The organism is Aeromonas sp. SG16, assembly GCF_024436135.1.
In the GTDB taxonomy this organism is placed as follows: domain Bacteria; phylum Pseudomonadota; class Gammaproteobacteria; order Enterobacterales; family Aeromonadaceae; genus Aeromonas; species Aeromonas jandaei.
Map to the genome: position 1 here is coordinate 1,153,355 of NZ_JANFNW010000001.1, position 112,644 is coordinate 1,265,998.

112 protein-coding genes, 5 tRNA genes and 1 riboswitch (2 of these 118 only partly in view) are annotated in these 112,644 nt (G+C 58.2%); of the genes, 53 read left to right on the forward strand and 64 right to left on the reverse strand.

The window, feature by feature from the left end; all coding sequences use genetic code 11:
* From lolA to lrp, 3 genes are all read right to left on the reverse strand, one after another.
* Nucleotides 1–218, reverse strand: partial view of an outer membrane lipoprotein chaperone LolA gene (gene lolA, locus NOM67_RS05140; protein WP_033115213.1) — the 5' portion only. Its footprint begins 391 nt before the window's first position; the window shows 218 of its 609 coding nt (coding positions 1–218); the start codon lies at nt 216–218; the stop codon falls past the left edge of the window.
* A gap of 80 nt (nt 219–298) precedes the next feature.
* Nucleotides 299–2,815 carry a DNA translocase FtsK gene (locus NOM67_RS05145; RefSeq protein ID WP_255934394.1) on the reverse strand — a complete coding sequence of 839 codons (2,517 nt, stop codon included), beginning with the start codon at nt 2,813–2,815 and terminating at the stop codon, nt 299–301.
* A gap of 202 nt (nt 2,816–3,017) precedes the next feature.
* Nucleotides 3,018–3,509 carry a leucine-responsive transcriptional regulator Lrp gene (gene lrp / locus NOM67_RS05150; RefSeq protein ID WP_005300047.1) on the reverse strand — a complete coding sequence of 164 codons (492 nt, stop codon included), beginning with the start codon at nt 3,507–3,509 and terminating at the stop codon, nt 3,018–3,020.
* A gap of 150 nt (nt 3,510–3,659) precedes the next feature.
* Here lrp and ald point away from each other — a divergent pair, with 150 nt between their 5' ends.
* The 3 genes from ald to NOM67_RS05165 all read left to right on the forward strand — a co-directional run bounded on the left by ald (nt 3,660) and on the right by NOM67_RS05165 (nt 7,234).
* A complete protein-coding gene (gene ald, locus NOM67_RS05155; protein ID WP_041207483.1) occupies nt 3,660–4,775 on the forward strand; it encodes an alanine dehydrogenase in 1,116 nt (371 codons plus the stop codon).
* A gap of 198 nt (nt 4,776–4,973) precedes the next feature.
* Nucleotides 4,974–5,924, forward strand: coding sequence for a thioredoxin-disulfide reductase (gene trxB / locus NOM67_RS05160; protein WP_041207482.1), 951 nt, complete (start codon nt 4,974–4,976; stop codon nt 5,922–5,924).
* Between the two features lie 62 nt (nt 5,925–5,986).
* A complete protein-coding gene (locus tag NOM67_RS05165; RefSeq protein WP_041207481.1) occupies nt 5,987–7,234 on the forward strand; it encodes a diguanylate cyclase in 1,248 nt (415 codons plus the stop codon).
* A 99-nt stretch (nt 7,235–7,333) separates the two neighbouring features.
* Here NOM67_RS05165 and NOM67_RS05170 read toward each other — a convergent pair whose 3' ends face one another.
* The gene (locus NOM67_RS05170) at nt 7,334–7,804 is read right to left on the reverse strand and encodes a glycine zipper 2TM domain-containing protein (RefSeq protein ID WP_255934406.1); all 471 of its coding nucleotides are present in this window, start codon (nt 7,802–7,804) and stop codon (nt 7,334–7,336) included.
* 22 nt (nt 7,805–7,826) lie between these two features.
* Here NOM67_RS05170 and aat point away from each other — a divergent pair, with 22 nt between their 5' ends.
* From aat to infA, 3 genes are all read left to right on the forward strand, one after another.
* Nucleotides 7,827–8,534, forward strand: coding sequence for a leucyl/phenylalanyl-tRNA--protein transferase (gene aat / locus NOM67_RS05175; RefSeq protein ID WP_042032319.1), 708 nt, complete (start codon nt 7,827–7,829; stop codon nt 8,532–8,534).
* Nucleotides 8,531–9,247, forward strand: coding sequence for an arginyltransferase (locus NOM67_RS05180; protein WP_042032318.1), 717 nt, complete (start codon nt 8,531–8,533; stop codon nt 9,245–9,247). Before aat ends, NOM67_RS05180 begins: the two co-directional genes overlap by 4 nt.
* A gap of 68 nt (nt 9,248–9,315) precedes the next feature.
* Nucleotides 9,316–9,534, forward strand: coding sequence for a translation initiation factor IF-1 (gene infA, locus NOM67_RS05185; RefSeq protein WP_005300033.1), 219 nt, complete (start codon nt 9,316–9,318; stop codon nt 9,532–9,534).
* A 68-nt stretch (nt 9,535–9,602) separates the two neighbouring features.
* Here the strand turns inward: infA and clpA are convergent, their stop codons facing one another.
* Together clpA and clpS are read right to left on the reverse strand one after the other, a co-directional pair.
* On the reverse strand, nt 9,603–11,855 hold the full coding sequence (gene clpA, locus NOM67_RS05190; RefSeq protein ID WP_033115165.1) for an ATP-dependent Clp protease ATP-binding subunit ClpA: 2,253 nt from the start codon (nt 11,853–11,855) through the stop codon (nt 9,603–9,605).
* Between the two features lie 59 nt (nt 11,856–11,914).
* Complete coding sequence (gene clpS, locus NOM67_RS05195) at nt 11,915–12,232, reverse strand: ATP-dependent Clp protease adapter ClpS (RefSeq protein WP_005337111.1); 318 nt, start codon at nt 12,230–12,232, stop codon at nt 11,915–11,917.
* A gap of 229 nt (nt 12,233–12,461) precedes the next feature.
* On the opposite strand from clpS, the gene cspD reads away from it, so the two are divergent.
* On the forward strand, nt 12,462–12,680 hold the full coding sequence (gene cspD, locus NOM67_RS05200) for a cold shock-like protein CspD (protein WP_033115164.1): 219 nt from the start codon (nt 12,462–12,464) through the stop codon (nt 12,678–12,680).
* 111 nt (nt 12,681–12,791) lie between these two features.
* On the opposite strand, the gene folD is transcribed toward cspD, so the two are convergent.
* On the reverse strand, nt 12,792–13,646 hold the full coding sequence (folD, locus tag NOM67_RS05205; RefSeq protein ID WP_043851082.1) for a bifunctional methylenetetrahydrofolate dehydrogenase/methenyltetrahydrofolate cyclohydrolase FolD: 855 nt from the start codon (nt 13,644–13,646) through the stop codon (nt 12,792–12,794).
* Nucleotides 13,647–13,868: 222 nt separating this feature from the next.
* Here folD and NOM67_RS05210 point away from each other — a divergent pair.
* From NOM67_RS05210 to NOM67_RS05245, 8 genes are all read left to right on the forward strand, one after another.
* Nucleotides 13,869–13,945, forward strand: a tRNA-Pro gene (locus NOM67_RS05210).
* 36 nt (nt 13,946–13,981) lie between these two features.
* Nucleotides 13,982–14,058: transfer RNA gene (locus NOM67_RS05215), tRNA-Arg, on the forward strand.
* 41 nt (nt 14,059–14,099) lie between these two features.
* Nucleotides 14,100–14,175 (forward strand) — tRNA-His (locus NOM67_RS05220).
* Between the two features lie 318 nt (nt 14,176–14,493).
* Nucleotides 14,494–15,207: a two-component system response regulator RstA gene (rstA, locus tag NOM67_RS05225; protein WP_042032315.1), complete on the forward strand. Its 714-nt coding sequence runs from the start codon at nt 14,494–14,496 to the stop codon at nt 15,205–15,207.
* A 21-nt stretch (nt 15,208–15,228) separates the two neighbouring features.
* Complete coding sequence (gene rstB / locus NOM67_RS05230; protein WP_255934407.1) at nt 15,229–16,554, forward strand: two-component system sensor histidine kinase RstB; 1,326 nt, start codon at nt 15,229–15,231, stop codon at nt 16,552–16,554.
* 54 nt (nt 16,555–16,608) lie between these two features.
* Nucleotides 16,609–16,788: a hypothetical protein gene (locus NOM67_RS05235; RefSeq protein ID WP_033115160.1), complete on the forward strand. Its 180-nt coding sequence runs from the start codon at nt 16,609–16,611 to the stop codon at nt 16,786–16,788.
* Between the two features lie 289 nt (nt 16,789–17,077).
* The gene (gene mprF, locus NOM67_RS05240; RefSeq protein WP_255934411.1) at nt 17,078–19,630 is read left to right on the forward strand and encodes a bifunctional lysylphosphatidylglycerol flippase/synthetase MprF; all 2,553 of its coding nucleotides are present in this window, start codon (nt 17,078–17,080) and stop codon (nt 19,628–19,630) included.
* Nucleotides 19,631–19,641: 11 nt separating this feature from the next.
* Nucleotides 19,642–20,346: an AcvB/VirJ family lysyl-phosphatidylglycerol hydrolase gene (locus NOM67_RS05245; RefSeq protein WP_042032312.1), complete on the forward strand. Its 705-nt coding sequence runs from the start codon at nt 19,642–19,644 to the stop codon at nt 20,344–20,346.
* Nucleotides 20,347–20,423: 77 nt separating this feature from the next.
* On the opposite strand, the gene NOM67_RS05250 is transcribed toward NOM67_RS05245, so the two are convergent.
* A complete protein-coding gene (locus NOM67_RS05250; RefSeq protein ID WP_041207472.1) occupies nt 20,424–20,804 on the reverse strand; it encodes a diacylglycerol kinase in 381 nt (126 codons plus the stop codon).
* Nucleotides 20,805–20,940: 136 nt separating this feature from the next.
* Nucleotides 20,941–22,557, reverse strand: coding sequence for an MCR-3-related phosphoethanolamine--lipid A transferase (locus NOM67_RS05255; protein ID WP_255934414.1), 1,617 nt, complete (start codon nt 22,555–22,557; stop codon nt 20,941–20,943).
* A 208-nt stretch (nt 22,558–22,765) separates the two neighbouring features.
* Between NOM67_RS05255 and NOM67_RS05260 the strand changes: the two genes are divergently transcribed.
* Complete coding sequence (locus tag NOM67_RS05260; protein ID WP_255934416.1) at nt 22,766–23,542, forward strand: hypothetical protein; 777 nt, start codon at nt 22,766–22,768, stop codon at nt 23,540–23,542.
* Between the two features lie 83 nt (nt 23,543–23,625).
* On the opposite strand, the gene NOM67_RS05265 is transcribed toward NOM67_RS05260, so the two are convergent.
* Nucleotides 23,626–23,713: transfer RNA gene (locus tag NOM67_RS05265), tRNA-Ser, on the reverse strand.
* A 134-nt stretch (nt 23,714–23,847) separates the two neighbouring features.
* The gene (locus tag NOM67_RS05270) at nt 23,848–24,273 is read right to left on the reverse strand and encodes a YbjN domain-containing protein (protein WP_033114573.1); all 426 of its coding nucleotides are present in this window, start codon (nt 24,271–24,273) and stop codon (nt 23,848–23,850) included.
* Nucleotides 24,274–24,461: 188 nt separating this feature from the next.
* Here NOM67_RS05270 and NOM67_RS05275 point away from each other — a divergent pair, with 188 nt between their 5' ends.
* On the forward strand, nt 24,462–25,799 hold the full coding sequence (locus NOM67_RS05275; protein WP_255934418.1) for a flavohemoglobin expression-modulating QEGLA motif protein: 1,338 nt from the start codon (nt 24,462–24,464) through the stop codon (nt 25,797–25,799).
* Between the two features lie 65 nt (nt 25,800–25,864).
* Here the strand turns inward: NOM67_RS05275 and NOM67_RS05280 are convergent, their stop codons facing one another.
* Both NOM67_RS05280 and NOM67_RS05285 read right to left on the reverse strand, forming a co-directional pair.
* Nucleotides 25,865–26,446, reverse strand: coding sequence for a thymidine kinase (locus NOM67_RS05280; protein ID WP_041207468.1), 582 nt, complete (start codon nt 26,444–26,446; stop codon nt 25,865–25,867).
* 91 nt (nt 26,447–26,537) lie between these two features.
* Nucleotides 26,538–28,118, reverse strand: a complete 1,581-nt coding sequence (locus NOM67_RS05285; protein WP_033114566.1) for a Na+/H+ antiporter NhaC family protein — start codon at nt 28,116–28,118, stop codon at nt 26,538–26,540.
* An 88-nt stretch (nt 28,119–28,206) separates the two neighbouring features.
* A riboswitch (Lysine riboswitch) is annotated at nt 28,207–28,378 on the reverse strand.
* 302 nt (nt 28,379–28,680) lie between these two features.
* On the opposite strand from NOM67_RS05285, the gene NOM67_RS05290 reads away from it, so the two are divergent.
* The gene (locus tag NOM67_RS05290; protein ID WP_033114565.1) at nt 28,681–29,085 is read left to right on the forward strand and encodes an H-NS family nucleoid-associated regulatory protein; all 405 of its coding nucleotides are present in this window, start codon (nt 28,681–28,683) and stop codon (nt 29,083–29,085) included.
* Between the two features lie 68 nt (nt 29,086–29,153).
* On the opposite strand, the gene NOM67_RS05295 is transcribed toward NOM67_RS05290, so the two are convergent.
* From NOM67_RS05295 to NOM67_RS05315, 5 genes are all read right to left on the reverse strand, one after another.
* On the reverse strand, nt 29,154–29,717 hold the full coding sequence (locus NOM67_RS05295; RefSeq protein ID WP_156852604.1) for a cob(I)yrinic acid a,c-diamide adenosyltransferase: 564 nt from the start codon (nt 29,715–29,717) through the stop codon (nt 29,154–29,156).
* On the reverse strand, nt 29,714–29,944 hold the full coding sequence (locus NOM67_RS05300; RefSeq protein ID WP_255934427.1) for a DUF3820 family protein: 231 nt from the start codon (nt 29,942–29,944) through the stop codon (nt 29,714–29,716). The genes NOM67_RS05295 and NOM67_RS05300 overlap by 4 nt, the downstream gene beginning before the upstream one ends.
* A gap of 1 nt (nt 29,945) precedes the next feature.
* Entirely contained in the window at nt 29,946–30,617 is a 672-nt protein-coding gene (gene queE / locus NOM67_RS05305) for a 7-carboxy-7-deazaguanine synthase QueE (protein ID WP_255934429.1), read from the reverse strand.
* 61 nt (nt 30,618–30,678) lie between these two features.
* The gene (gene queC / locus NOM67_RS05310) at nt 30,679–31,386 is read right to left on the reverse strand and encodes a 7-cyano-7-deazaguanine synthase QueC (RefSeq protein ID WP_156852601.1); all 708 of its coding nucleotides are present in this window, start codon (nt 31,384–31,386) and stop codon (nt 30,679–30,681) included.
* Nucleotides 31,387–31,406: 20 nt separating this feature from the next.
* Entirely contained in the window at nt 31,407–32,030 is a 624-nt protein-coding gene (locus tag NOM67_RS05315) for a tRNA-uridine aminocarboxypropyltransferase (RefSeq protein WP_156852600.1), read from the reverse strand.
* Between NOM67_RS05315 and rrtA the strand changes: the two genes are divergently transcribed.
* On the forward strand, nt 32,029–32,622 hold the full coding sequence (rrtA, locus tag NOM67_RS05320; protein ID WP_198037941.1) for a rhombosortase: 594 nt from the start codon (nt 32,029–32,031) through the stop codon (nt 32,620–32,622). The genes NOM67_RS05315 and rrtA overlap by 2 nt on opposite strands.
* Here rrtA and pyrF read toward each other — a convergent pair.
* The 6 genes from pyrF to cmk form a co-directional block, all read right to left on the reverse strand.
* Nucleotides 32,597–33,298 carry an orotidine-5'-phosphate decarboxylase gene (gene pyrF / locus NOM67_RS05325; protein WP_041207463.1) on the reverse strand — a complete coding sequence of 234 codons (702 nt, stop codon included), beginning with the start codon at nt 33,296–33,298 and terminating at the stop codon, nt 32,597–32,599. The genes rrtA and pyrF overlap by 26 nt on opposite strands.
* 18 nt (nt 33,299–33,316) lie before the next feature.
* On the reverse strand, nt 33,317–34,483 hold the full coding sequence (lapB, locus tag NOM67_RS05330; protein ID WP_041207462.1) for a lipopolysaccharide assembly protein LapB: 1,167 nt from the start codon (nt 34,481–34,483) through the stop codon (nt 33,317–33,319).
* 9 nt (nt 34,484–34,492) lie between these two features.
* Complete coding sequence (locus NOM67_RS05335; protein ID WP_156852599.1) at nt 34,493–34,777, reverse strand: LapA family protein; 285 nt, start codon at nt 34,775–34,777, stop codon at nt 34,493–34,495.
* Nucleotides 34,778–34,934: 157 nt separating this feature from the next.
* Nucleotides 34,935–35,219: an integration host factor subunit beta gene (gene ihfB, locus NOM67_RS05340; RefSeq protein ID WP_005299934.1), complete on the reverse strand. Its 285-nt coding sequence runs from the start codon at nt 35,217–35,219 to the stop codon at nt 34,935–34,937.
* A 92-nt stretch (nt 35,220–35,311) separates the two neighbouring features.
* Nucleotides 35,312–36,982, reverse strand: a complete 1,671-nt coding sequence (gene rpsA, locus NOM67_RS05345) for a 30S ribosomal protein S1 (RefSeq protein WP_005299919.1) — start codon at nt 36,980–36,982, stop codon at nt 35,312–35,314.
* Nucleotides 36,983–37,077: 95 nt separating this feature from the next.
* Nucleotides 37,078–37,770 (reverse strand): (d)CMP kinase, encoded by a 693-nt coding sequence (gene cmk, locus NOM67_RS05350; protein ID WP_139396082.1) that lies wholly within the window; start codon nt 37,768–37,770, stop codon nt 37,078–37,080.
* A 258-nt stretch (nt 37,771–38,028) separates the two neighbouring features.
* Between cmk and ribA the strand changes: the two genes are divergently transcribed.
* Nucleotides 38,029–38,622: a GTP cyclohydrolase II gene (gene ribA, locus NOM67_RS05355; RefSeq protein ID WP_156852598.1), complete on the forward strand. Its 594-nt coding sequence runs from the start codon at nt 38,029–38,031 to the stop codon at nt 38,620–38,622.
* A gap of 93 nt (nt 38,623–38,715) precedes the next feature.
* On the opposite strand, the gene NOM67_RS05360 is transcribed toward ribA, so the two are convergent.
* A complete protein-coding gene (locus NOM67_RS05360; RefSeq protein WP_156852597.1) occupies nt 38,716–39,660 on the reverse strand; it encodes a LysR substrate-binding domain-containing protein in 945 nt (314 codons plus the stop codon).
* 76 nt (nt 39,661–39,736) lie between these two features.
* Nucleotides 39,737–40,612 carry a LysR family transcriptional regulator gene (locus NOM67_RS05365; RefSeq protein WP_156852596.1) on the reverse strand — a complete coding sequence of 292 codons (876 nt, stop codon included), beginning with the start codon at nt 40,610–40,612 and terminating at the stop codon, nt 39,737–39,739.
* A gap of 95 nt (nt 40,613–40,707) precedes the next feature.
* Here NOM67_RS05365 and NOM67_RS05370 point away from each other — a divergent pair, with 95 nt between their 5' ends.
* Entirely contained in the window at nt 40,708–41,922 is a 1,215-nt protein-coding gene (locus tag NOM67_RS05370) for an MFS transporter (RefSeq protein ID WP_156852595.1), read from the forward strand.
* Between the two features lie 64 nt (nt 41,923–41,986).
* Here NOM67_RS05370 and NOM67_RS05375 read toward each other — a convergent pair whose 3' ends face one another.
* From NOM67_RS05375 to NOM67_RS05395, 5 genes are all read right to left on the reverse strand, one after another.
* Complete coding sequence (locus tag NOM67_RS05375; RefSeq protein WP_198037940.1) at nt 41,987–42,541, reverse strand: VOC family protein; 555 nt, start codon at nt 42,539–42,541, stop codon at nt 41,987–41,989.
* Nucleotides 42,535–43,299: a hypothetical protein gene (locus tag NOM67_RS05380; RefSeq protein WP_041207454.1), complete on the reverse strand. Its 765-nt coding sequence runs from the start codon at nt 43,297–43,299 to the stop codon at nt 42,535–42,537. Before NOM67_RS05380 ends, NOM67_RS05375 begins: the two co-directional genes overlap by 7 nt.
* A gap of 189 nt (nt 43,300–43,488) precedes the next feature.
* Nucleotides 43,489–44,214 (reverse strand): oxygen-insensitive NADPH nitroreductase, encoded by a 726-nt coding sequence (nfsA, locus tag NOM67_RS05385; protein WP_182925633.1) that lies wholly within the window; start codon nt 44,212–44,214, stop codon nt 43,489–43,491.
* Nucleotides 44,215–44,285: 71 nt separating this feature from the next.
* A complete protein-coding gene (locus NOM67_RS05390; RefSeq protein WP_156852593.1) occupies nt 44,286–45,851 on the reverse strand; it encodes an AbgT family transporter in 1,566 nt (521 codons plus the stop codon).
* Nucleotides 45,852–46,004: 153 nt separating this feature from the next.
* The gene (locus NOM67_RS05395; RefSeq protein ID WP_156852996.1) at nt 46,005–47,945 is read right to left on the reverse strand and encodes a bifunctional diguanylate cyclase/phosphodiesterase; all 1,941 of its coding nucleotides are present in this window, start codon (nt 47,943–47,945) and stop codon (nt 46,005–46,007) included.
* Between the two features lie 855 nt (nt 47,946–48,800).
* Between NOM67_RS05395 and NOM67_RS05400 the strand changes: the two genes are divergently transcribed.
* From NOM67_RS05400 to NOM67_RS05410, 3 genes are read left to right on the forward strand one after another with little or no spacing between them, the layout of a single operon-like run.
* The gene (locus NOM67_RS05400; protein ID WP_041207450.1) at nt 48,801–49,739 is read left to right on the forward strand and encodes a LysR family transcriptional regulator; all 939 of its coding nucleotides are present in this window, start codon (nt 48,801–48,803) and stop codon (nt 49,737–49,739) included.
* Nucleotides 49,740–49,794: 55 nt separating this feature from the next.
* Nucleotides 49,795–50,817: a response regulator gene (locus NOM67_RS05405; protein ID WP_071910602.1), complete on the forward strand. Its 1,023-nt coding sequence runs from the start codon at nt 49,795–49,797 to the stop codon at nt 50,815–50,817.
* An 8-nt stretch (nt 50,818–50,825) separates the two neighbouring features.
* Complete coding sequence (locus NOM67_RS05410; protein WP_033114543.1) at nt 50,826–51,257, forward strand: PAS domain-containing protein; 432 nt, start codon at nt 50,826–50,828, stop codon at nt 51,255–51,257.
* A 95-nt stretch (nt 51,258–51,352) separates the two neighbouring features.
* Here NOM67_RS05410 and ltaE read toward each other — a convergent pair whose 3' ends face one another.
* The 3 genes from ltaE to NOM67_RS05425 form a co-directional block, all read right to left on the reverse strand.
* A complete protein-coding gene (gene ltaE / locus NOM67_RS05415; RefSeq protein ID WP_071910604.1) occupies nt 51,353–52,372 on the reverse strand; it encodes a low-specificity L-threonine aldolase in 1,020 nt (339 codons plus the stop codon).
* Nucleotides 52,373–52,484: 112 nt separating this feature from the next.
* Entirely contained in the window at nt 52,485–53,186 is a 702-nt protein-coding gene (locus NOM67_RS05420) for an SDR family oxidoreductase (protein ID WP_071910696.1), read from the reverse strand.
* A gap of 87 nt (nt 53,187–53,273) precedes the next feature.
* Nucleotides 53,274–53,681 (reverse strand): transcriptional regulator, encoded by a 408-nt coding sequence (locus tag NOM67_RS05425; protein WP_071910606.1) that lies wholly within the window; start codon nt 53,679–53,681, stop codon nt 53,274–53,276.
* A 124-nt stretch (nt 53,682–53,805) separates the two neighbouring features.
* On the opposite strand from NOM67_RS05425, the gene NOM67_RS05430 reads away from it, so the two are divergent.
* Nucleotides 53,806–54,705 (forward strand): aldo/keto reductase family oxidoreductase, encoded by a 900-nt coding sequence (locus NOM67_RS05430; protein ID WP_255934455.1) that lies wholly within the window; start codon nt 53,806–53,808, stop codon nt 54,703–54,705.
* A 71-nt stretch (nt 54,706–54,776) separates the two neighbouring features.
* Here the strand turns inward: NOM67_RS05430 and NOM67_RS05435 are convergent, their stop codons facing one another.
* A complete protein-coding gene (locus NOM67_RS05435) occupies nt 54,777–55,058 on the reverse strand; it encodes an RNA-binding protein (RefSeq protein ID WP_071910610.1) in 282 nt (93 codons plus the stop codon).
* Between the two features lie 216 nt (nt 55,059–55,274).
* Nucleotides 55,275–55,817: a hypothetical protein gene (locus NOM67_RS05440; RefSeq protein ID WP_255934458.1), complete on the reverse strand. Its 543-nt coding sequence runs from the start codon at nt 55,815–55,817 to the stop codon at nt 55,275–55,277.
* A 106-nt stretch (nt 55,818–55,923) separates the two neighbouring features.
* Between NOM67_RS05440 and NOM67_RS05445 the strand changes: the two genes are divergently transcribed.
* The 24 genes from NOM67_RS05445 (at nt 55,924) to nuoN (ending at nt 79,412) form a co-directional block, all read left to right on the forward strand.
* Nucleotides 55,924–56,694, forward strand: a complete 771-nt coding sequence (locus NOM67_RS05445) for an amino acid ABC transporter ATP-binding protein (protein WP_255934460.1) — start codon at nt 55,924–55,926, stop codon at nt 56,692–56,694.
* Nucleotides 56,687–57,490 (forward strand): amino acid ABC transporter permease, encoded by an 804-nt coding sequence (locus tag NOM67_RS05450; protein ID WP_255934462.1) that lies wholly within the window; start codon nt 56,687–56,689, stop codon nt 57,488–57,490. Before NOM67_RS05445 ends, NOM67_RS05450 begins: the two co-directional genes overlap by 8 nt.
* Nucleotides 57,487–58,308 (forward strand): transporter substrate-binding domain-containing protein, encoded by an 822-nt coding sequence (locus NOM67_RS05455; protein ID WP_255934464.1) that lies wholly within the window; start codon nt 57,487–57,489, stop codon nt 58,306–58,308. The genes NOM67_RS05450 and NOM67_RS05455 overlap by 4 nt, the downstream gene beginning before the upstream one ends.
* The gene (locus tag NOM67_RS05460; protein WP_255934466.1) at nt 58,308–59,189 is read left to right on the forward strand and encodes an amino acid ABC transporter permease; all 882 of its coding nucleotides are present in this window, start codon (nt 58,308–58,310) and stop codon (nt 59,187–59,189) included. The genes NOM67_RS05455 and NOM67_RS05460 overlap by 1 nt, the downstream gene beginning before the upstream one ends.
* On the forward strand, nt 59,183–59,920 hold the full coding sequence (gene mepA, locus NOM67_RS05465) for a penicillin-insensitive murein endopeptidase (RefSeq protein WP_255934468.1): 738 nt from the start codon (nt 59,183–59,185) through the stop codon (nt 59,918–59,920). Before NOM67_RS05460 ends, mepA begins: the two co-directional genes overlap by 7 nt.
* A gap of 44 nt (nt 59,921–59,964) precedes the next feature.
* On the forward strand, nt 59,965–60,570 hold the full coding sequence (locus NOM67_RS05470; RefSeq protein ID WP_255935148.1) for a LemA family protein: 606 nt from the start codon (nt 59,965–59,967) through the stop codon (nt 60,568–60,570).
* A complete protein-coding gene (locus tag NOM67_RS05475) occupies nt 60,567–61,292 on the forward strand; it encodes a YgcG family protein (RefSeq protein ID WP_255934470.1) in 726 nt (241 codons plus the stop codon). Before NOM67_RS05470 ends, NOM67_RS05475 begins: the two co-directional genes overlap by 4 nt.
* Before the next feature lie 21 nt (nt 61,293–61,313).
* Nucleotides 61,314–61,931 (forward strand): TPM domain-containing protein, encoded by a 618-nt coding sequence (locus tag NOM67_RS05480; RefSeq protein WP_041207438.1) that lies wholly within the window; start codon nt 61,314–61,316, stop codon nt 61,929–61,931.
* A gap of 145 nt (nt 61,932–62,076) precedes the next feature.
* Nucleotides 62,077–62,164, forward strand: a tRNA-Ser gene (locus NOM67_RS05485).
* Nucleotides 62,165–62,394: 230 nt separating this feature from the next.
* On the forward strand, nt 62,395–63,153 hold the full coding sequence (locus NOM67_RS05490; RefSeq protein WP_033114530.1) for a flagellar motor protein: 759 nt from the start codon (nt 62,395–62,397) through the stop codon (nt 63,151–63,153).
* Nucleotides 63,128–64,006 (forward strand): flagellar motor protein MotB, encoded by an 879-nt coding sequence (locus NOM67_RS05495; RefSeq protein ID WP_033114529.1) that lies wholly within the window; start codon nt 63,128–63,130, stop codon nt 64,004–64,006. The genes NOM67_RS05490 and NOM67_RS05495 overlap by 26 nt, the downstream gene beginning before the upstream one ends.
* Nucleotides 64,007–64,369: 363 nt before the next feature.
* On the forward strand, nt 64,370–64,774 hold the full coding sequence (locus NOM67_RS05500) for an NADH-quinone oxidoreductase subunit A (RefSeq protein WP_033114528.1): 405 nt from the start codon (nt 64,370–64,372) through the stop codon (nt 64,772–64,774).
* Nucleotides 64,775–64,803: 29 nt separating this feature from the next.
* On the forward strand, nt 64,804–65,478 hold the full coding sequence (locus NOM67_RS05505) for an NADH-quinone oxidoreductase subunit B family protein (protein ID WP_033114527.1): 675 nt from the start codon (nt 64,804–64,806) through the stop codon (nt 65,476–65,478).
* 2 nt (nt 65,479–65,480) lie between these two features.
* Entirely contained in the window at nt 65,481–67,286 is a 1,806-nt protein-coding gene (gene nuoC / locus NOM67_RS05510) for an NADH-quinone oxidoreductase subunit C/D (protein WP_043851480.1), read from the forward strand.
* A gap of 90 nt (nt 67,287–67,376) precedes the next feature.
* Nucleotides 67,377–67,919: an NADH-quinone oxidoreductase subunit NuoE gene (gene nuoE / locus NOM67_RS05515; protein ID WP_071910629.1), complete on the forward strand. Its 543-nt coding sequence runs from the start codon at nt 67,377–67,379 to the stop codon at nt 67,917–67,919.
* Nucleotides 67,916–69,301, forward strand: coding sequence for an NADH-quinone oxidoreductase subunit NuoF (gene nuoF, locus NOM67_RS05520; protein WP_042033539.1), 1,386 nt, complete (start codon nt 67,916–67,918; stop codon nt 69,299–69,301). Before nuoE ends, nuoF begins: the two co-directional genes overlap by 4 nt.
* Nucleotides 69,302–69,357: 56 nt before the next feature.
* Nucleotides 69,358–72,081 (forward strand): NADH-quinone oxidoreductase subunit NuoG, encoded by a 2,724-nt coding sequence (gene nuoG, locus NOM67_RS05525; protein WP_255934477.1) that lies wholly within the window; start codon nt 69,358–69,360, stop codon nt 72,079–72,081.
* Nucleotides 72,078–73,046, forward strand: a complete 969-nt coding sequence (gene nuoH, locus NOM67_RS05530; RefSeq protein ID WP_033114522.1) for an NADH-quinone oxidoreductase subunit NuoH — start codon at nt 72,078–72,080, stop codon at nt 73,044–73,046. Before nuoG ends, nuoH begins: the two co-directional genes overlap by 4 nt.
* 8 nt (nt 73,047–73,054) lie before the next feature.
* Entirely contained in the window at nt 73,055–73,597 is a 543-nt protein-coding gene (nuoI, locus tag NOM67_RS05535) for an NADH-quinone oxidoreductase subunit NuoI (RefSeq protein WP_033114521.1), read from the forward strand.
* 10 nt (nt 73,598–73,607) lie between these two features.
* Nucleotides 73,608–74,159, forward strand: coding sequence for an NADH-quinone oxidoreductase subunit J (nuoJ, locus tag NOM67_RS05540; protein WP_033114520.1), 552 nt, complete (start codon nt 73,608–73,610; stop codon nt 74,157–74,159).
* Nucleotides 74,156–74,464 (forward strand): NADH-quinone oxidoreductase subunit NuoK, encoded by a 309-nt coding sequence (gene nuoK / locus NOM67_RS05545; protein WP_033114519.1) that lies wholly within the window; start codon nt 74,156–74,158, stop codon nt 74,462–74,464. The genes nuoJ and nuoK overlap by 4 nt, the downstream gene beginning before the upstream one ends.
* Nucleotides 74,461–76,308, forward strand: a complete 1,848-nt coding sequence (nuoL, locus tag NOM67_RS05550) for an NADH-quinone oxidoreductase subunit L (protein ID WP_124241258.1) — start codon at nt 74,461–74,463, stop codon at nt 76,306–76,308. Before nuoK ends, nuoL begins: the two co-directional genes overlap by 4 nt.
* A gap of 99 nt (nt 76,309–76,407) precedes the next feature.
* The gene (gene nuoM, locus NOM67_RS05555; protein WP_255934482.1) at nt 76,408–77,952 is read left to right on the forward strand and encodes an NADH-quinone oxidoreductase subunit M; all 1,545 of its coding nucleotides are present in this window, start codon (nt 76,408–76,410) and stop codon (nt 77,950–77,952) included.
* Nucleotides 77,949–79,412: an NADH-quinone oxidoreductase subunit NuoN gene (gene nuoN / locus NOM67_RS05560; RefSeq protein ID WP_255934484.1), complete on the forward strand. Its 1,464-nt coding sequence runs from the start codon at nt 77,949–77,951 to the stop codon at nt 79,410–79,412. The genes nuoM and nuoN overlap by 4 nt, the downstream gene beginning before the upstream one ends.
* Before the next feature lie 228 nt (nt 79,413–79,640).
* Here the strand turns inward: nuoN and purL are convergent, their stop codons facing one another.
* Complete coding sequence (gene purL, locus NOM67_RS05565; protein WP_255934486.1) at nt 79,641–83,546, reverse strand: phosphoribosylformylglycinamidine synthase; 3,906 nt, start codon at nt 83,544–83,546, stop codon at nt 79,641–79,643.
* A gap of 148 nt (nt 83,547–83,694) precedes the next feature.
* Here purL and mltF point away from each other — a divergent pair, with 148 nt between their 5' ends.
* The gene (gene mltF / locus NOM67_RS05570) at nt 83,695–85,179 is read left to right on the forward strand and encodes a membrane-bound lytic murein transglycosylase MltF (RefSeq protein ID WP_041207429.1); all 1,485 of its coding nucleotides are present in this window, start codon (nt 83,695–83,697) and stop codon (nt 85,177–85,179) included.
* Nucleotides 85,180–85,539: 360 nt separating this feature from the next.
* On the opposite strand, the gene NOM67_RS05575 is transcribed toward mltF, so the two are convergent.
* The 20 genes from NOM67_RS05575 to trmJ all read right to left on the reverse strand — a co-directional run bounded on the left by NOM67_RS05575 (nt 85,540) and on the right by trmJ (nt 104,393).
* Nucleotides 85,540–85,770 carry a zinc ribbon domain-containing protein gene (locus NOM67_RS05575; RefSeq protein ID WP_255935150.1) on the reverse strand — a complete coding sequence of 77 codons (231 nt, stop codon included), beginning with the start codon at nt 85,768–85,770 and terminating at the stop codon, nt 85,540–85,542.
* Between the two features lie 124 nt (nt 85,771–85,894).
* Complete coding sequence (der, locus tag NOM67_RS05580; RefSeq protein ID WP_033114513.1) at nt 85,895–87,391, reverse strand: ribosome biogenesis GTPase Der; 1,497 nt, start codon at nt 87,389–87,391, stop codon at nt 85,895–85,897.
* A 74-nt stretch (nt 87,392–87,465) separates the two neighbouring features.
* On the reverse strand, nt 87,466–88,650 hold the full coding sequence (gene bamB, locus NOM67_RS05585) for an outer membrane protein assembly factor BamB (protein ID WP_033114512.1): 1,185 nt from the start codon (nt 88,648–88,650) through the stop codon (nt 87,466–87,468).
* The gene (locus NOM67_RS05590) at nt 88,643–89,293 is read right to left on the reverse strand and encodes a tetratricopeptide repeat protein (protein WP_041207428.1); all 651 of its coding nucleotides are present in this window, start codon (nt 89,291–89,293) and stop codon (nt 88,643–88,645) included. Before NOM67_RS05590 ends, bamB begins: the two co-directional genes overlap by 8 nt.
* A 3-nt stretch (nt 89,294–89,296) precedes the next feature.
* Complete coding sequence (gene hisS / locus NOM67_RS05595; protein ID WP_033114510.1) at nt 89,297–90,574, reverse strand: histidine--tRNA ligase; 1,278 nt, start codon at nt 90,572–90,574, stop codon at nt 89,297–89,299.
* Between the two features lie 138 nt (nt 90,575–90,712).
* Nucleotides 90,713–91,828, reverse strand: a complete 1,116-nt coding sequence (ispG, locus tag NOM67_RS05600) for a flavodoxin-dependent (E)-4-hydroxy-3-methylbut-2-enyl-diphosphate synthase (protein WP_033114509.1) — start codon at nt 91,826–91,828, stop codon at nt 90,713–90,715.
* Between the two features lie 10 nt (nt 91,829–91,838).
* The gene (rodZ, locus tag NOM67_RS05605; protein WP_041207426.1) at nt 91,839–92,804 is read right to left on the reverse strand and encodes a cytoskeleton protein RodZ; all 966 of its coding nucleotides are present in this window, start codon (nt 92,802–92,804) and stop codon (nt 91,839–91,841) included.
* Nucleotides 92,794–93,585: a PilW family type IVa pilus biogenesis/stability lipoprotein TapF gene (tapF, locus tag NOM67_RS05610; protein WP_104014527.1), complete on the reverse strand. Its 792-nt coding sequence runs from the start codon at nt 93,583–93,585 to the stop codon at nt 92,794–92,796. The genes rodZ and tapF overlap by 11 nt, the downstream gene beginning before the upstream one ends.
* Before the next feature lie 11 nt (nt 93,586–93,596).
* Nucleotides 93,597–94,700 (reverse strand): bifunctional tRNA (adenosine(37)-C2)-methyltransferase TrmG/ribosomal RNA large subunit methyltransferase RlmN, encoded by a 1,104-nt coding sequence (locus NOM67_RS05615; protein ID WP_156852577.1) that lies wholly within the window; start codon nt 94,698–94,700, stop codon nt 93,597–93,599.
* A 168-nt stretch (nt 94,701–94,868) separates the two neighbouring features.
* Complete coding sequence (gene ndk, locus NOM67_RS05620; RefSeq protein ID WP_041207423.1) at nt 94,869–95,297, reverse strand: nucleoside-diphosphate kinase; 429 nt, start codon at nt 95,295–95,297, stop codon at nt 94,869–94,871.
* Between the two features lie 267 nt (nt 95,298–95,564).
* Nucleotides 95,565–96,848, reverse strand: a complete 1,284-nt coding sequence (gene pepB / locus NOM67_RS05625; RefSeq protein ID WP_156852576.1) for an aminopeptidase PepB — start codon at nt 96,846–96,848, stop codon at nt 95,565–95,567.
* Nucleotides 96,845–98,149, reverse strand: coding sequence for an aminopeptidase PepB (pepB, locus tag NOM67_RS05630; RefSeq protein WP_156852575.1), 1,305 nt, complete (start codon nt 98,147–98,149; stop codon nt 96,845–96,847). The genes pepB (NOM67_RS05625) and pepB (NOM67_RS05630) overlap by 4 nt, the downstream gene beginning before the upstream one ends.
* A 150-nt stretch (nt 98,150–98,299) precedes the next feature.
* Nucleotides 98,300–98,638, reverse strand: coding sequence for an ISC system 2Fe-2S type ferredoxin (gene fdx / locus NOM67_RS05635; RefSeq protein WP_033114502.1), 339 nt, complete (start codon nt 98,636–98,638; stop codon nt 98,300–98,302).
* Nucleotide 98,639: 1 nt separating this feature from the next.
* On the reverse strand, nt 98,640–100,487 hold the full coding sequence (hscA, locus tag NOM67_RS05640; protein ID WP_255934495.1) for a Fe-S protein assembly chaperone HscA: 1,848 nt from the start codon (nt 100,485–100,487) through the stop codon (nt 98,640–98,642).
* Between the two features lie 28 nt (nt 100,488–100,515).
* Nucleotides 100,516–101,034 (reverse strand): co-chaperone HscB, encoded by a 519-nt coding sequence (gene hscB / locus NOM67_RS05645; protein WP_042033553.1) that lies wholly within the window; start codon nt 101,032–101,034, stop codon nt 100,516–100,518.
* A 9-nt stretch (nt 101,035–101,043) separates the two neighbouring features.
* The gene (gene iscA, locus NOM67_RS05650; RefSeq protein WP_041207418.1) at nt 101,044–101,367 is read right to left on the reverse strand and encodes an iron-sulfur cluster assembly protein IscA; all 324 of its coding nucleotides are present in this window, start codon (nt 101,365–101,367) and stop codon (nt 101,044–101,046) included.
* A 15-nt stretch (nt 101,368–101,382) separates the two neighbouring features.
* Entirely contained in the window at nt 101,383–101,766 is a 384-nt protein-coding gene (gene iscU, locus NOM67_RS05655) for a Fe-S cluster assembly scaffold IscU (protein WP_033114498.1), read from the reverse strand.
* Nucleotides 101,767–101,803: 37 nt separating this feature from the next.
* Nucleotides 101,804–103,018 carry an IscS subfamily cysteine desulfurase gene (locus NOM67_RS05660; protein WP_041207416.1) on the reverse strand — a complete coding sequence of 405 codons (1,215 nt, stop codon included), beginning with the start codon at nt 103,016–103,018 and terminating at the stop codon, nt 101,804–101,806.
* A 53-nt stretch (nt 103,019–103,071) separates the two neighbouring features.
* Nucleotides 103,072–103,575 carry a Fe-S cluster assembly transcriptional regulator IscR gene (gene iscR / locus NOM67_RS05665; RefSeq protein ID WP_041207415.1) on the reverse strand — a complete coding sequence of 168 codons (504 nt, stop codon included), beginning with the start codon at nt 103,573–103,575 and terminating at the stop codon, nt 103,072–103,074.
* A gap of 92 nt (nt 103,576–103,667) precedes the next feature.
* On the reverse strand, nt 103,668–104,393 hold the full coding sequence (trmJ, locus tag NOM67_RS05670) for a tRNA (cytosine(32)/uridine(32)-2'-O)-methyltransferase TrmJ (protein WP_071910658.1): 726 nt from the start codon (nt 104,391–104,393) through the stop codon (nt 103,668–103,670).
* A 186-nt stretch (nt 104,394–104,579) separates the two neighbouring features.
* On the opposite strand from trmJ, the gene NOM67_RS05675 reads away from it, so the two are divergent.
* Complete coding sequence (locus NOM67_RS05675; protein WP_156852572.1) at nt 104,580–104,996, forward strand: hypothetical protein; 417 nt, start codon at nt 104,580–104,582, stop codon at nt 104,994–104,996.
* On the opposite strand, the gene NOM67_RS05680 is transcribed toward NOM67_RS05675, so the two are convergent.
* Nucleotides 104,949–105,482 carry an SCP2 domain-containing protein gene (locus NOM67_RS05680; RefSeq protein ID WP_255934503.1) on the reverse strand — a complete coding sequence of 178 codons (534 nt, stop codon included), beginning with the start codon at nt 105,480–105,482 and terminating at the stop codon, nt 104,949–104,951. The two genes, NOM67_RS05675 and NOM67_RS05680, sit on opposite strands and share 48 nt — an antisense overlap.
* Nucleotides 105,483–105,672: 190 nt before the next feature.
* On the opposite strand from NOM67_RS05680, the gene NOM67_RS05685 reads away from it, so the two are divergent.
* Both NOM67_RS05685 and NOM67_RS05690 read left to right on the forward strand, forming a co-directional pair.
* The gene (locus tag NOM67_RS05685) at nt 105,673–106,668 is read left to right on the forward strand and encodes a peptidase U32 family protein (RefSeq protein ID WP_041207411.1); all 996 of its coding nucleotides are present in this window, start codon (nt 105,673–105,675) and stop codon (nt 106,666–106,668) included.
* A gap of 13 nt (nt 106,669–106,681) precedes the next feature.
* On the forward strand, nt 106,682–107,554 hold the full coding sequence (locus tag NOM67_RS05690) for a U32 family peptidase (protein WP_156852569.1): 873 nt from the start codon (nt 106,682–106,684) through the stop codon (nt 107,552–107,554).
* 62 nt (nt 107,555–107,616) lie between these two features.
* Here the strand turns inward: NOM67_RS05690 and nlpI are convergent, their stop codons facing one another.
* The 6 genes from nlpI to tgt form a co-directional block, all read right to left on the reverse strand.
* Complete coding sequence (gene nlpI / locus NOM67_RS05695; RefSeq protein WP_305121620.1) at nt 107,617–108,561, reverse strand: lipoprotein NlpI; 945 nt, start codon at nt 108,559–108,561, stop codon at nt 107,617–107,619.
* Nucleotides 108,562–108,651: 90 nt separating this feature from the next.
* Complete coding sequence (locus NOM67_RS05700; protein ID WP_201912269.1) at nt 108,652–109,020, reverse strand: rhodanese-like domain-containing protein; 369 nt, start codon at nt 109,018–109,020, stop codon at nt 108,652–108,654.
* Nucleotides 109,021–109,106: 86 nt separating this feature from the next.
* Nucleotides 109,107–110,054 carry a protein translocase subunit SecF gene (secF, locus tag NOM67_RS05705; RefSeq protein WP_033114488.1) on the reverse strand — a complete coding sequence of 316 codons (948 nt, stop codon included), beginning with the start codon at nt 110,052–110,054 and terminating at the stop codon, nt 109,107–109,109.
* A gap of 10 nt (nt 110,055–110,064) precedes the next feature.
* Nucleotides 110,065–111,918 carry a protein translocase subunit SecD gene (secD, locus tag NOM67_RS05710; protein ID WP_041207408.1) on the reverse strand — a complete coding sequence of 618 codons (1,854 nt, stop codon included), beginning with the start codon at nt 111,916–111,918 and terminating at the stop codon, nt 110,065–110,067.
* An 18-nt stretch (nt 111,919–111,936) separates the two neighbouring features.
* Nucleotides 111,937–112,272, reverse strand: a complete 336-nt coding sequence (yajC, locus tag NOM67_RS05715) for a preprotein translocase subunit YajC (RefSeq protein WP_041207407.1) — start codon at nt 112,270–112,272, stop codon at nt 111,937–111,939.
* 50 nt (nt 112,273–112,322) lie between these two features.
* Nucleotides 112,323–112,644: the 3' end of a tRNA guanosine(34) transglycosylase Tgt gene (gene tgt / locus NOM67_RS05720; protein ID WP_041207406.1), read on the reverse strand. 815 nt of this gene lie beyond the right edge of the window; the window shows 322 of its 1,137 coding nt (coding positions 816–1,137); its start codon lies beyond the right edge, outside the window — the gene reads right to left on this strand; it ends in the stop codon at nt 112,323–112,325.

Consider the following 112,644-nt stretch of genomic DNA (forward strand, 5'->3'; position numbering starts at 1 on the left):
GCCGTGGTATGCCAGTTGAAATGGTTGGGGCGCTGCACTACCAGATCGCCGCTGGCGCGCTGCAGCTCCTTGCCCTTGCTGTCGTAGACAGTCTGGGAGAACTTGGCGGAGAAGAGGCTGACACTGGCCAGCTTCTGCTTGAGATCGCTGGCCGCGTCAGCCCACACCTGGCTGCTGGCAACCAGCAGCATGGATCCGATCAACAGCTGTTTTTTCATCATGCTTTTCATAACGACCATCTCGATAAAAGGCCACACCCGTGAGGGGCATGGCCAGGATAACAGTAAAAGGGTGGGCCTTAGTCCCGCACCGGCGGCGGAGCCAGCACATCGCGCTGACCGTTGCCACCCGGGGCGCTCACAATGCCCTGATTTTCCATCTGCTCGATGAGACGAGCCGCCCGGTTGTAACCAATCTTGAACTTGCGCTGCACGCTGGAGGTCGAGCCACGGCGCGACTCCACCACGAAGGCGACCGCTTCGTCAAACAGGGGGTCGAGCTCTTCATCGTCACTACCGCCATATTCGCCGCTGCCACCTTCACCGCCAGATTCGCCGGAGAGGATCTCGTCGATGTAGTTCGGCTCACCGCGCAGTTTCCAGTCCGCCACCACCTTGTGCACCTCGTGGTCATCGACAAAGGCGCCGTGTACCCGGGTCGGGTTGGAAGTACCGGCCGGCATGTAGAGCATGTCGCCCATGCCGAGCAGAGATTCGGCGCCGCCCTGATCGATGATGGTACGGGAGTCGATCTTGCTCGACACCTGGAACGAGATACGGGTCGGGATGTTGGCCTTGATAAGACCGGTGATGACATCCACCGACGGACGCTGGGTCGCAAGGATAAGGTGAATACCGGCCGCCCGCGCTTTCTGGGCGATACGGGCAATCAGCTCTTCCACCTTCTTGCCGACGATCATCATCATGTCGGCAAACTCGTCCACCACCACCACGATATGAGGCAGCTTCTCCAGCTCCGGCGGCGTCTGATCCATGGAGTCGCCCGGACGCCACAGCGGATCCAGCAGGGGGTCCCCCTCCTCGATAGCCGCCAGCACTTTGTCGTTGTAGCCTTTGAGGTTGCGCACCCCGACTGCCGACATCAGCTTGTAGCGACGCTCCATCTCGCCCACACACCAGCGCAGGGCGTTGGCGGCATCCTTCATGTCGGTCACTACCTCGGTCAGGAGGTGCGGGATCCCTTCGTAGACCGACAATTCCAGCATCTTGGGGTCGATCATGATGAAGCGCAGATCGTCCGGCGAAGATTTGTAGAGCATGGAGATGATCATGGTGTTCACCCCCACCGACTTACCTGAACCCGTGGTACCGGCCACCAGCAGGTGCGGCATCTTGGCGAGGTTAACGACTACCGGCTCGCCGGCGATGTCCTGACCCAGGCCCATGGTGAGCGGGTTGCGGCTATCGCGGAACGCATCGCAGTCGAGGGTCTCGCGCAGGTAGACGGTCTGGCGCACCCGGTTGGGCAGCTCGATACCGACATAGGTTTTGCCCGGGATCACCTCGACGACCCGCACGCTGCTGGCCGACAGAGAACGGGCCAGATCGCGGGACAGATTGGTGATCTTGCTCGCCTTCATGCCTGGCGCCAGATCCAGTTCAAAACGGGTGATAACCGGGCCCGGATAGACACCGACCACCTTGGCCTGCACGTTGTAATCGGCGAGCTTGGCCTCCACCAGACGGCCCATCCGATCCAGCTCATCCTTGCTCATCATCTGGGTCTTGGCGGGTGGACGGTCCAACAGCTCGAGGCTCGGCAGCGGTGGCAGGTTGGCCTGTACGCGGCGCTTGGGTTTGGTCGGCATGGCGACGACAGGAGCAACCGGTGCATCCTCGCCCTCAGCCCACGGCAGGTCGAGATCTTCATCGTCCTCATCATCGGCGACAGCAAGGGCACTCTGGCGACGAGAGCTGGCAGGGGCTGGCCGTTTGGCCTTGACCACCGGCGCGGGTTCGTCGTCCTCATCATCAAACTGCGGGTCAAACTCGAAGGTGTCGTCGTCCAGTTCAGGCAACCACTCCTCTTTGGAGCCTTTCTGGTTTTTGCCTTTGGCGCGGCGACCCCAGTTACTGTGGGGATCGTCCTCATCCTCTTCATCGAGTTCGATGGCGCCCACGCCCCCTTCAAGCAGGGGATCCGGTCCCTCAACGCGAGGCTGACGCCAGCCACCGGTCAACCAGCGACCCAGAGTGCCCGGGAAGTGGTAGATGGCACTGACGGAGCCGGTGCAGGCGGCACCGATGCGCTCGACGATGGTGAGCCAGGACCAACCGGTAAACAGGGTGATGCCGGTCGCCACGAAGCAGAGCAACATCAGGTTGGCACCCACACCGCCAAACAGCGGTACCACGGCGGAGGCGATGACATCCCCCACCAGACCACCGGCGGAGAAGTTCTGCAGATCGTTGAAGTTCATGCTGGCGATGGCCGACATGCCGAGCACGGTCAGGATAAAGCCGATGATCCGAACCCCGAGGGTGAGGTAATCCACATCGAGCAGACGGCTTGGCCGCCAGAAAAGACTCCAGCCCAACAGCACCACCAGCGGCGGAACCAGATAGGAGAAAGCACCAAAGGTAAACATGGTGATATCGGCAAGCCAGGCGCCTGCGCTGCCGGCGAGGTTCTTGACCTCCCCTTCCCACGAGGTCTGGGACCAACCGGGATCGGCGGGATGATAGGACAACAGGGCAAGCAGAAGATAAGCGGCCATCAGGGTGATGGCGATCAAGACGGCTTCGAAGATCCGTTGTGTACCTGATAAAGGAGTAAACAGCTTTTTATCGGCCAAACTCCGGCTCCTTTCTGAAAACATGTAATGCAGGAAATAAGGGGGCCTAGTATCCCCGAAAAGCCCATCGATTGTCAGCCTGTGCCTGATGGGACGGGGCCATATTTGCAATCATCTTTACAAGAAGAAACGAGCGGACCGGCCGCTCGTTTCTGACTGTCGCAGTGTCTCATATGGAAAAGATACCACGGCATAATCTGCTTTATCGGGTGCTGATCACCAGACGGCTGCTCTGCTTGACCTCCTCCATCACCACGTAGGTGCGGGTGTCATTAACCCCCGGCAAGCGCAGCAGGGTCTCACCCAGCAGGCGGCGATAAGCCGACATGTCGCTTACCCGGGTCTTGAGCAGGTAGTCGAAATCACCCGAGACCAGATGGCACTCCTGGATCTCCTCGAGCACCTGAACAGCCTTGTTGAACTGTTCAAACACATCGGGGGCACCGCGGTTGAGGGTAATTTCCACAAAGACCAGCAGGGACGCATCCAGATAATGAGGGTTCAGAATCGCGGCATACCCTTCGATATAGCCTTGTCGCTCGAGGCGACGAACCCGTTCCAGACACGGTGTAGGACTCAGGCCAACTCGTTTGGACAACTCAACATTCGAGATCCTGCCATCCTTTTGCAGTTCATTGAGAATGTTGCGGTCAATCCTGTCCAAATCCTTTAGCCGACTCTTAGCTTCCATCATTTTATTCCATCCTTTGGCTATTTTTTGGTAAGAATCACCATTCATTTTATAATTATGGTCACAAATCCTGTCAATACCTGAATATACTAGGCGCAAATGTTGGTTAACATTTTGGCAACATGAAACACCAATCGATAGACGAGGGATAGCATGATTATCGGTGTACCTAAAGAGATAAAAAACCATGAATATCGCGTAGGCATGGTTCCGGCCAGTGTACGTGAACTGACAGCACGAAACCATACTGTTTTCGTCCAAAGCGGTGCCGGAAACGGCATTGGCTTTAGCGATGCAGATTATACGGCTGCTGGTGCCGAAATTTTGGCCTCTGCCGCCGAGGTTTTCGCCAAGGCGGAGATGATCGTCAAGGTCAAGGAGCCCCAGCCTGTCGAGTGTGCCATGTTGCGACCGGGTCAGACCCTGTTTACCTACCTCCATCTGGCACCGGATCTGCCACAAACCGAGGCATTGCTGAAAAGTGGTGCCATCTGTATAGCCTATGAGACCGTCACAGACGGCCGTGGCGGTCTGCCCCTGCTGGCGCCCATGTCGGAAGTCGCGGGTCGCATGTCCATTCAGGCGGGCGCCCAGGCGCTGGAGAAATCCCGTGGCGGTAGCGGCATGCTGCTCGGCGGCGTACCCGGTGTCGAACCGGCCAAGGTGGTGATCATCGGTGGTGGCGTGGTTGGCTCCAACGCAGCCCGCATGGCCATCGGCATGCGCGCCGACGTGACCATCCTCGACAACAACGTCGATACCCTGCGCCGTCTCGACAACGAGTTTCAGGGTGCGGCCAAAGTGGTCTACTCCAACAGCGAAAGTCTGGAACGCCATCTGCTGGCGGCCGATCTGGTCATCGGCGGCGTGCTGGTACCGGGCGCCACTGCGCCAAAACTTGTCAGCCGTGACCACATTGCGCGCATGAAGCCGGGCTCGGCTATCGTCGATGTGGCGATCGATCAGGGTGGCTGCGTAGCTACCTCGCACCCCACCACCCACGAAGATCCCACCTTCATCGTCGATGATGTGGTGCACTACTGCGTGGCCAACATGCCGGGGGCTGTGGCTCGAACCTCGACCGTGGCACTCAATAACGCCACCCTCCCCTTCATCATCAAGCTGGCCCAGCAAGGGTATCGTCAGGCGCTGCTGAGCGACCCCAACCTGCTGCACGGTCTCAACGTGATGGAGGGCAAGCTCACCTGCAAGGAGGTCGCCGTGGCTCATGGCCTTGCCTACACGGATCCCCTGACCCTGCTGAACTGATCTGCTCTGGCCTGCGCCAGTTGGAGATGAGTGAAAATCCGCCCGCGATGGGCGGTTTTTTTTATCTCTTTTTTAGTGCTCGGCAAAACCGTGCGCTGATGCGGGAAGGCGATTGAAACAATCGACTCACTGGCCTTTGACCCCGGATCACGAATTACCTACAATCGCGCAAACTCATCACGTCTCGGAAATCACATCATGAGCCAAGTCACTCACAGCAAACTGCTGATCCTGGGCTCCGGCCCGGCCGGTTACACCGCAGCCGTCTACGCCGCCCGCGCCAACCTCAATCCCCTGCTCATTACCGGCATGCAGCAAGGTGGCCAACTGACCACCACCACCGAGGTAGAGAACTGGCCCGGCGATCCGGAAGGCCTGACCGGCCCAGCCCTGATGGAGCGCATGAAAACTCATGCAGAGAAGTTCGATACGCGCATTCTGTTTGATCACATCAACAGCGTCGAACTGACCCAGCGCCCGTTCCGCCTCAAGGGCGACAACGGCGAATACACCTGCGATGCCCTGATCATCGCGACCGGCGCCTCCGCCAAATATCTGGGCCTGCCTTCTGAAGAAGCCTTCAAGGGGCGCGGCGTCTCCGCCTGCGCCACCTGCGACGGTTTCTTCTACCGCAATCAGGAAGTGGCCGTGATCGGCGGCGGCAACACTGCCGTGGAAGAGGCGCTCTATCTGGCCAACATCGCCAAAAAGGTGCACCTCATTCACCGCCGCGACGAGTTCCGCGCCGAGAAAATCCTGATCAAGCGTCTGCACGACAAGGTCGAGAGCGGCAACATCGTGCTGCACACTCACCAGACCCTGGACGAAGTGCTGGGCGATCAGATGGGGGTCACCGGTGTGCGCCTGCGCAACACCCAGGACAACAGCACCAGCGAGCTGCCGCTGATGGGCGTCTTCATTGCCATCGGCCATCAGCCCAACACCCAGATCTTCGATGGCCAACTGGAGATGCAAAACGGCTATCTGAAAGTACGTGGCGGCCTCGACGGTTTTGCTACCCAGACCAGCATTGAAGGTGTCTTCGCTGCCGGCGATGTGGCTGACCACAACTACCGCCAGGCCATCACCTCTGCCGGTACCGGCTGCATGGCGGCCCTCGATGCAGAACGCTATCTCGATGCGCAATAAATAAGCGCATATGTGATATAAGGCATACCAGTCGGTATGCCTTTTTTATTTGAAGGAGTCTAATGAAACAGAAGATATTGATTGTCGAAGATAGCCTGACGATCCGCCGTATGCTGACCCAGGCGATAGCCCAGCAGACCGGCCTCGAGATCGACGCCTTTGATACCCTCGAAGGCGCCCGTCACTGTCGGGGAGATGAGTATGTGGTCGCCTTGGTGGATCTGACCTTGCCGGATGCACCTCGCGGGGAAGCGGTCAGCGTGTTGCTGGAGCGCGGATTGCCAGTGGTGATCCTCACCGCCGATATCAGCGAGGATAAACGTGCGGCCTGGCTGGAAACCGGCGTACTGGACTATGTGATGAAGGATTCGCGCCACTCGCTGCAATATGCGGTCAGCCTGGTGCACCGTCTCTATCTCAACCAGTCCATCGAAGTGCTGGTCGTCGATGATTCGCGCACCTCCCGCCACCGCACCATGGCCCAGTTGCGCAAGCAACTGCTGCAGGTGCACGAGGCGAGTCACGCGCGCGAAGCGATGGCGATGCTGGAGCAATACCCCGGCATCCGGCTGGCTCTGGTCGACTACTATATGCCGGAAATCGATGGCATCAGTCTGGTGCGCATGCTGAGAGAGCGTTACAGCAAGCAGCAGCTGGCAATTATCGGGATCTCGGTCTCGGACAAGCGCGGTCTCTCCGCTCGCTACCTGAAACAGGGGGCCAACGACTTTCTCAACCAGCCGTTCGAGCCGGAAGAGTTGCAGTGCCGGGTCAGCCACAATCTGGAGGCGCTCGAGCAGTTCAACAGCATTCAGGAGTCGGCCAATCGCGACTACCTGACCGGTCTTTACAACCGGCGCTACTGGTTCAACGAAGGGCAGAAATGGTTCGAGGAGCAGCAGCGACTGCAGAGTACGCTTTCACTCTGCGTGCTCGATGTGGATCACTTCAAGCAGGTCAACGATCACTGGGGTCATGCCATCGGCGATCAGCTGCTCTGCCATCTGACCCGCCAGCTGACCCAGTTCTTCCCTGATGCCATGATCGCCCGCTTTGGTGGCGAGGAGTTTGCCCTGATGGTGCCCCACTGCTCCGTCCCCGTGCTGCTCAAACGGCTGGAAGGGTTGCGCCAGCAGCTGCGCCAGCACCCCTTGTCACCGGATGTTCCGCTCTTTGTTCGCGCCAGCTATGGTGTGGTCAGTGTCGGGCGGGTATCCATGGACGAGGCGCTGAGCGAAGCTGATCGGCTCCTGTATCAGGCCAAGAACACCGGCCGTGACAAGATAGTCTCGCAAGAGAGCGCCATCTAGTTTCCTGCGCAGTCCCGTGTATTACCGCCCGCAAGACTTTCTGCCAATCGGAAAGTCTGCGGGTTATCTCCCCTCTCTGTATCTCTTCCATAATCCGGCTTAAAACGTCTTGTCGACTCGCACGCCGTCATCAAAATAGAGAATGCGTACTTTATCTCCGCGACTGAAGACCATGGCGGGATCATAATCCTGGATCACATTGACCAGTCCGTTCTGCTCGTTGCGAATAAGCAGCTCGACCAGTTTGTTCTCCACTACCGTGTCGCCTGACTGATACTGCTGTGCCGCAGCGGCCCCGGCAAGCGCCCCGACGGCGGTGGCAATTTCACGGCCATGGCCGCCACCAAACTGGTTACCAAGCAAGCCGCCCAGTACTGCCCCGCCCAGAGTTTTCCAGCCGGAACGCTCCGACTCCAGGATCTGGCGCTGGGTAATATTGCGCACCGTTTCGACCTGGCCAAACACCACCTGATTGACCGGGCGAGCCGTGTTGCGCTGGTAAACCTCGGCCCCGACGGGCGCAGTGACAAAGCAGAGCAAGCTGGATACTATCAGGATAATGGCCTTCATCTACGAACCTCGTTGTTGCCTTATGTCTCGCTATCTCACTCAACTGGATGATGAGCTCTGCTGGTTTCCCGACCCCTCGCATGCCCTGGAAGAGCCCAACGGTTTGCTGGCGATCGGCGGGGATCTCTCCCCTGCCAGATTGCTGGCAGCTTACCACAAGGGGATCTTCCCGTGGAACGAACCCCACCAGCCGACCCTGTGGTGGTCACCGGATCCGCGTGGTGTGATCCGCCCTGATGAGCTGCATGTGGGACGCACCTTGCAGAAGATTATCCGCCGAACCCCATTCGATATTTCCGTCAATCGCGCCTTTAATGAGGTAATCAATGCCTGCGCCGCGCCTCGTCGCACAGCCGATGGCACCTGGATCAGTCAACCCATGATCGAAGCCTACCAACGGCTGCACCGTCTGGGCCACGCTCATTCGGTCGAGATCTGGCAAGAGGGAAAACTGCAAGCGGGCCTTTACGGTCTGTCGATTGGCCGGTTGTTCTGTGGCGAGTCCATGTTCAGCCATATCGATAACGGTGCCAAGCTGGCCATGGTGGCACTCTGTCGCCACTTTGCCCGGCACGGAGGCGCCCTTGTCGACTGCCAGATGCAGAATCCGTTTCTGGCCACACTGGGCATTGAGGAGTGGCCAAGAGCGCGCTTTCTGGCCGAACTGGCGCAACTGAGCCGCCAATCGCTATTGGATTCATGCTGGCAAGAGGGAGAGATCCGCTTATGACCGAAGAAGTGATCCTCAAGGTTGGGCTAACCCCCAAGCATCCCTGCAGTTATCTGGATCATGAGCAAGAGCAGTTGCTGGTTCTGATGGATCACAACCTGCTCAACGCCCACGGTTACGAACGCCTGCTGACCGCCGGATTTCGCCGCAGTGGCAACGACATCTATCGTCCTCACTGCCCCGCCTGTCATGCCTGCCAATCACTGCGTATTCACAGCGAGCACTTCCGGCCCAGCCGGGGACAAAAGCGCATCCGCCAGCTCAACAGGGATATCGACATCGTCCTGAGCTACGATGACAAACCCGAGTATTACCAGCTTTATGAACGCTACATCAGCGAACGCCATCAGGATGGCAGCATGTATCCCCCCAACCGCAAACAGTACCGCGGTTTTCTCCATTGCGACTGGATGCCACCCCTCTATCTGGAAATGAGAAAGGAGGGTCGCCTTATTGGCGTAGCCACTACAGATTTGCTGCCCCACTCACTCAGCGCCATGTATACCTTCTTCGACCCAGATTATGCCGACCGCTCGCTCGGCACCTTTGCCATTCTGAGTCAGCTTGATCTGGCCAGGCGTACCGGACGAAGCTGGCTCTATCTCGGCTATCTGGTTGAGGCGTGCCGCAAGATGAATTACAAGCGCAATTACCTCCCTCACGAGGTGCTCATTCATGGAGAATGGAAAAAAATCGACGGCAAGCCCGAGTAAACTTTACACATAGCCTTAAATCCGGCATGATCCAGCGGTTTTTTGTTGTGGCTTATCAAGAGGATTCAATGGCTAAAGAAGACAGTATTGAGATGCAGGGCACTATTCTCGAAACCCTGCCCAATACCATGTTCCGTGTGGAACTGGAGAATGGTCACGTGGTTATCGCTCATATTTCCGGCAAGATGCGCAAAAACTACATTCGTATCCTGACTGGAGACAAAGTAACGGTAGCACTGACTCCCTACGATCTCTCCAAGGGACGTATTGTTTTCCGCTCTCGCTAAGCCAGGAATTCAGCAAAAAACCCCAACCTTTCGGTTGGGGTTTTTTGTCGTTTTCTAATTACGGTTACTTAGTGGGAAACAGCTTCAACATTGACCTGAAAATCAAAGCTGAGGCTGTCATTTACCAACTCAACCTTCACAATTCCCCCATCAACCAGTGAGCCGAACAGGATCTCGTTAGCCAACGGTTTCTTGAGGTGCTCCTGAATGACCCGACCCATAGGTCTGGCCCCCATGGCTCTGTCATATCCCTTCTCGGCCAACCAGTGACGGGCACGCTCGGATACTTCCAAAGACACCCCTTTCGCATCCAGCTGCACCTGCAACTCAACGATGAACTTGTCGACCACCTGGTGGATCACTGTCATGTCGAGATGGTTGAACCAGATGGTGTGATCAAGCCGGTTACGGAATTCCGGACTGAAGGTCTTGTTGATCACCGCCATGGCATCGTGGCTCAGATCCTGCTGCTGGAAGCCAATCGACTTGCGCTGGGTCTCCTGCACACCGGCGTTGGTAGTCATCACCAGAATGACATTGCGAAAATCAGCTTTGCGCCCGTTGTTGTCAGTCAAGGTACCGTTGTCCATCACCTGCAACAGCAGGTTGAAGACATCCGGGTGCGCCTTCTCTATTTCGTCAAGCAACACAACGGAATGAGGGTGCTTGATCACCGCATCAGTCAGTAAACCACCCTGCTCAAAACCGACATATCCGGGAGGTGCACCAATCAGACGGGAGACGGTGTGACGCTCCATATACTCGGACATGTCAAAGCGCAGCATCTCCACACCCAGCGCCTTGCCAAGCTGTTGAGTAACCTCGGTCTTGCCCACCCCGGTTGGGCCGGCGAAGAGGAAGCAACCAACCGGGCGACGCTCGTTACCCAAACCTGAGCGCGAGAGGCGAATGGCATCGGTCAGCACCTCGATGGCCTTGTCCTGACCAAAGACCACCATCTTCAGATTACGCTCCAGATTCTTCAGCACCTCTTTGTCAGAAGAGGAGACCGATTTTTCCGGAATGCGAGCGATCTTGGCGACGATTGCTTCAATCTCCTGCACGTTGATCACTTTCTTGCGCTTGCTCGCCGGCAACAACCGCTGGCCAGCCCCCGCCTCATCGATCACATCGATTGCCTTGTCCGGCAAGTGACGATCGTTGATGTACTTGGCGGACAGCTCTGCCGCTGCGCGAATCGCCTTGGCGGTATAACGCACCCCGTGGTGAGCCTCGTAGCGGCTCTTGAGGCCCATCAAGATACGGGTAGTGTCATCCACTGTCGGCTCGGTGATATCGATCTTCTGGAAACGACGGGCCAAAGCGCGGTCTTTTTCGAAGATCTGGGCATATTCCTGATAGGTGGTGGAGCCGACACAACGGAGCAAACCGTTGGAGAGCAGCGGCTTGATAAGATTTGCGGCATCCAGCTGGCCACCTGACGCAGCTCCAGCGCCAATGATAGTGTGGATCTCGTCGATAAAGAGGATGGCACCTTCCTGCCGCTCAATCTGCTTGAGCAGTACCTTGAGGCGCTTCTCGAAATCGCCACGGTATTTGGTTCCTGCCAGCAGAGAGCCCATATCCAGCGAGTAAATGGTGCTACCGGCAATCACCTCGGGTACATCGCCCTTGACGATACGGTAAGCCAGACCTTCTGCAATGGCCGTCTTGCCCACCCCCGCCTCACCCACCAGCAGCGGATTGTTCTTGCGGCGGCGGCAGAGAACCTGGATGGTACGATTGAGCTCCTGATCACGACCGATCAGCGGATCGATACGCCCTTCAAGCACCAGCTGATTCAGGTTGGTGGCAAAGCTCTCGATCTGGGCCGCTGAAACATCATCGTCAGATTCCGGATTGTTATTGCTGACATCCGGTTTGCTGTCCTTGCGCACCCCGTGGGAGAGGAAGTTCACCACATCGAGGCGGCTGATCTCGGCTTTTTTCAGGAAGTAAGCGGCCTGAGACTCCTGCTCGCTGAAGATGGCGACCAGTACGTTGGCACCACTGACTTCGGTATTGCCGGAGGATTGCACATGAAAGACGGCACGTTGCAGTACGCGCTGGAAGCCCAGGGTCGGCTGGGTTTCCCGATCTTCGTCATCGCGCGGAATAAGCGGGGTTGTTTGAGTGATGAATGCGCGGATCTCCTTGCGCATCTGCTCGACATCGGCACCACAGGAGCTCAGCGCCTCATGGGCTGAGCTGTTATCCAGAAGGGCTAACAACAGGTGCTCGACAGTCATGAATTCGTGGCGCTCGTCACGAGCCAGTTTGAAAGCCTCGTTCAGCGTCTTTTCCAGATCTTTATTCAACATAGGCACCTCCCCTAGTACAGCTACAATGTGGTGTCACACTCGCCATCAAGTCATCAGATTCAAGCCTTTTCCATAGTGCATAGCAGTGGATGTTCGTTGTTACGTGCATAGGTGTTGACTTGGACAACCTTGGTTTCGGCGATCTCTGCGGTAAACATGCCGCAGACACCCTTACCACTATAATGCACACTCAGCATGACCTGAGTCGCCTTGTCCAAATCCATACCAAAGAACTTTTGCAGCACCTCCACCACGAACTCCATCGGGGTATAGTCATCGTTGTTCAACACAACTTTATACATGGGTGGCGGCTGCAGCTTTGTTTTCTCTGCTTCTGCAATCTCTTCATTAGCAAAGAGTTCTTTCTGCTTGCTCATAATCGCGCTTTGGTACCTCTAGATTACTACCGTCTCACACAAGCTTGTCAATAGACTTGTTAACCAGATCACATCAGTTGTTAACAACTCCTTGACTCGCTCAAAAGTTAGACTAGATTGGTTACTTGCTAATCTGTGCCCGTCTGCTATGGGCTCATGTCCCTAGTTATAATGGGCTGGCGCAGGTTACTCAACGACTTCTGGGTAATCAATAAAAGGATGTAGAAGTATGGCAACCGGCACAGTTAAGTGGTTTAACAACGCAAAAGGATTTGGGTTTATCTGTCCGGAAGGGGGTGGTGAAGATATCTTTGCTCACTACTCCACCATTCAAATGGAGGGCTACAAGACCCTGAAAGCGGGTCAGGCTGTTCACTTTGAACTGCAACAGGGGCCGAAAGGAAATCACGCCTCCGTCATTGTGCCGAACGAAGCACAAAATATATAAACGAAAACCCGTTGGATAAATAAAAAACCGGTTCCTCTCTGAGCAACCGGTTTTTTATTTTCATTTATGTGACTCGCCTGGCATTAGCCACGCACGCACCATTGTCACGCTTTAGTCATGGTACTCATTACAGGCTATCAGAGTATTTTCCATCAGACTGGCCACCGTCATGGGGCCAACACCACCGGGAACCGGAGTGATGAAAGAGGCATGACTGCGCGCCGTTTCAAACTCCACGTCCCCGACCAGCGAACCATCCGCCAGACGGTTGATGCCTACATCGATAACCAGCGCCCCCGGTTTGATCCACTCTCCGGGAATAAAATTGGGTTTGCCGACCGCCACTACCAGCAAATCTGCACGGCGAACCTGATCCTCCAGATCCCGGGTAAAACGGTGACAGGTCGTGGTCGTACAGCCCGCCAGCAGCAATTCGAGGGTCATGGGGCGCCCGACGATGTTGGAAGCGCCGACCACAACGGCGTGCAAACCATGGGTTTTAACACCGGTGGTTTCAATCAGCGTCATGATCCCTTTCGGGGTGCAGGGACGCAGCGCCGGAATACGCTGTGCAAGACGGCCCACGTTGTACGGATGAAAACCGTCCACGTCCTTGTCAGGGAGGATCCGCTCCAGCACCAGAGTGGTATCGAAGTGATCAGGCAGCGGCAACTGAACGAGGATCCCGTCGACGGTCGGGTCATCATTCAGCTGATCGATCAACGCCAGCAACTCATCCTGACTTGCAGTAGCACTCAGGTCATATGAGCGAGAGTGAAAACCGACCTCTTCACAAGCCCGACGTTTGCTGCCGACATAAACCTGAGAGGCAGGATCCGCCCCCACCAGAATGACTGCCAGCCCTGGAGCCCGTTTCCCTGCTGCCAACCGCTGTTGGACCTGTGCCGCGACCTGGCTGCGAATCGTTTGCGCAACCTGTTTTCCATCTATGATTTTGGCAGACATCGTTCTCCACTCACCATGTGTTCAACTGCCGCGCATTGTCGCATTTTTTTAGCCGAGATGTTAGCGTCCAAGAGAGGTCTGGCCTGCAACGGGCAATAAGTAGGCACTTGAATTTACTGGGGGAAAAATACGTTGACGCTGGCTCTTTTGCTTGGTTATGATGCCGCCCCGTTGCCCAGTACGGCTCATGTCGTTATGCTGGTAGGTTGAAAGCAACAATTTCGGTGATTAGCGCAGTCCGGTAGCGCATCTGGTTTGGGACCAGAGGGTCAAAGGTTCGAATCCTTTATCACCGACCAAGTTTATCGATTTGCCACTTAGGCGAGTCGAGAAAAGCGCCCTTAGCTCAGTCGGATAGAGCAACGGCCTTCTAAGCCGTGGGTCGCAGGTTCGAATCCTGCAGGGCGCGCCATTGATTCTCAATTTGTTGACGGATCAATGCAGTTTTCAGTGGTGGCTGTAGCTCAGTTGGTAGAGTCCCGGATTGTGATTCCGGTTGTCGTGGGTTCGAGCCCCATCAGCCACCCCATTATTCCGTCGTTTGGCACAACGCTGCCAATACGGCAAGATAGAAGCCTTCTGGCTTGTCAAAAAACCGGCCTAGGCCGGTTTTTTTGTTTCTACACCGCCATTTTCTTCGTTTATATCCCCGCATGTCTCATCGCACAACGCACTGAGTGGCTGAAATGCTCATGGCCCTGTGCCTCATGATTGCTCTGCCACCCGGCTATCGCCCTTATCCTCGCGCTCCCCATATAACCCTCCCTCGTTCTTTTTCTGTATTTCCCAAGCGGCATTGATATGCTGACAGCTCCTCTTTTCTCCTGCTTCCGGTTGGAGCTTTTCTATGCAACGCATTCTTTTTGTTGAAGATGATCCCGAGATTGGCCAGCTCATCAGCAGCTGGCTTGGCCGCCACGATATGGAAGTGATCCTCGAACCTAGAGGCGATATGGCACTGGCCCGGGTCGAGGCCGAACAACCGGACCTGGTACTGCTCGATATCATGCTGCCGGGACAGGATGGCATGTCCCTCTGTCGGGATCTGCGGCCACGCTTTGATGGCCCCATCGTGATGCTCACTTCGCTCGACAGCGACATGAATCAGATCCTGAGCCTGGAGCTGGGGGCCAACGACTACATCCTTAAAACCACCCCTCCCCCCGTGCTGCTGGCCAGATTGCGGGTGCAATTCCGCCAGCATCAGCAAACCGCCGCGCAACCGATCGCCGCCGCCGGCAGTGTGCCGCAGCAGTTGCAATTTGGCCGCCTGCTGGTCGATGGGCCGGGGCGGGATGTGCGTCTCGATGGCGAGAGCATTGCCCTCTCGACTGCCGACTTTGATCTGTTGTGGGAGCTTGCCAGCCACGCCGGCCAGATCCTGGGGCGGGAGGCCCTGTTCCGCAGCCTGCGCGGCCGGGAGTATGACGGTCAGGATCGCAGCATGGATGTGGCCATCTCCCGCCTGCGCCGCAAACTGGGCGATAACCCTGACAACCCGACCCGGATCAAAACGGTGCGCCAGAAGGGCTACCTTTTCGTCCCCCACGCCTGGGAATAGCCTTAATCAGGGAGCACAACCATGCGCCGTCTCTTTATCCAGTTCTATCTGTTGCTGATCGGCTGTTTCACTCTGGCGATTCTGCTGGTTGGCGTGGTCTATCAGGTCACCGCCGAGCGAGCCGGCGACCGCTATCTTGAGCGGATGATGCAGGGCTCCCTTGGTCTGCTGACCGACGAGCTGGCCAGAATTCCGCCCGAGCGCTGGCCAGATCGGCTGGCCGAGCAGAGCAGCCAGTTCACCCTCCCCCTCAAGGTTGGCGAGCTGGCCCATCAGCCTCTTGCCAGCGAGGATCAGGCATTTCTTGCTGCCGGCAATATCGTCATCGTCGAGGAGGATGACACCTTCCTGCAACGGATCCCCGATACCGCTCAAGTACTTATCGTTGGCCCGGTGCCCTATCTCTCCTACCTGCATGAACTGCACTGGGTCGATGTGGGACTGCTGCTGGTCATTGGCCTCTCCCTCGGGCTGCCCATCCTGCTCTGGCTGCGCCCCCACTGGCGCGGCTTGCTGCAACTGGAGCAGACGGCGCGCCGGGTAGGCGATGGCGATCTCTCCTGCCGCACCAACCTGCCACCGGGCAGCAGTCTGGCCCGGGTGGGGCGTACCTTCGATCAGATGACCGCCCAGCTGCAAGCCATGCTCACCAGTCGCAAGCAGCTGACCGATGCCATCGCCCATGAGCTGCGTACCCCGCTGGTCAGATTGCGTTATCGGCTTGCCATGCTCGATCCTGCTCCTGCCGCAGAAGAGCAGCAGGCACTGGAGCGGGATCTGGGGGCGCTGGACTCCCTTATCGAAGAGATGCTGACCTACGCCAAGCTGGATCGACCCGAACTGCCGCTGCAGCGGGATCAGCTGGAGCTGGGTAGCTGGGCAGAGCATCACCTCGGCGACTGGCAGGCATTGCGGCCGGAGAAACACCTGACCCTCGCTCTGCCACCCATCAAGATGCCCTGGTGCGGCGATCATCGTCTGCTGACACGCGCCGTCGAGAACCTTATCGGCAACGCCCTGCGCTACGCCGAAAGCGAGGTTACCCTCTCCATCTCGCGGCTGCAGGAGAATTATCTGCTGGAAGTCAGCGACGACGGGCCGGGTATCGACCCCGCACTGGCGCACCAGATCTTCGAGCCGTTCGTGCGTCTTGATCAGAGTCGGGATCGCCGCACCGGCGGCACCGGGCTGGGACTTGCCATTGTGCGCAGCATAGCGCTCCACCATGGCGGTGATGTGGCATTGCTTCCTTCCGGTAAGGGAGCCCGCTTCTGCCTCACGCTCCCTGTACATTTGGATACAAACCGTCACCAAGTGCTCACTGAAGTACCGCGCTCAGCGTCATAGGATGAAGCCATGGAGAAATGCTCCATACCACCAATCCGAATAAGGAAATTGACCATGAAAAAAATCATTCCCCTGACTCTGGCCGCCGTTTTCGCCCTGACTTCCGGTTTCACCATGGCTGCCACCCCGACCAAAACTGCCGCTCCGCAAGCGACCCAGACCAAGGTTGTGAAAAAGCACCATAAAACTGCGCACAAAGCGCCGTCCGTCAAAGTCGCGCCGAAAACCAAGTAATCGCCTCTGACCCTTGAGTGACGACCAGACCGTCAATCTGTACATAACAGAGCAAGAGTAGAGCTGAGAGATAAAAGGGAGGCCGGTTGCCTCCCTTTTCATCTGGTCATGATGAAAACTGCCTCTGCCAAGCAGGTTCCACATGACAAGATCATTGCTGTTCCATCATGCCGACTATCGTAATAACCTCATGACACTGCCGCACATTATTCAGGCTATCGCGCATTATCCAACCCATTACCGTAACCTCATCAACGCTCATCGTTTGAACTGACAATAGGAACATGGAATGTGGCGTCATCTCATTAAATGGCTAGGCCCGCTCTGCAGCTTGCTGCTGCTGAGCGCCGCCCTGACCGTACTCTATCATCTGACCCATTCATGGCACTGGCACGATATTCGCGTCGCCATCTGGTCACAACCGCTGCCCACGCTGGCTGGCGCCCTGCTGCTGACCCTGCTCAGTTATGGCCTGCTCTGCGGCTATGACATGCTGGCGCTGCACGCGCTAGGCAAGCGGCTCCCCTGGCAGCAGGTGGGTGTTACCTCCTTTATCGCCTACACCTTCTCCAACACTCTGGGCTTCGCCCTGCTGACGGGTGCCTCGGTGCGCTACCGGATCTACTCGGCCCTCGGGCTGGCGACCGGCGAGGTGGCACGGGTGGTACTCTTCTGCTCCATCACCTTCTTCCTCGGGCTGCTCGGCTGGGGCGGCAGTGCCCTGCTGCTTGGCAGCACGGCGGCCCAGCTGCTACCCGATTGGCCAAGCTGGATCTACAGCCTGTTCCATCTGGCCGGCGCCGGCGCCCTGCTGCTGGTGCTGGGCTATCTGCTCTGGCCCCGTCCCAGCTTCTCCTGGCGCGAACACAGCCTGATCCTGCCTGGGATAAAGGTACGCCTGCTGCAACTGCTGGTCGCCCTGGCGGACTGGATGGCCGCCGCCGCCGTACTGTTTGTGCTGCTACCCGCAGATAGCGTCCCCTACCCCGTGCTGCTCAGTGCCTTCGTGCTGGCCAGCTTCCTCGGGGTGCTGGCCCACGTGCCGGGCGGGATCGGGGTGTTCGAAGCGAGCATGAGCCTGCTGCTGGCCCACTACCTGCCGGCCGACAAGCTGCTCGCCTCGCTGCTGCTCTACCGCTGCATCTATTACGTACTGCCTTTCCTCTGCGCCCTGCTGCTCTTTACCAGTCAGGAGATGTTGCAGCAGAAGGCTCGCTGGCAGCGGTTGCAGGGGATCATGAGCGCCATTCAGGAGTTTCTGCCCGCCCTGATCAGTGTGGGCACCTTCGCCGCCGGCAGCCTGCTGCTCTGCTCGGGCATGATCCCGACCATGCGCAGCCACATCGAGGTGTGGCTGCAGGTGCTGCCGCTCCACCTGCTCGAGCTCTCCCACGTGCTCGGCAGCGTGAGTGGTATTCTCCTGATCCTGCTGGCGCGCAGCCTCTATCGCCGTCACGACGCCGCGTTTCGCATCACCCAGCTGCTGCTGGCACTGGGGATCGCCTTCTCCCTGCTCAAGGGGGGTGACTGGGAGTCAGCCCTGCTGCTCGGCAGCTTCCTGCTCATCATGACCCCCTGCCGCTCTCTCTTCTATCGCAAGGGGTCGCTGCTCTATCCCCAGTACACCCCGGGCTGGCTCATTTCGGTCGGCGCCGTGCTGCTGGGGGCGCTGTGGCTGCTGCTCTTCTCCTACCGTCAGGTGGAGTATGACCACGCCCTCTGGTTCCACTTCTCGCCCCACGGCGGGGCTGCCCGCGGCCTGCGCGCCATGGGGAGCGTGGTGGCCGTGCTGGCCGTGGCCGGGGTTGCCCAGCTGCTTGCGCCGCTGCGCGTAGTCGGTGAAAAGCCGGACAAGGAGACGCTGGCGCGCGCCCACGAGCTGGTGGTACGCGAAGGGGGGATCCACGGCTATCTGGCCCAGTTGCAGGACAAGTCCCTGCTGTTCCACCCCGCCGGTGACGCCTTCCTGATGTATGGCATCGAGGGCAACAGCTGGATTGTGATGGGGGATCCGGTCGGTCGCCCCGAACAGATCGAAGAGCTGCTCTGGCAATTTCGCGAGCGGTGCGACGAGCACGACGCCAATCCGGTTTTCTATCAGGTCTCGGCCCGCTATCTGCCGATCTATCTGGAGTTGGGGCTGATCCCCTTCAAGCTCGGTGAAGAGGCGATGGTCGATCTGGCTACCTTCGATCTGGCGGGCAGCCGGCTGCGCAACCTGCGCCAGAGCCACGCCAAGGGCAAACGGGAAGGGTTGACCTTCGAGGTGGTCGAGGCGAGCGCCGTGGCTCCCCTGCTGCCCAGATTGCAGACCGTCTCCGATACCTGGCTGCAGAGCAAAATGGGCAAGGAGAAGGGGTTTTCGGTCGGCCGCTTCGAGCCTGACTACCTGACCTTGAGCCCGGCTGCACTGGTCTGGCACGAGGGGCAGATTGTCGGCTTTGCCAACCTCTGGGTGAGCGATAACAAGGAGATGCTCTCCATCGATCTGATGCGCTACAGCCTGGATACCGGTACTGCCCCCATCATGGATTTTCTCTTTGTCGAACTGCTGCTGTGGGGCAAGGCGCAAGGGTACGCCAGCTTCAATCTGGGGATGGCCCCCATGTCCGGCTTCAACGATCACCCGCTCAACAGCTACTGGGCCCGCCTTGGCAATACCCTTTTCGTGCGTGGCAGCCGTTTTTACAACTTTCAGGGGCTCAGACGCTACAAGGAGAAATTTTCGCCCCGCTGGGAACCCCGCTACCTGCTCTGCAGCAGCAAGCTGGTACTGCCCAGAACCCTGACTCACCTGATCACCCTGATTAGCCGCGGCCCGCTGGGGCTGATCAAGAAATAGGAGCATGGCCAATGAGAGCCTTGATATTGCTGTTACTCAGTCTCGTACTGCCCGTTTCGTCTTTTGCGGCGCATGCCGCCCCGGTCAAGGATGACCTGAGCCTGATTGAGCTGCCGGTCAAGCAGCCATCCGACGCCCCCATGGTGATCTTTCTCAGCGGCGATGGTGGCTGGGCGGCCCTCGACAAGGGGCTGAGCGCCCAGTTTCAGCTGCACGGCATGCCGGTCGTGGGCTGGAGCTCCCTGACCTACTACTGGAAGAAGAAAACCCCGGAGCAGGTGACCGCCGATCTGGAGCGGATCCTCGATGATTATCAGGCGCGCTGGCAGCGCCCCCGCTGGCTGCTGGTCGGCTTCTCGTTTGGTGCCGAGATTGTCCCCTTCGTCATCAACCGGTTGCCGGAGCACTATCGTCAGGGGCTGGTCGGGGCCGTGATGCTCTCCCCCTCCACCAGCTCGGACTTCGAGATCCACGTCAGCGACATGCTGACCCACAAGGCGCGCAGCTATCCGACCGAGCCGCAGGTGAAAACCATCCGGGATCTGCCGATGGTCTGCCTGCAAGGTGCCGATGACGATGACGACGACCGCCTCTGCCCCCGTCTCAACCAGCCCAACGTCACCACCGTCACCCTGCCGGGCGGCCACCACTTTGAGGATGATTACCCGGTGCTCTATCAGGCCATCACCAAGCACATGACCCTCACCACCCCCTGAGCGGCGATGAAAACAGAGAGGGCGACCACAGGGTCGCCCTCTCTTTTTATATTCGGGATCTCGCCAACTACGGCTGATCACCACCAGCCCAGCAGATTGCGACCGGTCAGCGCCCCCCACACCAACACGTTGAGCGCCAGCGCAATAAAGACTGCGGCAGAGCCCATGTCCTTGGCCCGACCGGAAAGCTCGTGATGTTCGGAGCCAATTCTGTCCACCACCGCCTCGACGGCGGAGTTGAGGATCTCCACGATCACCACCAGCCAGCTGATGATCATCAGCAGCAGGATCTGGGTCAGCCCATCCCCCACCAGAAAGGCCAGCGGCATCAGCAATATGATCAGCAGCAGCTCCTGACGAAAGGCAGCCTCATGCAGCCAGGCGGACGAAAGCCCCTTCATGCTGTAACGGGTGGCATGGATAATCCGGGTGATCCCTGTAGCGCCAGGTTTGGCCATTTTCGCTTCCTCTTTTGATGGCAACCCGCTCCATTTCGTACATAGCATCTAAACAAATGGAGCAAGTCATATATGAAAACTAAACAATTTTGGGGATAAAAAAGGGGCGCACTGGCGCCCCGAGTCGGCCCTCACCTTACTGCACGGTGCGGCACTGGCTGAAAATATCGAGCTGCTTGTCGTACACCGCCGTGCTGACATCCCAGATCCCGAGCACAGAGGAGAAGAGGTTGTCATGGGAGTAGCGATTGTCTGCCGCTTTTTGCTGCAGGCAGTTCAGATCCATCCCCTTCTCTTTGGCAAAGCCCGGCGACATCCAGACCTGCATCGGTACCCGGGTCTGATCGTCAGGGGCAAACTTGTAGGGCGTGCCATGCAGGTAGAGCCCCATCGCCCCCAGCGACTCGCCGTGATCAGAGAGGTAGATCAACGCCGTGTTGTACTTATCTTCATACTTTTTCAGCTTGGTAATCATCTCTGCAATGACAAAATCGGTGTAGCGGATGGTGTTGTCATAGGTGTTGACCAGCTCTTCATCGCTGCAGTTCTCGATGTCGCTGCGCGGGCAGTCCGGTACGAACTGGCGATGGTTATCCGGATAACGCTTGTAGTAGGTCGGGCCGTGGCTGCCGATCAGATGGAAACCGACCAGCTTGTCGCCCTTCATCTGCGCCACCTCGTCGTCGAGATTTTGCAGTACAACCTCGTCATAGCAGGTGTTCTTGTCGCAGAACTGCGGGTGATCTTTTGGTTTGATCTCGATGTTGGGCACCCTATCGCATACCCCTTTGCAGCCGCCGTCGTTCTCCTTCCAGAAGATGGAGACCCCGCTTCTTTGCAGCACATCGAGCAGGCCTTCGCTGTTGCGGGCCCGGTTGTCATCAAACTCCTTGCGCCCCATGTTGGAGAACATGCAGGGCACCGACACTGCCGTAGCCGTGCCGCAAGAGCGCACGTCCTTGAAGGAGATAACGCCCCCGGCCTGACTGGTAAAGGGGTTGGTCTCTTTCTGGTAGCCGTTCATCGAGAAGTTCTTGCCGCGGGCTGTCTCCCCCACCACCAGGAACATCAGGGTCGGCTTATCCTCTTTCGCGACTAGCTTGGCATCATCACCCAGGGTGGTGAACGGAATGGGTTCGGCGACGTAACGCTTGTAGAGATACTTGGTGGTGCTGTAGACATAGTTGGCCGGCACTATCTCGCGATTGAGAGTCTGGTTGTTGCGCCCGACCGAAACGTAATCCTGATAGTAAAACGCCGCTATGATGCCCACGACAGCCAGGGATGCGACCATGGAGAGGGCGCGCAGGAACAGCCCCAGATACCATTTTTTCGGGTACTCGATTCTAACAAAAAAGAGCAGCACGGCGGGCAATACACCGGCCAACGCCAACCAGACCACGATGGGCAGGCTGACATAGGAGTAGGCCTCGCTCTGGTTGGTCTCGAAGATGTTCTGGATCATCTCCTGATCGAACATGACCCGATACTTCAGCATGGTGTAACTGACGATGGCGCCGGTCACAAAGAGAAACGCAAAGAAGGGTTTCAGCAAGTAGCGCTGGGAGAAGGGCATGAAAACGAAGTTGAGCGCCGCCACCAGCAGCACCGGGATCGAGATGGCAAACCCTATCTTGAAATGCTCCAGATTGCTGAGGATATCGTAGAAGTGGAGCAACACGGGCCAGTTAAGCAGGAAGGCAAATATCAGTGCCAACAGGAAAATAAAGGGTACAACTCTGATTTTTACCACCGAAACACCACCTATTGAACCAAATGCCGGAAAATTGAACGCAGCGTCAAAATAGACCTTGAAACTTAAGGAATACTTAAGAGCGTGCGGATATCCTCACCGTTTGCATCTGGTCAAAATGATATTTTCTTGCCATCCCCCATGGCCTTAAGGCTCTCTTGAGAGCTCCCCGACATCCTCATCCTGACGGCTCTTCGTCAGGTGCATTATGCATAACAGCGTCGCTCACTCAGTCAGCAAGGTGCCGGAGATCACTCTGGTATTCTGGTTCACCAAAATATTGGCAACGCCCCTGGGAGAAACCGGAGAGGATGCGGTATCCATGTCGATGGATCTCGGCTATCTGGTCAGTACCGGCATCTTTGCCGTGATCTTCTTTATTGCCGTCGGCGCCCAGATTTCTGCCAAGCGCTATAACCCGGCGCTCTACTGGACAACCATTATTGCCACCACCACAGTGGGCACCACGTTGGCAGACTTTGCCGATCGTTCGCTGGGGATGGGTTATGCAGGCGGGTCAACCCTGCTGTTCCTGCTGCTGATGGGCTCTTTTCTGGTGTGGTACAAATTTCAGGGCAGCATAGCGACCAGTGACATCAGTTCATCCAGAACCGAGATGTTCTACTGGATCACCATCATGTTCTCCCAGACGCTGGGTACCGCACTGGGTGACTGGGTGGCCGATGATGGCGGCTTTGGCTATACCGGCAGCATGGTGCTCTTTGGCGGTATCTTGCTGGCCATTGTCACCACCTACCTGCTGACCCGGGTCTCACGCACCCTGCTCTTCTGGGCGGCTTTCATCATCACTCGCCCGCTGGGTGCTGTGGTGGGAGATTTCCTCGACAAGCCGCTTGGCAAAGAAGGGCTGGAGCTCAGCAGATACTCCGCCTCGGCAGCCTTATTGGCCGCCATTGCCCTGCTGGTCTATCTCTCCACCTTGAAAAAGCGCGATGTGATCCCGCAGGAGCTGGATCCTGAGTAAGGCGACAGAGTGATCGCCAGATGCCAATCGGTGAAAAAGCAGAAAAGCAAAAAGCCCTGATGTTTCCATCAGGGCTTATCATTTGGCGGTGAGGGAGGGATTCGAACCCTCGATACGTTGCCGTATACACACTTTCCAGGCGTGCTCCTTCAGCCACTCGGACACCTCACCAAATTTTGGTCTGTTGTTTAACGTGTTCAGCCAACACTGTGTTCGCTGCGCCGTTGCGCTGGAACGGGGCGTAATTTAGGGGAAAGCCCCGCCCGCGTCAACGGCTTTTTTGGCAAAACAGATCGTTCGCGGAATTAATGTACAGATTCCGGCGCAACCTGCATTTCAGGCAGGTTGAGGAAGCCCAAACGTTCGCATTCGGAAACCACTTCATGGGTCGCGGCAATGGTGCTCTGCACAAACAGCAGGAACTGCTCGACACTCAGGCCCGCCTTGGTAAACACGGTGTGGCCAATGACCAGACGCGGCAAGTTGTCGTCGATGATATCGAGGAATACCTTGAGCGAGGGGTACTGCATATTGAAGCGACCGAGTTCAGCCACCAGCGGCAACAGGGCCGAAGGACGCACTTCCAGCTCGGATGAGAACAGCAGACCTTCCTCTTCCACGAAGATCCGGCTCTCCTGAATGCCATCGACCGACTGCAAGGAGACAATGTGGATACCATGGCACTGATCGCAAACGTAGTGCTCGATACGAGCCTGTTGCAACCAACGCATGATCATTTCGGAGCTGGGGATATTCATTATTTCCACGACAAGATTGGGATCGAGGGGCGCAGTCTAAACCAATTTTCCGGCAACCAAAAGCACGCCAGCCCAATAACCGCGCAGCTTGCTTCTTTTTGGCAAGCGCTATGCATATACTCAGCCCAATCCACGGCTACGCTTGCCCCACAGGGGGCCCCATGACCATCCAAGAAAAGTATCGCCTCCATCTGAAATCCCTCTCGGATGAGCTGCTCGCCCTGCAAAAACCGATTCGCATTCTGGATGCCATCAAGTGGCCACGACAGACCCAGGAGCGCTTTCTGGCCGATGGGGGGCGCACCCTGCCTGCCATCGACCGCCACTTCTACGAGTCCCTCCCTCTTGGCTTTGAGCCTCGCAACAAATATCTCGAACTCAAGGAGCTGCGAGACAGGATCCGCAGAAAACTGGGACCACAAGATGATCTGGGGCTCATCCTGCAAGAGACGGTCGATCAGTACATGGTGGTGATCGAGATGCTGCGCCAGCGCGGCCAGTCCGATTTTCAGCGCTACAGCCAGCTGCTCTACGGCTCGGCCAGCGATCATCTGCGCGGCGATCGCAAGACCCTCAAGGAGCTGGGTGCTCGCCTGTGCGATATCTTCTCCCTGCCCGGCGCCCGCCATCTGGTACGCCCCTACCCCAAAGAGTTCGAGGGGGAAGCGGCGGTGGCCAAATTGCAGGGCAAGCTGTCGAGCTATTTCAGTGACGGCACAGTGCAGGTCAAGCTGAGCGATGGCATCGTGTCGGACGCAGCGGCCGGCGGCGACTACATCAAGCTCAACTCCCACGCCCGCTTCTCCGAACTCGACTTGCAGGTGCTTGAAGTGCATGAGGGGTGGGTACATGTGGGCACCACCCTAAACGGCCGCCAGCAGCCCTACGCTACCTGGCTGAGCGCAGGTTCGCCGCGTATTACCGCCTGTCAGGAGGGGTTGGCCGTCCTGATAGAGACCCTCACCTTTAGCTCCTTCCCGGATCGGGCCAAGCGCATCTCCGATCGGGTGATGGCCATCGACATGGCCGAGCATGGAGCCGACTTTATCGAGGTGTTTCAGCACTTTGTGGGACAGGGCACCAGCGAGCACGATGCCTACAAGATCACCCAGCGGGTATTTCGCGGCGGCATGGTCGAAGGGGGCGCCTGCTTTACCAAAGATCTCTCCTATGTGCGGGGTTATGTGGAGACAGTCAACTTCATCCGCAGCGCCGTGCTGGAAGGAGTGCCCGAGATCCTGCCGATGCTGTTTGTCGGCAAGGTGACACTGGACGATATTCCGGTGATCTATCAGCACTATCTGGAGGGATTGATCGCCGCGCCCCGCTACCTGCCGCCGATGTTTCGCGATCTCACCGGCCTCTATGTCTGGTTTGGCTTTGCCTCCGGCATGTCGCTGGTCGATATCGGCCGAGTACAGCAGCACTTTCGTCAGCTGTTTCACCGCCTGCCAGTGGCTGATCCCATCATTGCCCCCGTCGATATCGAGATCGACTGAACGGCAAATAGAGAAAAAGGGGCGCCAGATTGGCGCCCCTTTTTATTCATATGTCCAAACGCGGGTTATTTGAACGCCCGCCCCTCCAGATAGTGTTTGCGGCAGAGCGATACATAGCGATCGTTACCACCGATCTCCACCTGCTCGCCATCGCGCATCACCTGCCCAGCTTCATTGACCCGGGAGTTCATATGCGCCTTGTTGCCACACCAGCAGATGCTCTTCAGCTCTTCGAATTTGTCGGCCAGACAGAGCAGATGGTAGGAGCCGGGAAACAGCTCACCACGAAAATCGGTCTTTAGGCCGTAGGCGATCACCGGAATATCCTGCTCGTCAACGATACGGGCCAGCTGATAGACCTGCTCCTTGGTCAGGAACTGAGCCTCATCCACGATAAAGACATCGATGTGCTTGTTGGCATGGCGCTCTTTGACCATCTCGAACAGATCGCAGGTATCGCTGAACACTTCCACTCTCAGCTCGAGACCCACCCGGGCACTGATCACGCCGACACCGAAACGATCGTCGATGGCAGGGGTCATGGCCAGCGGGTGCATCCCCCGCTCCAGATAGTTGAAGTGTGCCTGAATGAGCTGGGTCGATTTGCCTGAATTCATGGTGGCAAACTTGTAGTGCAGTGAAGCCATGATACTGTTCCGAAACTGAATTTATGGGGCGCATGCTAACCAAAGCCCCCGCCAAAACCAAGGGGCCCGTGGGCCCCTTGCTCTATTAATGTTATGCCGTCGCGAGCGCTGGCTGCGCTTTGGCCTTTTTCAGGTGGTAACTGGTAAAGAGCACAAACCAGAGGGCGCTGACACTGAAACCGGCAAAACCGGAGTGCATCAACCCCATCACCAGATAGCCGAGAGCGGCACCGAAGGCGATGGCCAGCGCATAGGGGAGCTGGGTCATCACGTGGTCGATGTGATGGCAACCTGCCCCCGTCGCAGAGAGGATGCTGGTACTGGAGATGGGAGAGCTGTGATCCCCGAACACCGAACCTGCCAAAACCGCAGCCAGCATCGGTAGCATCAGGCTGATATCGCTCGCCGCAGCCATGTCACCGGCCAGCGGCAGCATGATGCCGAAGGTACCCCAGCTGGTACCGGTGGCAAACGCCATGGCACAGGAGAGGATAAAGACCACGGCCGGCAGCACCTCAATCGGCAGATTGCCGTTGGCCAGAGATGCCAAGTACTTGCCGGTCTCCACATCGCGCACTACGGCACCGATTGTCCATGCAAACAGCAGGATATTGATGGCCGGCAACATGGCCATGACACCTTGCGGGGCGGCCTTGATCCAGTTCTTGGCGCCGAGCTTCAGACGCATCGCCAGACCGATGGAGACCACCAGACTGCAGATCGCGCCATAGACCAGCGAAGAGCCCACATTGGTGTTTTCAAACGAACCGAGCACGCTAAATGGCAGCCCTTTTTCGCTCAGTGCTGCGGCGCCCGAGTCAATCATGAAATAGACGGTAGCGGCAGTCAGAGTCAGGATCGGCAACACCATGTCGATCATGCCGCCATTGCTCTCCTCCGGGCTCTCCATATCCAGCCCGATGGGACGACCTTTGGATTCATCCCACAGCTTGCCTTCCAGCGCCCACTGCTCGTGTTGACGCATCGGGCCGATATCGAGCTGAAACGCGATGACGACCAACACCATGATCAGAGTGAAGACGGCGTAGAGGTTCATCGGGATCATCTCGACGAACGCAGAGATGGGGCTCTGATCGGTCAGACCGTGCGCCGCCATGATGCCACCAACCAGCGCGATGATATAAGCGCCCCAGGAAGAGATCGGCATCAATACGCAGACTGGCGCCGCGGTGGAGTCCAGCAGATAAGCCAGCTTGGCACGGGAGATCTGGAAGCGGTCGGTCACCGGACGGCAGATAGCACCCACCGACAAGCTATGGAAGAAGTCATCGATAAAGAAGGCAAACACCATCATGCCGGTGAGGGTCTTGGCCCCTTTGCGGGTCTTGGCACGCTTGGCGGCCCACTCGGCAAAGGCACGGGTTGCACCGGATACGCTCATCAGACTGATGAGACCGCCAAGCAGCAGCATAAAGAGCAGCATGTTGATGTTGTCACGGTTGAGTGCGCCATCAACCCAGAAAATCTTCAGCACGGTCCCCAGCAGATATTGCAGGGAGTCGAGGGGGGAAAACTGATTGAGCAACAGACTGCCGGTTAAAATACCGACGCCAAGCGACAGCAGCACGCGGCGGGTCAGGATCGCCAGGGCAACAGCCAATAACGGAGGAAGTACGGACCAACCGGAGTCGGCAAAATGACTAATGTCCATGATCTCTTTTCACCTAAAGAAAACAGGTGGAGATCTACCGAGAGGATCTAAAGAAACAAAACCTATGGGGAGGTTATACTCCTCAGCCCCTTCAGGTAGCGCTCCATAGTGGATGACTATGGCAGTCCTGCACCTATTAGATGCAGAACCAGCAGCCCGGTATGATGGCCTGGCCACTTCGGCGCTGACTCCTTTCCTTGTGCATCATCGGCATCACCCTCCGCACAAGTAGTCATAGGCAGCGCGCCTCTACTTAAAGGTATTCGAGAGACATTTTATCCAGCTGGCAGCTTATAGCAAGTTTTTTGATTAAATAATCATGATGTATGACGTTGGCACCCCAAAAGGTAGTCAATTGATGCAGCTTCGCTTCTTTTTGCGACACATTTAACCAATTAAAGCCTCATAAGCATCCATTAATATGATTGAATGCCGAATATAATCTCTCGTGATGACGATTTATCTTCTATTTATTATTTTTGCCCTTCTTGACTTATTTAAAGTGACACGTAAAAATCAGGATGAACATAATATTTCCTTCTGACTTGACGTGGACAATCCTATGAATGAATTTTTGAAAGTGCTGCTTAATATCCGCAGTCTGCGTGCCACCTGCCGTGAACTCTCTCTGGAGCAGTTGGAAGAAGCGCTGGAAAAACTCTCAGCAATCGTTGCCGAACGTCAGCAGGATGAAGCCGCTGAGCGTCAGGCTCGTGAAGAGCATCTGCGTAAAATCAATGAATACACCGAAATGCTGAAAGCTGCCGGTATTGATCCTGCAGAGCTGGTCAGCGCTGTTGCAGCTACTCCAGCCAAGGCAGAAAAAGCCAAGCGCGCCCCTCGCCCTGCCAAATATCGTTATGATGATAACGGTGTAGAGAAAACCTGGACCGGTCAGGGTCGTATGCCTTCTGCTATTGCCAAAGCAGTTGAAGCAGGTAAATCACTGGAAGATTTCGCTATCTGATTTCAGTGATAGATACCAATAAAAAACCTCGCTATTGCGAGGTTTTTTATTGGCTACGTTCGGAATGTTTATCTGCGATCAGTGGCTTTGACCCAGAATACTTCTTGTCCCTCTGACCGGCAGACAAGATAGCGGGCAATGGTAAAGAACCAGTCGCTCATCCGGTTGAGATAGGCCAGCGCATCGGGATTGACGCACTCTTCGCGACTCAGGGTCAACAGCAGGCGCTCGCAGTGACGAACTAGCGTCCGCACCACATGGGCCTGCGCCGCCGCACGGGAGCCGCCAGGCAGAATAAACTGGCGCAACGGCGGCAAATGTTCGCTGTAGCTGTCGATCTGTTGTTCCAGTCTGACAATCCAGCTCTCATTGACTTGCCAGATTGACTCATTTTGGGCTGCACTGGAAAATGCCAGCTCGCCCCCAAGATCAAATAACTCTTGCTGCAACAACTGCAGATCCGCCAATAAAGCGGCTTCTTGCTGGGGGATCTCGCAAATCAGCAGACCTATATGAGAGTTGAGCTCGTCAATATAGCCATAGGTTTCTACCCGCAAATGATCCTTGGCCAAACGGGTACCATCTGCCAACCGGGTCATCCCCTTGTCACCCTGCCGGGTATATATTCTCATTCAGACATCCTGTTAATAATGGGAATAATCATCGACTCCAACCCGTTGAGCTTGATCTCGTATGCAAGAGCCAATGTCTGGCCCAGTTTACCCGCCGGAAAACCACTGCGGGCCATCCACACCAGATAAGGCTCCGGAATATCGATGATACGCCGCCCCTGATATTTGCCGTAAGGCATTTTATGGCTCAGGGTAAGCTGTACCTGCTCATCGGATAACCACTCCATATTAATCGATATCCAGATATTTATGGGTCTGAATAGAGAGTCGCCAATTACGGGCAATACAGGTTGCCATCGCGAGCTGGGTGGCTCGTGGTTTCTGACTGATAGGCTGCAATGCGATAACAACATCCGGACGCAGGTTTGCGGTAATCAGCAGAGCATCAAGCTCTTCGATATGATGTTCTGTTGCCACCGGATGCTTGATCTCGTTGGCCCGCTCAAGTGCAGAGACCAGCACCGGCAACCCGCCTTTCATGCCGATCTTGGGTGATACCGTGACCCAGGTCTGCTCATGAGTGTTGATTTCGCTGGTACCACTGGTTTCAATCTGAACCTGATAACCCGCGGCCAACAGCGCTGACGAGAGCTCGGTCAGATCGTAGAGACAGGGCTCGCCACCGGTTATCACCACATGACGCGCCTGATAGCCAAGCTCGACAAAGCTGGCAAGGATCTGCTCGGTAGTGAGCTGGCTCCAGCAATCTGACTCGTTGGAGCGATCCAGCACATGCTCTCTGCCCACTTCACGAGCAGGATCGACCACCCAAGTATGTCGGGTATCGCACCAGGGGCAGCCCACCGGGCACCCTTGCAGGCGAACAAAGATGGCGGGCAGGCCGGTAAAGATCCCCTCCCCCTGGATGGTCTGGAATATCTCGTTGATTGGGTAGTGCATCTTGGTCACAGCTTGTTGCAAAAGCCGCGGATTATACCCCAATCATCAGCCAGAGGCAGGCTCATGCTCCGCTTTTCTCACCCAGCCCGGTTTTCTCACGCATTTTGGCCATGATCCCCGCTTTGTCTGCCAGATAGCCATGCAATCCGCGGCTACGCAGATTACATGCGGGACAGGTGCCACAGCCATCGCCAGCGATGCCGTTGTAGCAGGTCAGCGTCTGCTGGCGCACCGTATCGAGATGGCCATAGTGATCCGCCAGCGCCCAGGTTTCGGCCTTGTCTAGCCACATCAGCGGTGTTTCAAAACGGATGCCGCGATCCAGCCCCAGGGAGACCGCCTGATTGAGCGCCTTCACGAACTCGTCGCGGCAGTCGGGATAACCGGAAAAATCGGTCTCGCATACCCCGGTGATCACCGCTTCGGCACCGACCTGATAGGCATAGATAGAGGCCAGCGTGAGAAACAGGATATTGCGGCCCGGCACGAAGGTATTGGGCAGGCCATTATCCTGCAGATCACAGCTCACCGGGATATCGTCACGCGTCAGTGCCGAGATCGCCAGCTCGTTGAGCAAGGTCACATCCATCACCTTGTGAGCAGTGACACCCAGCAGTTGCACCAGATGGCGGGCAGTATCGATCTCTTCCCGATGACGCTGGCCATAGTCGAATGTGATCGCATGAACTTCGTCATAATTGGCCAGCGCCTGCACCAGACAGGTAGTGCTGTCCTGACCGCCACTAAATACCACAACTGCTTTTTTCATACGGAGAACTCCTTGCAATGTCATGTCCGGCGCCCCTCGGCAAAGGCTTGCCACTGGGTATTGAGCCGCTCGAAAAGGGTAAGCAGGGGGACATAGCGTTCTGGCTCGCCCTCCCATTGAGATAACAGATGGTAGCCCGCCTCTATGGTCGAGAGGGCTTCAGGAAACGGCTTTTTACGAATCGCATATTGCCCTGCGATGGCGCCAAGCCCGATCCGCGGCAAGCGGGCCAGTGCCGGGTTGCTCTGCAACATCCGAAAGGCTTTGCGCCAGGTGCCATCGAGCAGAATAAACGCTATGGCAGTCGCACCTGGTGAGATGCTCGCCATCTGCTCTCTGAGCTCAGCAGGTGAAATGGCCTCTTCATCCGGCCAGAGCAGATAACAGCGCAAAGAGGGGTCGGCAAGCAGTTCGTTGAGCCACGTATCGCGGGAAAAATCCTCCCCGACCCGGATCTCTGCCTGTTGCAGCGAGGCAGCCAGCAGTGCTGCCGTGCCCTTTGGGTGGGCCACTTCATAGGGATGTTGAAGAATGTAGAGAGGCGTACGGTTTTCAAGTGGCACGATATATTCGCACAGGCACGCTTTGAGGGCTCGGGTACAGCGTGTACAGTATCGACTGTTATTGTCGTTGGGCTGTTTCATGTCGTCAGAAAAATCTGGATTGCTCTGGGTTATCACGCTCTCTCTCACCAGCTTGCTGCTCTTTTTTACCGTGCCGGATCTCCAGCTCTCCTTCGACCGGACAGAGATTGCTCACGGTGAAGGGTGGCGGATCATAACAGGCAATCTGGCTCATACCAATCGGTGGCATCTGCTGCTCAATCTGGCAGGTTTAATTATCCTCTACTGCCTGTTTCGCGACTACCTGGGCAATAACCGGCTGCCACTCCTGATGCTGCTGCTCTGGAGTGCCGTGGGGCTCGGGATCTGGTTCTGGTGCCCGCACACCCAGTGGTATATGGGGCTGTCGGGCTCACTGCACGGACTGTTTGTCTGGGGAGCCATGCAGGATATCCGCCATGGTCGCCGTACATCGGGCTGGCTGTTGCTGGCTGGTGTGGGGCTCAAGCTGGCAATGGATTTCTACAATGCGGGCGAAAGTCCGATATCGACCCTGATCGGTGCCAGAGTCCACATAGAATCTCATCTGATTGGTGCAGGTGCAGGCCTGCTACTCGGCCTGCACCCGGTCTCGGTGACGGCAGGGATTACGCCCCCGCCAGCTCGCGATTGATGGCTGCCAGCATGGCTGCAGGATCCGCAGCCTGAGTGATGGGACGGCCAACTACCAGATAGTCGGCCCCCGCATCCACAGCGGCTTTTGGCGTCATCACGCGGCGCTGATCACCTGCTTCTGAGCCGCTTGGACGGATCCCCGGGGTCACCAGCTTGAAATCAGCGCCCAGCAACGCCTTCAGCTCGCGCGCTTCGTTGGCCGAGCAAACCACACCGTCAAGCCCAGACTCTTTGGTCAGCCTGGCTAGCCGGATCACCTGCTCGGCAGGGGTCACATCAAGGCCCAGCGGCGCCATGTCGGATTGTTCCATGCTGGTCAGCACGGTCACCCCAATCAGCAGTGGCGCCTTGTCGCCATAAGGCTGCAGCGCATCGACGGCTGCCCGCATCATTCGCTCGCCACCACTGGCATGCACGTTGACCATCCAGACGCCGAGCTCGGCACTGGCGGCTACCGCCTTGGCGACGGTATTGGGAATATCGTGAAATTTCAGATCCAGAAAGACATCAAATCCCTTGGCAACCAGCTGGCGTACAAACTGCGGGCCAAACAGGGTAAACATCTCCTTGCCAACCTTGAGACGGCACTCGGCCGGAGAAATACGTTCAATGAACGCCAAGGCATCAGCTTCGTTCTGATAATCCAGCGCTACCAGTACTTTTGGATCGAGCATCTCACTTCCTATTGATGGTTATTCACCGTCCAGACCACGGATCGGCTTGATGGAACCCCACTGCCGGCAGGATGGACACTGCCAGAACAACGAGTGAGTGGCAAAGCCGCACTGCCGACACTTGTGGGTTGATTTGATTTTGATCTGTTCGCCAACCAGCTGCTGCAACAGCTCGAGACTCTCCTTGGCGGGCCCCTCCTCTGCACTGGCCAGCTGAAAGCCGACCAGCTGGTAAAACCCTTTCATGGAGGGGTGACGACGCAACTGGCGCAGCACTAGGGCGCGAGCCTGACTCAAGCCATCGCGCTCTTCGACCAGTTGGGCCAGAGCCAGCGTAACCGTCACACCGGCGTGCTCTTCAACCGCTTTCTCGAGCAGCGGTATCAGGGTGTGAGTACGCCCCAATTGCTGATAACACTCAAGCAGCTTGGGCATCGCTTCCGAGGCAAAATCGATGTCCTGCTCAAATACCCGCAGCAGCTCCTTGCTTGCCTGTTCATACTCCCCCTCTTCCATTGCCAGCTCAGCCAGACGCAGACTGGCACGGGCACAGCCTGAATTGACGCTGAGCGCTCGCTTGAACTTGGCAAGCGCAGTGGACTTGTCGCCGTCACGCAGCGCGCTTTCAGCCTGCTCGCAATAAAAGTGGGAGATAGGTTCGGCCAGCTTCTTGCCTTGATACTTTTGCAGGCGAACCGCCACCGAGATGGCATTGTCCCAGTCACGCAGTTGCTGATGGATGATCAACAGCTGGGCCAGCGCCGTCTCTTCGAAGTCACTGTCTTCGCACAGCTCGTTCCAGAGCGCTTCGGCCCGGTCCAGCAAGCCAGCGGCAAGAAAGTCGCGGGCCAACTCCTGCAGCGCAAGCTGGCGCTGCTCGCGAGTCAACTGACGGGTGACCAGGTTCTGGTGGATCTTGATGGCCCTGTCTACCTCCCCACGCTGGCGAAACAGATTGCCGAGAGAGAGATGGGTTTCGATGGTTTCACTGTCCACTTCCAGCAACTGGATAAAGAGATCCACCGCCTTGTCGGATTCATCGGACAGCAAATAGTTGAGGCCCGCCACATATTGGCGGGAAAACTGGTTACTCTGTTTCTGGGTGTCCTGGCGAACACTCCTGCGCCCCATGTACCAGCCATAACCGGCGGCAATGGGCAGCAGCAGGAAAAGCAGTTCAAGCATTGAGGAACATTATTCCTTACCCGCTGAACGGGCCAGCTCCAACTCGCGGGTTTGACGACGCATGGTGCGGTTGAGGGTGCGGTTTTTCAGCTTCAAGCGCAGGAAAAGCAGGCCGAATACCAGCCAGCCCAGCATGAAACCACCTGCAAAAAAGAATCCCAGCAACATGGCGAGGGAGAATTCGCCCTGAGCAATCAGGTAATTGAACTGAACCAGTTGGCCATTTTGTGAGCCTAACGCCAAGGTGAGGACAAACACCAGCACCAGCGGAATGAGGGCCAAAACACGCTTCATAAGAGCTCCCTGTCAGTATCTAATGAGAGGCTGATTATCCTTAAAATCACAGGCAGACTCTAGAGTGAATGGGAAAAGAGTTTGATAAACAAGATGGTTGGCACGATTTGTGTGCCAAAAACAAAAAAGGCATACCCGAGGTATGCCCATTTTCGCATTATTCGATGATGTTGACGCGCTCGCGCAACTCTTTGCCAGGCTTGAAGTGCGGGACATATTTCCCGGTCAGTTCAACCTTGTCCCCTGTTTTGGGGTTACGGCCCACACGAGGGGCACGATAGTGCAGTGAAAAACTGCCGAATCCGCGGATTTCAATCCGGTCGCCGTTTTGCAAGGTCGACGCCATCTGCTCAAGGATCTCCTTGATGGCGGCTTCGACATCCTTGGCCGGCATATGCATGCGGCTGGCTGCCAGTTGTTCGATGAGATCTGATTTGGTCATAACGTTAAATCTCCTTCCCCGATCACATGCAATAATCATTTTGCCAGGATAAAAAAGGGCGGCGCAATGCCGCCCTTTTCTTGCATCAAGGATTACTCACCCTTGGCGGCTTTGAACGCTTCAGCCATAGCATTGCTGAACACAACTTCTTCTTGCTGGTTCAGGTTATCGATAGCAACGCGCTCGTCAGCTTCGTCCTTAGCACGGACAGACAGGCTTACGGTGCGGTTCTTACGATCAACGCCCATGAATTTAGCTTCAACTTCGTCACCAACAGACAGCACCAGAGTGGCGTCTTCTACGCGGTCACGAGCAGCGTCGGAGGCACGCAGGTAGCCTTCTACGCCGTCAGCCAGTTCGATAACGGCACCTTTGGCATCAACCTCGGTAACCTTACCCTTCACAATAGCACCTTTCTTGTTGTCAGACAGGTACTTATTGAACGGGTCTTCTTCGATCTGCTTGACGCCCAAGGAGATGCGCTCACGCTCCGGGTCAACTTGCAGAACAACGGCTTCGATCTCGTCGCCTTTCTTGAATTCACGAACTGCTTCTTCACCCTGGTTGTTCCAGGAGATGTCAGACAGGTGAACCAGACCGTCGATGCCGCCGTCCAGACCGATGAAGATACCGAAGTCAGTGATAGACTTGATCTTACCGGAAACACGGTCGCCTTTGGCGTGAGTTTCGGCAAACAGCTGCCACGGGTTGGATTTGCACTGCTTCAGACCCAGGGAGATACGACGACGCTCTTCGTCGATGTCCAGAACCATCACGTCAACCACGTCGCCAACGTTAACAACTTTGGACGGGTGGATGTTCTTGTTGGTCCAATCCATCTCGGATACGTGTACCAGGCCTTCAACGCCTTCTTCGATTTCAACGAAGCAGCCGTAGTCGGTCAGGTTGGTCACGCGGCCAGACAGACGGGTGGTCTCCGGGTAACGCTTGGCGATAGCAACCCACGGATCTTCGCCCAGTTGCTTCAGACCCAGAGATACACGGGTACGCTCGCGGTCGAACTTCAGAACCTTGACAGCGATCTCGTCGCCAACGTTGACGATTTCGGAAGGATGCTTAACGCGCTTCCACGCCATGTCGGTGATGTGCAGCAGGCCGTCAACACCGCCCAGATCTACGAATGCACCGTAGTCGGTCAGGTTCTTGACGATACCCTTAACTTCTTGACCTTCTTGCAGGTTAGCCAGCAGGCTTTCACGCTCGGAGGTGTTCTCGGTTTCGATCACTGCGCGACGGGAAACAACAACGTTGTTGCGCTTCTGGTCCAGCTTGATGACTTTGAACTCGAGTTCTTTGTTTTCCAGGTGAGCGGTGTCACGGATCGGACGCACGTCAACCAGAGAACCCGGCAGGAAGGCACGGATGCCGTTCAGTTCAACGGTGAAACCACCCTTGACCTTGCCGTTGATGATACCGATAACGGTAGCTTGCTCTTCGTAAGCTTTTTCAAGCTGCAGCCAAGCTTCGTGGCGCTTGGCTTTTTCGCGGGACAGCTTGGTTTCGCCGAAACCATCTTCGATAGAGTCCAGAGCAACGTCAACGGAGTCACCTACGTTGATTTCCAGCTCGCCCATGGCGTTCTTGAATTCTTCAGCCGGGATAGCGGACTCGGATTTCAGACCGGCGTCAACCAGTACGAAACCGTTCTCGATAGCAACGACAGTACCCTTGACGATGGAACCTTGACGGGTTTCAACGGCGTTCAGGGACTCTTCAAAGAGTTGAGCAAAAGATTCGATCATTAGTTTATGTCACAAATGAAACATCCACTTGTCATCCAGCACAAGCGGGGTTGTTTTTAATAATCTGCGCCATCCATGGTGCAGACGACCGGATGTCAGCTTGCGCTGGCATCTCCGAGTTGTTGCTCTGCATAGGCGAGCACTGTTGCCAGTACCTCTTCTATGGTCATGGTGGTTGAATCCACCACGAGAGCATCTTCTGCCGGTTTCAGGGGGGCAACGGCGCGATTTCTATCGCGATCGTCACGCTCACGGATCTCGGTTAAAAGACACTCAAAGTTAACATCAAAGCCCTTATCTTGCAACTGCTTATAGCGGCGCTGGGCCCGTTCTTCAGCACTTGCGTCGAGGAAAATCTTCACTTCGGCTTCAGGAAAAACCACGGTGCCCATATCACGGCCATCGGCAATCAAGCCAGGAGCCTGACGAAATGCCCGCTGACGGCGCAGCAGCGCTTCACGCACGCGCGGGAATGCCGCGATTTTACTGGCGGCGTTGCCGACCTGCTCGGTCCGGATGGTACGGGAGACGTCCTCCCCCTCCAGAATCACCTTGACTAGCTCACCTTCCACCTGAAACTGCACATCCAGATTGGCGGCCAGCGGCACCAGCGCGGCTTCGGAATCGAGCTCGACATCATGATGCAGGGCAGCCAGTGACAACACCCGATAGATGGCGCCGGAGTCGAGCAGGTGCCAACCCAGCTTTTCTGCCAGCAACTGGCACAAGGTACCCTTGCCCGCACCACTTGGGCCATCAATTGTCATTACGGGGGCCATCTGAGGCATAACTTCTCTCCTGCACAATGTTGCTCCCGCTCCTTGGAGCGAGTTAATGGGCGCCGATTATACCCGAATGTGCCGGCGCTGGCAGTTATCTGTCACCAGATTTGCGCAAAAGGGGAAAATAGGGATACCAACGACGCCATCTGTTGATTTGCTTCACTATTTCATTAATCAATGCAGGGACTTGTTCTTATGGTCGTCATCCTGAAGGCGCGCTAAACTGGGCCCCTTTTTCTGAGCAGTTGTAGTAAGGAGCAACCTATGAGCAGCGTTACCCTAGTGGCCAAATCCAAGTTGCCAACCCCTTGGGGCACCTTCACGCTGGTAGGTTTTCAGGAAACCGGCACAGGCAAGGATCACGCAGCCCTGGTGATGGGCGATATCACTAGCGCCGAACCCGTTCTCGGGCGTATTCACTCCGAATGTCTGACCGGTGATGCTCTGTTCAGCTTGCGCTGTGATTGCGGTTTCCAGCTGCAGGCCGCATTGGAGAACATCGCAAAGGCGGGCCGAGGCGTGCTGTTGTATGTCCGTCAGGAGGGCCGCGGTATCGGCCTTTTGAACAAGATCCGCGCCTATCACCTGCAAGATCAGGGCGCCGATACCGTTGAGGCCAACGTAGCGCTCGGCTTTGCCGCCGACATGCGCGACTACACCATTTGTGCCGACATGCTCAAACAGCTGGAGGTACAATCCCTCAAGCTGATGACCAACAACCCGCGCAAGATGAAGGCGATGGAATCCTTTGGCATTCCGGTGGCCGAGCGAGTTCCCCTGCAGGAAGGGCGCAATCCCCACAACGAATTCTACCTCTCGACCAAGGCCAGCAAACTGGATCACATGTTGAAAAAGTGATGTTGGCTGACAGTGATGCTGACCGGCAATAAAAAACGCCTCCCTGCGGAGGCGTTTTTTATTTGTACTCCAGGTATTTGGACTACAGGCTTCTCAGCGCTCGGGCAAGGTGGCCAGCAGCGCCTGCCACTCCCGCTGATTAGGTGCGGCAAGATACTCATCAAGCCGCTCATGGCTGAGCGTCGGTACAAGCCGCGCAATGAAATCATAAAGATAAGCCGGTACAAATGCCCCTCTGCGCAGTCCAATTGCCGCCATACCGGCCGGCAGATCGGACAGTGCCTTCACCACCAAATCATCATCGCGACCCGTTTCCCGGGCCAGCATTGCCATGATGCCAAACCCCATCCCCTGCCTGACATAGGTTTTGAGCACGTCGCTGTCACTGGCCAGACAGACAATGCGATGCTCCTCATGGGCTGACGTGGGTGCCAATGATCTTCCGTCGCTGATCAGCGGCACATTGCCCAAGTCAGCCAATGAACTCGGCAAGCGTGCCGCCACAGGATGGCCAGCCGGCACCACCAGACCCCGCTGCCAGCAAAAGCTCGGCAGGATCAGCAACCCCTCGTCGTGATGATCTTCGATATCATCAAGCAACATCAGGTGAGCGCTACCGCTTTGCAGGGCACTGCAACATGTTGCTGCATCTCCCTGCATCAGGGTGAGCGTCACCTTGGGAAAACGGGCGGTAAATCCCTTGATAAGGTCGGGCAGGATATAGCGGGCTTGCAGATGGGTCGCGGCGACGGTGAGCTGTCCCTGTTCCGGGTGGATATGAGCCCTCGCCATCGTCTTGATGGTTGCCACCTTCTCCAGCACGTCGGTCGCGACCTTGATCACCTCCTGACCGATCGGGGTGATCCGGGTCAGATGCTTGCCGCTTCGCTCGAAGATCTGGATGCCAAGCTCATCTTCCAGCATTCGTACCTGCTTGCTGATCCCGGGCTGGGAGGTATAGAGGCTCTCGGCTGTCGCCGACAGATTAAGGCCGTGATTCGCCACTTCGACGATATAACGCAGTTGCTGCAGCTTCATGGCGTAATCCTCTGGCGGAGACACCACTAATAGTAATCAACTTTTGCCAGCCCACTGTCGACACGGCCCGGCCCCATCAGACTGTGCGATCTTTGAGCAAGAAATCGCGCAGGGCACGGTTGGCCATGGAGAGCGGATCACCCCGTCGCCACGCTACGCAGAGATCGAGAAAAATCGGCGGTTCGAAAGGCACGCCGCACAAATCCGGCTCCTCCTCCAGCACCATCCGCAAAAAGGTGGTCACGGCAAAACCCTGACGCACCACCGCCTTGAGCAGGGGGATCAGGTTGCTCTCGAAGGCGATGTCGGGCTCAACCCCCAGCTTCTGTGCCAGCGCCTCCATGTGCTCCCGGTGGTAAAAGCCACGCCGGAACAGTGCCAACTCCTGAGTAAAAAACTGGGCGAGCGTGACGGATGCTGCACCGCGCAGCGGATGATCCTCCCCCACCACCATCAGCATCTCTTCGCTCAGCAGATGGGCCCCTTCAATGGCCGGGGGCAGATCACTGGTGATCAGGATGGCGAGATCCAGAGTGCCATCCACCATCCGGCTCAGCAGCTCCCGGGTGCCCGCCTCCTCCACCCGGATCTTGAGTCCGGGATAGCGGTGTTTGAAAGCCATCAGGCGCGAAGGAAAGTAGTAAGAGCCCATCATGTAGGGGATCCCGATACGCACCTCCCCCCGCTCCAGCCCCTTGAGCTCAGCCATCTCGGCCTCAGCCTGGTGCATCTGCAACAACAGACGCTCGGCGTGGCGACAGAGTACCTCCCCCTCCGGCGTCAGCCGTACCGCCCTGTCCTGACGGTCGAACAGACGCAGCTCGAGCTGCTGCTCCAGCTTGGCAATGGCCATGCTGATGGCGGGCTGGGCCACATGCAGGCTGTTGGCCGCCCGGGTAAAAGAGCCGGCATCCCTGACCGCCAGCAGATAGGTGAGTTGTTTCAGGTCCATGTATCAATTCATCTTATGAGATGGATAACTTAAATATATTATATTTATATCTAGGCGTACCTTACCCTGATGAAAAATGGTCAGGATGATATGCAATGATCGAAGCCGGTAGTCGTGAATGGATACGCGCCACCCTGGCGCTCAGCCTGGGATCCTTTCTGGTCTTTCTCAATCTCTATCAAACCCATCCCCTGCTCCCGCTGCTGGCTCAGGTCTTCTCGGTCAACTCGCTCGCCGCCAGCTGGACGCTGGCCGGTTGTACTGCTGGGCTGGCTACCTCCCTGCTGCTCTGTGCCCGACTGGCGGATCGCCATGGCCGTCGCCAGATCATGCTGGGAACCCTCACTTTGGCCATCCTGCTCTCCCTGCTGATCCCTCTCGTCGAACAGTTTCGCACCCTGCTCATACTGCGCGTGCTGCAAGGCGCGCTGCTGGCGGGCCTGCCGGCAACAGCTATCGCCTATATGGGCGAGGAGTTCAGCAAGCGGGCACTGCTCTCGGCGGTCGGGGTCTATATCGCAGCCAACTCCCTTGGCGGGATCGCAGGACGCGTGGTGGGCGGGCTGTTGGCCGGCTGGTTTGGCGACTGGCAGCACACCTTCCTCGGGGTCGGGGTGATCAGCCTGTCGCTCTTGCCGCTGGTCTTCTGGCTCCTGCCAAAACAGGCTCGTTTTGTTCCCGTCAATCCGGCTCCGGGCCAGTTTGCCCGCGCCCTGCACGGTCATCTGACCAACCCGCTGCTGGTGGGGGCCTATCTGATTGGCGGACTCAACTTCATGGTCTTTTTGAACCAGTTCAGTTATCTCACCTTTTTGCTGGCCAAGCCCCCCTTCTCCCTGCCGACCCAGTGGCTCGGCATGCTCTTTCTCACCTATCTCTCGGGTACGGTCGCCTCTTCTCTCAGCGGTCGCTGCGCCAATCGCTGGGGAGCACAGCGCATGTTGCTTGGCGGCATTGCCCTCATGGCGCTCGGTAGCCTCTGCTTGCTGCAAGGCACTCTGCCCGCCATTTTGAGCGGCCTGCTCATCTCGAGCTTCGGTTTTTTCATGGCGCACGCTTGTGCCAGCGCCTGGGTCGGCCACCATGTCGAGCACAACCGGGCGCTCGCCTCCTCCCTCTATCTGGTGGCCTACTACCTTGGAGCCAGTCTGGGCGGGCTCTACCTCCACCCCTTCTGGGAAAAGGGCGGACTGGGCGGACTGGTGCTGGGGATCGAGCTGGTGCTGCTCCTGACCGCAGGCCTTGGTATCTGGCTCGGCCGCCTGAAACAACGCGGCGAGCATGGGCTGACGCCTCACCACTTTGCGTAAACAAAGAAAAAGAGAGGGACACCCGGGTGCCCCTCTCTTCTAGCGAGATCAATCTTCCAAGCCCTTAGTGGGTCTCGAAATAGTCATCAGGTACCGCCACCACGGCGCCAGTGGCCACCTCTTCGGCGATCACCTCCGCCAGCGGGCGCAGGTGAAACTTGATCTGTCCGGAGGGTAACATCAGCGCCACATCGGGATTGCGACTATCCAGCATGTTGCCGGTTTTAAAGGGAAGCTCGGGATGGCGCTCCACCAGCGCCTGAAGGGAAGGTACCACCAGCTCGATATGCTCAAGCCCGGCCTGATGAGTGCGGCCCGGTTTGGGCGCCGCCAGCTCGATGCAGGGAACGCGTACCGCTCCGACCTGTACTGGCTGATGCAGCTGATAAGTAGCGATGGGGCGGCCACCAATCATCCCCTCCACCAACAACTCCCCTGCCCCCGTCAGCAGCTCGTTGAGGTGCTGATATTCGGGCAAGGTGGCGGCACGATAGCAGAGGTGGTCGATGTGAGGTTCAGTGAAAGAGAGGCCACATTTGGCCAATTCAGCCAACAACCGGGCAACAAAAGGGGCCATCGGCCCCAGAGTAGAATCGAGTGGGTGAGACATGCTTACCATTTCTTCTTGGGTTGAAACAGGACATCGAGCTCGTCGGCTTCCTTGTCCTTGATGTTTTGCAGATCCTGCGCGCTGTTTTGCTGCTGCAGCTCTTCGAGCTCCTTGAGCCCCTGCCGCATATCCTCTTCTCGAGCCAGCAGATAGGGATCCTTGTCCACTACGCTAGCCATGGCGGAGAGCCCTTTGGTGTAGAGCTGGCGGCAAGTGCCGTATTGGCCCTGAATGCGGGCGTCCATCGCCCGTTTGACCAGATTCGAGATGTTGATCTTGAGCTGCATCAGCTCGAGGCGGCGATCTTCCTGGGCAAACCCTTGCGGATCAATCTTGCCCTTGTTGTGCTCGACCCGCAGCACGGCCCGCATCTTCTTGACCAGCTGCAGCATCTGGATAGCCTGACGATCGGACTCGGGCGTCTTGAAGTGCCCCTCATCCTGCGCGCTGTAGTTCTCCTGCACATTCTTGATCTGGGTCTGCACATCAACGATGCGCTGCTTGATCTGGCTGTTTGGCATCACCTGGGCAATGGCGCGATAGGCATCCAGAATGCGGTGTTGCATCAGCAGCACCATGTTTTTGGAAAAGGGCACCAGATTGACGTTCAGCAGCACCTCTTCGGTCTCGTCAGCCACCGTTTTGTGTCTGGCAACCGCGTGGCGCTTGTCCGACTCAGCTTTCTGCTTATATTGCTGCACCACGTTATAGGCGATAACCAAAAACAGGAGTGCGCCAATAGACAGCAATACCAAAGTTAAAATCATAGGATGTTCAAACCCCTGTCCCAATCCAATTGCGTGATCCTACAACAGCTTACCCACTTAAGGTAGCCTGCAGATCCCCCCTTGCCCACGATTTGTCACCAAGCTGGGCGGCAGCTCCCGGGGAGATGGCAGGATCAAAAGGGAGCGCACAAGATGTACGCTCCCTTTTAGTATCGCCCATCAGGCTCATTACTTGAGGTTAAAGCCTCGGGATTGCAGGAAGCCCAGCATAAAAGGACGGGACTCCTTGGTCAGGATGGCACGGATCTGGCCGCTCCAGGTCTGCTGCTTGTTGTTGCTGCTGCGAGCCTGATAGTAGGCCTCAATCTGCTGATCGTAGTGAGCCAGCAAGTCGCGATCCAGCTCGCGCTGATAGCACTCCTGATGCACAACCAGTGCCCGTGGCAAACGGGGCTTCTGCTCAGGCTGCTGGGCAGGATGACCGAGGCAGAGGCCAAAGAGCGGGATCACCCGATCAGGCAAGCCCAGCAGCTCGCTCACCTCGGCCGGATGGTTGCGCAGACCACCGATATAAACCCCACCCAGCCCCAGCGACTGTGCCGCCAGCAGGGCATTTTGCCCCATGATGGCACCGTCGATGGCACCGATCAGCAACTGCTCTGCATAGCCGGTCTGGGCATCTGGCACTATCTGGCTGTGGCGGTGGTAATCGGCGCAAAACACCAGAAACTCCGCCGCTTGTTCAACATAGGGTTGATTGCCCGCAAGCTGTGCCAACTGCTTGCGCGCTTCAGGCCCGGTCACCCGAATGATGCTGGTCACCTGCAGAAAACTTGAGGTCGATGCCGACTGGGCGGCGGCCAGAATGGCGTCCAGCTGCTGCGAGCTGATGGGCTCTGCAGTGAACTGACGAATGGAACGATGGGAAAGGATAAGATCGATGGTCTGATTCATGGCACCTCCAGAGTGAGGTAACACCATAGCGAAAAAAACGAGGGAGCCCAAGGCTCCCTCGCATACCCCGTTCAGGGGGCCGGATAGACATAGGGTGCTTGCAACCCGAGCGGGAAGCCAAGCGCCCAGTAGAGCAGCAGGAAGATGGTCCAGCTTACCAGGAAGGCCAGCGAGTAAGGCAGCATCATGGAGACCAGAGTGCCGATCCCGGTGCTCTTCACATACTGCTGGCAATAGACCACCACCAGCGGGAAGAAGACCATCAACGGGGTGATGATATTGGAAGCGGAATCACCGACACGGTATGCCGCCTGGGTCAGCTCGGGGGAGATCCCGACAGCCATCAGCATCGGCACCAGAATGGGGCTGATCAGCGCCCACTTGGCGGATGCCGACCCCACCACCAGATTGACGGTCGCGGTCAGCAGGATCATCCCGACAATAGTGATTTCACCGGGCAGCGCCAGTGCATGGAGCACCTCGGCACCGGAAAGGGCCAGCAGGGTGCCCAGATTGGAATCGCCAAACGCCTTGATAAAGAGCGCGCAGAAGAAGGCCATCACCATGTAGGAGCCCATCTTGTTCATGGTGGCCGACATGGCGTCGATCACATCCTTGCCACTCTTGAAGTTGCCCGCCACGAAGCCGTAGACAATCCCGGGCAGGATAAAGAGCAGGAAGATGAGCGGCACGATGGATTTCATCACGGGGGCGGCAAAAGTGGTCAGCGAACCATCGGCAGCACGCAGCGGTGAATCGCTCGGGGAGAGCGCCAGCGCCAGCAGCACGATGGCAGCCAGCATGGCAAAACCGGCCCAGTTGAAAGCTCGGCTCTCCTGAGCGGTGTAGCGGCCCATCTCGTCGGCACTCTCCAGATCGTCGTTGAGCGCGACATGCTTGAGACGGGGCTCTACCACCTTCTCGGTGACAAACCAGCCGACGCAGATGATCAACAGGGAGGATGCACCGGTAAAGATGATGTTGCACAGGGTATTGACCATGTACTCCGGGTCAAGGATCTGGGCAGCAGACTGGGTAAAGCCCTGCAGCAAGGCATCGCCACCGGATGGCAGGAAGTTGGCGGCAAAACCGCCTGAAACACCGGCAAACGCGGCAGCGATACCCGCCAGCGGATGACGACCTGCGGCGTGGAAGATGATGCCACCGATGGGGATCACCAGCACATAACCCGCATCCGCTGCGGTATGACTGACGATGGCCACCAGGATCAACATGGGGGTGAGGAAACGGGCCGGGGTCACTTTCAGCAACTTTTTCAGGCCGGTATTGATGAAACCTGATTGCTCTGCCACCCCTACCCCCAGCATGGCCACCAGCACGATGCCTAACGGGGCAAAGCCGGTAAAGGTCGTGACCATGGTGGAGAGAAACTCGGCCAGACCGGCGCCAGTCAGCAGGTTGTTGACCACTACCGCTTCGCCAGTACGGGGATTGACCAGATCAAACTGGAATTGGGACAACACCCAGGAGCCGACCCAGACGATCAGCAGGGCGTAGAGAAACAGCATGGCGGGGTCGGGTAACTTGTTCCCAGCTTTCTCGACACCATTGAGGAAACGGTTCAGCCAGCCACTGGGTGGGCTGGCCGGATGGGCCTTGGTTGCAGCATGACTCATTATTGCGGTACTCCTTCCCTAAAAAGAGGCCGCATGCTAGCAATCCTTAGCGTTCACACCTATGACGCACTGCAAAGAATTGATTAATTCTGATTAATTAAATCAATATAAAATGCCAAATTGTGGCCTGACGCACATTCGCTATCCTGCCATTCAAATGCTGACCAGTGGATAACGCCCTACCGGACACTCGACCACAAAGCGGCTCTCCTCGACTTGCGCCACCGTCAGCGGCTTGCTGAAGAGATAGCCCTGGAACACATGGCACCCCTGAGTCTGCAGTGCATCAAGCTCATGTGGCTCCTCTACCCCTTCGGCCATGATGCCGAGACCAAGGCTGGTGGCCATGGCGGCTGTCGCCCGGATCACCGGTAGATTGAGCCCGACCACAAAGGAGCGATCCAGCTTGATGGTGTCGATAGGCAGCCGATTAAGGTAGGCCAGTGACGAGTAGCCAGTGCCGAAGTCGTCGATGGCGATATTGATTCCCTGATCGCTCAAGGCATCCAGAATACCGAGACACCCCTTCATATCGAGCATCAATACGGTTTCGGTCAGCTCCAGAGTCAGGAGCGATGCCTCAACGCCATACAGCTCAAGCTGCTGACGCACCTGCACCGGCAACGAGGAAGAGAGCTGGAAACCGGAGAGGTTCACCGAAACAGGCACTCGCTTGCCAAACTGCTTTTCCCACTGCGCCACCTGAGCCAGTGCGGTGCCAAGCACCCAGCTGCCGATCTCGCGGATCAGACCCATCTCCTCGGCCAGCGGAATAAACTCCACAGGCGAGACATGACCCAGTATCGGGTTGTACCAGCGCAGCAGCGCTTCGTAGCCAATCAGCGAGCCTTTTGCTGTATCCACCTGCGGCTGGTAACAGAGACTCAGCTCCTGTCGGCCAATTGCCTTGGCCAGGAACTGCTTGAGGTTCAACTTGCGCTGCAGGGTCTGCTGCATGCTGGGAGTAAAACGCTGCCAGCGCAACCGTCCCATCTGCTTGGCCTGATACATGGCCATATCGGCCCGGGTGATCAGGTTGTCACCGTCATCCGCGTCATCGGGATAGATGGCAATACCGATACTGCCGCCAATGGTCACTTCCGGCAGGCCGCTCAGTTGCAGCGGGCGCGTCATCTGGGAGAGCATCTGATCGGCGATTTCCTGAGCCCTTTCACCGTTGCTGCCAAGCGGTACCAGCGCAGTAAACTCGTCTCCACCAAGGCGCGCCAACTCCACATCTCGCGGGCAAATCTGCTTGAGGCGACCGGCGACCCGCTCCAGCAGGCGATCGCCCGCCTTGTGGCCGTAGTTGTCGTTGACCAGCTTGAAGTTATCCAGATCCATGAAGACCAGCGCGAAACGCTCACCCAGGCCGCAATAAGCCTCGAGGGATTTCATCAAGCCATAGCGGTTGAGCAATCCGGTCAACGAGTCGTGCCAGGCAAGGTGGCGATGCTCCAGCTCTTCGAGTTTGCGATCGGTGATATCCCGCATTGTGAGCAGGATCCGCGCCCCTTGCTGGATATAACGGAACTGATACTGGAACCAGCGCATCCCCTTGAGGGTACGGCACTCTCCCTCGGTCACCACCTCATCAAGACGGGACAGCTTCTGGTAAAAGCCGCCATCCTTGTTGGCAAAAACCTGGGAGAGCTGGGTGATCCGGTGACCAAAGCACATCTCAAAGTGGTAATTGCCACTCTCGAACGCCCCTTTGCTGTCAAACAGACAGGCCAGGGTATCGCCAGTCGCCAGAGAAGATTCCTGATAGAGGGTATCCGAGTCGAGCACCGCCTCGGTCATCATCATCAAACGCCCCGCGATCTGCACCCCGGAAAGACGCAGATAAATCTGCTTTTTTATCCCCTTTGGCGAGAGGGTCCACCACTCGTTGTAGCTGCGCCCCAGCTGAAAATCGCCGAGATAACGCTGCAACAGCAGATCGATGGCGGTTGCCATATCGGCAGAAAAATCCCGCGCACACAACTCGTCGAGAGAGGCCGCCTCCCACACCAAGAGTGCGGCACGGTTTGCCCAGAAAATATGGTGATGCTCGATGTCATACACCCAGATCGGTGTATGCAGCACGTCCATGGTTTTCAGTAACCGTTCATCAAGCGTATTCATCTGGTTAATGTCATTCATGCGGAAGGGTCACTGGCCACCGGAAAACGGATCACGCAAGCTGCTACAGGCAGAATGCAAGATGCAAATATCTCTCGACTCGTATCTCACTAACCTGGTCAAGAGCAGGAAAACCATTTCATATATCGACGACAGAGCTGCATATCTTGAATTACCGGCAATGACGCAATCCGAAGCTCACTCTGTCAAAAAACATTGTCTGCTCGATTTTTATCTTTTTTTCTCAGATAAAACAAGCACTAAGAGTTGCTCACTCGAGACCATATAGGTCAATTTTTCAATTCAATACAATATCTTTACTATCAATAAACTAATCAAAAACAATAACTCTCGCTCTACTCTGCGATAAAACTTTCATTAATTAACCAAGCGGATGGTTAAACAGACAAAAAGACGCCAGCATGTTCAAAAATGAAGCAAGAATGGTAAAATGTCGGTTCATAAATTCAGGTGATGCTTGAAAAGAGACAAAACTGCGAATATATGACCTGGCTCACATTTTCTTGCGACGGAAAATAGCCGACCAGAGGGAGCGATCATCCCCTCTGTCACCCACCGGTTGCAGTTTCTGGCAAGAGATAACGGCTGTTTTGCAGATCAGCACATCCTTGTATCGCCAATCAGCACCCAACGAAACTAACCTCTCCTGCCCGGACCAACAGCCGGCCTTCACACTACCTATAAGTGAGTAACAAGATAGTATCAATAGAAATCGAACCCAGATCAATTAAACGCTGAATTACGCTTGCCAACCCTGAATGCTCTTTTTAAGGTGGCCCCCTTGTTACACCAAGAACAGCGTTTATGAAGCACATCGAAGAGTTCTACCTGTTCGTCAAGGTGGTGCAAGAGGGAGGTTTCTCCCACGCCGCAGCCGCACTGGGCATGCCAACAGGCACCATCAGTCGACGCATATCCCAGCTTGAAGAGCATCTGGGATGTTCCCTGCTACACCGCTCGACCCGCAAACTTCGAATGACCGACGAGGGGCTACGCTACTATGAGCGCCTCTGCACCCCGCTTGGCGAAATCGAACAGGCCACCGGCGAGATCCGGGGCAAAGAGGCCGACATCTCCGGCATTATCCGGATTGCGGCGCCCATCGCCCTCTCCAATACCATCCTGATCGATATGCTGGCCGAGTTCGGGTTGCACTATCCCGCGGTGCAATTCGAGATCTCCCAGACCAACGATCACCAGCACCTGTTCGATAACGACCGGGATCTGGTTTTCTTCAACGGTGAGCTGCCCCAATCACTGCCCAATGCGCGCTGTCTTGGCCACATCGAGTACGGCCTGTTTGCCTCGCCACTCTATCTGGCTAAAAAAGGGACACCAGCTCACCCCAATCAGCTGGAAGAGCACGATCTCATCTACTGCTGGCCTCACCAGCACTGGCAACTGACCGACAAAGAGGGGCAGCTTGTCTGCATCAAACGGGGGGCCAAGCTGGCGGTTAACCAGACCCAGGCTGCCGTACGTGCCGCCAGACGCCACCTCGGGATCGTCAACGCTCCGCTCCACTACGTGCATAGCTTCTTGCAGGATGAGCAGTTGCGCCCCGTGCTGCCCGACTGGCAAACCGGCAATCGCCCCTTCTACATGCTCTGCTGCCAGCACCAGTTCGCCCCGTTGCGTGTTAAGATGTTTGCTGAATTTGTTGAAAAATATTCTGCGCGCTATCGCAACAGACAGTGGGACAATCAATTTTCACAAGGTGATACCCTCACCCATTGCATCTGACCGTTAGCGGGCCACACTTAATAGCACTCCTTGCCAACAGAGCCTGCCTAACACCATGAATGTATTGATCTGTGATGACTCCGGGTTCGCCCGCAAACAGTTGGCGCGGGCCCTCCCCGCCGACTGGAAAGTCGACTTGCACTATGCAGCCAATGGTCTCGAAGGGATCGAGCAGGTGCTGATGGGCCATGGTGACCTCATCTTTCTCGACCTCACCATGCCGGAAATGGATGGTTATGGCGTGCTGGAGACGCTCCAGCGGGAAGGGCTGCGCAACAAGGTGATTGTCGTCTCAGGCGACATCCAGCCAGAGGCCTATCAACGGGTGATGGGACTGGGTGCACTCGATTTCATCAAGAAGCCCGCGGCCCCCGAAACCCTGCTTGCCCTGCTCAAACAGCACGGTTTCTGGAGCGCAGAGCCAAGCAACACGGCCACAACGGCTGCGGCGCCAACCGGTGGCGTGGTCGCCGATGCAGGCGTCAAGATCACTCCGGAGATCCGCGACGTCTATCAGGAGCTGGCCAACGTCTCCATGGGCCAGGCCGCGGACCTGCTGGCCCGGCTGCTCAACGCCTTCGTGGTATTGCCGATCCCCAACGTCAACGTGCTGGAAGTATCAGAGTTGCATATGGCCCTCTCTGCCGCAGCCGACTCGGATACTCTCTCCGCCGTCTGTCAGGGCTTTATCGGAGCGGGGATCGCCGGCGAAGCGCTGATCCTGTTCCATGACTCCAGCTTCAAAGATTTGGCCAAGCTGATGAACCATCAGGGAATGCTGGATCGCACTGCTGAGCTGGAGCTGCTGATGGATACCGCCAACGTGCTGATCGGTGCCTTCCTGCGCGGCTACGCCAACCAGCTCGACACCCCCTTCAGTCAGGGCCATCCGGTGGTTCTCGGCCAGCACAGGCCCATCAACGAGCTCATCAACACCAACAAGAGTCGCTGGCGCCGCACGCTCGCTATCGAGATCAACTACCGGATCCAGGATTACGCAGTACAGTGTGACCTGCTGCTGCTGTTTACCGAAGATTCCATCGCCACCATGAACAACAAAATCATGCACATGCTCTAGGAGTGACTATGGAGATCCGCGAATTTCACTGGTTGATGAACATAGTCCAGAACCTGGACGTCGGACTGGTGGTGCTCGACAAGGAGTACAAGGTTCAGGTGTGGAACGGCTTTATGGAGAGCCACAGCGGACGGCTGGCTGGCGAAGTCCGCGATGGCGTGCTGTTCGACCTATTCCCCGATGTGGATCGGGCCTGGTTCGAGCGCAAGGCCAATATGGTGTTCAAGCTGAACAACCGCGCCTTCAGCACCTGGGAACAGAAACCCTATCTGCTGCGCTTCTCCAACTACCGCCCCATCACCGGCTCGGCCCCCCATATGTTCCAGAATCTGACTCTGGTGCCACTCGCCGATTTCGGTGGTCAGGTGACCCACATCGCGGTGATGATCTACGATGCCACTGATGAAGCCATGCTGATGAGCGGCCAGCGGCAGGCTTGAGCGTGCGACTAACAAAACAGGGCGCCGTGGCGCCCTGTTTTATTTCGATATAAACAAGTCTCGCTATAAACGAGAGTCTGTATCACCAAGCGCTATTAACGTGCCCCGAGATACTCGGTAAAGGCGTCGATAACCTCTTCGATATCGTCGTCATTGATCTGCAGATGGGTCACCAGCCGCAGCTCGCCATAACCGGAGAAGAGAATGCCCCGCTCCTTCATAAAAGCGAGCAGCTGTGCCGGCTCCCCTTTGGCAAGGCGCAGAAATACCATGTTGCTCTGTACCAGCGAGAGATCGAGCTCGATGCCCGGCAGCGCAGCCAACCCTTCGGCCAACCGTTTAGCTCGGCGATGATCATCGGCCAGGCGCGCAACATGTTGCTCGAGGGCAAACAGGCCTGCTTGTGCCAGCATCCCCGCCTGACGCATGCCACCACCTACCATTTTGCGCAGACGACGCGCCCGGGCGATAAAGTCACGATCACCGACCAGCAGAGATCCCACCGGCGCACCCAGCCCCTTGGAAAGACAAATCGAGATGCTGTCAAACGGCGCGGCAATAACCTCCGCCGGGGTATCGCTGGCAACGGCTGCATTGAACAGCCGGGCCCCGTCGAGATGCAGTTTCAGACCATGCTTGGCAACGAAGGCTCCCATCTCTTGCAGGTAGGAGAGTGGCAGCACCTTGCCGTTATGGGTGTTCTCAAGACAGATAAGGCGAGTCTGGACAAAATGTGCATCGTCTGGCGCCAGTGCAGCCTTGATGTCGTCGAAGGCCAGGGTGCCATCACGTTGCATGGGCAGCGGTTGCAGCGCCACAGAGCCGAGCACCGCACTCCCCTGCGCTTCAAACCGGTAGATATGGGCGCCAGCACCAAGAATGGCGCCTTCACCGCGCTGGCAATGGCTCATGACCGCCAGCAGATTGGACATGGTTCCCGATGGCACAAACAGAGCAGCCTGCTTGCCAAGCAACTTGGCCCCATATGCTTCCAGCGCATTGACGCTCGGATCTTCGCCGTAAACATCGTCACCGACTTCGGCATGGAGCATGGCCTGACGCATGGCATCAGTCGGCTGGGTAACCGTATCACTTCGTAAATCGATATAGCGCATGAGATCCCTCCTGAAACAGGAGAGTGACGTTAGCCATGGCCCCCCTGTTTGGCAAGGGGAGAGGCCGGATTATGTGAGGTAAACGGGGGCACAGATAGCCATGCAACTCCCTTTACCAGGGGAGTTGCTGACCATTGAGATCCAGTAGCTGACCCGATTGAGACAAAGACAGGCCATCGATCAGGTTGAGCAGCTTGCTCGCCACCTTGGCAGGATCCTGCAGCTGGTCTGCAGGCAGTTCAGCCAGAAAGGGAGCATTCATCGGAGAGTCCATCAAGCCGGGCGCGACCGCAATCACCCCCGCCTGTGCAAAACGCTCCGCCCACTCAAGTGCAAGGGTCTTCACCCCCATATCGAGCGCCGCCTTGCTCATCCGATAGCTGTAGCGCCCCCCTGACTCGTTGGCACTGATAGAGCCCGCCAGATCCGAGATAGCACAGAGCCAGACCTTGTGATCATCCTTCATCATCCGGCTCAGACGCGCCGCCAAAGCCAGCGTCGGCCAGGCATTGGCCAGCAGGCTGTCACACAACCACTTGGGCACTACCTCCTCCACCCGTCGCTCCGGCATGGAGCGGGCATCATGGAGCAGTCCTATGGTGTTGATGACGACGGAGGGGAGCGGATCCACATCATAGGTTGTAAACAGCGCATCAAACGAGATGACGTCAACCTCCTGCAGCGGGAAAAAGGATCCGACAGGAAGCCCTTTTGGATAGTCGCGCCCAGCCAGCAGAAAAGTCTCATCCCTTGCCATCAGCTCTCTTGCCAGCGCCGAGCCAAGCGCACCGCTTCCGAGGATCAGATAACTCATCGCCATTCCCTGGTTCATGAATTTGTTTAGAGCGTATCAGAATAATCGCGGCCCGTGACCCGGCCTGAACACCGCTCGTTAACCCACCTAAGCTTCTCCGATGTGCCGACCAAACTCGCGGGCCAGCGCCAGATCGAGAAACCCGTCCCCCTTTTTATGGGTGCGCAAAAACTGGTAGTAGGCGAGCAGGATCACCAGCGCCTCCTCATCCGGCAGCACGACCTCGGGTTGCTGCTCCTGGAGCAGTTGCTGCGCCGCCCCGAGCGCCTCTCTATCCACAACCTCAGCCTGTCGATAGAGATAACCGCAGCCGGTTGCCAGCCATTCGAGCGAACAGTTGGCCCCCATCGCAATCTGGTTGGCCCGCGCCAACCCGGGCTCGGCCCCTTTCAGGTATTTGCGGATCAGCGCCTCGCTCAATCCTACCTTGCGGGCAAAGGCGCTGATACTCCCCTCTCCGATGAGACTCTGCAGCCGCTCGGCAAACCCATCCATCTATCACTCTCCAATCAGAACTAAAGTACGAACCGTGCCAACCCACATTATTGCTTTGCCAGCGACATGGGGCCAAGATGCCGGCAGTCGCAATTTATCTTTCTGACCTTTCAAGGAGTCAACCATGTCTGTATCCCGCGTCAGTCTGCATCCGCAAGGCCCCACCTTCTCCCGCATCATCATGGGGTACTGGCGCCTGATGGAGTGGCATCTCACCCCGGCAGCCCTGCTCGATCTGATGAAATACCATCTGGATCTGGGAGTTACCACTGTCGATCACGCCGACATCTACGGTGGCTACCAGTGCGAGGAGGCCTTTGGCAACGCTCTGCGTCTTGAGCCTTCCCTGCGCGACCGGATGGAGATCGTCACCAAGTGCGGTATCGCCCTCACCGCCAAACCGCAGCACGCTCTCAACCACTACAACACCGGCAAGGCCCATATCATCGCCAGTGCCGACGCCTCGCTGCACAAGCTCGGCACCGACTATCTGGATCTGCTGCTGATCCACCGTCCGGATCCCCTGATGAACGCCGATGAGGTAGCCGATGCCTTCATCACCCTGAAACAGGCTGGCAAGATCAAGCATGCCGGGGTCTCCAACTTCACCGCGCGTCAGTTTGAACTGCTGCAATCTCGCCTCCCCTTCCCGCTGGTAACCAACCAGCTAGAGATCTCGCCGCTACATCAGGAGGGGACGCTCGATGGCACTCTGGACCAGTGCCAACAGCTCAATATCAAACCGATGGCATGGTCATGCCTGGGCGGTGGCCGGCTGTTCAACGATCACGCTTGCGAGCAGCTGCGGGCTGAGCTTGAGCGGATCCGCGCAGAAGTAGGAGCCCAGACCATCGAACAGGTGGTCTATGCCTGGGTCATGATGCTGCCAAGCCAGCCGCTGCCGCTCATCGGTTCAGGTAAGCGGGAACGGATTGCTGCCGCCGTTGCATCGGAGTCCATCAAACTTGATCGTCAACAGTGGTTCCGCATCCGCAAGGCTGCGCTCAGTTACGACGTCCCCTGATCCGGGCGAAAACCACCGGAAACAAAAACGGCATGGGGATAACCCATGCCGTTTGGCATTACTGAGGCACCTTAGCGATGGCGCTGCTGAGGGCGGCCACGGGGGGCATCTGTCTTCGGTTTGGCCTGGTTGACCGTTACGGTGCGCCCACCAACTTCAGTGCCATGCAGGCCCGCAATCGCCTTTTCAGCGTCAGCGTTGGCCGGCATTTCAATGAAACCAAACCCCTTTGACTGGCCTGTATCGCGGTCGATGATGATATCAACCTTGTCGACCTGTCCAAACTGGCTGAACAGAGTTTTCAGTTCGTCGGCCGTCATGCGGTACGACAGATTACCTACGTAAATCTTCATGCCATCCACTCTCGATTCAAGGTGCCTTCTCTATGCAATCACCAGCATAACGGTAAGGGCACAACCCCTATGCCAGCCCTGCCATGGCTTCATGCCGTGGCTCTCTCCACACTGTTTTCAAGTGATTGATCTCTTGGGTGAACAGCGCAGACAAGATCAATTCGAGTCACTGGCAGTATCCGAGCTTTACCGGGAATTGTCGAGAAAATAGTCTGTTCAGGCTGGCTGCAACGCCGCCAGCTGCCGCAGCAGAGCGCGGCGGCCATGCCAGGCCCGTTTAAACCCGAAGCGATAGACAGAGGGGCTGACCAGATGCAGCTCACCCGCCTTGAGATCCAGCAGTGCCATGGCAGCGGCAAGTTCAGGCTCGCTCAGCTGCAGATCCAGACTGAAATCGAGCCACTGGCCATCGTGGCCTACCCGCCGATCCTGCTCGAGAGCAACCAGCTGGCTGCGCGGCACCGCCAACGCCTCGTTCTTGTTGCCATTGAGCAGATAGATGTGAACTTCATCCCAACCAAGCTCTGCCAGCCGCCACGGTTGCCAGCTACGCGGCAGGGCCACCATCAGCGCTATGATGCCGCCAAAGAGGGTACCGACCCAGTTGAGCAGCGCCATCCCCTCCCGACCATCCCACAAGGAGACCGCAACCACGCTCCAGCTCACCAGCAACAGCAGAAAAATGACGCAGCGATAGCGGAGTGCCGGCGGCATCAGCAGTTGTACCTGCTTGTTGGCCAGCAAGGATGTAATAGGCATGAAAAGCTCCTGTCATCACGAAATGGCGTCATTGTGAATAGCCCTAGCGCGGCTGACAAGGGGCTTTTCTTTGTCATCCTCCTATAAAATCAATACCATGGCGTAAATGATTCTCAGTGGAACCTGCTCCTTGCTCAGCTCGCAACCCTGTGTACGCTTTTGTGGCGTCAACAAATTCTACGGCGACTTTCAGGCCCTCAATCAGATTGACCTCACCATAGAGCGGGGAGATAAGTGGGTGATCTGCGGCCCCTCGGGCTCCGGCAAATCGACCCTGATCCGCACCATCAACGGACTGGAGGGGATCGATAGCGGCCAGCTATCCCTCTTTGGCGAACCGGTAAGCCCCGCCTATGTGCGCCGCCTCAAGGGGCGGGTCGGCATGGTATTTCAGCAATTCAACCTCTTTCCCCATATGACGGTGCTGGAAAACCTGATGGTGGCGCCGGTGCATACCCTGGGATTGTCGCCACAGGCAGCGCGGGAGAGGGCGCTCGTCTTGCTCGAGCGGGTACGCATTCAGGCACAGGCTGACAAATACCCCCACCAGCTCTCCGGCGGTCAGCAACAACGCGTCGCCATCGCCCGCTCTCTCTGCATGCAGCCTGAGTTAATGCTGTTCGACGAGCCCACCTCCGCCCTCGATCCCGAGATGATCCGCGAAGTGCTGGATGTGATCCGCGAGCTGGCGGACGAAGGCATGACCCTGATCTGCGTCACCCACGAGATGGGCTTTGCCCGCCAGGTGGCCGATCGGGTCATTTTTATGGACGAGGGGCGGATCATCGAATCGGCCCCACCCGCCCAGCTGTTTGGCAACCCGGCCCAGCCGCGAACCAGAGCCTTTCTGGAGCAGGTGCTCAGCTACCATGACTAACGCAAAACCCGTGCGGCTGCTCGGCTGGCTCTGTGGCACTCTTGTGCTCTCTCTGCTGCTCGGCTGGAGCATATATAGCGGTGCGCAAGCGATGGGATATGAGTGGCAGTGGCCACGCGTGCTGCCTTTTTTAGGCGAATGGGATGAGGGAACATTTTATGCCGGCCCCCTGCTAAACGGCTTGCTGGTGACCTTGCTGGTCGCGCTGCTCAGTTTGCTCGGTACGCTGGTGGTCGGGATCTGCGTGGTGAGTCTGCGTCTGCTCCCCTCCCGCCTTGGGCCACTGCTTGCCATCGCCTATTTGGGTTTGGTGCGAACCACACCACAGCTGGTGCAACTCTATATTCTCTACTTCCTGCTCGGCCCCATGCTGGGGCTGGCGCCACTGACCTGCGCAGTGCTGAGCCTCTCTCTCTATCAGGGCGCCTTCACCGCCGAAGTGCTGCGGGCGGGGATCAAGGCGATCCCCCAAGGCCAGTGGGAGGCGGCACGTACCCTCGGCCTGTCGCGGGCCATTACCCTGCGCAAGGTGATCCTGCCACAGCTGGTGCGCATCACGCTGCCGCCCCTCACCAACGAGCTGGTATCGCTGATCAAACATTCGGCACTGGTCAGCGTCATCGCCATCTTCGATCTCACCAACGAAGGGCGTACTCTGGTGGCCGATACATTTCTGACTTTCGAGATATGGTTCACCGTAGCCGCCCTCTATTTGCTGTTAACGCTGACCCTCTCCGGTTGTGCCCGGCTGCTCGCCCGGCATCTGGATCCGGAACAACAAGGACGCCAATCATGACGATTTCCATCAAAACCGCGCTATCGGGTGCCGCCCTGCTGCTGGCGACCCTTTTGACACCGGCACATGCAGACACGGCCCCTTCAGCTACCCAGGCCCGGATCGAGCAGAGCGGCACCCTGCGGGTCGGCATGTCCACCTTCGCCCCCTGGGCGATGCGAGACAAGCAAGGGGCGCTGATCGGCTTTGAGATCGATGTTGCCCGGCGCCTCGCCACCGATCTCGGCTGGCAAGTGGAGTTTGTACCCACCGCCTGGGATGGCATCATCCCCTCCCTGCTGGCGAAAAAGTACGACGTCATCATCGGTGGCCTCACCATTACCCCGGAGCGGGAGAAGAGCGTGCGCTTCACTCACCCCTATTCCCACTCGGGCGTCCAGCTGGCCGCCTCCAACACGCTGGCCAAAGAGAAGAAAACCATTGCCGACTTCAACCAGCGCGGGGTGATCCTGGCGGTACGCCGGGGCGCATCGCCAGTACAGGTGGCCAAGGCCAACTTCCCCAAGGCAACCCTGCGCCAGTTTGACGATGAATCTCAGGTATTTCAGGAAGTGTTGAACGGTCGCGCCCACGGCGCTCTCTCCTCCTCGCCAAAACCGGAGCAGGAGACGCTGCGCCACCCCGATGCCCTGTTCATGCCGTTTGCCAAGCAGCTGGCTCAGGGCGATGAGGGGTTTGCCCTGCGCAAGGGGGATGACGCGCTGGCCGAACAGTTCAACGAGTGGATCGCCGCCCGTCAGGCCGATGGCTGGCTCAAGGCCCGTCACGACTACTGGTTCAAGTCGCTGGCATGGGAATCACAGGTCGCCAACCCCTGATGCAACGTTTGATAAGCCGAACTCTCAAACGATTCTGCTGGCTGGACGGAGTCATAGTGCTGCTGTTGGCTCTGGCGGGACTCTGGCTGGCCAGCCGCATCCACATCGGGGTCGCCTATGAGTGGCACTGGCACGATGCCTTCGCGCTGCTCTTTACGCATGGCCCCCATGGCGAGATGCCCTACTTTTTCAGCGGTCTGCTTACTACCTTGCGTATCGCGCTGCTTGGCATGGTGCTGGCGCTGCTGCTCGGCACTGCGCTGGGCGTGGCGGCGTTCAGTCGCCGCCCGTTTCTGGTGCTGCCAGCCACCCTCTTTATCCAGCTCATCCGCAATCTGCCACCGCTGGTCTTTATCTTCATCTTCTACTTCTTTATCGCCAACCAACTGCTGCCTGCGAGCGGTCTCTCGAGCTGGCTCGGCAACATCTCAATTCCCACCTGGCTGGAAGTGCTGTTTGGCCCGCCCGCTCGCTGGGAGAACCTCATCTCCGGTACCCTCTGCGTCGGCATGATCAGCGCAGCCTTCGTTGCAGAGATCGTCCGAGCCGGTCTTGCCGCCATCCCCAAAGGACAGTGGGAAGCGGCCCACAGCCTCGGGTTATCCCCCTGGGTGCGGTTGCGCCATGTGATTCTGCCGCAGGCGATGTTGCTGATGTTGCCTCCCCTCACCGGCCAACTCATCGCACTGGTGAAGGATACGGCCATTGTTTCGCTGATTTCGGTGCAGGAGCTCACCTTCGTCGGTACCGAGATGGCCAACTCGAGCGGGCTGGTTTACGAGATCTGGCTGCTGGTGGCGGCTGCCTATTTGTTGATATGTTTGAGTCTGTTTATTCTGCTCAGCCGACTCGAAGCAAGACAAGGAGCACGCAAATGCTGACGTCCCTGTTACTGGCTACTGTGTTGCAAGCCGAAGCGATCGGCGGATACACCGCAGGCTGCCTCAAAAACGGAATGGCACTGCCGCTGGAGGGCCCTGGCTATCAGGTGATCCGCACCAAGCGGCTACGTTACTACGGCCATCCCGATCTCATCCACTATCTGCAGACACTGGCCAACCAGACCCGGATGGCCGGATTGCCGGATCTCTACATCGCCGATCTGGCGATGGCCCATGGTGGCCCCTTTACCACCGGCCATCGCAGCCACCAGACCGGCCTTGATGCCGATATCTGGTTTCGCATGGCCAACCGCCCCATCAGCAGATGGGAGCAGGATGCGCCCAAGGAGTGGGCGCTCATCGACGAACCCAGCTACAAGATGCTGCCGGGCCGCTTCGGCCCGGAGCAACTCACCCTGTTGCGGCTGGCGGCCAGCAAACCCGAAGTGGCCCGCATCTTTGTCAATCCGGTCATCAAGTCGGCAGTCTGCCAGCAGGCTGATGATGAACCCTGGGTTGCCAAGCTTCGCCCCTGGGTTGGCCACTTCAGCCATTTTCACGTGAGGCTGCGCTGCCCGGCGGGAAGTCCTGATTGCGAGCAGCAAGCACCTATTCCCCCCGGTAACGGCTGCGGAGCCGAGCTGGCCTCCTGGCTGAAAGACAAACCACAGCTGCCCAAGGTGTCCAGTATCAACAAGATGCCTGTGCTGCCCGCGCGTTGTCGCAACTGACCCCAAGCTGTTATGGTGGTTCCCTGTTTCGCAAGCCATTAATGATGGAGAACGACAAGATGGCCATATCAATCTGGCGTAAAGCCACGCAGAGCCTGCTGACTCTGACCCTGCTGCTGGGCCTGACCGGCTGCGGCATGAACAACATCCCGACGCTGGATGAGCAGGTCAAGGCCACGTGGGGACAGGTTGAAAACCAGTACCAGCGCCGGGCAGATCTCATCCCCAATCTGGTAGCAACCGTAAAAGGTTATGCCAGCCATGAACAGGAGACCCTGAAGGCGGTCACCGATGCCCGCGCCCGGGTTGGCAGCCTGCAGGTGAGCGACCCGGCCCAGCTCAAGGAGTTTGAAGCGGCGCAGAATCAGCTCACCAGCGCCCTCTCCCGTCTGATGGTGGTAGTGGAACGTTATCCTGAGCTCAAGGCGGATCAACAGTTCCTCACCCTGCAGGCCCAGCTGGAAGGGACGGAGAACCGTATCGCCGTAGCCCGCCGTGACTATATCGAGGCGGTGCGCCAGTTCAACACCGAGATCCGCACCTTCCCCGGAGTGATCTGGCACAAGATGCTCTACTCAGATCTGGAGGCAAAACCCAGCTTCAGTGCCAAATCCGGAGCGGATGAAGCGCCCAAGGTGAGCTTCCAATGAACATGATGCTGCGCTGGTTGCTTCCCTGTCTGCTGCTCTGGGCCAGTGCCCTGCAAGCGGCGCCGGACTTCCCGACGCTGAGCGGGCGGGTGGTGGATGAAGCCAGTCTGATGTCCCGCAAACAGGCCCACCAGCTGACCCAGCAGCTGGCCGCTTTTGAAAAGCGCAGCGGCATCCAGTTGGTGGTGGTCTCCGTCGACAGCTTGCAGGGCGAGACCATCGAAGAGTATGGCTATCAGCTGGGCCGGCACTGGGGGATCGGGCAGAAGGGCAAGGACAACGGCGCCCTGCTGCTCATCGCTCAGGACGAGCGCAAAGTTCGCATCGAAGTAGGCTATGGGCTGGAAGGTGATCTGCCCGATGCCATTGCCGCCGACATCATTCAGACCCGGATCCTGCCTGCGTTCAAACGGGGTGACATGGTGGCAGGGGTCGTTGCCGGCAGTCAGGCCATCATGCAGGCGCTGGGTGGCCAGTATCAGCCGACCGACAACGCCAGCAAGGAGGACAAACTCGGTGGCCCCTGGTTATTCATCCTGATGGTAATTGCGATGATCGTGCTCCATAACCTGCGGGGCGGCGGTGGTGGCCCGGGCGGGCGACGTCGTTCGGCCTACATGGCAGGGGGATTTGGAGCTGGCTCCTTTGGCAACCGCTCTGGCGGTGGCTTCAGCGGCGGTGGCGGCAGTTTTGGAGGCGGTGGAGCCTCCGGTGGTTGGTAACAGGGATTAAGAGACGACAACATGATTTCCAAACAGTTTTATCACACGCTTCAGGCCAGGGTCAGACAAGCCGAACAGGCCACGGATGCCGAACTGGTGACCGTGCTGGCCCCGGCCAGCGATGGATATCGCTATATTCCCACCCTCTGGGCCGCTCTGTTGGCCATGCTGACCCCGCTGCTGGTATTCCAGCTCGGCTTCTGGCTCGGCTGGTACGAGATCCTGCTGGTGCAGTGGTCGGTCTGGCTGCTGCTGAGCCTGCTGTTCCATTGGACCCCTATCAAGATGCGGCTGATCCCGAAACAGGTACGCCAGCACAGGGCCGCCCTGATGGCTCGCCTGCAATTTGTCGAGCAGGGGCTGCACCGCACCCGCGATCGTCTGGGGGTACTCATTTTTGTCTCGGCTGCCGAGCACTATGTCGAGATCCTGGTGGATGACGGCATTGCCCAGCATATCGATAACAGCCAGTGGCAGGAGATCATCAACGACTTCGTGATGCGGGTACGCAACAACGAGATCGAGCAAGGTTTTCTGGAGTGTGTTGAGCGCACCAGCGCCATTCTGACCGACGCCTTCCCTGCAACTCGTGACCAGAACGAGCTGCCGGACAGCCTGATCATCCTCGACAAGCCCTGAATCGGATTAAAAAAACGGCTTTCTGTTCAAGGGTTAGGCACTCTAGAAAGATTATGAAAAATAAGGGGAAAAATGGTTGACCCGCCCAGCCATTTCCCCTAAATTACGCCCCGTTCCAGCGCAACAGCGCAGCGAACGAAAATTTGGTGAGGTGTCCGAGTGGCTGAAGGAGCACGCCTGGAAAGTGTGTATACGGCAACGTATCGAGGGTTCGAATCCCTCCCTCACCGCCAAATTTAGAAAAGCCGACCTCAGGGTCGGCTTTTTGCTTTTCTACTGCTTGCCTGCTCCATCTTCCCTATTATTTATCCTGCACTGCCTGCTTTTTAAGCGCCCTCGATATCCATGCCATGCAGACTTGGCCAGAGCTCTAATTTATTGCTCGCAGATTGGATATCATTTTGAAAAACTGATACTTAAATAGCTAAACTAGCCATTATCAACATTCAGGGATGTGTAAAAAATGAGCTTAATCGGCTTGGTGCTGGCGTTGATCGCCATCTTGGGCGGTAACATGATCGAGGGCGGCCATCCCAGTGCGCTACTTGACCTGCCCGCCTTTCTTATCGTAATCGGCGGTACCATCGGCGCCGCACTGACCCAGTTTCCCTTCTCCGTAGTAGGTAACAGCCTGAAACGGTTCAAATGGCTGCTTGCGCCCCTCAAACTCGACATGCTGGAACAGGCCCAGCTGCTCGAAACGCTGGCAGGCAATGCCCGGCGCAGCGGCATGCTGGCGCTTGAGGGGATGATTGAAGAGATTAAGGATCCCTTTTTGAAAAAAGGGGTACAGATGATGGTCGATGGCTACGAGAAGACCAAGATCCATGAGGTGCTGGAAAACGAGATCGAATTTGAACAGGAAGATCTCGAGCAAACCGTCAAATTCTATGAAGCCATGGGGGGCTACTGCCCGACCATGGGGATCGTGGGTGCGGTATTCGGCCTCATCCACGCAATGGGCTTGCTGGATGCTCCGGACAAACTCGGTGGTGCCATCGCGGTAGCCTTTATCGCAACCATCTACGGGGTATCAGCCGCCAACCTCATCTTTTTACCATTTGGTAACCGCTACAAGGCGTTTGCTCACCAGATCCGCCACTACAAGGAGATGACCCTCACCGGTATTCTCTGCATCGTGGATGGCGAGTCTCAAGCAAGACTGCAAGTAACCCTCGAACCCTATCTGGGAGGTCATGGTGGCCAAAAAGAAAAAGGCTGAAGCACCAGAGAACCACGAACGCTGGCTGGTCTCCTATGCCGACTTCATGACTCTGCTATTTGCCCTGTTCGTGGTGCTCTACTCCTTTGCGATGGCCAAACAATCCGAGACCCGGGTGCTGATCCAGGGCTTTATCGAGTCGCTGGGTAAAATTGGTCTGGTCTCCCCTCCTGCAGGTTCACCTGTCATGCAGGGGGGGACAGGCATCCTCGAGCCGGAATCCAAAACCACACCGAGCAGCCCGAAGAAAGAGACGGTGCTGGAGAAGGATGCTCCGATGGCGGCATCTGACCCGTTCAACGAGACCATAGGTGCCTCGGAGAAGCCGAGTGCCACCGAATCTTGGCCACACAAGACCAAAGAGCAGGAGTGGGTTCAGGTCACCAAGAAGAAACTTGAGCAGCAACTCAAGGCACAGATTGAATCCAAGGATCTGGAAGTCGAGCAGCTTGGCAGTCAGCTGGTGATCCGCATCGGTGAGAAGGCGCTCTTCCCGGCCGACTCGGCATTTCTGCAGCCCCAGTTTGTACCGCTGGTCAACAAGATATCGGGCATTCTTGCCGATATTCCGGGGGCCATAGTCGTCACTGGTCACACCGATGATTCACAGGCTCCGGTAGAGCTCTACCGCAACAACTGGGAACTGTCAGTACTGCGCGCCTCCGCGATAGTGCAGACACTGCTTGGCAATCCCAAACTGGATGCCAAGCGGGTTATTGCCCAGGGCGTAGCTGATACCCAGCCACGCTATGCCAATGACACCGCAGATCATCGGCAAGCCAACCGCCGGGTCGAGATCACCCTCTCTCAAGGTAAAGCCGCCGAACAGGCTCTTCCCCTGCTCAAACCCTGAGTGATAACCCCCTCCGCATAAAACCACCGCCCTGACTTAACACAGGGCGGCGGGTAACCCCTTTCAAAAAGCACAGACATATAGCCACTTATTCGAAATGGCTATTCCAGACAGAAATGCAGCCACTTGTCGCTGGATAATAATCAACCTTCTAAAGCTCAAATTTCAGACATGCCATCTGATCTGACCAGCGTCAATTACATACATTTTTCTCAATAAAATTGAGCTCCGTAACAAAATTTAATTTCCACTTAACCGATTAATAATTAATCCATAAAAATGACATGTAAATCAGTACTAAAGTGTCATAATGCGTGACATCATTGTTACACCGCATGATTAATTCGGTTAGGGAAAACCTCTATGTTTGCTGATATTGCTGTTCAACATTGGGCTTTTGCCATTTACGTCATTGCAGCTATTTGCCTCTGCCTGGGGATGATCGGCCTTGCGGCCGTGCTGGGTGGCCGTGCTCATGGCCGCACCAAAAACAAACCCTTCGAATCGGGCGTTGACTCGGTCGGCAGTGCCCGGCTGCGTTTTTCCGCCAAGTTCTATCTGGTCGCCATGTTCTTCGTCATCTTCGATGTCGAGGCACTCTATCTGTTCGCCTGGTCAGTTTCCGTTCGCGAAAGCGGCTGGGTCGGTTTCATTGAAGCCACCATTTTCATCGGTCTGCTGTTGATCGGTCTGGTCTACCTCTGGCGCATCGGTGCGCTGGAGTGGTCGCCGCGCAAACCGCAGCTGAACAACAAAAACAGTGACTGAATCACAGACCCTTTCCTTGAGGTTGCACCATGAAGTACACCCTTACCCGGATAGACCCGGATGCACCGGTTGAACGCTATCCCCAGGAGCAGAGCCAAACCGTCGATGACCCTCTGATGCAGCAAGCCGAGCGCGGCATCCTGATGGGACGGGTCGAGGAGGTGTTGCAAAATGCCGTCAACTGGGGTCGCAAGAACTCCCTGTGGCCCTACAACTTCGGTATCTCCTGCTGCTACGTGGAGATGTGTACCGCCTTCACCTCACCCCACGATGTGGCCCGCTTCGGGGCCGAAGTTATCCGAGCCTCTCCCCGTCAGGCCGATTTCATGGTGATTGCCGGAACTCCGTTCATCAAGATGGCCCCCGTCATCCAGCGTCTCTATGAGCAGTTGCTCGAGCCCAAATGGGTGATCTCGATGGGTGCCTGTGCCAACTCCGGCGGTATGTACGACATCTACTCAGTGGTTCAGGGCGTCGACAAGTTCCTGCCGGTCGATGTTTACATTCCGGGTTGCCCGCCCCGTCCCGAAGCCTTTTTGCAAGCCCTGATGCTGCTGCAAGACTCTATCGGCAAGGAGCGTCGCCCCCTCTCCTGGGTGGTTGGCGATCAGGGGATCTACCGTCCCGAGATGCCGGCCGAGAAGGACCGCAAGCGCGGCGAGAGGATCGATGTGACCAACCTGCGCACGCCGGATGAGATCTGACCATGAAACTGACTCGCGATTTTCCCAGCAATTATGCAATGGCCCAGTGGCAACCCACCGATCATAAGGATGCCAAGGTCATTGGCGAACTATTCGCCCATTTCGGGGCGCAGCATTTCACCGTGCAGACTACCCGTACCGGCGTGCCTGTCGTCTGGCTTGCCCGGGAGCTGCTGCTCGATGTCATGAACTTTCTGCGCAAGGTGCCCTCCCCGTTCGTGATGCTCTTCGATCTGAGTGCGACTGACGAACGGCTGCGCACCCACCGTGAAGGTCTGCCGCAAAGCGACTTCACTGTTTTCTATCACCTCATCTCCATCGACCGTAACGCCGATGTGATGCTGAAGGTGCCGCTTGCCGAAAGCGATCTGCACCTGCCGACCGTCACCGGCCACTTCCCCAATGCCAACTGGTATGAACGGGAAGTGTGGGATCTGCTGGGTATCACCTTTGATGGTCACCCCCACCTGACCCGTATCATGATGCCCAAGAGCTGGCAGGGGCACCCGCTGCGCAAGGATTATCCCGCGCGCGCCACCGAATTTGATCCCTTCATGCTCGATGCGGCCAAGCAGGACATGGAGCAGGAGAACCTGCTGTTCAAACCGGAAGAGTGGGGTCTGGCACGTGGTAACGAGAACGAGGACTACATGTTCCTCAACCTCGGTCCCAACCACCCCTCGGCTCACGGCGCCTTCCGTCTGGTACTGCAACTCGATGGCGAGGAGATCCGTAACTGTGTGCCCGATATCGGTTACCACCATCGCGGTGCCGAGAAGATGGGCGAGCGTCAGTCCTGGCACAGCTACATTCCCTATACTGACCGGGTCGAGTATCTGGGCGGGGTGATGAACAACCTTCCCTACGTGCTGGCGGTCGAGAAGCTGGCCGGTATCAAGGTGCCCCAGCGGGTCGACATGATCCGGGTGATGATGGCGGAGCTGTTCCGTATCCAGAGCCACCTGTTGTTCCTCGGTACCTATATTCAGGACGTGGGGGCCATGACCCCGGTCTTCTTCACCTTTACCGACCGCCAGAAGATCTACACCATCATCGAAGCGATCACCGGCGCCCGAATGCATCCGGCCTGGTTCCGCATCGGCGGTGTTGCCCACGACCTGCCCAACGGATGGCAACGTCTGATCCAGGACAACCTGCTGAGCTGGCTGCCCAAGCGGCTGATGGACTACGAGAAAGCCGCGATGCGCAACAGCATTCTGCGTGGTCGTACTATCGGGGTCTCCGCCTACACCACCGAACAGGCACTAGCCTGGGGCACTACAGGTGCAGGCTTGCGCGCCACCGGCCTCAACTTCGACGTGCGCAAGTGGCGTCCCTACTCCGGTTACGATCAGTTCGACTTCGAAGTACCGGTCGGCAGCAACGGCGATGCGTATGATCGCGCCACCGTTCGCATCGAGGAGATCCGCCAAAGCCTCTCCATCATTGAGCAGTGCATGAAGAACATGCCGGAGGGCCCGTTCAAGGCGGATCACCCGCTGACCACTCCACCGCCCAAAGAGCGCACGCTGCAGCACATCGAGACCCTGATCAACCACTTCCTGCAAGTGTCTTGGGGCCCGGTCATGCCGGCAGCCGAGTCGTTCCAGATGATTGAGGCGACCAAGGGGGTCAACAGTTACTACCTGACCAGCGATGGCTCAACCATGAGCTACCGGACCCGGATCCGCACCCCGAGCTTTGCTCACCTGCAACAGATCCCCTCGGTGATCAAAGGCAGCATGGTGTCGGATCTCATCGTCTATCTGGGCAGTATCGATTTCGTTATGTCGGATGTGGACCGTTAACTCATCACGGGTTGCTCGCCAAGGCGAGTGACCCGCAATGACGAGACAACAGGACTCGCAGTAAAAGGACAAGCCACAAAAGGTCAAGTCATGAGCCAGCAATGTCAGTGTCACAATAATCAGACCCCGCAGGGGCAAGGGGCTTGCAGCAGCAAACGGGACGACTTTGTCCTGAGTCAGGCTGAACGCGACGCCATCGAGCATGAGAAACACCATTACGAAGATCCCCGTGCTGCCAGCATCGAAGCGCTCAAGATAGTGCAGCAGGCCCGTGGCTGGGTGCCTGACGGCGCCATTTCAGCGATTGCCACCGAACTTGGCATTCCCGCCAGCGACGTGGAGGGGGTTGCCACCTTCTATAGCCAGATCTTCCGTCAGCCGGTAGGGCGCCATGTCATCCGCGTTTGCGACAGCATGGTCTGCTACATCAACGGTCACGAAGAGCTGCTGGCTGGCCTCAAGGAGGTGATGAACCTCGCTCCCGGCCAGACCACAGCCGATGGCCGCTTCACCCTGTTGCCGGTCTGCTGCCTTGGCAACTGCGACAAGGGGCCGGCCATCATGATCGATGACGACACCTATGGCGGGCTCGACCCCGTTACCTTGCTGAAAACCCTGGAGGCATACCCATGAGCCTGCAGCAGAGCAAGATCCTCACCTCCTTTGGCACCGCCAACCGCACCCCGCGTGCGGCCGAGACCCATCCGCTCACCTGGCGGCTGCGTGACGACGGCCAGCCGGTATGGCTGGAGGAGTATCAGGCCAAGCAGGGTTATGAAGCGGTGCGCAAAGCGCTCGGCCAGATGAGTCCGGACGAGATCGTCAGCACCGTCAAGGATGCCGGTCTCAAGGGGCGTGGCGGCGCGGGCTTCCCCACAGGCGTGAAATGGGGGCTGATGCCCAAAGACGAGAGCATGAACATCCGTTACCTGCTCTGCAACGCCGACGAGATGGAGCCCAACACCTGGAAAGACCGTCTGCTGATGGAGCAACTGCCCCACCTGCTGATCGAAGGGATGATCATCTCGGCCCGGGCGCTGAAAGCCTATCGCGGTTATATCTTCCTGCGCGGCGAGTATGTCGATGCCGCCATCAACCTGCGTCGTGCGGTAGAGGAGGCAAAAGCCGCCGGTTTGCTTGGCAAAAATATTCTGGGCTCGGGTTTTGATTTCGAGCTGTTTGTTCACACTGGCGCCGGTCGCTACATCTGTGGCGAAGAGACGGCACTGATCAACTCGCTGGAAGGGCGACGTGCCAACCCGCGCGCCAAGCCCCCCTTTCCCGCCGTTTCCGGCGTCTGGGGTAAACCCACCTGCGTCAACAACGTCGAGACTCTCTGCAACGTGCCCGCCATTATCGGCAACGGGGTGGCCTGGTATCACGGGCTGGCCCTGCCGGGCTCTGAAGACCATGGAACCAAGCTGATGGGCTTCTCCGGCAAGGTAAACAACCCCGGGGTGTGGGAGCTGCCGTTTGGCATCACCGCCCGCGAGCTGTTTGAAAACTATGCCGGCGGCATGAAGAGCGGCTATCGCCTGAAAGCCTGGCAACCGGGCGGCGCGGGAACCGGTTTCTTGCTGCCTGAGCACCTCGATGCCCAGATGTACACCGCGGGTATCGGCAAGGTCGGCACCCGGATGGGAACCGGTCTCGCCATGGCGGTGGATGACTCCATCAGCATGGTCTCCCTGCTGCGCAACATGGAGGAGTTCTTCGCCCGCGAGTCATGTGGCTGGTGTACGCCCTGTCGCGATGGCCTGCCCTGGAGCGTCAAGCTGCTGCGCGCGCTGGAACGTGGCGAGGGGCAATCCGGCGATCTGGCTACGCTGGAGCAGCTCTGCAATTTCCTGGGCCCGGGTAAAACCTTCTGCGCCCATGCTCCGGGCGCCGTCGAACCGCTTGCCAGCGCGATCAAGTATTTCCGCTCCGAATTCGAAGCGGGGATCAAGGGCAGCGGCGATAACCGCAAGCCGGTCAAAGGGATCCAGCCCAATCTCTTGGGTGAACGCTGGTAAACGCCAAGCGCATCAGACAATAGCCGAATTCACAAAACAGGTTTCAGGGAAGTTGTATGGCGACCATTCATGTAGACGGTAAAGAGTACGAGGTAGACGGGGCAGATAACCTGCTGCAAGCCTGTCTGTCCCTCGGTCTGGACGTCCCCTATTTTTGCTGGCACCCGGCGCTTGGTAGCGTGGGAGCCTGCCGCCAGTGCGCGGTCAAACAGTATCAAAATGCCGATGACAAGCGTGGCCGTCTGGTGATGTCCTGCATGACACCGGCCACCGATGGCACCTATATCGCCATCGAAGATGAAGAGGCCAAGGAGTTTCGCAAGAGCGTGGTGGAGTGGCTGATGACCAACCACCCCCACGACTGTCCGGTGTGTGAAGAGGGTGGTGCCTGCCACCTGCAGGATATGACGGTGATGACCGGCCACAACAGCCGTCGCTACCGCTTCACCAAGCGCACCCACCAGAATCAGGATCTCGGCCCCTTCATCAGTCACGAGATGAACCGCTGCATCGCCTGCTACCGCTGCGTCCGTTACTACAAGGATTATGCCGGTGGCGAGGATCTTGGCGTCTACGGTGCCCACGACAACGTCTATTTCGGACGGGTTGAGGATGGCACTCTGGAGAGCGAATTCTCCGGCAACCTGGTGGAAGTCTGCCCTACCGGGGTTTTCACCGACAAGACTCACTCCGAGCGCTACAACCGCAAATGGGACATGCAGTTTGCCCCGAGCGTCTGCCAGCAATGTTCCGTGGGCTGCAACATCAGCCCGGGCGAACGTTATGGCGAACTGCGCCGTATCGAAAACCGCTTCCACGGCAGCCTCAACCACTACTTCCTCTGCGATCGCGGCCGCTTTGGCTATGGCTATGTCAACCTGGCCGACCGCCCGCGCCAACCGCTGCTGCGTGAAGGTAACGACAAGCTGGCCATCACGGTCGATGGAGCCCTCAACCGCGCCGCCGATGCCCTGCGCACCGCCAGCGGAGTGATCGGTATCGGTTCGCCCCGCGCGTCGCTGGAGAGCAACTTCGCGCTGCGCGAACTGGTGGGTGAAGAGAACTTCTATTGCGGCATGGAGCAGGCCGAGTGGGAATGCCAGCAGAAGATCCTGCAGATTTTGCAGCATGGCGGCGTATCAACACCAAGCCTGCGCGACATGGAAGAGGCCGATGCCATTCTGGTACTCGGCGAAGATGTCACCATGAGCGCAGCTCGAATTGCGCTGGCCCTGCGTCAAGCCGTCAAGGGCAAGGCTCGCGAGCTAGCTCGCAAAATGAAGGTCGACCTGTGGCAGGTTGCCGCGGTGCAGACTCTGGGCCAGAACGAGCGCTATCCGCTGCTCATCACCAGTCTCGACAACACCCGTCTCGATGATGTAGCTGCCGACAAACTGCAAGCGCCCTACGCCGATCAGGCGCGCCTTGGCTTTGCCATCGCCAACCTGCTCGACAATGCGGCACCAGCTATCACCGACCTCTCTGCCGAGCAGCAGGCTCAGGCTGCACGCTGGGCCGAACTGCTGGGCAATGCCAAAAAACCGCTCATCATCGCCGGCTCCAGCGCACGCAGCGTGGCGCTGGTTGAAGCAGCCAGCAACATTGCTCGAGCCCTGAAAGGGCGTGGTCTGGAAGCCAGCATCGCGCTGGTTGCCCAGGAGGCCAACTCGCTCGGTCTGGCCATGCTGGGTGGCAAGCCGCTGGAAGCTGCTTTCGAGCGCATCGAAGCGCAAGAAAAGCTGGCTCTGGTGACGTTGGAGAACGATCTTTATCGCCGTGCTCCGCGCAACCGAGTGGATGCAGTGCTGGCACGCCTGCAGCACCTGCTGGTCATCGATCATCAGGATACACAGACTGCACAAAAGGCAGATCTGATCCTGCCGGCCGCCAGCTTTGCCGAAGCCGATGGCACCCTGGTGAACATGGAAGGTCGCGCCCAGCGCTTCTTCCAGGTCTATGCCCCAGCCTTCTACAACGCCGATATTCAGGTGCGTGAAGGGTGGCGCTGGCTGGCGGCGCTGCAAGGAGCTCTTGAGCACACATCTCTGCGCTGGCAGAACTTCGACCAGATCAACCATGACTGCGCCACCAGCAATCCACTGCTGGCCACGATGCTTGAAGCAGCCCCCAACGCAGGCTTGCGCATCCGCGGCATGCGTCTGGCTCGTGAACCGCACCGCTACAGTGGCCGCACCTCCATGCTGGCCAACCAGAACGTCAGCGAACCACGGGTAGCTCAGGATCCGGACTCCCCCTTCAACTTCTCCATGGAAGGGTATGCCGGGGCCCGTCAACCGCTGCCGCAAGTACCGTTCGCCTGGGCACCGGGCTGGAACTCTCCTTCAGCCTGGAACAAGTTCCAGGATGAGGTGGGTGGCAAACTGCGCGCCGGTGATCCGGGTCGCCGTCTGCTGGAAGCAAGCGAAGATACCCTTGGCTGGTTTACTACCATCCCCTCCCCCTTCAAGGCAGAGGATGCGCTGCAAGTGGTCAACTATGTCCAGTTGTTTGGTGGCGAGGAGCTCTCCGCCCGCAGCCCGATCATCCAGACCCGGATGAACGGGCCCGAGCTGGTGCTGAATCCGGCCGATGCGCAGCGTCTGGCCCTGCATGCAGGCAATCAGGTCTCCTTCTCCTGGGGTGGCAGCCACTGGCAACTGCGTCTGCGTCTGAGCGAGCAGCTGGCGGCCGGTCTGGTCGGTCTGCCCCTTGGCGTCAACGGCCTGCCAACTGCGCTGCAACAGGCATATATCAATAACCTGCAGGAGGTCATTGCATGAGCGACTCGCTGATTGATCTGTTGCTGGAGGTCGGCAAGGCACTGCTCGTGCTGGTGGGGATCGTGGGGGCTGGCGCCTTCATGAGCTTCATCGAACGCCGCCTGCTGGCGCTGTGGCAGGATCGCTACGGCCCCAACCGGGTTGGCCCGTTCGGCCTGCTGCAGCTGGCGGCCGACATGGTCAAGATGTTCTTCAAGGAGGACTGGATCCCGCCGTTCGCCGATCGGCGGATCTTCATCCTAGCTCCCATCATCGCCTTCACCGCCTTTATTCTGGCGTTTGCGGTGGTGCCGATCAGCCCGACCTGGGGCGTGGCGGATCTCAACGTGGGTCTGCTTTACATCCTGGCCATAGCGGGGCTGGCGGTCTATGCGGTGCTGTTCGCCGGCTGGTCGAGCAACAACAAATACTCCCTGCTGGGTAGTCTGCGCGCCTCGGCCCAGACCCTCTCCTACGAGGTGTTCCTCGGCCTCTCCCTGATGGGAGTGGTGATCCAGACCGGCAGCTTCAACCTGCGCGACATCGTCGAGGCTCAGGCTGGTCTGTGGAACGTGGTCCCGCAGATCCTTGGCTTTGTCACCTTCCTGTTTGCCGGTGTGGCCGTCACCCACCGTCACCCGTTTGACCAGCCGGAAGCCGAGCAGGAACTCGCCGATGGCTATCACATCGAGTATGCGGGGATGAAATGGGGTCTCTTCTTCGTGGGCGAATATATCGGCATCGTGCTGATCTCCTCGCTCATCGTGACCCTCTTCTTTGGTGGCTGGCATGGTCCCTGGTTGCCCCCCTTCATCTGGTTTGCTCTGAAGACCGCCTGCTTCATGGTGTTCTTCATTCTGCTGCGGGCCTCCCTGCCTCGCCCGCGCTTTGACCAGGTGATGGCGTTTGGCTGGAAAGTCTGCTTGCCGCTGACCCTGCTGAATATGCTGGTCACCGCGGCAGTAGTGCTGATGAATGTGCAGTGAGGCACGAGATGAAAATTTTTAGCATTATCCAGGGTGTTGGCACCCAGTTACGCAGTCTGGCCATGGTCTTCTCCCATGCCTGGCGGCCTCGTGAAACCCTGAACTATCCGGAAGAGGCGGTCTATGTGCCGCCCCGCTACCGCGGCCGTATCGTGCTGACTCGCGATCCGGACGGTGACGAGCGCTGCGTGGCCTGCAACCTCTGCGCGGTCGCCTGCCCGGTCGGCTGTATCTCGCTGCAGAAATCCGAGCGGGAAGATGGTCGCTGGTACCCGGAATTCTTTCGCATCAACTTCTCCCGCTGCATCTTCTGCGGCTTGTGCGAAGAGGCTTGCCCCACCACCGCTATCCAGCTGACGCCGGATTTCGAAATGGGCGAGTATCGCCGCCAGGATCTGGTGTACGAGAAGGAAGACCTGCTGATCAGCGGGCCAGGCAAATACCCGGACTACAACTTCTATCGCATGAGCGGGATGGCCATCGACGGCAAACCGAAAGGGGAAGCCGAAAACGAAGCCAAACCCATCGATGTCAAGAGCCTGCTGCCCTGAGGAGTCAATCATGGAACTGGCATTTTATGCCTCGGCCCTGGTGGCCATTTACAGCACGCTGCGGGTGATCAGCACCAGCAATCCCATGCATGCGCTGCTCAATCTCATCATCTCCCTCATCGCCGTGGCCATGATCTTCTTCTGCCTGGGTGCCGCCTTTGCCGGCGCCCTGCAGGTGATCGTCTACGCAGGCGCCATCATGGTGCTGTTCGTGTTCGTGGTGATGATGCTGAACCTGGGTTCAGCACAGGCGCAGGAGAAAAACTGGCTCACCCCCATGACCTGGGTGGGGCCAGCCCTGCTCTCGCTGATCCTGCTGGGCTTCCTGGCCCATGGTATCCTCGGGGTGACCGGCGGCCTGCTCGGGGTGACCGACGTCACCGCCAAACAGGTGGGTGTCGAACTCTTTGGCCCCTATGTGCTGGCAGTGGAGCTTGCCTCCATCCTGCTGCTGGCGGGTCTGGTGACCGCATACCATCTGGGCCGGGAAGACAAGAGCGGCGAAGTGCTCTCCGTCCCCCGCAATCAATCACGTCCGTCACATGAAGGAGGTCAGCAATGAATGGAATCCCCATGGAGCACGGCCTCCTGCTGGCCGCGGTGCTCTTCTGCATCGGGTTATGCGGCCTGCTGATCCGTCGCAACCTGCTCTACATCCTGATGAGCATCGAAATCATGATGAATGCGTCGGCACTGGCATTTGTGGTTGCGGGTAGCCGCTGGGCTCAGGCCGATGGCCAGATCATGTACATACTGGTGATTTCTCTGGCAGCAGCGGAGGCCAGTATCGGCCTTGCCCTGTTACTGCTGCTCTATCGTCGTTACCACACCCTTAACGTGGATACTGTGAGCGAGATGCACGGATGAGCCTCTTATATCTGACTTTTCTATTTCCGCTGCTGGGGTGGCTGGTATTGGCCTTCTCCCTCGGCCGTCTGGGGGAGCGCACCTCGGCGCTGATCGGGGTGGGTTCCATTGGTCTCTCGGCGCTTACCACACTCTGGGTCGGCATGGACTTTCTGGCCAACCCGCCCGAGGGTGGCGTCTATATCCAGCACCTGTGGCAGTGGATGGCGGTAGGCCACTTCACCCCCACCTTCAGCCTGGCGCTCGATGGCCTGTCGCTGACCATGCTGGGCGTAGTGACCGGGGTGGGCTTCTTCATCCACCTGTTCGCCTCCTGGTACATGCGCGGTGAAGAGGGCTACTCCCGCTTCTTCACCTACACCAACCTCTTTATCGCCAGCATGCTGTTTCTGGTACTGGCCGATGACCTGCTGTTTGTCTACCTCGGCTGGGAAGGGGTGGGGCTGTGCAGCTACCTGCTGATCGGCTTCTACTACAAGGATCGCAACAATGGCGCGGCGGCCCTCAAGGCCTTCATCGTGACCCGTGTGGGTGACGTGTTCCTCGCCATCGGCCTGTTTATCCTTTATCGCGAACTGGGCACTCTCAATATTCACGAGCTGCTGGTTCGTGCGCCGACCATGTTTGCCGAAGGCTCCCCTGCCCTGTCACTCGCCTGCCTGATGCTGCTGGGCGGTGCGGTCGGTAAATCGGCCCAGCTGCCGCTGCAAACCTGGCTGGCAGATGCGATGGCAGGCCCGACGCCGGTCTCCGCGCTGATCCACGCGGCCACCATGGTGACCGCCGGTGTCTACCTGATTGCCCGTACCCACGGCCTGTTCCTGCTGGCACCGGAGATCCTCCATCTGGTCGGGCTGGTTGGCGCCATCACCCTGGTGCTGGCCGGTTTTGCCGCGCTGGTACAGACCGATATCAAGCGGATCCTTGCCTACTCCACCATGAGCCAGATTGGCTACATGTTCCTGGCGCTCGGTGTCGGTGCATGGGAAGGGGCCATCTTCCACCTGATGACCCACGCCTTCTTCAAGGCGCTGCTGTTCCTCTCCGCCGGTGCCGTTATCGTCGCGACCCATCACGAGCAGAACATCTTCAAGATGGGTGGCCTGCGCAAGAGTCTGCCGCTGGTCTATGCCTGCTTCCTGGTAGGTGGTTCGGCACTGGCCGCGCTGCCGCTGGTCACCTCCGGTTTCTACAGTAAGGACGCCATCCTGTGGCAAGTGGAAGCCTCTGGCCAAAGCGCTCTGCTGTGGGCCGGTCTGGTAGGGGCATTCCTCACCTCCCTCTACACCTTCCGACTGATCTTTATCGCCTTCCATGGCAAAGAGCAGACCAAAGCCCACGCAGGTCACGGCCTGGCTCACCATCTGCCGCTCTTGGTTCTGCTGGTGCTCTCCACCGGCATCGGGGCTCTTATCACCCCGCCACTGGCAGGTGTGCTGCCCGCAGGCCCGGGTGATCATATCGAAGAGGGTCGTCATGCACTGGAGATAACCTCCGGCATCATCGCCATTGCAGGGATCGCGCTGGCCGCGTTCCTCTTCCTTGGTGAGCGCCGTCTGGCCACATCCATTGCCAACAGCGCGCCCGGCCGTCTGCTCAGCACCCTCTGGTTCAACGCCTGGGGCTTTGACTGGCTCTACGACCAGCTGTGGGTCAAGCCCTATCTGCTGGCTACCCGTCTGGTCGGACAGGATCCGCTGGACTGGATGATGGGCCTGCCCGCCTGGTTCGCCCTGCGTGGCAACCAGCTGCTGGCCTGGACAGTCACCGGCAAGTTGCGCTGGTATGCCGCTTCCATGGGGATCGGTGCCGCACTGGTGCTGGCACTGCTGCTACTGGGGTAAACGCGATGAACAACACGAAAATCGTACAGCCGGGCTGTTTGCCGACCTTGATGGAACAGGGCGTGCAATCTCATATGAACTTGAACGAGAGCTGATACCGTGACCTTACTCTGGATCTTGTTAATTCCTTTCATCGGCGGCTTGCTCTGCTGGCAGATGGAGCGTCTCGGCGGGCAGTTTGTCCGCTGGGTTGCCCTCCTCTCCATGAGCGCCAGCCTGCTGCTCTCCTGTGCCATCTGGCTAAGTGGTGATTTCTCTCTTGCCACCACCGGCCTCGATAGCGCCGGCGTCACTGGTGCCGCTTCCCCATGGGCTGCCGAATGGCGTCTGCCCTGGATCCCCCGCTTCGGCATCTCCCTGCATCTGGCAGTGGATGGTTTGTCACTGCTGATGGTCATCCTCACCTGCTTTATCGGGGTACTGGCCATCCTCTGTTCGTGGAAAGAGATCGTGCAACGCATCGGCTTCTTCCACCTCAACCTGCTCTGGATCCTGGGTGGCGTGCTCGGCGTTTTTATGGCGCTGGACCTGTTCCTCTTCTTCTTCTTCTGGGAGATGATGCTGGTTCCCATGTACTTCCTGATTGCACTCTGGGGCCATTCGGTCACTGACGGCAAATCACGGATCAACGCGGCGACCAAGTTCTTCATCTACACCCAGGTGAGTGGCCTTATCATGCTGGTGGCCATCATCGGGCTGGTGCTGACCCACCAGCATGCTACCGGTGTATTCACCTTCAACTATCTGGATCTGCTCAATACCCCGATGAGCAAGAGTGTACAGTGGCTGCTGATGCTGGGCTTCTTCATCGCCTTCGCGGTCAAGATGCCACTGGTGCCGCTGCACGGCTGGCTGCCGGATGCCCATAGTCAGGCGCCGACAGCAGGCTCGGTGGACCTGGCCGGTATTTTGCTGAAAACCGCGGCCTATGGTCTGCTGCGCTTTGCCCTGCCCCTCTTCCCGGAGGCCTCCGCCGAATTTGCTCCCTACGCCATGGTGCTGGGTCTTGTCGGCATCGTGTATGGCGCCATCGTGGCCTTTGCCCAGACCGACATTAAACGGCTGGTGGCCTACACCAGCATCTCCCACATGGGTTTTGTGATGATCGCCATCTACTCGGGTAGCGAAGTGGCCCTGCAGGGTGCTGTGGTGCAGATGATCGCCCACGGTCTCTCCGCCGCCGGCCTCTTCATCCTCTGCGGTCAGCTCTACGAGCGCCTGCACACCCGCGACCTGCGCCAGATGGGTGGTCTGTGGGGACGCCTGCGCTATCTGCCGGGTGTGATGCTCTTCTTCTCGGTCGCCTCTCTGGGCATGCCGGGCACCGGCAACTTCGTCGGCGAGTTCCTGATCCTGATCGGCAGCTTCCAGGTCGCCCCGGTGATCACTGCGGTCGCTACCTTCGGTCTGGTGCTGGCCTCGGTCTACTCCCTCATCATGCTGCAGCGCGCCTGCTTTGGCCCGGCCAAGGACGAGAGCATCCTGAAAGGACTGGATCGCCGCGAACTGACCATGATGATGGTGATTGCGGGCCTGCTGGTTCTGCTTGGCCTCTATCCCCAACCCGTGATTGATACCGCCAGCAGCAGCCTCATCAACGTGCTGCACTGGTATCTGCTGCCAACTGCTGGAGCTCTGCAATGACTTTCTCCGCTTCCCAACTGCTGGCACTGCTTCCCCTGCTGCTGACCACCGGGGCCATGGCGGCCCTGATGCTGGCCATCGCGTGGCTCCGCTGTGTCACTACCGCCTTTACCGTCACCATCATTGGTCTCAATCTGGCGCTCTTCTCCCTGCCCATCGTGATGGCGCAAGGAGATCAGGGGGTCACCCCGCTGCTGCAAGTCGATGGCTATGCCGTCTTCTACATGGGATTGGTGCTGATTGGTGCGCTGGCAACCTGTACCTTCGGCCAGTCGTGGCTGAAAGCCTACCCGGATAACCGGGAAGAGTTCTTCCTGCTGCTGCTGATTGCCACTGCCGGTGGTCTGGTGCTGGCCTGCTCCCGCCACCTCGCCTCCCTCTTTATCGGGATCGAGATGCTGACCCTGCCGATGTTCGGTCTGGTCGGGTACGCCTACCGCGAGCGCCACTCGCTGGAAGCCGCGGTGAAGTACATGGTGCTCTCTGCCGCCGCCACCGCCTTCCTGCTGTTTGGTATGGCGCTGCTCTATGCCCAGGCTGGCAGCCTGAGCTTTGATGCCCTCGGGGTGACCATGGCCCAGAGCCCGGCTCACCATCCGCTGCTGATGGGTGGCCTCGGTCTGATGCTGGTCGGTTTTGCCTTCAAGCTCTCGCTGGCCCCCTTCCACCTCTGGACGCCGGATGTCTATGAAGGTGCACCGGCACCGGTCGCCACCTTCCTCGCCACCGTCAGCAAGGTCGCCGTGTTTGCCGTACTGCTGCGCTTCTATCTGGCCGTACCGGCTGCTGCCGATCCCATGATCCACTGGTTGCTGGCCGCCATGGCGTTCATCTCCATCCTCATCGGCAACCTGCTGGCACTGGTACAAAGCAACATCAAGCGGATGCTGGGCTACTCCTCCATCTCCCACTTTGGCTATCTGCTGGCGGTGATCGTGGCGAGCCGTATCGGCCAGATGCCGGTGGAAGCGGCCGGGGTCTACCTGCTGATGTATCTGTTCACCAGCCTTGGCGCCTTTGGCGTCGTCAGCATGATGTCTAGCCCCTATCGCGGCAAGGATGTGGACTCTCTGCACAGCTATCGCGGCCTGTTCTGGAAGCGTCCCTACCTGACCGCCGTACTGACCGTGATGATGCTCTCTCTGGCCGGTATCCCGATGACGCTCGGCTTCATCGGCAAGTTCTACCTCATCGGTGTGACTGTCGAGGCCCAGCTCTGGTGGCTCTCCGCCGCCATCATCCTGGGCAGTGCGTTGGGTCTCTACTACTACCTCCGAGTGATGGTGACCCTCTATCTGCGCGAGCCGGGCATGCAGCAACGCGATGCCAGCGCCAACTGGGCGCTCTCCTCCGGTGGTGTAGTCGTGCTGCTCTCGGCCGCTCTGGTGGTATTGCTCGGCCTCTACCCACAACCGGTCATCTCGCTGGTACAGGGTTTCCAGAACGTAGTTCTGCAATAATCCCCTTCTCCAAATCAAAACCGGCAGCCTTGGCTGCCGGTTTTTTTATCCTCATCCTTTCCCCCGAACCCATTTGCAGAGCATGGATCAACTCTCTCCCTCATCAACATACGCTGCGACAAAGCCATTGGCTGACTGGCCACCTCGCTTGCCTAACCCACTCAGTTGCTCCATAAAAAAACCGGCCAATTGGCCGGTTTCTGTTGTTACGCGTTAGCGCCATCTCTATTAACCCAGACGAACCCGGGCGTTGCGGAACATCCGCATCCAAGCACCGTCCTCACCCCAGTTGTCAGGGTGCCAGGAGTTGGCCACGGTGCGGAACACCCGCTCCGGATGCGGCATCATGATGGTGGCGCGACCGTCGGTAGTAGTCACTGCGGTGATGCCGTCCGGCGAGCCGTTCGGGTTGGCCGGGTACTGCTCGGTCACGCTGCCGCGGTTGTCGACAAAGCGCAGCCCTACCAGACCGCTCTGTTGCAGCGCTACCAGATGGGCGGCATCGCGCACCTCGACACGCCCTTCCCCGTGGGAGACGGCAATCGGCATCACCGAGCCCGCCATGCCGGCGAAGAATGCCGACGGTGACTCCTGTACCTGCACCAGACTGAAGCGAGCCTCGAAGCGCTCGGAGCGGTTGCGCACGAAGCGCGGCCACAGAGCGGCGCCCGGGATGAGATCCCGCAGGTTGGACATCATCTGACAACCGTTACACACGCCCAGCGACAAGGTATCGCCACGCTCGAAGAAGCGCTGGAACTGCTCACGAGCGTTGTCGTTGAACAGGATGGACTTGGCCCAGCCTTCGCCCGCCCCCAGCACATCGCCGTAGGAGAAGCCACCACAGGCCACCAGGGTCTGGAACTCCTCCAGCTTGATGCGACCGGAGAGGATGTCGCTCATATGGACGTCCACCGCCGCAAAGCCGGCGCGGTCAAACGCCGCCGCCATCTCCACGTGGGAGTTGACCCCCTGCTCGCGCAGCACCGCCAGACGGGGGGAGACCCCACGGACAATGTAAGGTGCTGCCACATCTTCGGCTGGATTGAAGCTGAGCTTGGCCTGCAGGCCCGGATCGGTGGCGTCCTGACGAGCAGCATGCTCCTGATCCGCGCACTCGGGGTTATCGCGCAGACGCTGCATCTGCCAGCTGGTCTCGCCCCAGATGGTACGCAGAGCAGTGCGGCTGGCGCGATAGACCTCCTGACCGGCCCGTTGCAGGGTGATGAGATCCCCCTCGCGCACCGTGCCGAGCACGTGAGAGCAAGCCGCCAGACCGTGACCGGCCAGCAGGGTCATCACCGCCTCTTTATCTTCACGGCGCACCTGAATGACGGCGCCCAGCTCCTCGTTAAACAGCGCAGGCAGCAGCTCGCCGCCGATGCGATCGAGCTGGATGTCGAGACCACAGTGACCGGCGAAGGCCATCTCCACCAGAGTGACGAACAGGCCGCCGTCAGAGCGGTCGTGATAGGCGATCAGTTTGCAATCAGCTACCAGTGCCTGAATGGCGTTGAAGAAGCCTTTGAGCTGGACCGGATTGTCGAGATCCGGCGCCTTGTCACCCAGCTGGCGATAGACCTGTGCCAGAGCGGAGGCACCGAGGCGCTGCTTGCCATTGCCAAGGTCGATGAGGATAAGGTCGGTCTCACCGAGATCGGTACGCAGCTGCGGCGTGACGGTGTTGCGCACATCCTCCACCCGGGCAAACGCCGAGATGAGCAGGGAGAGCGGCGAGGTGACGCTGCGCTCCTTGCCATCCTGCTGCCAGCGAGTCTTCATGGACATGGAGTCCTTGCCCACCGGGATGGTGATGCCAAGGGCCGGGCAGAGCTCCTCGCCCACCGCCTTGACCGCCTCATAGAGGCCGGCATCTTCGCCCGGGTGACCGGCGGCGGCCATCCAGTTGGCGGAGAGCTTGACCCGCTTGAGGGAACCGATGTGAGCCGGTGCCAGGTTGGTGAGTGCTTCCGCTACAGCCATGCGAGCAGAAGCAGCGTGGGAGAGCAGCGCCACCGGGGTGCGCTCGCCCATCGACATGGCTTCACCGTGGTAGCTGTCGTAGGTGGCAGCGGTGACGGCACAATCGGCAACCGGGACCTGCCAGGGGCCAACCATCTGGTCGCGATTGACCAGACCGGTCACGCTGCGATCGCCGATGGTGATAAGGAAGGACTTCTCCGCCACGGTCGGTAGACGCAGCACCCGCTCGGCCGCCTCGCCGAGGGTGATGCCATCGAGTTGGAGCGCTTTGCCTTGGGCAGGCAGGCTTGCAACATCGCGATGCATCTTGGGGGTCTTGCCCAGCAGCACATCCAGCGGCAAATCGATGGGGTGGTTGTCAAAATGCTGATCGGAGAGCGTCAGGTGCTTCTCTTCGGTGGCAGTACCGATGACGGCATAGGGTGCGCGCTCGCGCTCGCACAGCGCCTTGAACAGCGGCAGCTTCTCCCTGGCCACCGCCAGCACGTAACGCTCCTGGGATTCGTTGCACCAGATCTCGAGCGGGCTCATGCCCGGCTCGTCGTTCGGGATAGTGCGCAGGTCGAAGCGACCGCCGCGATCGCCGTCGCTCACCAGCTCCGGCATGGCGTTGGAGAGGCCACCTGCGCCCACGTCGTGAATGAAGACGATGGGGTTGTCGTCCCCCAGCTGCCAGCAGCGGTCAATCACCTCCTGACACCGGCGCTCCATCTCGGGGTTATCACGCTGCACCGAGGCAAAGTCGAGATCTTCGGCCGACTGGCCGGAAGCCATGGAGGAAGCCGCGCCGCCGCCCAGACCGATGTTCATTGCCGGGCCACCCAGCACGATGAGGGCCGCCCCGACCGGGATCTCCCCTTTCTGGACATGCTCGGAGCGGATATTGCCGATGCCGCCCGCCAGCATGATGGGTTTGTGGTAGCCACGCACCTCGACGCCGTTGTGGCTCGGCACCTCCTCTTCGAAGGTACGGAAATAACCAAGAATGGCTGGACGGCCGAATTCGTTGTTGAAGGCGGCGCCGCCGAGCGGCCCCTCCTGCATGATGTCAAACGCGCTGACGATGCGGCTCGGCTTGCCGAAATCCTGCTCCCATGGCTGCTCAAAGCCAGGGATGCGCAGGTTGGAGACGGAGAAACCGACCAGACCCGCCTTGGGCTTGGCACCGCGACCGGTTGCCCCCTCGTCGCGGATCTCGCCGCCTGAGCCGGTGGCCGCCCCCGGGAACGGGGAGATGGCAGTCGGGTGGTTGTGGGTCTCTACCTTCATCAGGATGTCGACTTGCTCCTGATGATACTGGTACTCGCCGCTGGCCGGGCTCGGGAAGAAGCGGCCACCCTGGCTCCCTTCCATCACGGCGGCGTTGTCTTTATAGGCAGAAAGGACATGATCCGGCGTCTGCTCGAAGGTGTTCTTGATCATCTTGAACAGCGACTTGGGCTGCTGTTCGCCATCGATGGTCCAGTCGGCATTGAAGATCTTGTGACGGCAGTGCTCGGAGTTCGCCTGGGCGAACATGTAGAGCTCGATGTCGTTGGGGTTGCGACCCAGCCTGGTGAAGTTCTCCACCAGATAGTCGATTTCGTCGTCGGCCAGCGCCAGACCGAGCGCCACGTTGGCTTCGGCCAGGGCTGCGCGACCACCGCCCAGCACATCCACCTGGGTGAAGGGACGAGGTTCGTGGTGAGCAAACAGGGCGCTCGCCGCTTCCATGTCGGCAAACACCGTATCCATCATGCGATCGTGCAGCACGGCCGCCACATCGGCGCGCTGGGCGGCGCTCAGCTCACCCTTGGCCTGCACGTAATAGGCAATGCCGCGCTCCAGCCGCTTGACCTTGTTCAGGCCGCAGTTGTGGGCGATGTCAGTTGCTTTGGAAGACCAGGGGGAGATAGTGCCGGGGCGGGGGGTAACGAGAAACAGCTGACCGCTGGGGGTGTGTTCGGGGATAGTCGGGCCGTAGCGCAGAAGCTGGCCCAAGGTCGCTCGCTCCGGGGGCGACAGCGGGCTCGAAAGCTCGGCAAAGTGCACGTATTCGGCATAGACATCCTCTATCTCTACTCCTCTCTCCTGTTTCATCTGCGCAAATCGCTGCAGCAGTTTTTGGACACGAAACTCAGACAGTGCAGGGGCACCACGCAAGATATCCATATGACCTTTCTCACCAAGTTTTGAAGTGGGGGGAATTGAGACGCGCGTATTATAGGGAGCTGGCTCACAGCGGACAAACGTTTTTCTCGTTTTGTGTAGTGTGACTCGGCGCACACTCTCTGGTATAAAGGTGCTTCTTTTTTGACAAATGCCGATTTTTTCAACAAAGGTACTCACCTACTTGCGCTGCATTTTTCGACTATTTATCGGTCTGACGTTGCTGCTGACCCTGGTCGGTTGTGACTTCTACACCCCCTCCAGCCAGCTGGAGCAGATCCGCCAACGGGGCGAGATCCGGGTTGGCACCATCTACGGCCCCACCTCCTATTACCAGCGTGACGACACCGCCCAGGGGTTCGATTACGAGCTGGCGAAAAACTATGCCGACTGGCTGGGGGTCAAACTCACCATAGTGCCGGTTAACAGTTCGGATGAACTGGTAAACCTGCTAAAGAAAGGCAAACTCGATCTGGCTGCGGCCGCCATCATGGTCACCCCGGAGCGGCGCCAGCTGTTTCGCTTCGGACCGGGCTTCTATCAGGTTTCCCCCAAACTGGTTTATCGCAACGGCAAACCAAAGCCGGACTCTCTCGATGATATCAAGGGCAAGCTGGTGGTGGCGGCCGGTTCGACCGGTGAAGATCTGCTCAAAGAGCTCAGCAAGACCAATCCTGACCTCAACTGGAGCGTCAGCAACAGCGCCGATCTGGAAGATCTGCTGAGACAGGTCGTCGAAGGCAAGATTGACTACACGGTGGTGCAGGATACTGTGCTGGCCCGCAGTCAGCGCTACTACCCGGAGCTCACCGAGGGGCTGACCCTGGCCCAGAAGCAGACCGTCGCCTGGGCCATGAGCAAGCTTCCCGACGACAGCCTCTATGCCAGCGTCATCGACTTTTTCGGCCAGCGCTTCATGGATGGTGCCATTGCCAAACTCGACGAGAAGTACTTCGGCCACGTGCAGAACTTCGATTTCGTCGATACCCGCACCTTCCTGCAGCGGGCCAAGAGCCTGCTGCCCAAGTACCAGTCGCTGTTCCAGAACCATGCCAAGAACATCGACTGGCGACTGCTGGCCGCCATCAGCTATCAGGAATCCCACTGGGATCCGCAGGCCCGCTCTTACACCGGTGTGCGCGGCATGATGATGCTGACCGAGCCCACCGCCAAGGCGATGGGGGTCAATGACCGGCTCCATCCGGAAGAGAGCATCAAGGGCGGAGCCCTCTATCTGCAGCAGATGATGGAGAAGGTGCCCGACTCGGTGCCTGATGACGAGAAGGTGTGGTTTGCCCTCACCGCCTACAACATTGGTTACGGCCACATGATGGATGCCCGTCGCCTCACCAAGGATCTGGGCAAGAACCCGGATGCCTGGGGCGACGTGAAAGAGGTGCTGCCGCTGCTGCAGCAGGCGCGCTGGCATCGCAAGGTGCGCTACGGCTATGCCCGTGGCGGCGAGGCGCGCAACTACGTCAACAACGTGCGCCAGTATTACCAGAGCCTGCTCTGGCTCGACAACGAGAAGCAACGAGCGCAACAGCGCGAAAACATCGACAACGCCAGCGAACCTGAGCTGGCAGAGCGCCCCACCGTCATCGCCGAGGTGGTCAATCAGATCACCATGCGCTAACAAATTATTATTCGGCTGTTTTCACGCAAACTTCTCTGTTACCATCGAATCACATCGGAGCCTATCCGAAATCGCATTGTTTTCATTATGTTGAGAGATTAAATAACAGCAATTTCGGATGGGCTCCATCAATGACCCAAGGCCCGGATGGCCACCTAAGTTGGGAGGAGACCAAGATGCAAAAACGTAGAAAAATCAGTCTGGTCAGAAAAGCAAAGTGCAGCTGGAGCCCCAGACGCAAACTCAAGCTTAATGACATCAAGCGCAACCTGTGGCGCAGAAATCGATCCTATACCCTGCTTATCGCAGAGCACACAGCATAAACCCGGCATTAGCCGGGTTTTTTATACTCTGGTTTTTTCAGGCTTGCTGGATGTCGGCGCTAAATTGCACCGAGCGTTTGGAGACCAGCGAGTTGCAGTGATTGCAGAAGTAATCGACCGCACCACACGCCTTGAGGCACTCCAGCTCCTGATGGCAGGTGGGGCAGAGTGCGGTGACCCGCACAATGGCTTTGCAGTTACCGCAAGTTTGCTCCTTGCAGCGGGTATCCAATTCACTCTGGCAGGATGGACAAAGCAGGGCTTCCATAATCAACTCCTCGAAAAGTGGATCTGCCATGGTCTGGCTCCATGGCAGATCCCCCTCCCCTTGATCCTCACCTTACCATGGCGAGGATAACAAAGCGGCTGCCGGTGAGGGCAGCCGCCAGGGCTTATTTCTTCTTCATCTTCAGCAGCCGTTTGCGCTGGCGCTCCTGACTCAGGGTCAGGGTATTCTTCTTGCCTTCAAACGGGTTGACCGACTCCTGGAACTCGACCCGGATCGGTGAGCCCATGATCTTGAGGGACTTGCGGAAGTAGTTGATCAGATACCGCTTGTAGGAGTCCGGCAGATCGTTGAGCTGGTTGCCGTGGATCACGATCCGCGGCGGGTTGTAACCACCGGCGTGAGCATATTTCAGTTTGACGCGGCGGCCGTTGACCATCGGCGGCTGGTGATCTTCCTGCGCCATCTGCATGATCCGGGTCAGCATGGCGGTACTGGTACGGCGAGTGGCGGACTGGTAAGCCTCCTGAATGGATTCAAACAGGTGACCAACACCGCTGCCGTGCAGGGCGGAGATGAAGTGAACGCGAGCGAAGTCGATGAAGCCCAAGCGACGATCCAGCTCGTTCTTCACATCCTCTTTCACTTTCTGATCCAGACCATCCCACTTGTTCACCACCAGCACCACGGAGCGGCCGGTGTTGAGCACGAAGCCAAGGATGCTCAAGTCCTGATCGGTGATGGTCTCCTGAGCGTCGATCACCAGCAGGCAGACGTTGGCATCTTCGATGGCCTTGAGGGTCTTGATGACGGAGAACTTCTCCACCGTCTCATGCACCTTGCCACGACGGCGCACGCCGGCGGTATCGATGATGACGTACTTCTGCTCGTCACGCTCCATCGGGATGTAGACGGAGTCACGGGTGGTGCCCGGCATGTCATAGACGATGACCCGATCTTCACCCAGCATGCGGTTGGTCAGGGTTGATTTGCCGACGTTGGGACGACCGACGATGGCGAACTTGATGGGCAGATCGGCGAACGGCGTCTCCTTGGTGTCCTCTTTGGTATCGAGTTCACCGGCAGCCACCATGCGCAGCAGGGCTTCTTCGTCGAAGTCCTCTTCTTCCTCGTCCTGCACCTCTTCGTCACCAGCGGCTTCGACCAGCGTCTCCAGGTGAGGAGCCAGTGCCAACTCCAGCAGGCTCAATACGCCGCGACCGTGGGCAGCCGCCATCTGGTAAACCTCACCCAGCGCCAGACCGTAAAACTCGGAGACAGCGGAGTCACCATCGATGCCATCGGTCTTGTTGGCGACCAGAAACACCTTTTTGTGGGTCTTGCGCAGGTGCTCGGCGATGGCCTGATCCGCAGCAGTCAAACCGGCACGAGCATCCACCATGAACAGCACCACATCGGCTTCTTCGATGGCCAGCAGGGACTGCTCGGCCATCTTCAGCTCGATCCCCTCCTCGGTGCCATCGATACCGCCGGTATCGACCACGATAAATTCCAGCTCGCCCAGCTTCGCCTGGCCATATTTGCGGTCCCGGGTCAGGCCGGGGAAGTCGGCAACCAGGGCATCCCGGGTACGGGTCAGGCGGTTAAACAGGGTGGATTTCCCCACATTGGGGCGGCCCACCAGGGCAACAACAGGAGTCATAAAAGCCTCATTCTCAAGACGACAAAGGCTCCGGGTCCGAAGACCAGGAGCCGGATATTCAAATTAACGGACGATCAAGGACGCTTTAGTGCGTACAGCTTGCCGCCACGGCTCTGCACATACAGGGTGTCACCATCCACAAGCGGGGCGGCGTAGAGACCACTGCTGTCGAGCTGCTGCATCGCCTTGATGGTACCGTCGGTACGATCAAGCCAGTACAGGTATCCTTCCACATCACCCACCACCACATAGTCACCAAAGATGACAGGTGCAGTGACGGTACGATTCTCCAGCTGGGTGTTGGACCACAGCTCCAGACCATTGCGACGGTCGATGGCAAACAGGTGGCTGCGACTGTCGGTCAGCACGATGGCATTGCCGGTGATCGCCAGATCGCGATAGCCGGAATACTTGCGCTTCCACACTTCATCGCCGCTCATCAGCTTGCGCGCCATCAACTGGCCATTGTAGGCGATGGCGTAAAGCTCATCACCGGCAATCAGCGGGCTGGCATCGACGTCCACCATGCGGTCAAGCTCGGTAGCACCGCGCGGGTCGGCCACCTTGGATTGACGCACCGGCTGGCCGTTGCTCAACAGGGCAATGCCAACCTTGCCATCGGCGCGGCCATAGATGACGGCACCATTGGTGATCACCGGGGCACCGGCACTGCGCAGGGTCAGCGGCGGCTGCTCTTCGGAGAGCGTCCACTGCATCTTGCCTTCGTCGGTATCGAGCGCAATCAGGCGACCGGAGGTGGTCAGCACCACCACGCGGCCATCCTCAACTGCAGGGCTGGCGACCACTTCGCCGGGCACATTGGTCTGCCACAGCACTTCGCCATTCTCTTCGTTCAGGGCGTAGACCACCCCGTTCTCGGAGCCGAGGAACAGCTTGCCGTAACGGGAGACCAGACCGCCGGAGAGACGGGCGCTGCGCTTGTCGGCATTGACCGGCAGGTCGGCCAGATCGACGGTCCAGAGGCGATCGCCACTGGCACGGTCAAAGGCGGTGACATCGCCATCGCGCGCAGCGGCATAGATACGCTCATCTTCCACTGCCGGCTTGAGCTGGGAGTAGAAGTCACCGATGCCGTCACCGACAGTGGAAGACCACTCGGTATCGGCACTGAAAGCGGATTCAACCTTGGGCAGCGGTGCCATAGGGTTCAAATCCTCTTCCGAGCTGAACAGGGAGCAGCCCTGCAGGGCGAAGGAGACCGCAGCCCCCAGCGCCACCATTTTGAATAGATTACGCATCCGGTGCCTCACCCGTGGTCATGGCCGGCAGGGCCAGATCGTCCATCTTCAACTTGAGCTCCTGGCTACCCTGCAGGCCGCCGGCATCGGCCGCTGCCTGATAGGCATCGCGAGCCTCCTCAATCTTGCCCTGCTTTTGCAGGATGTCACCGCGCACTTCGGCCACCTGGGCCTTGAAGGCGTCGCTGTTGATCTTGCCAAGCTGGGCCAGCGCGTCATCGGCTTTGCCCTGATCGTTCAATACGCGAGCCAGACGCAGTGCAGCGATGGGACGAATGCTCTCGTCACCGCTGGTGGCCACCTGGGTCAGCTGCTCGGCAGCCAGATCCAGCTTGCCGGCCTTGACGGCGGCAGCAGCCAGTTGCAGCGCGGCCAGCTCGCCATAGGAGTCGCCCTTGTTGGCGGAGACAAACTGCGCTGCCTGCTCGAAACCGGCGGCATCGCCTTTAGCCAGCTGGGTAATCACCTGGTTGTAGGCGTGGGAGGAGGCCTCCATGGTCTGTTGCTGATACTGGTTGTAGTAGCGCCAGCCAAACAGGCCGACCAGACCGATCACGGTACCGGCGATCACCGAGGTCCCGTTCTCTTTCCACCACTCCTTGATAACCTCAACCTGTTGTTCTTCGGTGGTATAAACTTCCACAGCTTACTCTCCTTTGGCTGCCAGCAGGGCAATGGCGGCGTCAACCTTGACGGTCTGTTGCTCGGCCTGACCACGCAGATATTTGATAGTGATCTCCCCGTTTTGCACCTCGGTCTCACCAAGGATCAGGGCGATAGACGCGCCGCTCTTGTCGGCACGCTTGAGTTGTTTCTTGAAGTTGCCGCCGCCGCAGTGGCTCATCAGGCGCAAATCCGGCAGCGCATCACGCAGACGCTCGGCCAGCTGGAAGCCAGCCTGCTCGGTCCCCTCGCCCACCATCGCCAGATAGACATCAACCGCCGGGCGAATGTCGCCGTTGAGCTCAAGGGTCTCCAGCATCAGCACCAGACGCTCCATGCCCATGGCAAAACCGACCGCAGGCGTCGGCTGACCACCCAGTTGCTCCACCAGACCGTCATAGCGGCCACCGGCACAGACGGTGCCCTGGGCCCCCAGGCTGTTGGTCACCCACTCGAATACGGTGAGGTTGTAATAGTCGAGGCCACGTACCAGACGCTCGTTCACTTCGTACTTGATGCCGGCAGAGTCGAGCAGGCGCTTGAGCCCCTCGAAATGAGCCAGACTCTCTTCGCCCAGATGATCGAACAGACGGGGTGCACCGACCAGCACGGCCTGCACTTTCTCGTCCTTGGAGTCGAGCACTCGCAGCGGGTTGCTGTACATGCGACGCTGGCTCTCTTCGTCCAGCTGATCCTTGTACTGCTCCAGATAGGCAACCAGCGCATCGCGGTAAGCAGCACGCTCCGCGCTCTGGCCCAGAGTGTTGAGCTGCAGGGTCACATGCTCGCTGATACCGAACAGGCGCCACAGGCGGTTGGTCAGCATGATGAGCTCGGCGTCGATATCCGGCCCGTTGATGCCAAACAGCTCGACACCAAACTGGTGGAACTGGCGATAACGGCCCTTCTGGGGACGCTCGTGACGGAACATGGGGCCCATATACCACATCCGGCGCTCCTGATTGTAGAGCAGGCCGTGCTCGATACCGGCGCGGACGCAGCTGGCGGTCCCTTCCGGACGCAGGCTCAGGCTGTCGCCATTGCGATCTTCAAAGGTATACATCTCTTTTTCGACCACGTCGGTCACTTCACCGATGGCGCGCTTGAACAGATGGGTCTGCTCGACAATCGGCATGCGCACTTCGCTGTAGCCATAGCTGGCAACGACCTGGCGCAGGATCTGTTCAACCTTCTGCCATACCGGGCTCTGCTCCGGCAGGCAATCATTCATACCGCGAATAGCTTGGATCTGTTTTGCCACGTTGATACTCGAGAAAAAGAGGTAAAATTTGGCCGCATTATAGGGATTTTCACCCCCGAGGTAAAATCAGGGAATCCGCAAGCGGGGTGTAAAATCAGTCACCTGGAAAGAGGGCCACCCGAAGTGGCCCCTGTCCGTTCAATCCTTGTCCACCAGGATCCGGTTAACCGGGTCCAGCATGGCGGCGCGGGCACGAATGCGGCGCTCAAGGGTCGGGATGAGATCCTTGTTGTCGAGCCGGTCAACACGCTGGCCCCCTTCGTAGAAGGCACTCTTGTTGGCCGCACCGGCAAGACCGAGATCGGAAACCAGCGCTTCGCCCGGCCCGTTCACCACACAGCCGATGATGGAGACATCCATCGGGGTGATGATGTCTTCGAGCCGCTCTTCCAGCGCATTGACTGTGCCAATGACGTCGAACTCCTGACGGGAGCAGGAGGGGCAAGCGATGAAGTTGATGCCACGGGAGCGGATCCGCAGGGATTTGAGGATGTCGAAACCGACCTTCACTTCCTCTACCGGATCAGCCGCCAGCGAGATGCGCAGGGTGTCGCCGATGCCATCAGCCAGCAGCATGCCAAGACCAATGGAGGACTTCACTGCACCGGCACGGAAACCGCCCGCTTCGGTAATGCCCAGATGGAGCGGCTGTTCAATCTGCTTGGCCAGCAGGCGATAGGCGCCCACGGCGAGGAATACATCAGACGCCTTGACGCTCACCTTGAAGTTCTGGAAATCGAGGCGATCGAGATACTCGACGTGACGCATGGCGGACTCCACCAGAGCCTCCGGGGTCGGCTCGCCATACTTCTCCTGAATATCCTTCTCGAGCGACCCGCCATTGACCCCGATACGGATCGGGATATTGAGGTCGCGTGCGCAATCGACAACAGAGCGCACACGCTGCTCGTTGCCGATGTTGCCCGGATTGATACGCAAGCAGTCAGCGCCATACTCGGCCACTTTCAGGGCGATGCGATAGTCAAAATGGATATCGGCAACGATGGGGATGCGAGTCTGCTGTTTGATCAGCTTGAACGCTTCCGCCGCTTCCATGGTGGGCACGGAAACCCGAACGATATCGGCACCGACCCGCTCAATACGCTGGATCTGCTCGACAGTGGCGGCGACATCGGTGGTCTTGGTGTTGGTCATGGTCTGCACCGTAATGGGGGCATCGCCCCCTACCGGTACATTGCCAACCATGATCTGCCGTGATTTACGACGAATAATGGGAGATTCGTGTGCGGACATGACGAACAGATTACTCCTGCGGCAGTGAGAAGCGGGCAGTACGGCCGTTGTTGTAACGGCTCATATCAAAGGATTTGCCCTTGTAGTCGAGCTTGACCGCCATCGGCGCGCCAATGATGAACTTCAGGGGCTCGGCACCTTCCAGTACCAGCTCGTCATTTGCCTTCTTCAAACCGCTGAAGAGAGTCTTGCCCTTGGCATCCTTCACATCCAGCCAGCAGTCGGCGGTAAAGCTCATCTTGAGTTGCGGCGCAGTTGCCGGATCAACCGCAGTCTCTTCAGATTCGGTCGCAGTGGCACCGGAGGCGGCAACATCAACTACCGTGCTGACAGCGCCACTGGCGTCGGTCAATGCCACGGCAGCAGAAGCCGGAGCCAGGGTGGCAGCCGCGTCAGAAACAGCAGCAGCCGGGGCAACGATAGTAGCTGCCGCGGCAGAGACATCCTGAGCCGGCGCAGTTGCATCATTTGCCACCGCAACGGTTGCGGTGTCGGCAGTTGGCGCTGCGGTTGTGCTCATTTCGGTCGCGGCCAGCGCCTCATCTCCGGCAGAGCGGCGGGTCGTACTCTGCCACCACCAGGCAACGGAGAGCGCAATCAGCACCAGGATCACCAGCCAGGTCACGACTTTCAGACGACTGTCGCTCGCCTGCTGACGGGAACGGCGCGAGAAGCTCTGCATGTCGATATTGTCGGGCGGAGTCAGCCCCAGCTTGTCATAGGCGGCAAGAATGGTCTCCTCCGGGATCCCCACCAGCTTGGCGTAGGTACGCAGATAGCCCCGGATAAAGGTATGAGACGTATGCTTGTCGTACGTATCCGATTCGATAGCGGCAATCAGGGTCAGACGAAGGTGAATGCGGGACGCAACCTGTTCTCGTGTCCAGCCGAGCTGTTCACGGGCGTTGCGCAGCAGCTGGCCTGGGCCCACTGCCTGGGTGTCGTCTTGAAAATCGTGTTGCTGTTCAGTAGTCATTGGCTAAATAACGCTTGGCTTGTTGCGAAGTGGGATATTGCCTTACCAGCTCATTCCCGAATTGGTGGAGTAATGCCGGTTTGTCCATTGCCTGTGCCAGCCGCAATCTCAACCAGAGACTGTCCTCGTTCTCGTCTGACACTTCTGCAAAACGGGCGAGGTAGGACTGCACATCAGGCAGCTTGCCATCTTTCATGGAAAGCTCGGCCAAGTCCAGCAATAACCTTGGGTTGCGGGGATTATACCCCAAGGCCAGGCGATAGTACTCGCTTGCTTTATCATTTCTATGATTTTGCTGGGCGCAAAGTGCCGCATTTTCATAGGTATCGGCAATTTTCACGTAGCCTGGCTGAATAACAGCCTGGTTGAACGCCTTGTCTGCCTCGTCATAGCGGCCGCGGTCACACAAAAAGGCGCCATAGTTGTTCATTGCGTCAGCATTGGACGGATCCATGGCCAAAGCGTTCTTGTAGCTGGTCTCCGCCGCCTTGAAATCACCGACCTGTTGATAGAAATAGGCGAAGCCGATCTGAACCGCTGGATTGGAGGGATCATATTTGAGGGCGCGATCAAGATTGAACTTGGCCTGTTCGGCATTGCCCTGCTGCAGATATTGAATACCGAGATCGATGCGGGTCTGGGCCGCCGCCTTCAGATCGGGCCCCGACTCACGCTGGGTGGAATTCTGGCCAGCGTAAGTGGTCTCGGTCACACAACCTGGCAGCGCACTGAGCGCTGCCACTACCATCAATGTACGTGTATCCATTCCCTGTCTATACAATGGCTTAGCAATTAAACCATTTTGACGGAAATCCCATCCTGTTGCATCCGATTTTTGAGGGTGCGCTTGGTGCGGTCAATCACGTCGCCCACCAGCTGGCCGCAAGCAGCATCGATATCGTCACCACGGGTCTTGCGGACGATCACGGTGAAACCGTACTCCATCAGCACCTTGGAGAAGCGGTCGATACGGCTGTTGCTCGGCTTGCCGTAGGGGTTGCCCGGGAAGGGGTTGAAGGGGATCAGGTTGATCTTGCTCGGGGTATCCTTGAGCACTTTGGCCAGCTCGTGAGCATGCTGCATATCGTCATTGATATGATCGAGCAGCACATACTCGACGGTCACCCGACCACCGTTGGCGTTGGATTTGCCCAGATAGCGACGAACCGCAGCGAGGAAGGCCTCGATGTTGTACTTGTCGTTGATCGGCATGATCTCGGAGCGCAGCTTGTCGTTCGGTGCGTGCAGAGAGATGGCCAGTGCCACGTCGATCTGGTCGCCCAGCATGTCGAGCGCCGGCACCACACCGGAGGTGGAGATGGTAACGCGGCGCTTGGAGATGCCAAAGCCGTAGTCATCCATCATCAGGCGCATGGCCGGCACCACGTTGGCGAGGTTGAGCAGTGGCTCACCCATCCCCATCATCACCACGTTGGTGATGGGGCGCTTGCCACCCACGACACGGGCCGCACGCCACACCTGACCGATGATCTCGGATACTTTCAGGTTGCGGTTGAAGCCTTGCTGAGCCGTGGAGCAGAACTTGCACTCCAGCGCACAGCCCACCTGGGAGGAGACGCAGAGGGTCGCGCGGTCATCTTCCGGGATGTAGACAGTCTCTACTTCCTGATCGCCCACCTGCAGCGCCCACTTGATGGTGCCATCGGAAGAGCGCTGTTCGCGGCTGATCTCGGGCGCCTTGATCTCGGCGATCTCTTTCAGGCGCTCCTTGAGCACCTTGTTGACGTTGGTCATCTGATCGAAATCATCACAACCAAAGTGATAGATCCACTTCATGACCTGATCTGCCCGGAACGGCTTCTCGCCCAGTTCGACGAAGAAGGCACGCATGGCATCCCGATCAAGATCCAGCAGGTTGATTTTTGTTTCGCTCATCAATGGCCTCGGTTCAAACACTTCAATCAATTATTGGCTGACGACGTCAGGGGGCGGCATTGTACAAATTATGGGTGCGGCTTTCCACCTGGAGAATAGAGGGATATTGGCAGAACGACCAAAACAACAAAGGGAGCCGAGGCTCCCTTGGGTCATCATCCACGAAAATCAGCCGCGCGGGCAGATCTCGTTGTCAGAGAAGAAGTAAGCAATTTCGCGGGCAGCGGATGCCGGTGCATCGGAGCCGTGCACGGCGTTGCGATCGATGCTCTCGGCGTAGCAGGCACGCAGGGTACCGGCCAGCGCCTCTTTCGGGTTGGTTGCGCCCATGATTTCACGGTTGCGACGGATGGCATCTTCCCCTTCCAGCACCTGTACCATAACGGGGCCGGAAGTCATGAAGCTGACCAGTGCGTCATAAAAAGGCTTGCCCTGATGTTCGGCATAGAAACCGGCTGCCTGCTCGCTGCTCATCCGCAGCATTTTGGATGCCACCACCTTCAAGCCTGCGCTTTCGAAACGGCTATAGATGGCACCGATCAGGTTCTTGCTGACAGCATCCGGCTTGACGATAGAGAAGGTACGTTCGATGGCCATTGATATCTTTCCTTAACTACAGTGTTTTATTGTTAGAATCCATGTTCGCTGGCGATTATACGTAAACAAAAACCGGAAAAACACACAAACAAGCAACTTTTTATTAAACATCACTCCCCTGCATTCAACATTCATACTCATCTTGACCGGGCTGAGCGGGAAAATATGTGCGCTTGCGCACGATAGTCTCCTTAAGCCAGCAAAACGCCATCTTTTGCTCACTATTCAACCATCGGTAAAAAGGCACCCGAAGGTGCCTTGTCATGCTTAAAGTACTTCTGCCAGCAGCGTGTGCGCTATGGTACGCATTCCCAGAGTATTGGCACCTGGCGCCCACAGGCTGTCGCCGTTGTCACTGAAACAGGCAGCCAGATCGATGTGAAGCCACCCCTCCCCCTCATTGCCGACGAAACGGGAGAGGAAACCCGCAGCATTGGAGGCGCCACCCGGTCCGCCCCCCTTGACCGGACGGCTGTTGGCCGTGTCGGCATAGTGGGAAGGACACTGCTGGCGGTGCCAGGGTTCCAGCGGCAGTGGCCAGGCCGGCTCCTGCTCTGCATCAGCATACGCCATGGCCCGGCTCACCAGCCCCTTGTCGAGGCCAAACAGGGCGTTGTAACGTCCACCCAGCGCCATCACTGCCGCACCGGTCAGGGTTGCGGCATCGATGATCAGCGGAGCGCCACTGTCGCTCGCCAGTTGCAGGCCGTCCGCCAGCACCAGCCGCCCCTCGGCATCGGTATTCACAATTTCGACCGTGGTGCCGTTCTTGTAGGTGAGGATGTCCCCCAGCTTGTAGGCGTGGCCGGAGACCAGGTTCTCGGCGCAGCAGAGGATGAGCTTCACCCGCTTGTCGAGCCCGCGCAGCATGGCCAGCGCCAGTGCGCCGGTCACGATGGCGGCGCCGCCCATGTCGCACTTCATGGTGAGCATCCCCTCGGAGCTCTTCATGGAGTAGCCACCTGAGTCAAAGGTGATCCCCTTGCCTACCAGAGCCGCCGCCACCGGCGCCTTGGGGTCCCGCCCCGGATTGAAGTCAAGTTCCAGCAGCACCGGCTCGCGCTCACTGCCACGGCCGACCTGATAGAGGCCGACCCAGCCCGCCTGTTGCAGCGCTTCACCCTTGAGAATGCGATGGCTCACCTTGTCCGGTGCCAGCTCGGTAATAAAGGAGGCCGCTTCAACCGCCAGCTCCAGCGGCCCCAGCTGCTCCGGCGTAGCATTGGTCATCTCTCGCACCCAGCGGCCACAGAGCCAGCGTGCTTCCAGCTCCTCTCTGTCCTCTTCCGAGGACATGGCCCACTGCAGCTGCACCTCGGCCTTGGGGGTTTGCAAGCCCTGGGCAAAGGCCCACTGCTGTTCGCGCTCCCAGTGGCCAGCCAGCGTCACTTTCTGGATCCCCTGCTGGCAGAGACGGCGCGCCGCTTGCTGGATATCCAGCAGGGCATTGGTCGTTGTCAGATGGATCACCATGCCATCGGCGCGGTGCGAGAGCAGCGCCCCCTCCCCCCACTCGGCAGGGGCCAACTCCCGGCTCAACCAGACGTTCATGCGCTCACCTCCTGCAGCCAACGGGCGATGGTGCGCAGGCCATGGCCCTTGGCGCCGGTCGCCCACAGATCGTTGCCTGCTTTCTGGTAAGAAGCGGCCAGATCCATGTGTACCCAGCCCTTGCCTTCATCGCGCACAAAGCGGGAGAGGAAAGCTGCCGCCGTAGTGGCACCAGCGGTCCCTTCAGCCGAAGCGACGTTGCCCAGATCGGCAAAGGCCGAGGTTAGCTGGCCTGCATGCCAGGGCTCCAGCGGCAGCGCCCAGGCCTGCTCGTTTTCCGCTTTGGCGGCGGCCAGTGTGCGAGCCTGCTCGGCTTCATCGAGGGCGAACACCGCATTGTAGTCGCGGCCCAGCGCCATCTTGGCCGCACCGGTCAGGGTGGCAGCATCGAGAATATAGGCCGCGCCACTGTCGGAGGCGGCCATCAGGCCATCGGCCAGCACCAGACGTCCTTCGGCATCGGTATTCTGGATCTCGACCGAGATGCCGTTTTTGTAGGTGAGGATGTCGCCCAGCTTGAATGCGTGGCCCGAGACCAGGTTCTCGGCGCAGCAGAGGATCAACTTCACCCGCTGATTCAGACCGCGGCTGATGGCCAGCGCCAGCGCACCGGTCACCATGGCGGCACCGCCCATATCGGACTTCATCGGCAGCATGTTGTCAGAGGACTTCATGGAGTAGCCACCAGAGTCAAAAGTGATCCCCTTGCCCACCAGCGCAGCAACGACCGGGGCGTTGCGATCACCGGTCGGGTTGTAGTCAAGCTCCAGCAGCACCGGCTCGCGCTCGCTGCCACGGCCCACCGACCAGATCCCGATATGGCCCGACTCGCGCAGCGCTTCACCGGCCGTGATGCGGGCGGTCACCTTGTCGCCAGCCAGACCGCGGATAAGCAGCAGCGCCGACTCCGCCAGACTCATGGGGTAGATCTCCTCCGGGGTGCCATTGGTGATCTCGCGTACCCAGCGGGTCGCCTTGAGCAAGCCATCCAGCTCGCGGGCATCCGCGTCGCTCTGCTGGCCGAAATCCAGTTCACGGGCTCCCTTGGCGGCGTAGAAACCCTGGGCGAACGCGTAGCGACGTTCCAGATCCCAGCCTTCACCGGCCAGCGCAACCTGCTTGATCCCGCTCGACTCGAGGCGACGGGCAGCACGCTGCACAGCGCGCAGCACATCTTTCTCAACAGAGAGAGCGCCGAGGTGAATAGTGGCTTCATCGCCATTGAAACTGAGCAGGGCACCCTCGCCCCAGTGAGCGGCCGCAGCCTGGGTGGACAACCCTACCTTCATCATGTCAGCCATCTTCTCTTGCTTCCTTTTTTACTGGCACTGTTTTAATGCGCAAACAGGTAAGAACGAATACAAAAAAGGCCGTGCCCCAAAGGGGTCACGGCCTTCACCATATCACTGAAGCACCGATGGATGCTGCACGTGCAATTCACTTGTGTGTAATTAATGGCGTTCAGAGGCAAGGTTCAGGGTGTACTTGGGCAGCTCCACCACCAGATCCTCATCAGCCAGTTTGGCCTGGCAGCTGAGGCGGGATTCCGGCTCCAGCCCCCACGCCTTGTCCAGCATGTCGTCTTCCAGCTCGTCGCTCGGCTCGAGGGAGTCAAAGCCTTCACGCACCACACAGTGGCAGGTGGTGCAGGCACAGGACTTCTCGCAGGCATGTTCAATCTCGATGCCGTTGCGCAGCGCCACATCCAGAATGGTCTCGCCGCTCTCACCTTCGAGGGCTGCGCCATCCGGACAGAGCACGGGATGAGGAAGAATGATCAGTTTTGGCATATTACACCTTGTTGACGTTTTGTCCGGTCAGCACCTTGCGAATGGAGGCATCCATCCGGCGGGCTGCAAACTCACCACTGGCAGCATCCGCCGCCTCGATGGCTTCTTTGATTTGGTTGGTACTCCCCACCTGACGCATGGCCAGCAGATGGGCGATGGCGCCGTCTATCTCGGCACGCTCTGCCGCATTGAGCAGTGCATCGCCATCGGCAGCCAGCGCGGCATTGAGGCTCTCGACCACCCGGTCAGCTTCAACCTGCTGCTCTGCCAGCATGCGGGCATCCATATCCTGCTGGGCATTCTCGATGGAAGCGCTCAGCATGTTGAGGATATCCTCCTCTGCCAGCCCGTAAGAGGGCTTGACCTGGATCTCGGCCTGCACGCCGGAGGATTTCTCCATGGCGCTGACCGAGAGCAGACCATCCGCATCCACCTGGAAAGTGACGCGAATATGGGCGGCACCGGCGGCCATCGGCGGAATACCGGTCAGGGTAAAACGGGCCAGGGAGCGGCAATCAGCCACCAGCTCACGCTCCCCCTGCACCACGTGGATGGCCATCGCAGTCTGACCATCCTTGAAGGTGGTGAACTCCTGGGCGCGGGCCACCGGTATGGTGGTATTGCGCGGGATCACCTTCTCGGCGAGGCCACCCATGGTCTCAAGACCCAGGGAGAGCGGGATGACGTCCAGCAGCAGCATCTCGGCATCTGGTTTGTTGCCCACCAGAATATCAGCCTGAACGGCAGCGCCGATGGCCACCACCTTGTCGGGATCGATACTGGTGAGCGGCGTGCGACCAAAGAACTCGCCCACCATCTCGCGCACCAGCGGCACCCGGGTGGAGCCCCCCACCATCACCACCTCCAGCACTTCCACCTGCTCGAGACCCGCATCGCGCAGGGCGCGGCGGCAAGCCAGCAGAGTGCGTTTCACCAGCGGCGCGATGAGCTCATCAAACTGGCTGCGGCTCACCGAGCCCTGCCAGCCGGCAAAGGTGCAGGGAACACTGTCGGCATCGGTCAGACCGTGTTTGACGGCGGCAGCCACATCCAGCAGCTCACGCTGCAGACGGGCATCCAGCTCGCCGGTCAAACCGGCTTGTTCCTTGATCCAGTCAACCAGCAGGTGATCGAAATCATCGCCACCGAGGGCGGAATCACCGCCGGTCGCCATCACTTCGAATACACCGCGGTGCAGACGCAAAATTGAGATATCGAAGGTGCCGCCACCCAGATCATAAACCGCGATGACCCCTTCCTGACCGGAATCGAGGCCATAGGCGATGGCTGCGGCGGTCGGCTCGTTGAGCAGACGCAGCACATGCAGACCGGCCAGACGGGCCGCATCCTTGGTGCCCTGACGCTGGGCATCATCAAAATAGGCGGGCACCGTGATAACCACACCATCGAGATCGCCACCCAGGGTCTGGGCGCCGCGCTCGGCCAATTTTTTGAGGATCTCGGCTGAGACTTGCACAGGGTTGACCAGCCCCTGACGGGTCTGCAACTGCGGCATGCCGTTGTCGGCTGCCACGAATTGATAAGGCTGCTGGCGGGTATCGATATCGGCCAACGCCTTGCCCATCATCCGTTTGACCGAGACGATGGTATTGTGAGGGTCGAGCGCCGCTTCACGCTTGGCATCGAAGCCCACCCGGATTGCATCCGCCTGATAGTGAACGACAGAGGGGAGCAGGTCGCGCCCCTGTTCATCACTGAGAGTGGCAGCCTGACCGCTGCGCACTGCAGCGACGAGAGAATTGGTGGTACCGAGATCGATGCCGACGGCACGCTTGTGCTGATGGGGTACAGCGCTCTGGCCGGGTTCGGCGATTTGCAGTAATGCCATGGGTAATGAGACTTCCAGCGTTAAAGGATCAAGACTCGAGGAGCGAGTCTTCGAATCGTTCCAGCTCTTCGAGGAGCTTGTCGACAAACTTGAGTTTGCGAACGCAGTCGGCGGCGACAGGATCGTTGCCAGTGGCAAGCGAGTCGGTCAGCTGCTGCATCAACAGCTGGTGATCATGCCTGATCTCGCTGCGAAAATCCTTGATGGCGCGCTCAGGGTCAGCGTCACCTTTCAGATCGGCCAGACGCTCGCGCCATTCAAGCTGCTGCATCAGAAAAGCCGTGTCTTGCAGGGTTTGCTGTTCGCCACGAATATCGGTGCCACGCAGAGAGAGCAGATATTCGGCACGGCGCAGCGGCGCCTTGAGGGTGGTGAATGCGTCGTTGATCTGGGCGGCACGCTGTACCGCTGCCAGCTGCTCCCGCTCGGGAGCAGTGGCGAAACGATCGGGATGAAACTGGGTCTGCAGCTGACGGTAGGTGTCGGCCAGCTGCCGGGTATCGAGCTCGAAGCCTTCAACCAGCCCAAACAGCTCGAAATGGTTCATGCAATCCTCTTAGACACTGAAGCTTTCGCCACAACCACACTCGCCTTTGGCGTTGGGGTTGTTGAATTTGAAGCCCTCGTTGAGCCCCTCTTTGACGAAATCCAGCTCGGTGCCATCCAGATGGATGAGGCTCTTGGCATCGACAATAATCTTGACGCCCTGCTGCTCGAATACCTGATCTTCTCCGGTCAGCTCATCGACAAACTCGAGCACATAGGCCAGGCCCGAGCAGCCGGTGGTCTTGACGCCGAGGCGCAGGCCAATGCCCTTGCCCCGGTTGGTCAGAAAAGAGGAAACCCGTGCCGCGGCGGCATCTGTCATGGTAATAGCCATACTGCTCTCCGGCGCTTAGAGACCTTTCTTCTGCTTGTAATCGGCGATGGCGGCCTTGATGGCATCCTCGGCCAGAATGGAGCAGTGGATCTTCACCGGCGGCAGAGCCAGCTCTTCGGCGATGTCGGTGTTCTTGATGCCGGCCGCTTCGTCCAGCGTTTTGCCCTTGACCCATTCGGTCACCAGGGAGCTGGAGGCGATGGCAGAGCCGCAACCATAGGTTTTGAACTTGGCATCTTCGATGATGCCCTCTTCGCTGATCTTCAGCTGCAGCTTCATCACGTCGCCACAGGCAGGTGCACCCACCATGCCGGTTGCAACGCTGGGATCATTCTTGTCAAAACCACCGACGTTGCGCGGATTTTCGTAGTGGTCGATTACTTTTTCACTGTAAGCCATATCTAACTCCTGCTAATTCTGTTGCTCACTGAAGTGATCAGTGATGAGCCCATTCGACCGTATTCAGATCAACGCCATCCTTGTACATCTCCCACAGCGGAGACATCTCGCGCAGACGACCGATGGAGTCACGAATGAGCTTGACCGCGTAGTCAATCTCTTCTTCGGTGGTGAAGCGACCGATGCTGAAACGGATGGAGCTGTGAGCCAGCTCGTCGTTCAGACCCAGCGCACGCAGCACGTAGGAGGGTTCCAGGCTGGCAGAGGTACAGGCAGAACCGGAAGAGACCGCCAAATCTTTCAGCGCCATGATGAGGGATTCCCCTTCCACATAGGCGAAGCTGACGTTGAGGTTGCCGGAAACACGCTGCTCCAGATCACCGTTGAGGTAGACGGCTTCGATATCTTTCAGGCCATCCCACAGACGCTGACGCAGGGTCATCACGCGCTCGTGCTCGCTTGCCATCTCTTCCTTGGCGATACGGAAGGCTTCACCCATGCCAACGATCTGATGAGTCGGCAGGGTGCCGGAACGCATGCCGCGCTCGTGACCGCCACCGTGCATCTGGGCTTCGATACGTACGCGCGGCTTGCGGCGAACGTAGAGCGCACCAATCCCTTTCGGACCGTAGATCTTGTGGGCGGAGAGAGAGAGCAGGTCAATCTTCATCGCTTCAACGTCGATTTCTACCTTGCCCACGCTCTGGGCGGCATCGACGTGCAGCAGGATCTTGCGGGAGCGGCACAGCTCGCCCAGCCCTTTGATGTCCTGGATCACGCCGATCTCGTTGTTCACGTGCATCATGCTGACCAGAATGGTGTCGTCACGCATAGCGTTCTCGATCATCTCGAGGGTAAAGAGGCCGTTGGGCATCGGCTCGAGATAGGTCACCTCGAAGCCTTCACGCTCCAGCTGACGACAGGTGTCGAGCACCGCTTTGTGTTCGGTCTTGGAGGTGATGATGTGCTTGCCTTTGCTGGCATAAAAGTGGGCAACACCCTTGATTGCCAGGTTGTCAGACTCGGTTGCACCGGAGGTGAAGACAATCTCGCGCGGGTCAGCACCAATAAGCTCTGCCACTTGATTACGGGCCAGATCTACCGCCTCTTCGGCCTGCCAGCCGAAACGGTGAGAACGGGAAGCCGGATTGCCAAACAGGCCATCCATGGTGAGACACTGCATCATTTTTTCTGCGACACGCGGGTCCACCGGACAGGTTGCCGAATAATCAAGGTAAATAGGCAGTTTCATGTTTTTCTCCGTCACAGTTCGGGTCATACAGAATCCCGCTGTGGAAAGCACGTTTATAGTTGGACTTTCAAGCTCACATCGCCGTGTTCTGCCCGTTCAATCAGGGACAACACGCTTTTCATCTGTTCATCTTGCTTGCCGGCAATCCGGCGTACATCGGCCTGGCGAACCAGCTCGGCCAGTGTGATCTCGCCGAGGAAACTGGAGATCCGCTCGCTCAGATCACGCCACAGGGAGTGAGTCAGGCACTGGGTACCGCCATGACAGCCCCCTTTGCCGAGGCACTTGGTGGCATCCACCGACTCGTCAACCGCGGTGATAACCTGACCGACCGAAATCTCGTCAGGGGCCAACCCGAGGCGATAACCACCACCCGGGCCACGCACACTGCTCACCAGGCCGTGTTTGCGCAGGCGGGCAAACAACTGCTCGAGATAGGACAAGGAGATGCCCTGGCGCTCGGAAATATCGGCGAGGGGAACAGGCCCCTGCTCTGCATGCAGCGCCACGTCGAGCATGGCGGTTACAGCGTAACGTCCTTTTGAAGTCAGTCTCATGTGCCTTACCGTCTTGCGAACCAATTCAATGGGCACATGGTCACATACCCGACCAAATCAGTCAAGTATATGGTTGAGTAATCCAGTCAGGTTTAGCCCTGCGGTCTCGTCTTTTGCACCGAGGTAAGAATGCCCCGCAGAATATTGAGCTCAACCGACTCCGGACGAGCCCGGTTGAACAGGCGGCGCAGCTTGTTCATCACCTGCCCCGGATGATCATCGGTGATGAAACCGGTCTTGAGCAGCGTCTGCTCCAGATGCTGGTAAAACCCCTCCAGCTGTTCGGCACTGGGGTAATCCTGAGCCATATCTTCAGCAACCTCTTCCTGACCCTGCAACCAGTGCATCCGCACTTCGTAACAGAGGGTCTGTACCGCCATGGCCAGGTTGAGGGAGCTGTATTCGGGATTGGCCGGAATGGCCACATGGTAGTGGCACTTCTGCAGTTCATCGTTGGTCAGGCCGGTCCGCTCGCGACCAAAAACCAGCGCAACAGGATGCTTCATCCCTTCGGCCACCGCCATCTTGCCCGCTTCGCGGGGATCGAGCATGGGCCAGCTCAGAGTGCGGGAACGTGCGCTGGTACCAATCACCAGACCACAGTCAGCGATGGCTTCATCGAGGGTCGGGACGATACGGGCATTGGCCAGAATATCGCTGGCACCTGCGGCAAGGGCGTTGGCGTTGCCATCAGGTAAAGCTTGCGGATCAACCAGTACCATTTGGGTGAGCCCCATGGTTTTCATGGCCCGCGCCGCAGACCCCATGTTGCCGGTATGAGAGGTATTTACCAAAACGATACGAATCTGATCCAACATGCCCTATCAATCTTCAGTCAAAAATGGCGCGCAATTATAACATAAGAGAGCTCTATTTTGGCACCGTTAAAGGCATCCCATTTCAGAACAAAAGCGGGCGTTGGTATAACAAACCGGCATGAGGCAAGGAAGAGGAAAAACTAGACTTAATGGATATGTGGAATAGTTCACGGGAGAGATCCGGCTATGCTGCCTCCGTTTATCTACGAGAAATTGCCCAGCCTCTATCTGCTGGCGGCCACTGCCATTATCACCCTCGGTAACCAGCCCCTGCTCTGGTTTGCAGGTGTACTCTTATACATCGCAGGAGCGGTTACCTGGATGATGCGCTCCAGCTACCGGCGCACCGACCTCATCATCTTTCCAGCCAAACGCTGGCTGCAACCGGAATGGCTTTATGAAGCCCAGCCCTTTGTCTGGCTCGCACTGGGAATGGCCATGGCACAGCTGCCAGCGCCACAAGCCCTGCTGGCACTGGTGCCTTGCCTATGGGCTTGTCACTGCCTTTGGGCACGGCACCGTTACCGCCGCCATGCCCACGGCGTGACGATTCACTTACGACGGGATCCCGCCCGCCGCCGTCTGAACCGGAGTCTGCGCTGATCCGGTTCGAGCCTGCTCGATAAAGGTGGCCAGATCCATCAGGGGGTACTTCATCAGCATCGGCAGCCCATCGATGTCCAGGCTGTCCATCAGGTTTTTCACTTCCAGTCCCAACTCGGTATCCCCTTCAATCTTCAGCTTGCGCTGGAAGAAGAGCGCGTCAGGATCCTCCTTGCGGCCAGCAATCAGGATCAGATCATTGGCAGTGCCGCTAAAACAGACATCGGCCTGGTCGCAGCTTTTTGCCACGACCAGTTGACCGCTCTGCTCGCTGATATACCAGCAGAGCTCCAGATCGGTGACCTCTACTTTCAGCCACTTGTCTGCCAGGAACTCGAAATCGCCATCCGCGATGGCCTCCTTGAATACCCGTGCCAGCAAACTCTCCATCAACTGCTTTTGCAGATTGAAGGGAACCAGCTTGAGCGGATGACGCAAGAGACGGGGCGCCTGCTCGACCAGGCGACGTTGCAGTTGTTGAAACACGATGGACTCCTTTGTTTTGCGCATTCAAGCACAGGGATGCCGGCAAGATCCTGTTGGAAATCAAACTTGTGCAGAGTTGGGTCAAGATGGGGAAAGCCACACAAAGCTGCCTCAGGTCAAAAAGCCAAGGGGCGGCGGTGCATACAATCAGGGCTCGTTTGCCCTTCATATGCACTCTCGGAGCGTACCAATGGAATTACTCTGTCCGGCAGGCAGTTTGCCGGCACTGAAAACCGCCGTGGATAACGGGGCCGATGCCGTTTATATCGGTTTCAAGGATGACACCAATGCCCGCCACTTTGCCGGTCTCAACTTTACCGACAGCAAGCTGGAGAAGGCGGTAGATTATGTGCATCAGCATGATCGCAAACTTCATATCGCCATCAATACCTTCGCCCATCCTGGAGCCGATGCTCGCTGGAAGCAGGCGGTCGACCGCGGGGTGGCTCTCGGTGCCGATGCTCTCATCATTGCCGACCTTGCCGTGCTCGATTATGCCAGCCGCCGTTATCCCGACATGGAGCTGCATGTCTCGGTGCAGGCCAGCGCGACCAATGCTGCCGCCATCCGCTTCTATCAGCAGCAGTTCAATGTCAAACGGGTGGTGCTGCCACGGGTGCTATCCATGCATCAGGTGAAACAGCTGGCCCGCGAGACCGATGTCGGCCTTGAGGTTTTTGCCTTTGGCAGTCTCTGCATCATGGCCGAGGGGCGCTGCTACCTCTCCTCCTACATGACCGGCGAAAGCCCCAATACCGTCGGCGCCTGCTCGCCGGCCAAATTCGTGCGCTGGGAAGAGACCCCGAACGGCCTCGAATCACGGCTCAACGAGGTGCTGATCGACCGCTACGGCCCCGGTGAGAATGCCGGCTACCCAACCCTGTGCAAGGGACGTTTCGAAGTGGATGGCCAGACCTACCACGCGCTGGAGGAGCCCACCAGTCTCAATACCCTGGGTCTCTTGCCCGAGCTGTTCCAGACCGGTATCCAGTCGGTCAAGATCGAGGGGCGTCAGCGCAGCCCTGCCTACGTGGAGCAAGTGACCCGGGTCTGGCGCGCCGCCATCGACGCCTATCAGGCCAATCCCGAGGCCTATCAGGTCAAAGCAGAATGGGATGCCCAGCTCGCCCGTGTTTCCGAAGGTAGCCAGACTACCCTTGGCGCCTATCATCGTCAGTGGCAATAAGGAGCCCCTATCCATGAACTTCTCTCTCGGGCCCCTACTCTTCTACTGGCCCAAAGCCGATACCGAAGCCTTTTACCGCGCCGCAGCCCAAAGCGAAGCAGATATCGTCTATCTCGGGGAAACCGTCTGCAGCAAGCGACGCGAGCTGAAAGTCGATGACTGGATCTCCCTCGCCCGCGAAGTGGCGAGCTCCGGCAAGCAGGTGGTGCTCTCGACGCTGGCGCTCATCTCCGCCCCCTCCGAGCTGAAAGAGGTGAAACGGCTGGTCGACAATGGCGATCTGATGGTCGAAGCCAACGATCTTGGCACAGTCCAGCTTGCCCATGAAGCGAGCCTTCCATTTGTCTGTGGCCCGGCCATCAATGCCTACAACGCCGATGTGTTGCGCATGCTGCTCAAGCAGGGGATGAAGCGCTGGGTCATGCCGGTGGAGCTTTCACGGGACTGGCTGGTACAGCTTGAGCAGGATCTGGGGGCTACGCGCCAGCAGTTCGAAGTGGAGGTGTTCGCCTACGGCCACCTGCCGCTCGCCTACTCGGCACGCTGCTTTACCGCCCGCTCTCTCGACAAGCCTAAAGACAACTGCGAACTCGCCTGCATCAACTACCCCACCGGACGGCTGGCCAACAGCCGCGAGGGGCAACGCGTCTTCAACCTCAACGGTATCCAGACCCAGTCCGGTTACTGCTACAACCTGGGTAACGATCTGGCCGGGATGGCAGGTCTGGTGGATGTGGTGCGCCTATCTCCACAAGGGATGGAGACCCTCGAAATGCTGGCTCGCTTCAAGGCCAACCAGCAAGGTGACGCGCCCCTCCCCCTGCACAAAGGGAGTGAGTGCAACGGCTACTGGCGCCAGATCCCCGGCATGAGCCTGGTGGAATAAGCGCAAACCACGCAAAACAAAAAGGCCTCGCAATGAGGCCTTTTTTACACTTTCACGCTCCCTCAGGAGGGGCGGTCGCTCTTGCTCTGGCTACTCTGGGCGCCGGGAGGCAGCGGCTTGCGTGCCATCAGCTCCAGCTCCAGCAAGGCATAGCGATGCTCGATGAAGTCGTAGACGTTGTTGGAGAGCGCCAGCTTGAAGTAGCTGATCGCCTCCTTGCGGTTGCCCCGACCCAGCTCGTACTTGCCCAGATAGAAGTAGGTTTCGCACAGGCGCTCGGCGAGCTCCCGGTTATCCTTCACCCCTTTGACCACATTGCCCATCAACTCGGTGGCATTCATCTCGCCGGTGTAGAGACGAACCAGATCCCAGTTCCAGGCATCGTCATCGTACTTGTTGAGACGCTCGCGCATCCGGCTCATGGCCGCTGCCGGATCGAGTTTCTGCTCGGCCAGATAGAGCCAGATCACCCGGTAAGGGTCTTCCGGCTGCGCCTCGTAGAAGCGCTTCATATCGGCGGCTGCCAGCTCCGGGCGATTGCCGTAGTAGAGCGCGATGCCACGGTTCAGGTAGGCATAGTCATAATCGGGCGCCAGTTCGAGCGCCGAATCGAATGCCTCGTAGGCTTCGTCATAATTCTGCTGCTGCACCAGATAGACGCCGATGAAGTTGTAGGCTTCGGCGAAATCGGGCTTCTCCCGCAAGGCACGGTTGAAATCGAGCCGTGCAAGGGAGCGCAAACCAACGCGATCAAAGACCACTGCACGCTCATAGAACAGCTCGGCACGCTGCTCCGTGGTCAGCTCCATCTCGCTGAGCATCTGCCCGAGTCGAGCTAGCGCCAGCTCGCTCTGGTAGGAGACCTGCAAAGGGGTCGCCAACACCAGAGATGCAGGCTGCGGCTTGGGAACCTGAGGGGCATTAACCTGACTGCTACTGCTGCAACCCCACATAGGGAGCAGCAACAGGATACCGAGGAGGTATCCAATCCCTTTCCTGACGTTCAATGAACACTCCGACGCTTACGCTTGACCCCGCATATGGTAAAGGTCAACCGTCGCTTTGTCATGTAGCTCAGCCTATCTCTCTCAAATAAATCAGGATTCGACAGGGTATCCGGCATCCAGCCAGCCGCGAAAACCACCATCGACGCTGATCACCTTGCGATAACCCATCTGTTGCAGATTGTCTGCCGCCAGAATGGAGCGAAAACCGCCGCCACAGTAGAGGTAAAGCTCGGTATCGACATCGGGAAAACGGGTCTCGATATCGCGCTCAATCACGCCACGACCCAAATAGAGGGCGCCGGGCAGATGACCTTTGGCCCACTCGCTCTCTTCCCGCACATCGATCAGATGAAAAGCGCGCCCCTCATCCTGCCAGCGCTTGATCTGGTGAACATCGGTCTCGGCTACGCGGGAGCGGATCCCTTCTACCAGCGCCAGAAAACGGGGATTATGTTGCATGGCAAGCTCCTTTTGTTGAAATCATCTGCGTCAGCATACGACAACAGCGAAAAAGAAAAGAGCGCCTTGCGGCGCTCTTTCGTGGTTTACGGCAGGATTTCCTGTTGATCCGCACCCTCTTTCTCTACCTGGGTTGGCAGCATGTGCTCGCGCTTGACGCCGAGGAACATGGCAAACGCACTCGCCACATAGATGGAGGAGTAGGTACCGAAGGCCACACCGATCACCATGGCCACGGCAAAACCGTGGATCAGCGCGCCGCCCTTGAGCAGCAGCGCCAGCACCACCACGAAGGTGAGGCCAGAGGTGATGATGGTACGGCTCAGGGTCTCGGTCATGGAGAGATCCAGAATGTAGTCGGTATCCCCTTTGCGCACCTTGCGGAAGTTCTCCCGCAAGCGGTCGAACACCACGATGGTATCGTTCAGGGAGTAACCCACCAAGGTCATCAATGCCGCCAGTACGGTCAGGTCGAACTCGTACTGGAAGTAGGCAAAGACACCGAGGGTGATCACCACGTCGTGCACCAGCGAGAGGATGCCGCCCATGGCCAGACGCCATTCAAAGCGCACCGCCACGTAGATCAGGATACAGATGATGGAAGCCAGCATGGCCAGTGCACCATCGGTCGCCAGCTCGTCACCCACGGAGGGACCGACGAACTCGACGCGCTTGAGCACGGCACCGGGATCCAGCAGCTTGGCAGCAGCCAGCACCTCGTTACCCTGCTCCTCGACCTTGACACCCTCTTTCGGGGTCAGGCGGAACAGCACATCACGGCTGGAGCCGAAGTGTTGCAGGCTCGCCCCTTCAATCTTCTGCTCTTCCAGCACCTGGTGCATCTTGTCCAGGCTCACCGACTGCTGGAACCCCACTTCGATGGTGGTCCCACCGGTGAAGTCCAGACCCCAGTTCAGGCCCCGATCAAACAGAAAGAAGAGGGCGATCACCATCAGCACGGAAGAGAAGACCACACCCGTTTTGGCATAGCGCATAAACGGGATCGGTTTTTCAAAATGTAGAATCTGAAACATCTCTCTATCCTCAGATGGGCAACTTGTCGATGCGCCGTCCACCCCAGGCCAGGTTGATAATGGCGCGGGAGACCGTGATGGCAGTAAACATGGAGGCGGTCAGACCGATGCCCAGCGTCAGGGCAAAGCCCTTGATGGCGCCAGTACCGATACCGAACAGGATCACACAGGTGATGAGCGAGGTGACGTTGGAGTCGGCGATGGTCGAGAATGCCCGATCAAAGCCCAGATGGATGGCTTGCTGAACCCCGCGGCCGTTGCGGATCTCTTCACGAATACGCTCGTAGATCAGCACGTTGGCATCCACCGCCATACCGAGCGTCAGCACGATACCGGCGATGCCTGGCAGGGTCATGGTGGCCCCCGGGATCATCGACATGATACCGACGATCAGCACCAGGTTCATACAGAGCGCCAGGTTGGCAACCCAGCCGAACGCACGGTAGTAGATCCCCATGAACAGCACGATCACCAGCATGGCCCAGCCGATGGCTTGCATACCGCTGTCGATGTTCTGCTGACCCAGGCTCGGGCCAATGGTGCGCTCTTCCACGATCTGGATCGGGGCGATCAGGGCACCGGCACGCAGCAGCAGCGCCAGGTTGTGGGCTTCGTTGGCGTTGTCGATACCTGTGATGCGGAACTGGCTGCCAAGGCGCGACTGGATGGTGGCGACGTTGATCACCTCCTCCTGCTTGCGGAACTTGCGCTTGCCATCCGGACCAGGCTGACCAACCGGCTTGTACTCGATAAAGACGGTCGCCATCCCTTTACCCACGTTGTCCTTGGTAAAGTTGGCCATCTTGTTGCCACCCTGGCCATCAAGCTTGATGTTGACCTGGGGACGGCTGTACTCGTCGAAACCGGACTGGGCACCCACGATGTGGTCACCGGTCAGGATCACCCGCTTTTGCAGCACGACAGGACGACCATTGCGATCGTTGTAGACCTTGGAGCTCGGCGGTACGCGACCGTCGGCCGCAGCCTGAATGTCGGCAGTCTCATCGACCATGTGGAACTCCAGGGTCGCGGTCGCGCCGAGGATCTCCTTGGCACGGGCGGTATCCTGGATACCGGGCAGCTCAACCACAATGCGCTCGGCGCCTTGCTGTTGTACCAGCGGCTCGGCGACACCCAGTTCGTTGACCCGGTTACGGATGATGGTGATGTTCTGCTCGAGAGCATACTTCTTCACTTCCTTGATCTTCGCTTCGCTCAGACCGGCCATCAGGATGAATTCATCCCCTTTCTGCTCGGTGGTGAAGGTCAAATCAGGGTTCTGGCGACGCAGATGGGTGACAGCACGCTCTTGATCCGCTTCGTCACGAAATACCACCTGTACCTTGTCACCGACCCGGCGCACGCCGGAGTAACGGATCTTCTGGGTACGCAGCTCGGAGCGGAAATCCTGCACCATCTGCTCTTGCTGCTTGGTCAGCGCCTCGGCCATGTCCACTTCCATCAGGAAGTGCACACCACCGCGCAGGTCCAGACCCAGTTTGAGCGGGTTGGCACCGATGGCTTCGAGCCAGGCAGGAGTAGAGGGGGCAAGGTTGAGAGCGGTAATGAAGTTGTCACCCAGCTTGTTGGCGACGATATCGCGCGCCTTGAGCTGATCTTCGGTGTTCTTGAAACGGATCAGGATCAGACCGTGCTCGAACGCAGCATGTTTGACCGGGATCTTGGCCTCGTCGAGACTCTCTTTCACCAGGTCAAGGGTATCTAGCTTGACTTCGGCACCACGGCTGGCAGAAACCTGCAAGGCCGGGTCTTCGCCGTAAAGATTGGGGGCTGCATATAGAAAACCGATGGCGATCACCACGATCACCATCAGGTATTTCCACAGCGGATAGCGATTCAACACGCTGTGCTCCTTGGGAGATTAAAGGGACTGGATAGAACCCTTGGGCAGAACGGCAGAAACGAAGTCCTTTTTGATGGTGACTTGAGTCTGGTCGTTCAGGGCGATCACCAGGTAATCGCTGTCGGCAGCCACTTTGGCAATCTTGCCAACCAGACCACCGGAGGTGAGCACTTCGTCACCCTTGGAGAGAGAGGTCATCAGATTGCGATGATCTTTGGCGCGCTTGGCCTGGGGACGGTAGATCATGAAATAGAAGATGAGACCGAATACGGCCAGCATGATGATCATTTCCATGCCACCACCCTGTGCCGCCGGAGCTGCGCCTTCTGCATACGCCTTGGAGATAATGCTCATTTAACAACCTCTTATTGATGTAGATTTGAAAACTAGCTTATAAATTATTGTTATTTAACGTCATTTACAGCTAACGGAGGCACGGGCTTCCCTTGCCGACGGTAAAACTCTGTTACAAAGTCGTCTAATTTACCCTGCTCGATCGCGTCCCGCAAACCCTGCATAACACGCTGGTAGTAACGCAGGTTATGGATAGTATTCAGACGGGCACCGAGGATCTCGTTGCACTTGTCCAGATGGTGCAAATAGCTGCGGGTGTAGTTCTTGCAGGTGTAGCAATCGCAGTCGGCATCCAGGGTGCTGGTGTCGTTGCGATACTTCGCATTGCGGATCTTGACCACACCATCGGTGGTAAAGAGATGACCGTTGCGG

Bases quoted from the DNA above. Each gene is read 5' to 3' on its own strand.
- cspD (WP_033115164.1), top strand. From the start codon at position 12,462: ATGGCAACCGGCACAGTTAAGTGGTTTAACAACGCAAAAGGATTTGGG.
- NOM67_RS05495 (WP_033114529.1), top strand. From the start codon at position 63,128: ATGGTGGCCAAAAAGAAAAAGGCTGAAGCACCAGAGAACCACGAACGC.
- trxB (WP_041207482.1), top strand. From the start codon at position 4,974: ATGAGCCAAGTCACTCACAGCAAACTGCTGATCCTGGGCTCCGGCCCG.
- nuoF (WP_042033539.1), top strand. From the start codon at position 67,916: ATGAGCCTGCAGCAGAGCAAGATCCTCACCTCCTTTGGCACCGCCAAC.
- nuoE (WP_071910629.1), top strand. From the start codon at position 67,377: ATGAGCCAGCAATGTCAGTGTCACAATAATCAGACCCCGCAGGGGCAA.
- nfsA (WP_182925633.1), bottom strand. From the start codon at position 44,214: ATGAATCAGACCATCGATCTTATCCTTTCCCATCGTTCCATTCGTCAG.
- NOM67_RS05380 (WP_041207454.1), bottom strand. From the start codon at position 43,299: ATGATTTTAACTTTGGTATTGCTGTCTATTGGCGCACTCCTGTTTTTG.
- NOM67_RS05490 (WP_033114530.1), top strand. From the start codon at position 62,395: ATGAGCTTAATCGGCTTGGTGCTGGCGTTGATCGCCATCTTGGGCGGT.
- lrp (WP_005300047.1), bottom strand. From the start codon at position 3,509: ATGATGGAAGCTAAGAGTCGGCTAAAGGATTTGGACAGGATTGACCGC.
- mprF (WP_255934411.1), top strand. From the start codon at position 17,078: ATGTGGCGTCATCTCATTAAATGGCTAGGCCCGCTCTGCAGCTTGCTG.
- pyrF (WP_041207463.1), bottom strand. From the start codon at position 33,298: ATGCTCGATCCAAAAGTACTGGTAGCGCTGGATTATCAGAACGAAGCT.
- NOM67_RS05170 (WP_255934406.1), bottom strand. From the start codon at position 7,804: ATGAAGGCCATTATCCTGATAGTATCCAGCTTGCTCTGCTTTGTCACT.
- rodZ (WP_041207426.1), bottom strand. From the start codon at position 92,804: ATGACTACTGAACAGCAACACGATTTTCAAGACGACACCCAGGCAGTG.
- ald (WP_041207483.1), top strand. From the start codon at position 3,660: ATGATTATCGGTGTACCTAAAGAGATAAAAAACCATGAATATCGCGTA.
- NOM67_RS05575 (WP_255935150.1), bottom strand. From the start codon at position 85,770: ATGGAAGCCCTGCTTTGTCCATCCTGCCAGAGTGAATTGGATACCCGC.
- NOM67_RS05360 (WP_156852597.1), bottom strand. From the start codon at position 39,660: ATGAAGCTGCAGCAACTGCGTTATATCGTCGAAGTGGCGAATCACGGC.
- NOM67_RS05280 (WP_041207468.1), bottom strand. From the start codon at position 26,446: ATGGCTTCACTGCACTACAAGTTTGCCACCATGAATTCAGGCAAATCG.
- ihfB (WP_005299934.1), bottom strand. From the start codon at position 35,219: ATGACCAAATCAGATCTCATCGAACAACTGGCAGCCAGCCGCATGCAT.
- nuoI (WP_033114521.1), top strand. From the start codon at position 73,055: ATGAAAATTTTTAGCATTATCCAGGGTGTTGGCACCCAGTTACGCAGT.
- der (WP_033114513.1), bottom strand. From the start codon at position 87,391: ATGACTCCTGTTGTTGCCCTGGTGGGCCGCCCCAATGTGGGGAAATCC.
- NOM67_RS05505 (WP_033114527.1), top strand. From the start codon at position 64,804: ATGAAGTACACCCTTACCCGGATAGACCCGGATGCACCGGTTGAACGC.
- NOM67_RS05685 (WP_041207411.1), top strand. From the start codon at position 105,673: ATGGAATTACTCTGTCCGGCAGGCAGTTTGCCGGCACTGAAAACCGCC.
- NOM67_RS05400 (WP_041207450.1), top strand. From the start codon at position 48,801: ATGAAGCACATCGAAGAGTTCTACCTGTTCGTCAAGGTGGTGCAAGAG.
- NOM67_RS05660 (WP_041207416.1), bottom strand. From the start codon at position 103,018: ATGAAACTGCCTATTTACCTTGATTATTCGGCAACCTGTCCGGTGGAC.
- hscA (WP_255934495.1), bottom strand. From the start codon at position 100,487: ATGGCATTACTGCAAATCGCCGAACCCGGCCAGAGCGCTGTACCCCAT.
- nuoC (WP_043851480.1), top strand. From the start codon at position 65,481: ATGAAACTGACTCGCGATTTTCCCAGCAATTATGCAATGGCCCAGTGG.
- NOM67_RS05365 (WP_156852596.1), bottom strand. From the start codon at position 40,612: ATGGACCTGAAACAACTCACCTATCTGCTGGCGGTCAGGGATGCCGGC.
- NOM67_RS05700 (WP_201912269.1), bottom strand. From the start codon at position 109,020: ATGCAACATAATCCCCGTTTTCTGGCGCTGGTAGAAGGGATCCGCTCC.
- NOM67_RS05480 (WP_041207438.1), top strand. From the start codon at position 61,314: ATGATTTCCAAACAGTTTTATCACACGCTTCAGGCCAGGGTCAGACAA.
- iscA (WP_041207418.1), bottom strand. From the start codon at position 101,367: ATGGCTATTACCATGACAGATGCCGCCGCGGCACGGGTTTCCTCTTTT.
- nuoL (WP_124241258.1), top strand. From the start codon at position 74,461: ATGAGCCTCTTATATCTGACTTTTCTATTTCCGCTGCTGGGGTGGCTG.
- ispG (WP_033114509.1), bottom strand. From the start codon at position 91,828: ATGTCCGCACACGAATCTCCCATTATTCGTCGTAAATCACGGCAGATC.
- mltF (WP_041207429.1), top strand. From the start codon at position 83,695: ATGCCGATTTTTTCAACAAAGGTACTCACCTACTTGCGCTGCATTTTT.
- ribA (WP_156852598.1), top strand. From the start codon at position 38,029: ATGAGCAGCGTTACCCTAGTGGCCAAATCCAAGTTGCCAACCCCTTGG.
- NOM67_RS05245 (WP_042032312.1), top strand. From the start codon at position 19,642: ATGAGAGCCTTGATATTGCTGTTACTCAGTCTCGTACTGCCCGTTTCG.
- nuoH (WP_033114522.1), top strand. From the start codon at position 72,078: ATGAGCGACTCGCTGATTGATCTGTTGCTGGAGGTCGGCAAGGCACTG.
- hscB (WP_042033553.1), bottom strand. From the start codon at position 101,034: ATGAACCATTTCGAGCTGTTTGGGCTGGTTGAAGGCTTCGAGCTCGAT.
- rpsA (WP_005299919.1), bottom strand. From the start codon at position 36,982: ATGATCGAATCTTTTGCTCAACTCTTTGAAGAGTCCCTGAACGCCGTT.
- infA (WP_005300033.1), top strand. From the start codon at position 9,316: ATGGCTAAAGAAGACAGTATTGAGATGCAGGGCACTATTCTCGAAACC.
- pepB (WP_156852575.1), bottom strand. From the start codon at position 98,149: ATGGCTGACATGATGAAGGTAGGGTTGTCCACCCAGGCTGCGGCCGCT.
- NOM67_RS05440 (WP_255934458.1), bottom strand. From the start codon at position 55,817: ATGCCTATTACATCCTTGCTGGCCAACAAGCAGGTACAACTGCTGATG.
- NOM67_RS05450 (WP_255934462.1), top strand. From the start codon at position 56,687: ATGACTAACGCAAAACCCGTGCGGCTGCTCGGCTGGCTCTGTGGCACT.
- iscR (WP_041207415.1), bottom strand. From the start codon at position 103,575: ATGAGACTGACTTCAAAAGGACGTTACGCTGTAACCGCCATGCTCGAC.
- queC (WP_156852601.1), bottom strand. From the start codon at position 31,386: ATGAAAAAAGCAGTTGTGGTATTTAGTGGCGGTCAGGACAGCACTACC.
- NOM67_RS05445 (WP_255934460.1), top strand. From the start codon at position 55,924: ATGATTCTCAGTGGAACCTGCTCCTTGCTCAGCTCGCAACCCTGTGTA.
- NOM67_RS05430 (WP_255934455.1), top strand. From the start codon at position 53,806: ATGTCTGTATCCCGCGTCAGTCTGCATCCGCAAGGCCCCACCTTCTCC.
- bamB (WP_033114512.1), bottom strand. From the start codon at position 88,650: ATGCGTAATCTATTCAAAATGGTGGCGCTGGGGGCTGCGGTCTCCTTC.
- ndk (WP_041207423.1), bottom strand. From the start codon at position 95,297: ATGGCCATCGAACGTACCTTCTCTATCGTCAAGCCGGATGCTGTCAGC.
- NOM67_RS05675 (WP_156852572.1), top strand. From the start codon at position 104,580: ATGCTGCCTCCGTTTATCTACGAGAAATTGCCCAGCCTCTATCTGCTG.
- nuoN (WP_255934484.1), top strand. From the start codon at position 77,949: ATGACTTTCTCCGCTTCCCAACTGCTGGCACTGCTTCCCCTGCTGCTG.
- NOM67_RS05260 (WP_255934416.1), top strand. From the start codon at position 22,766: ATGCATAACAGCGTCGCTCACTCAGTCAGCAAGGTGCCGGAGATCACT.
- NOM67_RS05500 (WP_033114528.1), top strand. From the start codon at position 64,370: ATGTTTGCTGATATTGCTGTTCAACATTGGGCTTTTGCCATTTACGTC.
- clpS (WP_005337111.1), bottom strand. From the start codon at position 12,232: ATGAGCAAGCAGAAAGAACTCTTTGCTAATGAAGAGATTGCAGAAGCA.
- NOM67_RS05285 (WP_033114566.1), bottom strand. From the start codon at position 28,118: ATGGACATTAGTCATTTTGCCGACTCCGGTTGGTCCGTACTTCCTCCG.
- fdx (WP_033114502.1), bottom strand. From the start codon at position 98,638: ATGCCAAAACTGATCATTCTTCCTCATCCCGTGCTCTGTCCGGATGGC.
- trmJ (WP_071910658.1), bottom strand. From the start codon at position 104,393: ATGTTGGATCAGATTCGTATCGTTTTGGTAAATACCTCTCATACCGGC.
- iscU (WP_033114498.1), bottom strand. From the start codon at position 101,766: ATGGCTTACAGTGAAAAAGTAATCGACCACTACGAAAATCCGCGCAAC.
- NOM67_RS05250 (WP_041207472.1), bottom strand. From the start codon at position 20,804: ATGGCCAAACCTGGCGCTACAGGGATCACCCGGATTATCCATGCCACC.
- NOM67_RS05435 (WP_071910610.1), bottom strand. From the start codon at position 55,058: ATGAAGATTTACGTAGGTAATCTGTCGTACCGCATGACGGCCGACGAA.
- NOM67_RS05275 (WP_255934418.1), top strand. From the start codon at position 24,462: ATGACCATCCAAGAAAAGTATCGCCTCCATCTGAAATCCCTCTCGGAT.
- NOM67_RS05375 (WP_198037940.1), bottom strand. From the start codon at position 42,541: ATGGTAAGCATGTCTCACCCACTCGATTCTACTCTGGGGCCGATGGCC.
- rstB (WP_255934407.1), top strand. From the start codon at position 15,229: ATGCGCCGTCTCTTTATCCAGTTCTATCTGTTGCTGATCGGCTGTTTC.
- NOM67_RS05615 (WP_156852577.1), bottom strand. From the start codon at position 94,700: ATGAGCGAAACAAAAATCAACCTGCTGGATCTTGATCGGGATGCCATG.
- NOM67_RS05180 (WP_042032318.1), top strand. From the start codon at position 8,531: ATGACCGAAGAAGTGATCCTCAAGGTTGGGCTAACCCCCAAGCATCCC.
- NOM67_RS05420 (WP_071910696.1), bottom strand. From the start codon at position 53,186: ATGAGTTATCTGATCCTCGGAAGCGGTGCGCTTGGCTCGGCGCTGGCA.
- NOM67_RS05300 (WP_255934427.1), bottom strand. From the start codon at position 29,944: ATGGAGTGGTTATCCGATGAGCAGGTACAGCTTACCCTGAGCCATAAA.
- NOM67_RS05460 (WP_255934466.1), top strand. From the start codon at position 58,308: ATGCAACGTTTGATAAGCCGAACTCTCAAACGATTCTGCTGGCTGGAC.
- nuoG (WP_255934477.1), top strand. From the start codon at position 69,358: ATGGCGACCATTCATGTAGACGGTAAAGAGTACGAGGTAGACGGGGCA.
- NOM67_RS05405 (WP_071910602.1), top strand. From the start codon at position 49,795: ATGAATGTATTGATCTGTGATGACTCCGGGTTCGCCCGCAAACAGTTG.
- NOM67_RS05315 (WP_156852600.1), bottom strand. From the start codon at position 32,030: ATGAAACAGCCCAACGACAATAACAGTCGATACTGTACACGCTGTACC.
- NOM67_RS05455 (WP_255934464.1), top strand. From the start codon at position 57,487: ATGACGATTTCCATCAAAACCGCGCTATCGGGTGCCGCCCTGCTGCTG.
- folD (WP_043851082.1), bottom strand. From the start codon at position 13,646: ATGTCTGCCAAAATCATAGATGGAAAACAGGTTGCGCAAACGATTCGC.
- pepB (WP_156852576.1), bottom strand. From the start codon at position 96,848: ATGAACGTCTGGTTGAGCCGGGAGTTGGCCCCTGCCGAGTGGGGGGAG.
- mepA (WP_255934468.1), top strand. From the start codon at position 59,183: ATGCTGACGTCCCTGTTACTGGCTACTGTGTTGCAAGCCGAAGCGATC.
- cmk (WP_139396082.1), bottom strand. From the start codon at position 37,770: ATGCCTCAGATGGCCCCCGTAATGACAATTGATGGCCCAAGTGGTGCG.
- rrtA (WP_198037941.1), top strand. From the start codon at position 32,029: ATGTCGTCAGAAAAATCTGGATTGCTCTGGGTTATCACGCTCTCTCTC.
- NOM67_RS05390 (WP_156852593.1), bottom strand. From the start codon at position 45,851: ATGAGTCATGCTGCAACCAAGGCCCATCCGGCCAGCCCACCCAGTGGC.
- NOM67_RS05295 (WP_156852604.1), bottom strand. From the start codon at position 29,717: ATGAGAATATATACCCGGCAGGGTGACAAGGGGATGACCCGGTTGGCA.
- ltaE (WP_071910604.1), bottom strand. From the start codon at position 52,372: ATGCGCTATATCGATTTACGAAGTGATACGGTTACCCAGCCGACTGAT.
- rstA (WP_042032315.1), top strand. From the start codon at position 14,494: ATGCAACGCATTCTTTTTGTTGAAGATGATCCCGAGATTGGCCAGCTC.
- nuoJ (WP_033114520.1), top strand. From the start codon at position 73,608: ATGGAACTGGCATTTTATGCCTCGGCCCTGGTGGCCATTTACAGCACG.
- NOM67_RS05335 (WP_156852599.1), bottom strand. From the start codon at position 34,777: ATGAAGCGTGTTTTGGCCCTCATTCCGCTGGTGCTGGTGTTTGTCCTC.
- NOM67_RS05410 (WP_033114543.1), top strand. From the start codon at position 50,826: ATGGAGATCCGCGAATTTCACTGGTTGATGAACATAGTCCAGAACCTG.
- NOM67_RS05165 (WP_041207481.1), top strand. From the start codon at position 5,987: ATGAAACAGAAGATATTGATTGTCGAAGATAGCCTGACGATCCGCCGT.
- NOM67_RS05270 (WP_033114573.1), bottom strand. From the start codon at position 24,273: ATGCGTTGGTTGCAACAGGCTCGTATCGAGCACTACGTTTGCGATCAG.
- secF (WP_033114488.1), bottom strand. From the start codon at position 110,054: ATGTTTCAGATTCTACATTTTGAAAAACCGATCCCGTTTATGCGCTAT.
- yajC (WP_041207407.1), bottom strand. From the start codon at position 112,272: ATGAGCATTATCTCCAAGGCGTATGCAGAAGGCGCAGCTCCGGCGGCA.
- NOM67_RS05370 (WP_156852595.1), top strand. From the start codon at position 40,708: ATGATCGAAGCCGGTAGTCGTGAATGGATACGCGCCACCCTGGCGCTC.
- aat (WP_042032319.1), top strand. From the start codon at position 7,827: ATGTCTCGCTATCTCACTCAACTGGATGATGAGCTCTGCTGGTTTCCC.
- lapB (WP_041207462.1), bottom strand. From the start codon at position 34,483: ATGCTTGAACTGCTTTTCCTGCTGCTGCCCATTGCCGCCGGTTATGGC.
- NOM67_RS05690 (WP_156852569.1), top strand. From the start codon at position 106,682: ATGAACTTCTCTCTCGGGCCCCTACTCTTCTACTGGCCCAAAGCCGAT.
- purL (WP_255934486.1), bottom strand. From the start codon at position 83,546: ATGGATATCTTGCGTGGTGCCCCTGCACTGTCTGAGTTTCGTGTCCAA.
- clpA (WP_033115165.1), bottom strand. From the start codon at position 11,855: ATGTTGAATAAAGATCTGGAAAAGACGCTGAACGAGGCTTTCAAACTG.
- NOM67_RS05425 (WP_071910606.1), bottom strand. From the start codon at position 53,681: ATGGATGGGTTTGCCGAGCGGCTGCAGAGTCTCATCGGAGAGGGGAGT.
- queE (WP_255934429.1), bottom strand. From the start codon at position 30,617: ATGCACTACCCAATCAACGAGATATTCCAGACCATCCAGGGGGAGGGG.
- NOM67_RS05395 (WP_156852996.1), bottom strand. From the start codon at position 47,945: ATGGACGTGCTGCATACACCGATCTGGGTGTATGACATCGAGCATCAC.
- NOM67_RS05475 (WP_255934470.1), top strand. From the start codon at position 60,567: ATGAACATGATGCTGCGCTGGTTGCTTCCCTGTCTGCTGCTCTGGGCC.
- NOM67_RS05470 (WP_255935148.1), top strand. From the start codon at position 59,965: ATGGAGAACGACAAGATGGCCATATCAATCTGGCGTAAAGCCACGCAG.
- NOM67_RS05290 (WP_033114565.1), top strand. From the start codon at position 28,681: ATGAATGAATTTTTGAAAGTGCTGCTTAATATCCGCAGTCTGCGTGCC.
- nuoK (WP_033114519.1), top strand. From the start codon at position 74,156: ATGAATGGAATCCCCATGGAGCACGGCCTCCTGCTGGCCGCGGTGCTC.
- NOM67_RS05235 (WP_033115160.1), top strand. From the start codon at position 16,609: ATGAAAAAAATCATTCCCCTGACTCTGGCCGCCGTTTTCGCCCTGACT.